The organism is Polyangium fumosum, from assembly GCF_005144585.1.
Lineage (GTDB): Bacteria > Myxococcota_A > Polyangia > Polyangiales > Polyangiaceae > Polyangium > Polyangium fumosum.
Genome location: NZ_SSMQ01000027.1, coordinates 1 through 115,343, shown reverse-complemented (window position 1 = coordinate 115,343; position 115,343 = coordinate 1). Strand labels below are relative to the sequence as shown.

The following is a 115,343-nucleotide window of genomic DNA, read 5'->3' as shown; positions in this document are numbered from 1 at the left end:
GCAGATAGAAGAGAGGATTGGGATCCACGACAGACCGCTTGAGGCTCTCATCATGGCGCTCGTGGCCGCGGCAAAGGCGACGACCTTCGATCTTGCCGGGGCCCGAAAGACGTTTGCGGAGGCAATCCGACTCGCAGAGCGCGCGAAGGACGAGCCCACGATCCTCTTCGGCGGTGAGGTCGAGGAGGCGCTGGAAAAGGCAAGAGCCGTCATCGCCCCGTTCGACGGCAAGAAGGAGGCGCCCTCCCCTCCCCCCGCCCCGCCGACGACGGGTCCTACGACGACCAAGAGCAGCCACAGGTGGCTCGCGGCCGCAGCTCTGGCCCTGGTCTTCTTTGCGACCTGGGCCCTGTGGAGGTCCTACGCCTCCGTCGACGAGGCCCAATTCTGCTTCACCGACGGAGCTCTGATCCACTGCACGCGTAGCCTCGGCTCCTGCGAAGCGTTCCGCAAACAGGTCGGCCCCTCCGCCGGGCCGTGTCAGCACGTGACCCCGACCTTCCCCTGAGCTTTTTTGCTCTTTCCCCGGCCGCCCCGACCGGTATCCTCCCTCGCCATGGCCGACCACGACACCCCCCCCGACGAGGCGACCGACCTCGAAGCCTGGCAACTCGACATGCAACTCCGCGCTGCCGTTGCCGAAGGCCGGCCCGAGCTCGCCGCTCCGCTCGCGGAACGACTCTTCGAGATTCGCGACCAGCACCTCGGCGCGTTTCACCCCGACACCCTCACCGCCGCCACCACGGCGCTCACGCATTATAGCAAGCTCGCCCAATGGGCCCCCGCCCTGGGCCTGCTCGAACGCCTCCTCGACGCCCGCATGCTTCGCAGCGCCGAGGACCCTGCCGCGCTCGATATGCCCCTCCAGGCGCTCTCCGACCTCGCCCGGCTGCTCCGCCATGCCGGCGAGCTCGACAAGGCCCACCGCGCCGCGACGAAGGCCCTCGCGATCAGGCGCAAGATCCTCGGGGAAGAGCACCTCGAGGTGGCCTCGTCCTTCGCGCTCCTCGCCGACATCGAGCTCGAGCGCGGCGACCTCGACGGCGCCGCGGACGCCGCGCTCACGGCGTTCAAGATCCGAGGCGAGCACCTCACCACGCACGCCGCGGACGTCTATGCGGACACGCTCCGGATCGGCGACGTCTTCGTCGCAATGAAGGACTACGAGGAGGCGCGCAAGAGCTATCGGCTCGCCGTCGACATCACGGACCGCGCGCTCGACGGTGACCCCCGGAAGATGGGGGAGGCGCTCCTGCGTTACGGGCGCGCCGCGCTCGCCGAGGAGAAGCCGGAGCACGCCGAACGGCCGCTCGAGGGTGCGCTCGAGATGCTCGAAAAAGCGTCCGGGCCGAAGGACCTGTCCCTCATCGTCGTGCTGGACGAGCTCGGCAAGGCGTACCTCGCGCTGGACGATTGCGACGCCGCCGAAGCGACGTTCGAGCGCATGCGTGACGTCTATGCAGCGCACTACCCCCCCGAGAGCACCCATTGCGTGGTCGCGACGGTCCATCTCGCGGAGGTCGCGACGAAACGCGGAGCGCATGCGCGCGCGGCGGCGCTCTACGAAGAGGCGCTTGCCATCGCGGAGAAGGAGTTCGGCAAGGAGAGCCTGCGCCTCCAGGTGGTGCTCGACCGAGCGGCGGAGGCCCGGCTCGCGGAGGGCAACCTCCCACGCGCGAAGGAGCTCTCGACGTGGCTCTTGCGGCTGCTCGAGCCTCACCTCGCCGGCCCCGACGATCCGGTGCTCCTGCCGACGGTGCGCAGGCTGGTCGATATCGCGCTTCGGGAGAAGGCGGCCGGCGCAGAGGGCATCGACGTCGCGGAGGTCGAGCGGCTGCTCGGGTGGACCCTTCGGCTGATGGAGGCGGCGACGGCCAAGCTCAACGCGGAGACGGAGGAGCTCAAGGCGAAGCGCGCGCGGATGCAGGAGGAGGCGGCGGGGGAGGGGTCGGGCGAATGAAGGCCCAGGGGCCAAAACGGCCGCCGTGAAGGCTTCGTGAAAACCCCCAGCCCCGTCCGCAGCCCCCGGGAAGGCGGGGGCTGTTTCCCCACGCACAGACCCGAGCCTCGTGGACGGGGCTCGCCCGTTGCCAGAGGCGTCCGCGGGCGCTGCGGAGGGCGCTGACGACGGTTCAGCCGGTCGTTTGGCTCGCGGAAGGCTCCGGCTTCTCGTCGGCCTGGGCCGCGGTCTGCCCCGGTCTCCGCGCGGAAGGCTTCACCTGGGCGGCGAGGTCTCGGTCCCCTGCGACGAGGAGCAGGTGGCTCAGGAGCCCGGCGACGCCGCCGAACATGCCGTCGTAGCCTTCCATCGATTGTCGCTTGGCGATCTGCGTGGTCTGCGCCTCGCGCACCTCGCGCGCCACGGCCTCGATGCGCGTCTCCAGTGCCTCGCGCAGCCCTGCAAGGGTCGCCTTCACGTCGGCGGCATTGAGGGTCGCGCCTTTGACGCGCGACGGCGGCAGGGAGATCTCGGCGAGGTTTTTCTCAACGGTCCGCGAGAATCGCGCCAGGACAACCGGGTCCCGGGGGGTTTCGCTCGGCATGGTCCGCGCCGCCACGGCCGCCCCATAAAGACCCGTCAATACCTCGCGCTGCGTGACGAGCTCGGCATAAAGCTCCTCGAATGCCTGGTCGCGCGCCTTGCGAGCAGGTTCGTCATCGCCGAGCTCGGCCTCGTGCGCTTCGTCGGCCATGACCATTTGCTCTTTCGTCGCGCGGAGGGCGCGGGAGAAGAGGCGCACGAGGACAGCGACGTCGGGCATGGTCTCGCCGGCGGCCTGGGCGAGATAGGGGGAAAGGAGCGTGGTGAGCGCGGTATGGACGCGGTCCGCGTGGACTTCGGCGGCCATGGCGACCGCGTCGGCGCTCTTTTGGCGATCCGTGACTTGCTTCGAAGGCATACCCTCCCGTTTGTCCTCTCTCCCCCGCGGCGGGGAAGGTAACGGAAGGGGTGGCGGGTGGGAAGGGGGACCAGGTAAAAAGTCTTGTCATGAAGCGCTTCGTGCGTGTGGTCGTTTTTTGCCCATCACGTGAGCGGTGCCGCGGAGCCACGCGAGGGAGAGAGCGTTGCTCTCTCCTGGTCGACGCTCGAAGAGCTGAGCGGGCTCGCTTCGCTTCCTGGGCTCCTCGACGAGGTCGCCCTGCACGCGCAAACCAAGGGGCTATCGACTCATCGGGGATGAAACGGGGCCACCACCCTACCCCCGCACGTCAATCCGCTCCGGCTCCAGCACCACCCCGAGGTACGCCAGCGCCTCGCTCGGATCCGTGAACACCCCCGTCGGCCGCTCGTCCGCGCGCACCTGCCGCGTCACCTGCAGGATCCCCACCGCCGTCTGCACCAGCGTCGCGATCTTCTGGAACTCCCGCAAGAAGTGCTTTCGCAGTCGCCCGAACTCCGCCTCGAAGTCAGGGTCGTTCCGCGGCGGCGCCGGGCGCGCGTCGATGAGCAACATCGTCCGCGGACGCGAGACGTATCCGATCGCCGTCTCCATTTCGACGAACGTGTCCCGCAAGGTCTCGATGCTGGGGTACGAGACGCTCGTGCGGGTCACGATCAGGAGCTTTCGGGTCACGTCGTGCCGCACGACCATGTACGGGTTGCGGTAGACCTCCTTGGGCCCGCCGCGGCTCGACGGGATCATGGTCACGGAGCCGACTCCCGCGTGCACGTGACCATGTGGAGCGAAGAGCCCTCGAGCGGCTGGACCTCGACCGCACGGCCAAAACGCGAGCGCGAGACGAGCGCGCGGATCGCCGGGGCGTCGCGCGGGACGACGGCCCATTCGAGCAGGTGCTCCATCATCGGCAAATCCGTGAGGTCCGGGCCAAGCGCCGTCCATACGGCCCTCCCCGAAGGCGCGAGGTGGCCCCAGATCCAGTCGAGCAGCGCCACCGCGTCGTCGTCCGAGAGGTAATCGAAGAAGCAGAGCGCGTAGACCATGTGCTGCGGTCCAAGGAAGATCTCCGAGCCCGAGCCGGAGAGGCTCAAGGGCTCCGCGCAAAGGAACGTCATCGACGAGGCGTGCCCCGCCTCCGAGGCCAGGTGGTTGCCCCGGCGAAGCGCGTCCGGATCCGGGTCGATGCACGTCGCCGCGAGGACGCCCTCGCCCGCCTCGTCCATCGCATCGAGCAGCTCGTCGCCGCCGCCGCTCCCGATGCTCGTCACGAGGAACGAGCCAGGGCCCGCGTGCTCGGTGGCGCGACGGACGATCTCGGCGACCATCGCCTTGCGGCTGTCGCGGCGTGCCCGGCAGACAGCGCGATCGAGGAACCACCGGTCGACGAGCGGGCCGATGAGGCCGTCGCCCTCGGCATCCGCGTCGGCGATCGCGCGGCGCGTCTCGTCGTCCTCGGCGACACCGCCGGGTTTGTCGTAGAGGCGCGCGATCGTCGCGCTCGACATGAGCAGCGCGAAGCAGATGCGGAAGACGAAGCTGCCGACGCCCTCGCGCAAGCGGCTGATGTCCCGGAACGTGAGGAGGTCGTCGACGCTGATCGCGAGCAGCGCCTTCTCCGTGGTGTGCTCTTCGAGCAAGGCGACCACACGATCACACGAAGACGCGACCACGCGCGCCGCCGCATCCGACGCCATCCGGCGCGCCGCGAGCGACTCCTCGACGCGCTGGACTTCACGCAAGACGCCCGTGAGGCCGTCGACCAGGCTCGAAGGGACGTGCCGCGCCGAGAGCTGGCCGTAACGCGCCTTGTGCGAGCGCTGGCCGCGGAGCTTCGTGAGGCTGCCGCTCAAGGCGCGCACGCGGCGGGACAAACTCACCGCGAGCGAGCGATAGAAGCGGGCCGCGAGGTCGGGGTGCGCGGAGAGGAGGGCCTCGAGGTCGGCGTTGTCGATGCGGTTCAGGACGGCGTCGCCCTCGGCGACGACAGTGGCGCTCGCGCTGCGCCGTTCGAGGAAGGAGATCTCGCCGAGGATCTGCCCCGGGCCGAAGTAGCCGACCGTGACGCCGCCGGCGCGGACCGAGATGAAGCCCTCTTGCACGAGGAAGATCGCCTCGGGGCTCTGGCCCTCCCGGACGATGGTCTCGCCGCGCACGACGTGACGCCTCTGGCTCGAACGGAGCAGGAGCTCGATGTCCTGATCCCCCAGGAAACTCAGCTTGTCACGGAGCATGCGTCGGACCTCCCTGATCCCCCACGGTCGCCTTGCGGAAATCGAACGCCGCCGGGATGCCGGCGAGGCCGTTCTCGATGACCCTCTCCCAAGCTTCGAGCCCAAACCGATAGAGCGCGTCGCGGCTCTCGGGCACCCGGCGCTGGAAGGAGTTCATCATCATGTTCATCCCCCGGAGCACCGGCGCGACGTGGCGCCACGAGGTGCGCGGATACGCGAGCGTGTTCGCCAGGTCCTCGCCGACGAGGTGCCGCGACAGACCGTAGAGCAGATCCACGAGCCGCTGCGCCACCGCCTTCTGCGCCGGGCTCTTCGCGAGCTCGAGCGGCGCCTCCATGAGCGCCTTCACGAGCGCGCGCGAGTCGTCGTCCGGCGGATCCATCACCGCATGGATCAGCCGGATGAGGCGCAGGCCCTCGGCCTCCGTGGCCGCGCAGATCGTCGAATCGACGCCGCTGAGCAGGCCGCCGTAACGCCAGAGCTGGACGATGTCGTCGCGCTCGGCCTGGGGGACCTCGTAGCCGAGCTTGGACAGGCCCTCGATGAGGACGGACGAGAAGAGCACGTTCGTCCCGGCCATGTACGCCTGGTTCACGGGGATGCCCCAGCGCTCGTAGGGCCAGGATTTGCGCTGAAGCAGGAGCCTGCGCACCTGGGCGTGCATGAGCCGGACGCGGATCGTGATCTTGAAGCCCTCGGCGCCACGACGGAGGCCCCCCGGGCGGCACGTCTCCACGAGGAAACGCGCCGTCTCGGTGAGCCTGCGGGAGGCGCGCTGGACGAGGCGACCCGAGGCCGTGAGGGGCTTGGAACCATCCGGCGAGGCATAGGAGAGCGGGAGCGAGTAACAGGCGAGGACGACCGCGCCGAGCGGGCCGGTGCGTAACACGGCGCGGCCGCCGCGGTCGAGTTTGTCCCAGTCGAGCCAGAGCGGGATCTCGTCGATCTGCCGGAAGAACTGCACGAACGCGCGCGGCGGGCGGCGGACGCTGGTGATGCCCTCGTCGAGCGCCTGCTGGAGCATGCGGTTCGCCTGCGCAGGGCGAAGCTCGTTCAACACGGCGACGAGCTCGTCCGCAGGCGGGTCGCCGCGCATGAGGAAAGGCCCGAACGAGTCGACGGCCTCGCCGAAGCGCTCACGCGCCGCCGTTCGATCGACGTACCACGTCGGCACACGCGGCACGGCCGCGCCTTCAGGGATGTCGGGATGCAGCCTGGGGCTGTCGGTGCTCATGGCCGCCTCTCCTCTCCGACTCCTATCATGCCGGACGGACGCCACGGAATGCCCAAAGGCAGGTCATTGCCTCTTGCCACCCCACCCCGCGCGCCGCCCACGGCGTATCAGCGGATCGAGCGGGGAGGCCGCACCGGGTCGTCGTGCGAGGACCCCGGCGAGGATCCGCTCGGCGACGCGGCGACCCCGGCGGAGGTCTGCGAGGCCGGCGGGGTCGCCGTGGACGCGGGCGCACCCATCGAGGCGGGGCTCGACGCCGAGGACGGCGACGTGTGCGGCGGCTTCATGCTCTGCCGTAAGGCGCGATGGTACGCGAGCGTGAACTCCTGCCGATCGGTGTAGACCGTGAGCATTCCACCGAGCGCGAGGTTCGCGATCGAGACGCCCATGCTGACGATCTTCGAGCGGACGAGGATGTGGCTGCCCACAATCTTGCCGCGGATCCAGAAGATCCAATCCGTCAGCTTGAGGCGCGCATCGGAGTCGTAGCCGCTGAGCTCCCACCAATCGTTGAAGATGATGGGTTTCGCGCCCTGGCTGATCAGCTTGTCGATAGGGTGCGTGATTTTACTCACCACCTCTTTTTCGAGGTAACCGCTGACCTGCTCGTAGACGACGTCGTCGGTGACCTTGATACGCAGCTCCCCCCTACTCCAGCGGACGTGGTCTTCCGCACTGGAATGAGTTCGCGGGGGGCCTGCCGGGGGCATGCGCCACTGATACCGGAATCCAAGGCGGAAGGCCAGCTTCGGCCAGCATTTCCGCGTAGAACCCTCGGTTTTGCGGGGAGGAAGGTCGACTACCGCGGGCTCGAGATGGGCGCGCTGTCCGGCATCGCTTCGATGATCCGGCGGCGGCTGGCGCGGAGGAGGCGGCCGACACCGGGCTCGATGTTGGGGATTGCCGTGCCGATGAGGCGCGCGCGCTCGGCGAGACGCACGAGGCCCTCCGGACCGATGCGCAGGCGCGCCTTCGGCTCGATCACGCAGAGCATGCCCCGCGTGCGGCCCGCCGCGTCGAGCACCGGCGCTGCCGCGAAACCCCGCACGAGCCCCTCCATCACCGATACGTCGCCCTGGAAGAACGGATGCGCGAACGCGTCCGACACGACGAGCGTCTCCCCTGCCCCGAGCACGTGCCGGCCGATTCCCCCGAGCACCGGCCACCTGCGCGCATCCATCCCCACGGCCGAGATCAGAGCGCGGCCCTCCCCCTGGGCCACCATCGCGAGCGCCACCGACGCGTGCAGCTCCTCCGCGGCCGACCGGACGAACCAGTCGAGGCGTGGATCTCGCGGCCCTTCCTGCATCGAGCGGACGGAATGGACCGGCGTCGAGCGCGCGGCCTCCGAGAGCGGCGCCGGCAGCTCTGCGCCCTTCAGCAAGGCCTCGGCGAGGCTCCGGAGCGTGTCCGGCGAGGCGTTCCGAGGCAGGATGGCGCTGATGCCGAGGTGCTCGCGCAGCGCGCCGGCGAAGGCGCGGAGCTCGGGGAAGGGCGAGGTGACGATGACCTTCGCGCTGCGACCGCTGATGCGCGCGCGCAGCCAGTCGAGCACCTCGAACCCGTCGACGACCGGGAGCGAGAGCGACGTGATGAGGAGCGCCGGGGTGCCGAAGCGGCGGAGCAGCCAGATGGCGCGCTCGCCGTCCTGCGCCACGAGCGGGACGAGGCCGAGGGCGTCGACGACGGCGACCTGGGCGGCAGAGAGGATTGGATCGGTTTCGGCGACGAGGGCGAATGCGGACATGAGGTACCTCCTCCGGGGGGCGGGGGGTTCAGGGGATTCGCCACCAACTTAAACAATTCTTATGCCACGGCATGGGTGCGGTCGGGAAGGGCCCGATTGAGCAGATGACGCGCGAAGGTGGCGCGTGTCGCGCAAAGATCGCGCGCCGGAGGTCCGTCCCGCGCGAGCCGCGCTGATGCCTGGACATCGCACTGATGTCCGCGCCCCTCGCACGTCGCGCGATCACGGCAAATCCTGCGCGAAAAGGGGGCGCACGTTCTCCGGTCCCTCGTTGCGCGGGTTGTTGACGCGCGTGGAGACGGGCGTCACGACGAGGTCGGCGCCCACGCGCGCGGCGACCATCGCCTGGAGAACATCGGCGCGTTGCTCCTCGGGATCGAGCCAGGGGCCGTAGGCGTCCGCGGCGAGGATGACGGGCATGCGATCGTGCACGTCGGCCACGGCGGCGCGGGCCTCGGCCGTCAGGATGGTGAAGGTGTCGAGCGCGCTGCCCTCGGCGTTCTTCCAGCGCGCCCAGAGGCCGGCGAAGGCGAAGGGCTTCTCGTCCGGCATGTGGATGCGGCAAGGCTGCTTCTTGGCGGTGCCGAGCTTTTTCCACTCGTAGAAGCCGTCCGTGACGACGAGGCAACGCTTCGACTTGAAGCTCGATCGGTACGCGGGCTTCTCGGCGGCGGTCTCGACGCGGGCGTTGATCATGCGATCGCCGATCGAGATGTCCTTCGCCCACGAAGGGACGAGGCCCCAGCGGGCGAGCTCGATCGTGCGCGGCGCGCCGGGCGCGAGGACACGCACGACGGGCATGTCCTGGGTGGGCGCGACATTGAAGCGCGGCGAGAGGAGCGGGACGTCGAGGACCCCGAAAAGGGGGCCGAGGAGGTTCGGCGCTACGTTCGTCAGGGTGTATCGGCCACACATGGGAACATCCGAAAAACCGAGAGGCGGCGCGTCGGGTGTACGCGGCGAACCCCCGCCCGCGAGGACAGGCGCGCCGCGGGGCGTTCGTACCACAGGAAGGGGCGCGCGTGGGAAGGAGGATGCGAGGCCCCCGCGCGGCGAGCGCGCGTGTTGACAAGGGAGCGAGCGGCGGCGACGATGCCGCGGCCGATGGCGATCCACGCGCTCTCCCGTGACGATTTGCTCGTCCTCGTCGACGGCTTCCTCGACGCGTTCAACCGGAACGACCTCGACGCCGTGATGCATCATTTCACGGAGGACGCGCTCTACGTGACGTACAACGGCAAAGAGCACCGCGGCAAGGGGAAGATCCGCGCGGCATTCGAGCCGCAGTTCCGCGGAGAATTCGGCAAGATCTCATTCCTCGCGGAGGACCGGCTGCTCGACGAGGAGGCCGGCAAAGCAATGGTGCGCTGGACCTGCCGGCACGAGCTCGAAGGCGGGCAGGCGGCGCTGCCCGGGCTCGCCGAGGTGAGGAACCTGGTGTTTCGCGGGGTGGTTGGGCGGGTCTTCGCCTGGCAGGGGCTCGACGTGCTGCATTTCGAGGGGGGCAAGGTGCGGGAGAAGCGAACGTATTCACAGGCGCACGTGCCGCTCGGGCGCGGGGCGAGGTAGCAAAAACCCCTAGGACACGGGCGCCGCTTTCGCTACCGTCGGCGCGCTTTCCCGATGCTGGGACGACTCGATCGAACGTCTCTCCTCGCCGCGGCCCTCGCGCTCGGGGCCTGCACGCGCCCGGCGCCCGAGCCGGTGCATGCGAAGAGCAGCCCAACGCCGGCGCCGTCCCTCGGGCTCGACAAGCCGCTCGTGGGCGGGGCGCGGCTGTTTCATACGGCGATCGACGACGCGTTCTGGGTCTCGCACGAGGCGGATCGGGATCGGTTGGTCTCGGCGGGCGTGCGGTTCGAGCTCGCGCCGGAGAGCGGCGAGGTGCTGGCGGCGGCGTGGGACGTCGATCTGGCGCTCAAGAGTGATCCGCTCGTCGGGTCGCTCGTGGTGGCGCCGCACCTCGGCGGCGGGTTCGTGCACTGGAGCCGGACGCGGGTGTTCCGGTCGGACACGTTCACGGGGCCGATGCGGCCGGTCGCGCTCGGCGGGGCGCTCGGGGTCGGGGCCGTGCGCGGGGCGCGGAGCGGGCTCGACGTGGTGCTCGTGTTCGGAGAGGCGGGCACGGCCGCGCTGCGGAAGGGGAGCGACGCGCTGGAAGCGCCGAGCGAGGCGGGGCTCGCGGACTTCGCGGCGCTGGATGCGAAGCGCGCGGCGCGCGTGGACTTCCTCGGCCGGCTCGCCTCGACGGGGGACGGGGGCGCGACGTGGACCGACGCGGCCTCCGTCGCGGGCCTCGGGAGCAAGACGTTCCTGGTGCAGCCGGGCGCGCTCGCCGTGGACACGTGGCAAGGGCGGCTGCCGCTCGGCGCGGACGGGCGGTTCGGGCCGATGGACGGGGCGCAACACGGATCGAGCCACGGGCGCGGGTTCGAGCCGATCCTGCCCGGGTCGAGGGCGGACGATCGGAACGCGTGGTGGATCTGGCGGGATTCGCCGCCGATCCAGGCCGCGGTGCTCGGCGGGGCGAGGGTCGCGGCGGGGCGGGCGCTGGCGATGAGCCCGTCGGCCATGGCGGAGGTGGATCTCGCTCGGGCCTCGATCCTCCGCGCCGTGACGGACTTTCCGCAGCCGGGGCTCCTGTGCTCGGCGGTGGCGGGGCCCGAGGCGCCGTTCGTCGTGTGCGGCTGGGAGATGTACCAGGACACGACGTCGTACGTGATGCGCCTGCAAGACGGGGCGCTCCCGCCCGTGGTCGAGCGGGCCTTCAGCGAAGACGGCTACTTCGTGACCGACGACGCGGGCGCGATCGCGTTCGTGGGGCCGTGCAAGTACACGCCGCGGCTGCTCGATCCGAACGATCCGTCGCGCATGGACTTCGGCAGCGAGGTCCGGCCGGCGACGCGGATCTGCGTGCGGCGCGGGCCGGACGAATGGGTCGAGCACGCGATCGAGCTGCCGCCCGGGCAAGAGGTGTACGGCTGGGCGCCGCGGCGGGACGGGACGGCGGTGGCGCTCGTCGTCGATCCCCACACGGAGGGTTTGCCCGAGGCGAAACACGACACGTCGCGCGTGGTCGTGCAGGGCGGGGTGCGGATCGTGCGGGTGCCGGCCGAGGTCTCCGGCATGTTGTTCTCGCGCCCATCGTGGAGCCCGTACGGCATGTACGCGGGCAGCTTGCGCGGGCCGATCGGGCCGCTCGTGGAGCGGCGGTTCCAGGCGCGCGAGGACGGCTCGATCGAGGGCTGGGTGGCGGCGCCGAACGCGGGCGAGGTGAGCGGCATCTTCGCCGGGGTCGTCGTGGATCCGCAGGGGCGGGTGACGACGTTCCCGCTGCCGTCGCGGGTCCTCGGCATGAGCGTGACGGGCGACTTCGGCGTGGCGCTCACGCGGGACGGCGATCTGTACGAGACGATCGATCATGGCCGGAGCTTCCAAGCGGCGGGGCGGTCGCCGCTGCCGCCCGCGTCCTTCGGCGGGTTTTGCTCGGCGCTCGGGTGCGTGCTCGGCCCGGTGACGCGCCTCGGCTGGGGATCGACCGGCGCGGCGCCCGTGGTGCACCCGGCCGAGCCCTCCGAGGAGCCGGCGTCGAAGCCGCCCATGCGCCTCGTCTGCACGCCGAACGGCAAGCCGGAGATCATGCCGGACGCGGCGCTCGTGCCGGACAAGGGACGGCTGTCATGGCAAACGGGGCTCGGCGACATCGTCACGCTCGTGCGCGAGGTGGAGAACCTGCCCGGGGAGGAGGCGGGGCACGCGGGGTTGCCGCCCGAGCTCGTGCAGATGCTGCCGCCGGAGGTGCTCGCGCAGCTCCCGAAGGACGCGCTCCAGGCCATGCTGAAGAACATGCCGCAGGCCGACGCGGCCCCGCCGGCGCCGGGGAAGACCCCGCCGCGGAAGCCGAGGGCGGCGACGCTGCGCACGCATTCGCTCCTGATGCGGGCGCCGTTCGAGCCGGGTGCGTCGCCGCTGCGGATCGACGCGACAGGCGCGGACCTGGAAAACGTGCGGCGCATGGTGGTGACGCCGCTGCTGACGCCGAAAGGGGAGGTCGGGCTCCTGTTCGTGACGGACAAGCACGAGCTCGTGGTGACGCCCGAGCGGGTGGCGACGCTGCCGCTCTTCGAGCCCCGGCGCTACTCGGTGGCCGACACCGCGCCGGGCGGCGGGCTCCTGCTCGGGCCGGAGCGCGCGCTCGTGCTGGGCGAGATCCGTCGGCGCATGACGCTCGAGGAGCACGCGCAGGCGCCGCTGCGCCCGCCGGTCTTCGTGGGCCAGGAGCGCGACGCGGGCGGGCGCAGGCCGCTGACGCTGGCCCGGCGGGACGACGGGGCGATCGGGATCTTGCTGTGGGACGGGAGCCCGCCGCGCGTGGTCGCCGTCGCGGAGCTCGATCCGGCGACGTCGAGCCCGCGGCCGCGGACGCCGCTCGCGCCGTGGACGACCGCGACGCCGGCCGATGATCCACGCTGCAAGAAGGCCACAGGCTTTCGTGCGCTCGTCCCCATGGAGCCCTCGGCGTGGCTCGGGTTCGACAGCCGCGCGCTGCCGGGCGTGACCTTGCGCGGCTCGGGCGCGGCGCTCGTGCGCTGGACGGAGGAGCGGGTCTGCGTGGAGGCGATCGACGTCGGGGCCGAGCGCCGGCCCGACGACGTCACGCGCAGCGAGGGGAGCCTGATCGTGCGCTGGGAAGCTTCGGGCTCGAAGCGCCGCGGCGCCGTGCTCCAGGCGGGCGGGCTGCGGCAAGAACTCACCTGCAAGCTCGAACCGACGCCGCAGGAGCAAGCCCGATGAAGCGCGCCGCCCTCACGTCGGCCTGCGCGCTCCTCGTGGCCGCGGCGAGCTGCACGGGAGCGCGCCCCGCGCCGAACACGCCTCCGTCCGCGGAAGCCGCGCGCGGGGCGAAGGAGGACGGCAAGGCGTCGCCGCGGGCGCCTGCCCTCGGTCCACCGCGCTGGGTCGTGACGGGCGCGGCCGCGTGGATCGAGCGGACCGAGGCCGGGATCGATCGATCCCTCACGGGCGGCCGCCGCGTCGAGGCGCGCGGCGCCGACGTGATCGCGCGGGCCAAGGACACGGTCGATTTCGAGGGGGCGGCGGCGGCCCCGCCGTGGAGCGCCGCGCCGGCCGCGCCCGCGCGGTACGTGCTCTGGAGAGAGCGCGAGGTGTTCGGCGCGGCCACGTGGCTCGGCGAGGCCCGGCCCCTCGGGAAGCTGCCGGCGACCGTGCAAAACACGTTCGACTGGATCGACGGCGTCGGGCTCGTGACGGCGGCCGGCGTGTTCGTGGTGTCGCCCGCGGGAGGCCCGCCACGGAAGCTCGACCTGCCCGGCTTTGCCACGGGGCTCGCGGCCGACGCGCGCCGCGCGCTCGTGCTGACCGTGTTCGGCCACGCGCGCCTCACGACGGACGGCGGCGCGACCTACCGCGACGTGTCGGCGGAGCTCCCGGAGGCGACGGAGCTCGAGGTCCGCGGCGACGATCTGCACGTCCTGCTCCGGGGCGAGGAGAGCCGGCTCGTCGACGCGCGCGGCGCCCTCGTATCGGACCGCGCGCCGCAGGGCCCGAGGCGCCACGAGCCGCCGCCCGAGCTCGATGATTTCTGGCCCGAGGACGCCGCCCAGTCGCCCCTCGAAGCGGCGGCCGCGTATGGCATGCGCTGGTTCGAAGGGGACGCCCTCACCGTCACCGAGGACGCCGTCGCGCGCGTCGACCTGCGCACGGGCCGGGCGACCGCGCTCCTCGCGCTCGAGACGCCCGAGGACACGTGCGCGCCGCTCCGCGTGAAGGACGGCGCGCTGCTCGTCTGCGAGTCGCGCAACCGCGCCGCCGTGCTCGATCTGGCCAGCGGCGGGCGCATCGAGCGCACGTTCGACCTGCCGGACGCGCCGGCCTGGGATCGCTTCGTCGTCGCGGACGGCGAGGCGCTCGGCTTCGTCGGCCCGTGCGAGGGGCCCGCGCCGGGCTCGCCTGCCGACGTCGTCGCCTCGGCCTCGCCGACGAACGCCTCGAACCAACGGAGCCCGGTCTTCTGCGTGCGCAAGGGCCCGGGCGCGTGGGTCGAACACCGGCTCGCGCCCGCCGACGCGAGCGACGTCGTCGCCTGGATCCCGCGCGCCGAGGGCGCCGCCGTGGCCCTCGTGGCCCTCCCCGTCACGTTCGTCCACAACACGCCCCGCGTCACCGTGCGCGGCGCCCTCCGCGTCGTGCGCGTGGGCCGCAACGAGCCGCCGCTCGACATCACCACGTACAGCTCCGAGACGAACACGCTGCTCACGCGGGCGCTCCACGTCACGCCTGACGGCACCCTCGAGGGCTGGCTCCCCTCGGCGCACGGCCCATCGAACCTCGCGGCCGTGACCATCGACGCCGAGGGTCGCCCGCGGCAACACGCCCTGCCGGCGCAGACCGTCAGCCTCACGACCTCGGGCCGCTTCGGCCTCGCCCGCACCGAGACCGAGCGCCTCTTCGAGACCACGGACTACGGCCGTAGCTTCCGCCTCGTCGAGCCCCCGCCGAGCGGCGGATCGGCCGAGCCCATGTCGTGCAGCGAGATCGGCTGCCAGGTCGGCACGTTCGTGCGGATCGGCTGGAACGACGGCTCCACGCCGGCGCCCGAGGACACGGCCCCGCCCAAGCCGAACCCCGAGTACCAGCGCCCGATCCCCGAGCCGCCGCTCGTGCGCCTCGCCTGCCGGTACGCCGGCCCGGGCGAGGGCAAGCGCATCCCCGACTCGTTTGGCCTCGGCCACACGCAGACGCCGATCGCCCGCCTGACGCCGGGCCGCATCGGCTTCACGGGCGGGATGTTCATCCCCTGGAGCGGCCCGCAGCCCGGAGGCGCGACGGGCGACGCCGAGGTCGCCTACGTGCCCTTGCTCGACCTCGCAGCGCCCATCGTTCGCGCCACGATCCCGCTCTCGCGCCTCGGCCCCACCCCGTTCCATCCATACGAGATCCGGCTCGGCTACGTGCTCGACGGCACGAAGGTGCGCGCGGTGGCCACCGCGGGCATGGGCCGCTGTGCCGCCTCTCTCGTCGACGACGCCGGCCTGACCTTGCCGATCGGCGGGTGCATCGAGGATCCCGCGGTGGGCGTCGTGCACGGGAGCCGCGCCCTGCTCGTGAGCGGGACCGGCGACCGTCAGGCCGTCTCCACCGTGGAGCTGCCCCGCTCCGCGCCGACCCCGGGCCGCGCCGTCCTCCCCGGCGCGCGGCGCGAGCTCGGCTTGCTCCATCCGCCCGATGCCGCGAGCCGCTTCGACCTCGCCGCCGGCCTGCGCGGAAAGGACCCGGTCGTCGTCGCCGTCGACGCGGGCGGCGACGCCGTGCTCGCGCCGCTCGACCCGGATCGGGGCACGCTCGGCCCGGAGAAACGCCTCGTGTCCCTCGAAGGCCTCACCGCCGCCTCGGATCCTCGTTGCGCGCCGCAGCCCGACGACGCCCGCGTGGTCCTGCCCTTCGACACGGAGATCGGCCTCGCCCAGGGCATGCTCCACGGCATCGTCGCGAGTGGATCGGCGGGGTTCGCCGTCCTGCGCTGGTCGCCGGCCCGTGTTTGCCTCGAAGCCGTGGAGATCGCGGTCCGCGACGAGCGCCACGAGGTCGAGCTCGGCGCCTACGACCCGCCGGGCACCGTCCGCAAGCTCATCGCCCGCTTCGACGGCAAGGGCCCCGGCAAGGGCACGCTCGTGGTCCTCGGCTTCGGCACCGAGGTCCGCCAGCCGCTCACCTGCGAAGGCATCGTCCGATGAAAAAACGAGCCTTCCCCGCGGCCGCGTCCGTCGCCCTCGCCGCCTTCGCCGCCTGCTCCACGCCGCCCGCGCGCCCGAGCGCCTCCGCCCCGCCGCCCGCGCCGCTCCGCGCAACACCCGCCGCCACGCCCGAGCCCCTCCTCGGCCCGGCCCGGTACGTCCTCGCCGAGGGCGTCGGCGTCTCCTTCGACGAGGCTGGCCGCGCCTCCGCCTTGCCCCGCCCCGAGCCCGCCATCGCCTCCGGCAACCGCTTCCTCCTCGACGGCGGCCTCGTCCTCGCCGAGGCGCGTGGCCCCGAGACGCTGTACGGCTTCCGCTCCCTGCCCGCGCGCCTCGGCGGCGGCTACGTCTTCTGGTCGGACACGCGCACCTACCACGCCGACACCTTCCTCGGCGAGCTCCGCCCCCTCGCGCAGATCGCGGCCGAAGGCGGCGCGCGCCCCTGGCTCGACACCCTCGTCCTGCGCACCGACCTCGGCCTGCTCGAGCTCGACCCCCGCGCTCCGACCCCCACCGTCCGCCGCACCGACCTCGCGCGCTTCGCCGAGGCCTTTTCCCTCGACGGCAAGCACGGCGTCCGCCTCGACGCCTTTGGCCGCGCCGAGATCACCACCGACGGCGGCAAGACCTTCCGCGACCTCACCGCCGAGCGGGGCGTCCGCGTCTTCAACGTGGGGGAGGGCGCGTCGGGCAGGCTCCTCCTCTACCCAAACCGGGGGGGCTACCCCCCTACGCTCGCCCTCGACCCCGCCGCCGGCCTCGTCCCCTTCGTTGTTGCCCCGCAGAACGACCTCGGCGTCGGCATGACGCCCTACGCCGTCGACGACCCGCTCCCCACGAGCCGCCAGCTCGCCCCCTCCGAACTCGCGGGCGCCGTCTTCGCCGGGGCGCGCCTCCCGGGGGGCCGCGCCCTCGTCACGCGTGAACAGTCCGTCCGTGTCCTCGCCCTCGCCACGGGCCAGGTCCTCGACGATGCCTACTCCCTCGGCGTCGCCGAGCCCTACGCGCACTGCCAGCCCCTCACCCGCGGCGCCGATGTCCTGCTCGCGTGCACCCATCCGCATGGCGCCCATGTCCTCGCCCTCCGGGACGACCCCTCCGCGCCGCGCCTCGAAGCCACCTTCCCCGAGCCGTCCACCTTCATCGCCGGCCTCGGCGCGCGCTTCGCGTTCACGGGTCGATGCGGCGCGCTCGTCCCCACCGTCGCCGATTTCCGGGGCGCTCCGCCCGTCAGCGAGCCGCCCGTGCGGCTCTTCGGGCCCAGCGAGTCCACGACCGCGCCCCCCGAAGACCCGCCCGAGCCGCTCGACCCCACCCCCACCGACGACGCCTACGTCTGCGTCCGCGCCGCCGACGGCGCCTGGACCGAGCGACGCCTCACGGGCGAAGACGCGACCCACCTGTACCGGTTCCTCCCCGGCGACGACGGCACAGCCACCGCCCTCGTCCTCCGCGGCAAGGACACGAAACCCGCCTCGACCCCCGCGCCCGAGGGCATCCGCATCCTCCGCGTCGACCCCGACGACCCCGCCCTCGACGGCGCCCGCTTCCCGGCGGTCCTCACGCCCATGGAAGAGCCTCCCTACCGCTCGATCGACCGCGATTTCTGGCTCGACGAGAAAGACGGCTCCGTCCACGGCTGGATCGTCCTCCCGCCCGAAGGCGAGTCCGCCGAGGATGCCTTCGATCACGAGCCCCTCCCCCAGGGCCGCTCCGAGCGCATGCTCCCCGTCGCCTCGCGCCTCGGCGGCCGCTTCGCCGGCGTCCACATCCAGCCCGACGGCCGCGTGGAGGTCCATCCCCTCCCGCCCGGCGTCGTCGAGCTCCTCCGCGGCGGCCCCTTCGCCCTCGCCCGCGCCGACGCCGACGGCCTCGCCACCTACCACGAGACCACCGACGGCGGCCGCACCTTCCGCCCTGTCGCCCCGCCTCCCGTCGGCGAGCTCAGCGCCCCCTACGACGCCAACGTCGTCCAGGGCTGCTCCGAGCTCGGCTGCGCCCTCGGCGACGGCGTCGTCCGCCTCGGCTGGGGAGGCCCCGCGCCCGCGGCCCCGCCGCCCCCGCCGCCCGACCTCGCCCCCGCCCCCGCGCCGCCCGTCAAGCGCCTCGGCTCGCTCCCCCTCCGTTGCAGGCTCGCCGGCCCCCCCTCCCCGGTCGACGATTCCAAGAATGGCTATTACCTCCTCAATCCCTATTCGCTGAAGCACGACATTGGTTATGCCATCGGCCGGGTACGTGGAGGCATCTTGACGGCGGACGTGGGGCTCCCTTTCGATCCGAGCCCTCCGCGCACGCTCACCATCAAGGCCCCTGCCTTTGGCCTCCCTCCGCAGCGCAGCGACCTCGTCCCTGTCCTGCTCGGGGAAGGCGCCTCGCCCGTGGGCCTCTTCCTCAGCGCCAATCACCTTCGCTTCGACCTCGGCCTCCCGGGCGGCCTGGCAAGCCGCGCCGCCCTCCCCTTCGAGCACAACGGCGACCTCATCGTCGCCGCCGACCTCGGCCGCGGCGATCTCCTCACCCTTGAGCCCGACGGCGAGCTCGCCCTGCTCCGCGGCAGCCTGCGCCGCCCCTTCGCCCAGGTCGCCCGCATCCCCGACGTCCAGCGCCACCGCCTCGGCCTTGCGCGCCGCCGCGGCGATCCCGCCGCCGCTCGCCTTGCCGTGAGCGCCGTCTCCGGCACCTCCGGCGACATCCTCCTCGCCGACCTCGACCTCGCCCGCGCCGCCCTCGGCCCCGTGCGCGCCGCTGGCAGCCTCACGAACCTCGACCCTTCCCCGGCGTGCCGCCCCGACCCCGACGCCTACCGCCTCCTCGCCGAGGTCCTCGTCGACGTCCAGTTCGACCCGCCGCATCCCGCGTATGACGCCCCGAGCCTCGGGGCCACGGCCCTCGTCGCCGTCTCGGCCGGCCGCACCTGCCTGGAGGGGCTCGAGGTCCGGTCGTCCCCGAACAACACGACCCTCGTGGTCCGATTTCCGTCCCCCGGCGCATCCCTCGTGCGGGAGGCGGGCCGCAGCGACGCGGCCATTTGTTCGAGCCCGTGACCTACGCGGCCTTCGCCGCGGTCCGCGCCTTCGCGAACAGCTCGATCATCACCCGGTTGAAGGCGGGGATATCGTCCGGCTTGCGGCTCGTCACGAGCTGGTCGTCGTTCACCACCTCCTGATCGACCCACGACGCGCCCGCATTCACGAGATCCGTCCGCACGGACGGCCACGACGTGACCTGACGACCGCGCACCACGTCTGCCTCCACCAGCATCCAGGGCCCGTGGCAAATGGCCGCGATGGGCATGCCGGTATCGAAAAACGCGCGCACGAACTGAACGGCCGCCGGGTTCATCCGCAGCCTGTCCGGGTTGATCACCCCGCCCGGCAGCAGCAATGCATCGAAGTTCTCCGGCCGGGCATCCGCGAGCGACACGTCCACGCCAAACGAATCCCCCCACTGCTTGAACTTCCACCCGCGCACCTGCCCGCTCCCCGGCGATACGATCGCCGTTTGCGCGCCCGCCGCATCGAGCGCTCGCCGCGGCTCGGTCAGCTCGACCTGCTCGAAGCCATTCTCCACGAGAATCGCCACCCGCATCCCCGTCAGCTCGTTTGCCATGACAGCCTCCGTTCCACGCCCCCGCAAGCAAGGCGTCTGCCACGGGGGAGCTGCAGGCCGAGCCCCTCGGCCCGTCAGAGCTGGAAATCGCCCGCGGCCTCGGGCTGATAGGGGACGGCGAGCACGCAGAGCCGCCGGGGGCCGGACGTCGGCATCGGCCACGTGATGCTCTGCCCCACGGAGAGCCCGAGCAGCGCCGTTCCAATGGGCGAGAGCACGGACACGCGCCCCTCCTCGACGCGCGCGTCCCGCGGATACGTGATCACCACCTCGCGGCGTTTTTGCGTCCCCTCGTCCAGATAAAGCACCCGGCTGTTCATCGTCACCACGTCGGACGGCACGGCGGGCGGCGCGACGAGCTTCGCGCGCGCGAGCTCCCTGTCGAGCGCCTCTGCCGCCGCGCGCGAGGTGCCTTCGAGGTGCAGCTCGACCACCCGGCGAAGGCGTTCGGCATCCTGGGTCGTGATCACGAGGCTCGGAGCGATAGGAAACATGGGGCTTGGACCTCCCGGGGCACGAGATGCGGGTCATTCGTCCGGCGCGTCATCGCCCCCATCGGCGAACACCCCGACGAGCGACCGCAATCCGACGACACAAGATACGAACAGCCCGAGCTTCACGAAAAGCACGAGCTCGGAGCGCGTGAGAATGTACGAAAACCTCATCGTCCCCTCCGGATCGAAAGCGCGGACGAGCGGCATCACGACGCAAATGGAGAACGCCGAGGCACGGGCGAATGCGCATCGCGGACGACGCACGACCCAGGGCCGACGAAATCATCGGCGGATGCGCGCGGCTCGGCTACGGCGCCGCGGCTTCGGACGGAGGGCCCCGCGCCAGATCAGGCGCCCGCGCCTCGGCCCCCGAGCGCATCGGATCGAGCCGATCGGCCGCCTTCACGTGTTTCGCGCGGCTCATGCCACGCCCGAACATCAGCAGGCCTGGATCTGGAGGCTCGTTCACGTCGCAGCCGCTCACGGTTCGCGCAGCGGAGCTTGTCTCCGGGGTGTTCGTCATGGCGGCCGACGCTCGTCCATCACCTTCGGAGACGTAGGCGAGAAAGGCAAGCGTAAAGATTTCGCCGACGTTGTCGACGACCGCGCGGGCCGTGCTCGCGCGGATTCGTGGAGGATGACTGCGGACAGGCTGCCGCGACATCAGCCCATCGGCGGGGCCTTTGCGTTCTCGACGTGCCGATACGTCGCCGTCGCCACATAATGAAGGACCCTGCCGCAATCGCCCAGGCTGCACCGCCCCGCGCACGACTGCTGGCCCTCGAACATCGTCCGGCGCGACGCGAGGGCCGCGAGGATCTCGCTCGTCACGTCGTACCCTCCGTCTCGACACCGTGGCTCGGAGCACGACACCTCGAAGAGGGCGGGCGCCTGCGCGAGGACGACGCGCCGGATGTAGCGGGTCCCGCCCACGCTGCCGCCCCTCGGCGTCTCGTCGATCTCGATCTGGAGATCCGTCAAATCCGGAGCTCGTTCGAGGAGCTTGCCCGCGGCGTCTTCCCGCGCCATCCGCTGGTTCCGACGCTCCGTGCGCTCGAGGTTCTTGCGATAATTCATCGTCCTCCTTGATCGCGGTCACGATCGATCACACGCCACGCTTCTCGACGAGCTCGATCGTGGTTTCCTCGCGTCAGGCCAAGATACGTAAGATACCACAGCCGAAAGCATTTTGCTCACACGATTGTTCCGGACGTAGAGGACTCGGAAGGTTATGGTTCTCCGACCACGTCGAAACCCCGCGCGCCGGCTGCCCTCCTCGAATCGTCGTTGGACGGCAATGCATGGAATGCCAAGGTGGGCGGAAGGCGCTGACGAGCGAGCGCGCAGACGCAAAGGCCCCGAAGAGCCTCGATTCCTTGAATCTCACGGTGGAGGGGCCGCGCGGCGCGACCCCGGCGCCCTTCAACGAGCGATCGGCCGAAGCTGCTTTTTGACCTTCTTGATGAAGGTCTCCGTGCACTTGCCGTGCGTGGCCTCGTGCTCGGCGATCTCGCGCGTCAGCTTGGCCTTCGTGTCATTCGAGACGTGCGCGCTCGCCTGCACCTCGTTCGCGAGGGCGATGCCCGCGAGCGTCGCAGGCCCCTGGGCCTTCGGGGGGGCGGCGGCCTTGTTCGTCGCCCGGTAATGCGAGGGCTTCGTCTTCGTCACGTCACGCAGCCCGCCATCCTCGGACCTTCGCCCGGTCCCGTGGCAGCCCGGGCATCGCGTCTCGTTTCCGAAGGAGTTCGTGATACGGCCGTCGCCGCCGCAAATTCCGCAACTGTCGACCGCCATTCGTACCTCCGCGGCCCTGGGTCGTGGGCCCGGCCCCATCCATCGGGCCCCTCTTTCGAGGGCTGAAACGCACATCGGCGGCGCGTTGCGCGCCAGCTCGTCAGAGCCGCCGCGCCTTCGCGCCGCCGATCACGTTCGATCGATCAGTAGCGGCGACCGCCGCCGCCGCCGCGACCGCCGCCGCCGAAGCCGCCGCCACCACCACCACCGCCGAAGCCGCCGCCGCCCCCGCGCGGGGGACGCTCCTGCGCCTCGTTCACCTTGATCGAGCGCCCGTCGAGCATCAGCCCGTTGAGCTGCGCGATCGCGTTGTTCGCCGCCTGCGCGTTGGCCATGGTCACGAACGCGAAGCCGCGCGGCTGGCCCGTCTCGCGATCGGTGGGCATCGCCACCTCGCGAACATCGCCGGCCGCGGCGAAGGCGCTCTCGAGGGTGGCCTGGGTGGTGCTGAAGGAGAGATTTCCGACGTAGAGACGATTGCCCATGTTGCTTTCGTGGCTTCTCATGAGCGTCCGTGAAGGACGCCCCACGCCAACCGTTTCGAAGAAGCCTCAGGAGGCGAAACGGTGGCGCACCGAAACGCACGAAGACCCATCATGGGAACGTCGTCCGCCGCGGCGCACGTTGCGTCATCCAGTCTTCCGAGCGAGCGTCATTCTTCGGAAGAGGAGCGACGTGCCAAGTGGCCAGGGACGTTTTCGTGTACAGCGCACTTGTACCGCGCTTCGTCACGTTTCGCAAGCGTGCGAGCAGGGAAACGCGTTTGGACCTGTTCAGGACGGCCGCGCCTCACCCCTCCCCTCCACACCGGAGCCCTGCATCGTCTCCGCGGACGAACCCCTTCGGCTCCCGTCCCCGCCTCCACGCCTGCTCGTACTTCCCCCTTGACACCCCTGCGAACAGACGAACTCGTCCCTGACCGCGCGTGCGTGGTACCGTCGTGCCATGCATGACGTCCCTTCCTCCCCCAAGGATCACCTGCGCGCAGCGCGCCGCGCCGTGGCCCTGCTCGTCACCGGCTTTGCCATCGTCGCCTGCGGCGGGAACGCCAACTACCCCGACCGCCCTGACGTCACGACCGCGCAGGCTGCGTGGTGCGACGCCCTCGCCAAGTCCGAGGGCCCGGGCGGCGCCTGGGATCGCATGACCGAGTGCCGCTCGGCCTCCCCCAAGGCCTCCGCGGCGTACATCCGTGTCATGACGAAGTGCTACTTCGAGCGCGTCGAGGAGGCCAAACAGGCCGGGGATCCCGCCGCCGCCGACCGCGCGCTCCTCCTCTCCGAGTGCAACGAAAAGGCCCTCGTCGACCTCCCCATCAGCAGCCCCGGCGTCGACGAGGTCATCGACGCCCGCTGCAACCGCGCGACGCGCTGCGAGAAGGTCGAGTTTGCCGAGTGCAAGGCCGCCATGAAGCGCCTCGAGCCCGCGCAGCAGGCCATGTTCACCACCCGCTACAACGCCGCCGCGCTCCACGACATCGCCAGTTGCCTCGGCGGCGGCTGCGGCGACAACGAGGAGCAGGCCCAGGCCGATTGTTACAAGGGCGCCGAGGACAAGCTCCTCTGGTTCCCCTGATCTCTCGAACCTGAAACCTGATAGGTTGCCCCGCCATGAAATCAGCGCTCACAAACCAGCCACCGCCGCGTCGAGCGGCCCTCCTCCGCGCGCTCTTCGCCGCCCTCGCGCTCGCATTCGTGCTCTTCGCGCCGACCGACGCGCGCGCCGCCGGCACCGTCACCCTCGCCACGCGGGAGCCCGAGGAGGTCAACGGCAAGTGGAAGCTGAACTTCACGATCAACTACGGAGCGAAGCCGGACATCTCGTACATCCCGATGATCTTCAGCTTCACGCCCGTCGTGCTCTACGAGCGCTCGCTCACGGACCAGTCGCCTGAGCGCCCTCTCCTCACGCGGCTCCCGCTGAAGGGCCAGCCGAGCATCAACGAGAGCATGGACGTCGGCTTCTCCGACGCGAGCGGCAAAGTCTTCAACATCACGAAGTTCGACTTCGTGATCCGTCGTGACAAGGGCTTCGAGGCCGGCGAATACGACCTCAAGATCACCCGCCAGACCGACGGCGCCCAGATGGGCCAGACCATCAAGCTGATCCTCAAGGGCGACAACCCCATCGTCGACCGCCGCGCCATGGTCTTCGCGGGCGAAAAGAAGAAGAAGCCCGAAGAGAAAAAGGACGACGCCTCGGCCGAGAAAAAAGACGGCGAGGGCGAGCCTGCCGCCGGCGGCGAGACGCCCGCGGAGCCCGCCGCGACGGGCGAGACGCCCACCGAGGCGCCCCCTGCCGAGCCCCCCAAGCAAGGCGGCTGCGGATGCCGCGTCGCCGGCGTCCCCGCCCCCTCCTCCGGCGCGTCCCTCGCCGCCCTGCTCCTCGGCGCCGCCTTCGTCCTGCGCCGCAGGACCGCCCGCGGCTGAACCCCCCGCCTTCGCCCGAGAGCCCCTTCTTCCGAGCAACGCGGAAACCCGGGCGCATCCCCCTTTCCCGTCGGAAACTTGCCACTTCGCCCTGTAGAGCCTCTCCGCTGGGTGGTATCCTTGGCGCCACTCGCCCGCCAGGTACGGTCGGCGACCCAACGCGGAGAAGGGCATGCGCAGACGCTTCGCATTTCTTGGTTTCGTGAGCACGCTCGGCGTGGCGATGTTCGCCTACGGTTGCGGCGCCACCGGCGGAAACAGCAGCTCGGGCGGCGACGGTGGCGACGCTGGTGATTGGAGCAGCGGCAACGCACAGGGCGGACAGGGCGGCGACGGCGGCTGCTTGTTCAACTGCGGCTCGGGCGGCAATGGGGGCACGCCGAACGTCCAGCAGCTCATCATCGCGCCCCTGAACCCCACGCTGAACGTCGTCGACCTCAACAAGCCGACGCAGGTCTTCACGGTGAAGACCCAGGACGGCCAAGACGTGACGAACCAGGTCACGTGGGTCTACGAGCGGCCGGACATCGGTGACATCACCAGCGCCACCTTCGTGCCGACCGGCAACGTCGGCGGCACCGGCGTCCTCACGGCGAAGCTCAACATGGCCGAGGCGAGCACCAACGTCACGGTCAACGTCAAGAAGAACATCAACACCGCGGGCCTCGATCCTGCGCAGATGGCGGCCTTCGACACCCCCATCGGCCCCGACCCGGGCATGCAGATCGTCTACCCGTACCACGACACCGTCTTCCCGCTCGGCGTCCTCGCGCCCGAGGTCCAGTGGAACGGCGTCGGCGGCACCGAGACCTACCGCCTCAAGATCACCGAGAAGCACATGGAGTACGTCACGTACTTCCAGACGGGCGCACCGGCGCGGCATCTGATGAACCAGGCGGACTGGGAGTCCATCGGCGCCTCCGGCACGGGCGCGCAGAGCGACCCGATCATGGTGCAGCTCTCGCGCCTCGCGCCCGGCGGCGGCGCGTATGCGCCCACGAGCCAGGTCTGGCACGTCGCGCAGGGCCGCGTCCGCGGCGCCGTGTACTACTGGGAGCTGCCCGGCGTCTGCGGCGGCAACTCGAACGGCCGCATCCTCAAGATCAAGCCCGACTCCGCCACGCCCGAGGAGTTCTTCAACCCCGGCGGCTGCTGGGGCTGCCACACGGTCAGCCGCGACGGCAAGACCATGATGGCCACGCTCGACGGCAGCCTGCCCTTCCCGCAGATCACGATCGACCTCACGCAGGCCCCCGCCCAGTACGGCGCGATCCCGCCCGGCTCCGGCATCGGCGGCACCTTCAGCGCCTTCAACCACTCGAGCGACAAGATCCTCGTCAGCAACGACGCGGCCTCGAACCCGAGCAACTCCATCCTGCGGATCGTCAACGCCGCGGGCGGCGGCGTCCTCAACGCGAACGTCATGGGCAACGGCTGCGGCGAGCCTGCGTGGTCGCCCGACGGCAACAAGGTCGCGGCCATCTGCGGCCTCGGCGGCGGCGGCTGGGTCTTCGACGCGTCGAGCGGGTACCTCGCCACCGGCGACGTCGCGGCCGACGGCATCACGGTCGGCAACGTCCATCCCATCGTCCAGCAGGCCGGCAGCCCGGGCCGCCCGGCGTACCCGAGCTTCACCTCCGACAGCCAGTACATCGCGTTCGGCCGCCCCACGCAGGGCTCGCGCTCGACGGGCAACGGCGACCTCTGGCTCGTCAAGAACGACGGCGGCGAGCTGAAGAAGCTCGCCATCGCCTCCAGCGACAACAAGAGCTTTAACCCCGTCTTCGCGCCCCAGCGCGCCGGCGGGTATTACTGGCTCGTCTTCGTCTCGCGCCGCGACTACGGCAACACGCTGGTCAGCACGAACCGCCAGCAGCTCTGGATGACGGCAATCGACGACCCGCCGACGGCCGGGGATCCCTCGCATCCGCCCTTCTACATGCGCGGCCAGGAGGGCTGCGGCCTCTCCGAAAACGCGTACATGGCGCAGGAGCCCTGCAAGGAGCAGGGCCAGGGCTGCGTCACGGGCGCCGATTGCTGCGGCGGCCAGTGCGTCAAGGACCCGGCGAGCGGCGCGTACATCTGCGGCGAGCCCCCGCCCCCAGGCTCCTGCTCCGAGACCGGCAACGCCTGCACCACGAAGGCCGACTGCTGCAACCCGGTCGACGAGTGCATCGACGGCTTCTGCGCGCAAAAACCGCCGAAGTGAGCCGGGGCGCGGAGCTGGGGCGTTGCCCCAGACCCGAGGAGGGGGCTCTCCGCCCCCTCCACCCCGGACCAGCCAGGGGCTGGACCCAAGCTCGATGAACTGCGCGATGCGCAGTTCATCGAACAGGCCCGGTCAAGACCGGCAACGACCCTGCCACCCAAAACAGCCGCGCTGCTGGTTCTGCCGGCAATCCGGCTTTTCGTCGACCCGTTTGAAAAACTGCGCACCGCGCAGTTTTTCAACCCTGGGTCCAGCGCCTCGCTGGTCCGGGGTCGAGGGGGCGGACAGCCCCCCGCGGGGACCGGGGCAGCGCCCCGGCGCGGCGTGTCACGGTGCTGCGCATCGCGCGCGCCTGTTGCACCGGCTGTGCCCGTTTCGTCCTGGCGCGACCATTGCTTCTTCATGGGGACAGAGGGAGGGATCCCCATGAAAACAATGGCGATGGGTATGGCAATGGCGGCGGCAGGGCTGGTTGCGACGTCGGTGAACGCCCAGCCGCGTCCTTTGCCTCTGGGACCTGATGGAAGTGGGAGCGCGACGGGCATCGCGATCGGCGCCAAGCCGGCGTCGGAGCTCCTGGAGGGCTGCGCGGGCTTCGTGGGGGAGGAGGCCAATTTCGAGGTGCAAGTGGATACGGAGCGGCCGTCCCTGCGACTGCGGATCGAATCACCGCCGCCCTCCGACGCGGTGCTGGTCGTTCAGCTCCCCGATGGGTCGTACCGTTGCAACGACGACGCCAGCCCGCAGGATTTCCAGTCGCAGCTCGACATCGAGAACCCGGCCCTCGGCACGTACCGCGTGTGGATCGGCACGTTCACCAACCCGAGCTTCACGCTTTCCGTATCCTCCCCGCCGCGCGAAACGCCACCCCCCGAATCCTGATTCTCCCTGCCATGCTCGGCCCCTGAAAGGAAATGGCCCCGGCGCTGTCTCGGCGCTGGGGCCGGGGCCACGCCCTGTCGACAGCACGTCGACGGGGTCGCCTTCAGCCCCGACGTCCGATCGAGCAGGCACGGGGAGCAAGGCCATCCCGTCCATGCCCTGTCGACAGCTCCTCGGGGGGACCTGGCCCTCCCCCTTGCTTCACGAAGGGCCTTCGGGGAGGTCCTCATCATGAGCGATGTAGAAGACGCACTCGCTCTCGCAGCCCTCACGGCCAGCGCGATCCGGTCGGCTCTTCGGCGGCAGGCTACGTGAAGACGCGCCATTCCTCCGTTCGTTTCCACCAGAATTAGGCGGGGACCACGGCGGGAGGTGTGCTCCACTGCTAAATAGTGACTTCACTACCGGGGGACATCGAGCCATCCGTCGACGTGCAGCAGGAACATGTCTCTCCCCCCCAGCGGCTCCTGCCCAGCGCCGATAGCTCCGACCGTGTAACCACCGAGCACCACGTTGCCACACGCGTCGACAACCATGGCGGAAACATTGTCCTCGGCGGGGGTACCACCTTGCCAAACTGCTTCGAGATTCCCATTCGGATCGAAGCGAAGCGCGAATAGATCTTCAGCTCCCTGGATCTGGTAACCTTCAAATGAGCCCAAGGTAACTCCAGACACATAGATACGACCTTGAGCGTCAAAGCCGACGGAGGTAGGCCAGTCGGACTCCGAGGTGCCAACCTGTGCGATCCAGGCAATGCCACCGTCGGTCTTATCGATCTTTGCCAGGATCACGTCCTGCTGCCCGAAGGTCTTCTGTCCGAGCTTCAGGAACGTCGCACCGACGGCATAGAGTTCCTTCGTCGGCGAGATACCGACGGCAGTCATTTGATCCACAGAGATCGTCGATAGCATCAACCGCCACTCGACCGTGGAATCCAGGTTCATTCGCTCCACGAACGTACCCTTGGGCGAACCACCTTTCACGGACCCCACAAAGAAGGCCCCGATCCCGTCCGAAGCAACATCGAGCAAATAATCGGAGTAGATGGAGTCGCTATAGAATACGCTCGAACTCTCCACGTTGCCCTCTTCGGCCACATGGAAGCTGCCCATCAGCGAGTTTTCCCAGTCCAGCACCGCGTTCTGCTTGACAAAAATATCATCATACCCGGCCACCACCATGGTGTGGTCGTCGACAAACGCCGCGCGACGCGGGTGCTGGGGCCTCTCCGTACCGGTCTGATAAGCAGAAATAACATCACCATGAATCGAATCATGAACGACGACGGCGATGTCTTGCTGTCCGTTATTGACGAATCCCGGCATATCGGACGTCGTTCTGCCCAACGTAACGACCGCACCGCTCGACGGATGAAGCACGACACTCTCGCCCGTGTCCGTTCCCGCAGTGTCGACATGGCGCACCCATGCAGCGTTGCCCGACGCATCCAGCCTGGCGGTCACCATCCTCGCGTTGCCCGCTGGCATGATGTTGGTGACCCCAACGAGTCCCGCCTCGTATCCGGTGTAGTAGATGCTTGCGTCCGGACCCAGCGCCATCCCACTGAGTTCGTCGTCCAGGGCCGTGCCCATTTGCATCACGCCGCCCCATTTTATGCAAGGCGCGACCTCGTCTCCGCCGCTTCCTGAGGCCCCTCCAATCCCACCAGCTCCGCCTTGGTCGCCTCCGCCTTGGCCGCCTCCGCCTTCTGCGCCCCCGCCCGTGGTGGCAGCCGTCGAAGAACCGTCCGGATTGTTCTGCGTGGGCGCAGAGGCACAGCCTGTCCCTCCCAGATACACCCACACGAACAGCGCAAGGAGGGCGCTACGCATCGTTCCATCGCGCGATCTGGCGAAAATCATGGTTCGTTTCGCTCGGTCAAGGAGTGATTGCATTCGCGAGTTCACGCTGCTTTCGAGCGGGGATCGCGGTCGACAGGTATTCCACGAGCTGAGCAACCTTCGTCCCCCGCGCCTTGTCGACCAGGCCCGCCGCACGCTCGGGGGCGAACTCGTACAGAAGCGAGTAAAGCTCCATCTTGTTGCCGGATATCGATATTCGCATATCCATGCCCATACCATCCGGATAATTGTCAGCCAGAATCATCGCCTCGATCGTGGACAGAACCTCCTCTCGGCTGGGATTTTCCGCCCAAGCAACGGCGTCCCGAAGGAAATCGATTTCCATCAGACGCTTGGTATTGCCCTGCACCGTCTCGTGGATCTCCGGGGGGTGCAGCAGGTCCTTGCGCACCTTGTCGAGCATCCATTCGTCCGCGAGGAGTTCATGGTATTGCTCGCGTTCGATGGGATCGAGCAAGACGTGCTGCCGGAAGTAGTATATCTCGGCCAGCGCGGGGTCCTCTCGAACGACCTTCTCGACGAACTTGGGCGCCTCTTCGTCCTCCTCCGCGCGTTCCTCGACGATCTCGATGGCTTGCTTCACATGCGGCAACCGGGGTGGCGAGGCGGACTTCCTGGGACCGACGTCAACCCGAGCGTCCTTCTCCCTTGGCTTCTGCACTTCCTGCTCGACCGCCTCCACCGAGACCAGCGCCGGCGTCTGCCAAGGCCGAAGCGCAGCCATGAGACCGAGGGTCCCTACGCCCACAAGGACGACCAAGCGTCCGACCCATCGATTCGGTTCTTTTTTCTGCACGGTCGTTGCTCCTTACAAACCAAATGGAACCGATGCGCCGACCCGACCCGCGACCCCAGAGCGGAGTGAACGCGGGTCGGGCACGATGCGCGCACATCACTGCGGAATGACTTCCGCGGGCAACGACCGGAACATGATCACGCGGTTGATGTAGTCGACGTCCTCGTTCTGGAACGCGGACGAACCCACCAGATAGTTTTCGGCGACCAGCACATGCGTGATGCGCTCGCTCGTGGCGGGCTTGAGGTTGTACACCTTGCCGAAGTGCGTGGTGCGCGTGACCTTCGCGATGGGGTCGAGCTTCCCCTGCGCCGTCACGAGCTCGTCTCCCACCTTCAACGTCTTTGCCTGGACGATCCTGCCGTCGCTCTGAATGATGGGATGCTCGTCCGTGACGCGAAGCAGACCCCCCGAGGCCATCTCGATCTCGAAGATCACGTGCTCGGTGTCATAGAGCTCCGTCGTGTATGTCGCCACCTTGTTCGGCACGAGCTTGAAGTCGTCCAGCGTGGATCCTGCCGCGACCGTCATCACCTCCGGCATCAGCGAATCGATCGCTTCGCGAATCGCAACGTCTCCCTTCGGCATCCGAACCTTCTGCTCGGGCGTGTAGCAACTGGACGTACAATATCCGTTGACATAGAAGTCCGTGCGCACAGACCCCCCATTCCTCGTCGTGTAGAGGTTGCAGTCCGTCGTGCTGAGGTGCTCGTGCGGGAAGAGGGGTGAACCGAACTCCGGCGACGCATTCGTGCCGAAGGTGGGGTACATGGGCCTCGCGATAGCCTTGGTAGCGGGGCGTGTCCACTTCTGGAACCCGTACACGTCGAGGCTCGTGGAGGGCAGGCCATTCTGCCATTGCTTGCTCACATAGGTGTCGTTGATCTGATATTCGACACCTACCGAGGTATACGTTCTCAGGCTCCAGAAATTCGTGCTGCTGAAATCCTCGTAAAACTCGATGAGACTCTGGCCGTTGACCGAGAGGTAGCCCAGATCCTCTCGCTTGGCCGGATTGGCAGGCATGGGGCTACCAACGTTCTTGGTCAGGCCGCAATAACGAGCCCATTCAAGGCGTGCGCGAGCCTGAGCCGGATCCAGCAGGTCGTTGTTGCAACGCACGTTGATGTCCTGCGCCCCGGCGACCTGCGCCTGGAACAACCACCCAACCACCAACGCTGCTGTCGTGATCTTTTTCATGATGCAACCCCACGTCATACAAGGAGACATTCCACGCCACGTGCAGGGGCCGATGAGCCCGCTTCACTCTGTGCATCAAACCATAAGCATTGCGCGTGCCAGCCTCTCGATCGACCGGTTTGCCGCACGAATCGTTCCCCACTCCTTTCGCGCCTGTATAGATCTGCGCATTCTCTGGATACTTTTGCGCAACCTGCGCAAACCGTCGCTCCACAGGTCCACCATCAACCTCTTGACGCCCTCGCCGCCCCCCCATCGGGACGACGTCCTCCGCCTCCCTCCACTCGGTTTGAAGGAACTCCGGGTGGGGCGATCGGGTCGGTTGGGCAACTGTGCCCAGTACCCGTCGACGGAGTCCCCATCACCCCCGCGCCCTGTCGACAGCACGTCGAGGTAGTCGCCTTCACCCCCGCGCCCTGTCGACAGCACGTCAAGGTGGTCCCCTTCACTCCCGTGCCCCATCGACAGCACGTCGACGGGGTCACCTTCACCCCCGCGCCCCGTCGACAGCACATCGAGGTGGTCCCCTTCCTCCCCCATGCCCTGTCGACAGCGCATCGACGGAGTCGCCTTGCCCCCGACGTCCGATCGAGCAGGCACGGGGAGCAAGGCCTTCCCGTCCATGCCCTGTCGACAGCTCCTCGGGGGGATGCCCTTGCCTTCCCACGCCGTATGTCCACGAGGGCCCAGCCTCGGGACCCCACGAAACCGAGGGGACCTGGCCCTCCCCTTGCTTCACGAAGGGCTTCGGGGAGGTCCTCATCATGAGCGATGTAGAAGAGAGCCCCTTCGCGGGCCGCATCCACGGAATCGATCACCTCACGTTGCCCGTCGGGGATCTCGCCGTCGCCGAGCGTTTTTACGTCGGCCTCCTCGGCGCGAAGGTCCTCATGCGCGTCACGCCCGAGCTCCTCGCCTCGCTCGGCCGCAGCGACGACGTCGCGCGCAGCACGCACATCACGGTCGAGCTCGGCACGGCGCGCATCGACCTCTTCCCGCAAGGCCACGGATGGCCCTCCCCCACGCAGGACCACCCCCACCTCGCGTTCGCCGTCGCGCCCGAGGACATCGTCCCGATGAAGAACGCCCTCGAAGCGAACGGCGTGGCCACCGAGGGGCCACGAAGGCTCGGCCCGCCCGGACATGCGTCCCTTTATTTCTACGACCCCTTCGGCAATCACCTCGAGCTCACCTGCAGGGGCTTCACGGGCGAGCTCCCGATCGGCGCCCCCGACCTGCACGAGCTCGCGCGGCGCGCCGGCCGCGCCTGAGACGCGCGCCTCCCCGATCGACCGGCCGCACGCCGCGGGGAGCACGATCCGTCCGCTCTGCCATACTCCGCCCGTGCACCCCACCATCCTCCTCTTCGACATCGACGGCACGCTCATCGACACGGGCGGCGCGGGCCGTCGCTCCATGGACCGCGCCTTCGCGTGTGTCACCGGCCGGGCTGATGCGTGCGCGCACTTCTCCTTCGACGGCATGACCGACCGCGCCATCGTCCGCCGCGGCCTCGACGCCGTCGGCGCGAGCGTCGACGACACGGCGATCGATCGTGTCCTCGCCGCCTACCTCGAAGCCCTCGTCGCCGAGGTCGCCGCCTCCACCGGGTACATCACCCACCCCGGCATCAACCGCGTCCTCGATCACGCCGCCGATCGTCCCCACATCGCGCTCGGCCTCGGCACCGGCAATGTGCGGGACGGCGCCCGGATCAAGCTCGATCGCGCGAGCCTCTTCGATCGGTTCTCCTTCGGCGGCTTCGGCTGCGACCACGAGGACCGCGCGGCCTTGCTCGACGCGGGCGCCCGGCGCGGCGCCGAGCGGCTCGGCAAGGACCGGGACGATTGCCGCGTCGTCATCATCGGCGACACGCCCAAGGACATCGCGGCGGCCCGCGCCATCGGCGCCGAGTCGCTCGCGGTCGCGACGGGCAGGTTCGTCCCGGAAGCACTGCGCGAGGCCGGCGCCACGTTCGTCTGCGACAATCTTCTTTCGCCCGGCGCCTTCGCAATGCTCTTCCCGGACGCCTAGGTTCCGGACTATACCGGGCAGAACCTAGGAGCCCGGTGCATGAAACAACGCCCCTACGCCTCGATCGCCCTCGCCGCCCCGCTCACGCTCGCCGCCGCCGTCTTCGCGTGTAGCTCGGCGCCACCGCCGCCCACGCCGACCACGGCGGCGGCGGCGGCCACGCCCACGCCCGGGCAAACCCAGGCCCAGGCGGCCGCGGGCGAAACACCGCCGACGGCCGAGGAGGCGCAGGGGTTCACGGTCCGGGTCAACGACGACCTCAAGAAGCTCTGGACCGCCTCGGCGCGCGCGGCCTGGGTCAACAAGACGTACATCACGGACGATACGACGGCGATCTCGGCGGCGGCCGAGGAAGCCAACATGGAATACCTCGGCACGGCGATCACGGGCGCGACGCGCTTCGACGGCCTGACGCTCTCCGAGCCCGTGGCGCGCCAGCTCAAGCTGATCAAGCTCTCGACGACCCTGCCGGCCCCTGCGGACGCGAAGAAACGCGCCGAGCTCGCGCAGATCGCCGTCTCCATGGAGGCCGATTACGGCAAGGGCAAGTATTGCCCTGCGCGCCTCGGCGGCAAATGCCTGAACCTCGACGAGCTCTCCAACATCATGGGGAAGAGCCGCAAGTACGACGAGCTGCTCGACGCGTGGACGGGCTGGCATTCGATCGCGCCTCCGCTCCGCGAGCGGTACACGCGGTACGTCGAGCTCGGCAACGAGGGCGCGCGCTCGATTGGCTTCTCGGACGTGGGCGCGCTCTGGCGCTCCGGGTACGACATGACGCCCGAGGCGTTCGAGGCCGACACCGAGCGCCTCTGGAACCAGGTCAAACCCCTCTACGACGAGCTGCATTGCCTCGTCCGCTCGAAGCTCCGCAAGGTCTATGGCAAGGACAAGATCGGCGACAAGGCCCCGATCCCGGCGCACCTGCTCGGCAACATGTGGGCGCAGGACTGGTCGAACCTCTATGACCTCGTCACGCCCTACCCGAAGGAGGCGTCGCTCGACGTGACGAAGGCGCTCGTCGACAAGAAGGTCGACGCCGTCGAAATGGTCAAGATGGGCGAGCGGTTCTTCACCTCGCTCGGCCTCGATAACTTGCCGAAGACGTTCTGGGAGCGCTCCATGTTCGTGCGCCCGCGCGACCGCGACGTCGTCTGCCACGCGAGCGCCTGGGACGTCACCTACGGCGGCGACATTCGCATCAAGATGTGCATCGAGCCCAAGGAGGAGGATTTCATCACCATCCACCACGAGCTCGGGCACAACTACTACTATGCCTACTACTACACGTTGCCGGTCCTCTTCCAATCGGGCGCCAACGACGGCTTCCACGAGGGCATCGGCGACACGATCGCGCTCAGCGTGACGCCGGGGTATCTGAAGACGATCGGCCTGCTCAAGGACGCCCCGCAGAACCCGAAGGCCGAGACGAACTTCCTCATGAAGCAGGCGCTCGCGAAGATCGCGTTCCTGCCCTTCGGCAAGCTCATCGATCAATGGCGCTGGGACGTCTTCGCGGGCAAGACGCCGCCCGGCAAGTACAACGAGGCCTGGTGGAACCTGCGCCAGAAAACCCAGGGCGTCTCGGCGCCGGTCCCGCGCAGCGAAAAGGATTTCGACCCCGGCGCGAAGTTCCACGTCCCCGGCGGCACGCCGTACACGCGGTATTTCCTGGCGCACATCTATCAGTTCCAGTTCCACCGCGCGCTCTGCAAGGCGGCTGGCCACACGGGCCCGCTCCACACCTGCTCGATTTACGGCAACAAGGCGGCGGGCGACAAACTGAAGGCGATGCTGGCCATGGGCGCGAGCAAGCCCTGGCCGGAGGCGATGAAAGCCATCTCGGGCGAGACCCAGGGCGACGCGAGCGCGATCCTCGAATACTTCGAGCCCCTGCGGAAGTTCATCCGCGAGGAGAGCAAGGGCGAGACCTGCGGCTGGTGAAGGGGAAGGTTGGGGGACGGGCGCGGACCCGTCCCCCGGGGAGGGCTCAGAAAAGGAGCCCGCAGAGCTGATTGCCTGGGCAGCAGATGTCGAGCCCGCCCCCGACCTGGTCCGTGTGCGCGCAGACGCGCGACCCCTTGCTCGGGTAGTAATAGGCCCAGAAGAAGCACATCTCGTCGTTCGCCGACTCCCCGAAGCCCACCTGCTGGCTGCTCTGGTTGTCCCAGGAGCACGTGAACCGGAAGCCCCCGCCCTCGGGGACCTGGAACGGCGGATCGTGCACCACGGTCGGCGGCTCGCTCCAGAGCCATCCATCGACGTCGTACACCGTCGTATCCGCCCCGTTCTTCGACGGCGCCCACGACACGGTCACGTCCTTGCCCCACTGGTGCGTATGCCCGGTGATGCCGAAGAACTTCGAGCCCACGAGGTCCGCGGGCAGCGGCAGGAACGTCGGCCCGAGCGTCGCCTTCGTATGCGGCGCGATGTTGATGTCGGGGTTGCCGATGAAGAGGAAATCGGCCTCGTCCTTGAAGTCGGCTTCCTTCATCGTGTAGAACGTCGATGTCGCCGACACGTCGATCTCGGAGAGCGACGCATTGAGGTAATGCATTTCGAGCCGCACCATCTGGTTCGGCTGCATCGTGAACGCCACCCCGTCCGGCAGGGTCAGCGTGTCCTCGTGTTTTTGCGTGATCATCACCGGCGCGCCCTTCGACGGGTCCAGCGTGTCGGCGAAGGGCTGGCAATCGAACGGCTCGAGCTGCTCCACCGTATCGTTCGTCCGGTACACGATGAGGTGATGCGAGCCCGTCGGCAGCACGTTGCGAATCTCGTGGATGCGCTCGAGCGCGTCGTTGCCGAGCCGCTTCACCACGCATTGCGTGTGCTCGGTCCCCGGCGCCACCTTCACGGGGTCGAACGTCACGGTATACGACGTCGTCCCGCCCCCGCTGCCGCCGCTGCCGCCGCTTCCGCCGTTCCCACCGGTGCCGCCGCCCCCACTTCCTCCACTCCCGCCCGCCCCGCCGGGCCCGGCAGCACCCGCTCCGAGATCGACGTTCCCGGAGCTGGAGCAACCGACGATTGCCAAGGAAATTGCGACGAGGGGAAGAAGCATTCTCATGAGAATCTCGCTTTCGTCACGGCAAGGAGCGCGCGCAAAAGCGAGGATAGCCCGGGGCCGACGGCGGCGTCCATGCTTTTTCGCGCGGACGCACCGACTTCCGCAATGGTCACAATTTTAGATGAAAAGCCACTCTCCCGCGGAGGGTGAGGGCGTCGCTCCGTAAGGCTCAGCCCTGCGCCGCCCGGCGACGACGCCGGAAGGGCACGAGCAGGGCCGCGAAGAGCGCGCCGAAAAGGCCCGCCGAGGTCTTCGTGTCGCTCGCGCCCGCGACGGCGCAGTCGCAGCCGCCTTCGACAGCCGTGCCGTCGCCGCCGGCGCCCGCCGCGCCGCCGACGCCGCCGCCCTCGCCATTCGACTCGAACTTGCATGTCGCCGAACAGCCGTCGCCGTCCGTCGTGTTGCCGTCGTCGCAGTCCTCGCCCTCGGTCTCGACGTCATTGCCGCAGCCTGTCGCCGTGCAGTTCGTGTCGCAGCCGTCGCCGTCCACGTCGTTGCCGTCGTCGCATTCCTCGCCCTCGGTCCTCGTGCCGTTGCCACACGCCGTCGACTTGCAGGCCTTGTCGCAGCCGTCGCCGTCCACGTCGTTGCCGTCGTCGCATTCCTCGCCGAGCGTCACGATGCCGTTGCCACACGCCGTGACCGAGCAGTCCGAATCACAGCCGTCACCGTCGCTCTTGTTGCCGTCGTCGCAGGCCTCGCCCTCGTTGAGGATCGCATTGCCGCAGGCGGGCAGCTTGCAGTTCGAATCACAGCCGTCGCCGTCCGTCGTGTTGCCGTCGTCGCAGTCCTCGCCGAGCGTCACGATGCCGTTGCCGCAGAAGCTCGGCGTGCAATTCGAATCACACCCGTCGCCGTCGACCGTATTGCCGTCCTCGCAGATCTCGTCGGCCGTGAGCACGCCGTTGCCGCAGCCCGTCGCCGTGCAGTTCACGTCGCAGCCGTCCCCGCTCACGTCGTTGCCGTCGTCGCACGTCTCGCCGACGCCGACGAACCCGTTGCCGCAGGCCGGGTTGAAGCAATTGCCGTCACAGCCGTCCCCGCCCACGGTGTTGCCATCGTCGCAGAGCTCGCCGCCCGTCACGATGCCGTTGCCGCAGCCCGTCACCGTGCAGTTCGCGTCGCAGCCGTCGTCGCTCACGGTATTGCCGTCGTCGCACGCCTCGGCGCCGGCCTTCACGCCGTTGCCGCAGGCCGTCACCGTGCAGTTCGAATCGCAGCCGTCGTCGCTCACGGGATTGCCGTCGTCGCACGCCTCGCCCGCCGACACCACGCCATTGCCGCAGCCCGTCGGCTTGCAGTTCGAATCGCAGCCGTCGCCGCTCACGGTGTTGCCGTCGTCGCACGTCTCGCCGTTCGTCAGGACGCCGTTGCCGCAGGCCGTCACCGTGCAATTCGCGTCGCAGCCGTCGCCGCTCACGGCATTGCCGTCATCGCACGTCTCGCCGGCCGAGATCTCGGCGATGCTGTCGCCGCAAGTGCCGACGTCGAGCGTCATGACGATGTGCATGTTCCCATTGCCGAGCGACCCGAGCTCCGTGATGTCCTCCATGCCGACGCAGGCCGGCGCGCGGACGTACCCCGGCGCCGATTGGCCGGCCGAGTTCGAGCCGAAATAAAAGAACGCGCCGGTCGCTTGGCCATCCGGCACGAAGACCTCGACGACGATCTGATCCTGCGTATCGAACGAGAGGTTCGGGTTCAGGGGGACGGTCACCAGCGTCCCCTGCTGCGACGGGACCGTCACGGCGGTGGGCGAGCCGATCGGGACGAGATTCGCCACCGCGAGCGTCGAGGTGAGCGTGTAGAACTTGACGAGGATCTCCAGCGGGCCGTTGTACAGCGCGTCGACGCCGAACTGCACGCTGCGGATCCCGCTCGCGGGAATGCCCATGCCGTACAGATCGAACGCTCGATAATAGGAGGCCTGGGACGTGCCGGAGCTGTTGCCACACGCGGTCGAGATCCCAAGACCGGTCGAGTGGGGATCGGTGTTTTGCGTGATGGGCACGGCGTGGGCGCTGCTCGTCGCTCCGAGCAGCGCGCCGAACCACATCACCCCGAAGAACCCGCGCTTGATCATCGCATCCTCCACGCGCCCTCGATGGCTCGTCAAATAGAGGGGAGGAAACGATCATGAATCCGCCTCCGCGGCAAGAGCGGAGTCGCTCGCCTGGGCGAAATTTTTACCACGGGACGAACCCGACCGAGGCCTCAGCCCAGCGCCGCGCGCGCGGCGTGCTCGAGCTCCGTGCGTCTTGCCTGTACGCTGTCGAAGAGCGCGAGCTGTCCGCGGCCGCGCACCAGGTTATGCTCGCCCCGGGCCGGGAATCGCCGCGCGTCGAAGCCGAAATACGCCTCGCGCAGCGCGTCTGCGAGAAACCGCGCCGAGAGCTCCAGGCATATCGTCGCGAGCCCGTCCACGACCGCCCCCGCCTCCTCCGCCGACACGAGCCCCGCCCCCCGCGCGACCTCGCCATACCCCGCGAGCGCCGCGCCGAACGTGCCCGCGTCGATCGCCACGTGCGCCACGTCCTCGCCCGCCGGATTGCACCACGAGCGGAGCGCGTCGCCCATCTCGAAGGGCCAGATCATCCGGCCGAGGGTGTCCAGATCCACGAGGCACACCGCTTGTTCACCCTGGAACAAGAGGTTCGATATTTTGAGATCTCCATGCACGTGCCGAAGCGGGAGCTGGTCGAGATCCGGCAGCCGCGCGGCCTCGGCGAGCAGCCGCCGCGCGAGCGGCTCGACCTCGCCGAACAGCCGATGCCCCGCATGCGCGTCGAGCGCCGTCTCCAGCGTGGCGAGGTGTTTCTTCGTATCGTGCACCCCAGCCCGCACGTGCCGGTAGTCGTGCACGAGATCGGCGACGGCCGCGTGAAACCGCGCCACCATGCGGCCGGCCTCGCGCGCGAAGCTCGGGCCCGGCACGCGGTCATGGCTCTGCCCCTCCACGTACGAGAGCGCGCGCCAGGCCCGCCCCTCCTCGTCGTCGACCCATAAAGCGCCGTCGTCGGTGCGCAGAGGCCGCGGCGTCCAAAGGCCCTTGGCCGCGAGGTGCGCCGTCACGGCGTCGATGTCCTCGTTCACCACCCCCGCGAACACCGGGTGCAGCCGCTGCACGATGACCTTCCCCGCGCGCCCCTCGACGAGGAACGTGCGGTTGATGAGGCCCCCGCCGTGGGGCGCGTGGGGCCTTTGATCGAGGTCACGAAAGCGGGCGAGGATCCAGGAGGGAATCGTCTCCATCATCGGCGCGCGAGGATGCACCGAGAGACGTGTTTCGACAAGAACCGCGCTAGAGCGCGAGCGCTTGATCGAGATCCGCGATGAGATCCGCGGCCGCCTCGATCCCCACCGAGAGCCGGAGCAGATCCCTCGGCACCGGAGAATCCGGCCCTTCCACGCTCGCGCGATGCTCGATGAGGCTCTCGACTCCGCCGAGCGACGTCGCGCGTTTCCAGAGCGACACGCGTGATGCGACCCGCACCGCCGCCTCCTCGCCGCCCCGGATCCGCACCGACAGCATCCCGCCGAACCCCCCATCCATCTGCCGCGCCGCCACCACGTGCGTAGGGAACGAGGGCAGACCCGGGTACATCACGGAGAGCACCCGCGGATGCTGCTCCAGGTGCTCGGCGATCGCGAGCGCGCTCTTCGACGCCGCCCGCACCCGCAGGAACAAGGTCCGCATGCCTCGCACGAGCAGCCAGGCCTCGAAGGGCCCCGCGATGCTGCCGACCTGCGACCGCGTGGCGCGCACGCGCTCCCAGAAATCACCCGTCCGCGCCGCCGTCAAGGTGCCGGCGAGCACGTCGGAGTGACCATTCAGGTATTTCGTCGCCGAATGCATCACGAAATCCGCGCCGCACGCGAGCGGCCGCGTCAGGACCGGCGTCGCCGACGTCGAGTCCACGCAAACGAGCGCCCCCGCCGCATGCGCGATCCGCGACACCTCGGCGATGTCCGTCACGCACCAGAGCGGATTCGCGGGCGTCTCCACCCACACGAGCCGCGTCTTGTCCGGCTCGATCGCGGCCGCGACCTTCTCCGGGTTCGTCATGTCCACGACCGACGCCCGGAACCCGAACCGCTCTCCCGGGCCACAAATCCAGCTCCGCAAAGACCAGTACATCACCTCCGGTACGACGACGTGGTCGCCGGGCGAAAGGCTCAAAAAGACCGCGGTCGCCGCCGCCATTCCCGAGGCAAAGAGCATGCTCGATGCCCCGCCTTCGAGGGACGTCACGAGGGCCTCGGCCTGATCGAACGTGGGATTGTCCGATCGACCGTACACCCTGCCTGACCGGTATTGATTGTCCGGATCGCGCAGGAAGGTCGTCGATGGGTGAATCGGCGATACGATCGCCCGCGTCTCCGCGTCCACCCATCCGAGCGCCTGCGCCGCAATGCTCTCCGGGGCGAACGTTCGTCCTGTGGAATCGTGCCGCATGGGCCTCCTCGACGCCCCCACTCTACCCTGAATCTCCGAGGACGCCCGGCCTCTTTTCGTTTACGCTCCTCCCACGATGCCGCCCGGCCGTATTCCCGTCCCGTTGCTCGTAAGCCTCGCGCTCCTCGGTTTCGCCGGGAACTCCTTGCTTTGCCGCGCGGCCCTCGCCGACGGCGCCGCGCGCATCGATCCCGCCACGTTCACCACGGTGCGCCTCGCGTCGGGCGCGGCGACGCTCGTGCTCCTCCTCCTCGCCCGGGGTGCTCGCCCTCACGAGGGCACCTTTCGCTCGGCTTTCGCGCTCTTTGCTTATGCGGCGGGTTTTTCCCTCGCATATGTCCGTATGGGCGCCGGCATCGGCGCGCTGGTCCTCTTCGGGTGTGTCCAGACGACCATGCTCGGCGCGGGCCTTTTCCGGGGCGAACGCCCTTCCGCGAGCGGCTGGATCGGCCTCGCGCTCGCACTCGGCGGCCTGCTCGTCCTCGCCGCGCCGGGGGCCACCGCGCCCGATCCCGTGGGCGCCCTCCTCATGGCCACGGCGGGCGTCGCGTGGGGCATCTATTCTCTCCGGGGCCGCTCCGCCCAAAACCATTCAACGCTTGGGGGCTCCGCTCGGACAAGCCGAGCTGCGCCCCCAAACCCCCTCGTCGCGACCGCCGACAATTTCGTCCGCGCCGTCCCGCTCACCCTCGCGCTTTCCCTGGCGAGCGCGGTTTTCCTCGAAATCCCACGCGCCACGCCGCGGGGCCTCCTCCTCGCGATCGCGTCGGGCGCCCTCACCTCCGGGGTCGGTTATAGCCTCTGGTATGCGGCGCTCCCGCGCCTTACGGCCATTCGCGCGGCCGTCGTACAGCTCCTCGTCCCCGTCCTCGCGACGGCGGGCAGCGTGCTCCTCCTCGGCGAACGCCTCACGCCGCGCATCGTCCTCGCGGGCGCCATGCTCGCGGCGGGCGTGCTCCTCGCGTTGCGGAAGCCGAGGGCCGTCAAAGAAGCGTAACGTTCGCTCGGAAAAGCCTTTTCGACGACTGGTATGCCCCTTGCGAACCATGTCGTCGAAAGGATCCGGAAGCGATGTCCACGAAACCCCGAGACGCCTCCAAATACACGACCGACGCAAACGCGGCGGTGTGGAACACCCTCCCCTTCGACGACACGGCGGACTTCGAGGACGCGAGCCGCGGCTACATCGGGACGTGGGATCCTCCGCTCCAGATCACGAACGAGAAAGGCAAGACCGTCTGGACGCTCGCGCCTTATATGGATCAAACGCGCGACGCCCCGTGCCCGCCCACGGTGAACCCGAGCCTGTGGCGCCAGGCCAGGCTCAACACGATGAATGGCCTCTTCAAGGTCACCGAGGGGTTTTACCAGGTCCGCGCGTTCGACATGTCGAACATGACCATCATCGAGGGCGCCGAGGGCCTCATCCTCATCGATCCGCTGATCTCCTGCGAATGCGCCGCCGACGCGCTCCGCCTCTATCGCGAGCTCCGCAAGCGCCCCGACGTCAAGGTCAAGGCCGTCATTTACACGCACAGCCACGTGGACCATTTCGGCGGCGTGTGCGGCGTCGTCGATCCCGAGGACGTCCGCGCCAAACGGGTCGAAATCGTCGCCCCCGCGGACTTCCTCGAGCACGCCGTCAGCGAGAACGTATATGCGGGTGTCGCGATGATCCGCCGGGCGCAATACATGTACGGCCCTTACCTCGTGGCCGGTCCCCGGGGCCAGATCGATTCGGGCCTCGCCAAGGGCCAGTCCATCGGCCGGATCTCGATCATCGCGCCGACGAGGACCATCTCGCGGACAGGCGACACGATCGAGCTCGATGGGGTCCGCATCGAGTTCCACATGACGCCGGGCGCCGAAGCGCCGGCCGAGTTCGACTTCTATTTCCCGGATCACCGTGTGTTCTGCGCAGCGGAGAACGCCACACACACGATGCACAACATCCAGACGCTCCGCGGCGCGCGCGTCCGGGACGCGCTCGCATGGTCGAAATACCTCAACGAAGCGCTCGACCTCTTCGGGGACAAGACCGACGTGCTCTTCGCGCAACACCACTGGCCACGCTGGGGCCAGGAGAGGATCACCTCGTTCCTCTCCAAGCAGCGCGACATGTATCGTTACCTGAACGACCAGACGCTGCGAATGCTCAACAAGGGCTACACGGGCATCGAGATCGCCGAGGTCTTCGAGATGCCGCAAAGCATCGCCCGGGAATGGTTCAACCGCGGCTATTACGGCACGGTCAACCACAACGTGAAGGGCATTTACGACCGGTACATGGGCTGGTTCGACGGCAACCCGGCGCGCCTCCATCCGCTCCCGCCCGAGCGAAGCAGCTCGAAATACGTGGAGCTCATGGGCGGCGCCTCCAAGGTCCTCAAGGCGGCCGGCGCCGCGTTTGACAAAGGCGAATACCGCTGGGCGGCCGAGCTCCTCGACAAGGTGGTCTTCCACGATCCGACGAACACGAAAGCCAAAGACCTCCTGGCGAACACCCTCGAACAGCTCGGCTACCAGGCCGAGGCCGGGCCGTGGAGGAACTTCTACCTGATGGGCGCACAGGAGCTACGCGACGGCGTGACGATCCCGTCGGACGCGCCGTCCACCGACGCGAGCATGTTCTCCGCGATGACGCTCGACATGATCTTCGATTCGCTCGGCGCGCGCCTGCTGGGCCCCCAGGCGCGTGAGCGCATCCTCATGAACTGGAGTTTCACGGATACCGGCCAGCATTACGCGCTGGAGGTATCGAACGGGGCCCTGAGCTACGTGGCCCACGTGCGCGCCGGCGCGGACGTGACGGTGACGACGACGCGCAGCACGTTCGACGCGGTCCTGCTCGGACAGCTCTCGTTCCGCGACGCCGTCACGACGCAAAAGGCCCGGCTCGAAGGGAGCGTCGGCAAGTTCCTCGAATTCTTGCTGCTGCTCGACGACGGCGACCCCGCATTCCCCATCGTCACGCCGAGGCCGGACATCGAAGCCGCATGGAAGGGCAAGGACCGAAAACCTCCGAAGGACCCCGCCTCGCCCGAGGCCGACCTCGTCGAGCACGAGGAAATGAGCCGACTCCACCGTTTCCTCGCGGAGCTACCCAAGGGCTGTTGACCCCAATTCCCGTCAGAACGCCGGCTCCTTCTTCTGCGTCGCCATTTGCCGGATGCAATACGACAGCCCTTGCCGCAGGGTCCCGAGCGTCTTCAAGGACGAGAGATCCATTCCGATCGACACGATCGTCTGCGCCACGTTCGGCCGGATGCCCGTGACGACCCCGCACGCGCCGAGGAGCCCGATCGCGCGCACCATGCCGATGAGGTAGTTCGCCGTCGCCGTATCCACGACATCGACGCCGGTCAAATCGAGCAGCACGAAACGTGCGTTCGTGCGCGAGACCGCCGCGAGCAGATCGTTCATCACCCGCGCGGCGCGGCTCGAATCGATGATCCCCACGAGCGGCAGCGCGATCACGCCCTCCCATACCTCGAGCACCGGCGTCTCCAGGTTCCGGATCACGTCCTGCTGCCGCTCGATCACCTCGAGCTTCTGCGAAAGCTCGCGCTGCGCCTTTTGCGCCTCGGAGACGTCGATCGACATCCCGATCACGCCGGTCACCACGCCGTTCTCGTCCTTGACCGGCGTATACCAGCTCTCCCAAAAATGACCCGGCGTGGGCTCCGTGATCTTGCGGTGCGCCTCGCCCTGGAGCGCGCGGTTCAGCCACACGTTGACCTCGGGGGTATAGAGATCGTGAACGTTTTTCCCCGTCAGATCGCCCTCGCTCCGCGCGGCTCTCCCGTCGTGGAACCTCATGTACCCCTGAGGGTCGATGGCCCAGACGACGACGTCCAGGTTATCGAGCAGCGAGCGCAAAATGGCGGCCTCTGCAGCAGGTCCGCGGTCGACTCCACCACCGTCCATGCCACCCTCCGCCGGCCGAAAAGGCCGATCGAATTGTAATGGTCTCAGGGGGTACCATGGACATATACCCAGCGCCACGCCCCTGATGTGGCGAACCTGGCAAAGCAGTAAATGGACGTGGGCGTGTAGGAGCGAATGGATGGAGGCCCTACGCAAGGGCCTCCATGCCGTCGGGAGACGCCCTAAGGTCGCTACGCGGGCATCAATACTGCGGGTGCTTCTGAATGAGGCCCACGATCTCGAGCAGCTCGGGATCGCTTCCGCTCACGTTCGCCGCGCTCGCCAGCGCATACGCGTCGGCGAGGTTTTGCGCCGTCGGCGATTTCAGCGCCTCGGCGAACGCGACGATGGCCTTGGCCTTGGGCAGCCCCGCTTTTTGCGCCGCGAGCAGATCCCCCACCGTCGTCGTCACCTCGGTCTCCTGGTCGAGGTACGTGAGCGGCGTCTTCCAGCGCGCCCGCACGGTGATGGTATCGGTCGCGACGATCTGCGCCGGATCGCAGGCCTTCAGCACCTGATTGAAAATCATCGCGTCGCTCGGCGCGAGGTGCTGCGGCTCGACCTCCTCGGGATTCTCCGAATACTCCTCGCCGTAGAACTTGTGCATCTGGAAGTACCACGGCATCGTCAGCTCGACCTGCACGCCGCGCGCCGCGATCTCCATCGTCTCGTCGAACCGATCGACGAACATACGCGACGCCTCGCCGATGCTGTCGAGATAGACGTACGCGCCGCGCCCCTTGTCGGTCACGACGTCCATCAGCCGATCGTCATACGATCCGCCGGGCCCCGTGCCCACGCCGACCAGGTAAATGCCCTCCTTGTCGGCGTCCTTCGATTTCTGGCCGATGAAATCGGCGTCCGTCTGCCCCACGTTCGCCCCGCCGTCGCTGATCAGCACCACGCGGTTCAGCCGCCCCGGACCATAATTCAGCTCGGCGAGCTCATACCCTTTCACGAGCCCGCTGTGCAGGTCCGTCCCGCCGCTCGCCGTGAGCTCGTTCGCCAGGTACACGACCTCCGGGTCGTTTGGCCCCGTCACCACGTGGCCGGCCATCACCACGTTGTTGCTCGTGTTCCAGGTGACGGCATTGACGATGTCGCCCTCCTGGAGGCTCGCGGCGATGGCCTTCACCGCCGCCCGCTCGCGCTCGATGCCGGGGCCGCCCATCGAGCCCGAGGTATCGAGCACGAACGTCACCGTCATCGGGCGCCGCGGCTTGACGGCATCGTACGAGCGCACGGCGATCTGGAAATCGAACTCGTTCACCACCGCGGTATTCGCGAGCTCCGGGAAGAGCGCGAGCTTGCCCGCGGGCGGCGCGGCGTACTGGATTCGATAATAATTGAGGAACTCGTACGTGCGGATCTCCTGGGCCATGGGCTCGATGCCTTGGCCGAGCAGCTCGCGCACGTGGACGGGAGAGCCCATCGAATTGGAATCGTCGGCCGAGAGATAAAGGACGACGGGCTTCGACGAATCGAGCCCTTCACAGGTGAACTCCGGGGCGGCGGCGTCCGTGCCCGCATCCGGGCCTTGCGCGGGCGGCGCGGCCGGATCCGGCGCAGGCTCCCCCGGGAACTCGCCCGCGCCGCCCCCCCCACTGGAACCGCCGCCCCCATTGAATCCCCCCCCGGAGCCGCCCACGCCCACCGATCCCGCAGGCCCGTCTCCGGTCGACGACTCGTCGAACCCGCCCGTGCTGACCGAGTTGTCATCCACGGCAAGACAAGCGGCGATGCTCCCACCGAGCGAAGCCACCAACAAAGGAAGGAAGACGAGCGCGCGCATCGACCGTTGGTTCATGAAGACCTCCCGAAGCGAGGTGGCGAAGCCGAGCAAGCCGCATGCCCCGGCCGTGGGCACACGATTTCAGCATCGAAGCTCGTTTCTTTTCTCGCCGTCCCCGTGGCCCACGCTGGCACAAGGCCGGCGCCCCCGACCTACGGCGTCACGGCGCGCGTCGGTTCAGGCGCCAAGCTCGCGCCCGCGCTCCATGGTGCGGGCATTCTCGGGCACCCGCTCCAGAAAACTTTCCCGCATGGCGCCGTCCGTCATTCGATTCGCCCGCGCGAGCAGCCGGGTGCGCGCCTGGAACATCGCGGTCTTCCCGCTCGCCGCGCTCCCCGACGCGACCAGCGCCTCGGCATACACGAGCCGGAGGAGCGCCTCGCCCTCCTCCATGCCCCCGAGCGACGCAAAAAGCCCCATCGCCGCCCCTGCAATGCCGAGGCCCGACGGCCAGTTGCCCTGCGCGAGGAGCGCGCGCGCCCACGCCGCGAGCGCGAAGGCCCGGAGCGGCCCGATCGCCGCGAGCGCCTCGGCCGCGCTCTCGGCCTCGATCTCCGCCGCCTCCAGGTCGCCCCGCGCGAGCAAAAGCGCGGACAGGTAAATCCGCGCCCGCCCCTCCTGCCGCCGGTTCGATTGTTTCGCGAAATCGGCGATCGCCTCGCGCACGTGTTTCTCGGCCTCTTCGAGCGCCCCGCGCGCCGCCAGCGCGGGCCCTAGGTTCTGCTTCGCGAGCGCCGCCACGTTGGAAAGCCCGAGCCGCCGCGCCTCGCCCAGGAGCTCCACGAGATCCCGCTCCGCCTCGGCGAAAAGCCCGAGCTGAATCCGCGCGTGCGCCGCGTTCACCCGCCCCACGCACGCGTCCCGCCGGTTGCCCGTCGCGAGGAACGCCGGAATGCTCCGCTCGGTCGCGAGCAGCGACGCCGCCGGATCCCCCGCGCAGAGCGCCCGCGACGCATGCAATGCATAAAGCCGCGCCGCCACCCCCTGATCCCGCTCCGCGATCGGCCACGCCACCATGCCGAGCTGCCCGATGAGCTCCTCGGCCCCCGCGTGTTCCCCCGCGTGAAGCAACGACGCCGCCACGTGCGCCACCGCGCTCACCGCCGGCGCCGACGAACCCATCGCCTCCGCGCCCGGCGACCGCACCGCCTTCGCGAGATCCTCCAGCGCGTCCTTTTGCCCGAGCCGGACCAGCATCGACGCTGCCGTCGCCGCCGCCCCGTACCACGCCCCGCTGCCCCGCGGCAGCGCTTGCATCGCGCGCGCCGCGCGCGCCGACGCCTCGGCCGCCTCCCCGAGCCAGCGAAACGCCTCCGCCTGGATCCACGCGAGCTCCCCGCGCGCCTCGGCCGACGCGCCCCGCGCCCCCTTCTCGGCCCGCTCGATCGCCGCCCGGAAATCGTTCCCTTCGAGCGCCTGCTCCGCCGCCCGCCGGTACCACGTCGCCGCCCGCGCCGGCACGCCCCCGCGCTCGTAATGTTCTGCCAGGACAACTGCGTCCCGCTCCCCCGCCTCCTCCAGCCAGGCCCCCGCGAGCGCGTGCCCGAGCGCCCGATCCGCCTCCGTCAGCGCCGCATAGGCCGCCTCGCGCACGAGCGCATGCCGGAACGCAACCTCCTCCTGCGCGGGAAAACGGCTCTGCGCCCGCTTCACCACGAGCTCACGCGCGCAGAGATCCGCGAGCATCGGCGCGAGCGCGTCCTCGCGTAACCCCTCGCCGAGCAGCGCCGCGGCCCCGCCGCGCCAGAACACCTGCCCGAACACGCTCCCGGCCCGGAGCAGCCGCCGCGCCTCGGGGGCAAGCGCGATGAGCCGCGCCTCGACCATCGCCAGCACCGTCTCCGGCAGCTCCGCGGCCCGCCCGCTCTCCGCCGCGCGGATCAGCTCCTCCAGGTAAAACGCATTGCCCCCGGCCCGCTCCACGAGCCGCGCCACCATTGCATCCGGAATCCGGTCCCCGAGCACCTCCCGCACGAGCCGCTCGGCCGCTTTCTTCGAAAGCTCCTTCAGCCGGATCTCCTGCAAGGGCCGCCCTTCCCAGAGCCGCGGAAAGATCTCCGGCAAATCCGGCCGCGACAGCGCCAGCACGAAAATCGGCCGCTCGGGCAACGCGCGCAGCATCTCGTCGACGAGCTTGACCGTGGGCCGGTCGCCCCAATGCAGATCCTCGAGGATCAACATCGCCGGCCGCTCGTCCGTCTCGACGCGCAGCAAATCCTCCCACGCGGCCCGGATCTGATCCCCCATGAGCAGAGGATCCCGCCGCGCCGCGCGCAGCTCGATGCTCTCCTCGTCCACCGGCGCCACGCCCGCGAGCGGGCCGAGGAACATCATCGCGCGTTCGAGCGCCTTGCCCGCGAGGTGCCGCCCGAGCCGCGCGCGCAGCCGCTGCCGCTGCACGTCGAGCGGCATCCCCCCGGACAACCCCGCTTGCCCGCGCAGCATCTGTCCGACCAGCGCAAAGGGCGAATTCTGGCTCATCGGATCGCCCTGCCCCACCCATACGCCAATCGAATCACGTTGCTCGCGGACTTTTCGCAAAAGCTCGTGCCGGAGCCGGCTCTTGCCCATGCCCGGCGCCGCGAGGATCACCGCCGCGCGCGAGAGCGGCTCGTCGAAGCATTCGTCGACGAGCGCCATCAGGATCGCCATCTCGCTCTCGCGCCCGACGCAATGCGTGGGCCGCCCGAGCAACGTGCGCGCCGCCTCCGCCACGTCACGCTCGCCGCGCAGGTAGAGCCCCCCCTCGTCGCCGTCGACGTCGAACCGCACGTCGAGCAGCCCCGCCATCACGTCGTCGAGCCGGATCGGCGGCGCCTTCCCCGCGGCCGCCTTTTTCCCGAGCAGCCGCACGCCGCGCTCGATCACCGCGCCCATCGGCAGCCCCTCGGACGACACCTCCGCGCCCGCCACGAGCGCCATCGGCGCCTCCGGCAATGCCGCCCGCAAATCCAGCGCCGACCGCGCGGCCCGCGCCGCTTGATCCGTCGCCGCGCCCGTCGACAAAAGGCTCACCACGAGCGTTCCATCCGAAAGCGCGTCGAGCCGCCCGCCATACCGCTCGACAATCGCCTCCAGCGACCGCGCCCGCCCGCCCGCCTCGATGGCCGTCTCGGCCCCTGCGAGCTCGAGCGTCGGCGCGAAAACCTCGCTCTCCCCTGCCCGCGGCGCCCGCTCGCCCGCCGGCAATTTCGTGAGCACGAGCGAGACCACGCGCCGCTCCTTGCCCGTCAGCCCGCTCGGCCGCAGGCTCGCCTCGATCGCGTCCGTGTCCTCGATGATCCCGAGCGCCGCGATCTCCGCCGCCGCTGCGATCCCGTCCTTCGGCCGATCCTTCGGCGCCTTCGCCAGCATCCGCGCGACGAGCGCGTCGAGCGCCTCTGGCACCCCCGTCCGCAACGACGAGACCCGCGGCGCCTCCTCCAGCACCACCTTGAGCAACGCCGCGTGCATCTCCTCCGCCGCGAACGGCGGCCGCCCCGTCAGGCAATGAAAGAGCACGCAGCCGAGCGCGAACACGTCCGCCCGCGCGTCGATCCGCTTTGATCCCCGCGCCTGCTCCGGCGCCATGTACGCGGGGGTCCCGAGCACATACCCCGTGTGCGTCAGCGCCTCGCCCCCCTCGACCCGCGCGATCCCGAAATCGAGCAGACGCACATCCGTGGCGCTCTGCCCCACGAGAAAAATGTTCGCCGGCTTCAGATCCCGATGCACGATCCCCGCCGCGTGCGCGACGCCGAGCGCCTCGGCCACGCGCCGCGCCACGCCCACGCTCTCGGCGGCGTCGAGCCCTGTGCGCCGCAGCCGCTCGCCGAGCGTCTCGCCTTCCAGCCACTCGAGCGCGAGCCACGGCTCTCCCTCGGCGCCGAGCCCGTGCGCCATGTGCCGCACGATCCCTGGATGATCGAGCCCTTCGAGCAGCTCCGCCTCCCGCACGAAGCGTGTCTCGGTGTCCTGGTGGGCGTGGGCCCACAGCACCTTCAGCGCGACGATCCCGCCCGTCTTGCGGTCCTTCGCGCGAAACACCTTCCCCATGCCACCCGAGCCCGCCACTTTTTCGAGCTCGAACCGATCCGCGACGACGTCCCCGGGTTTCATGCTGGGAGCCCGACGGGTAGCGCGAAGCGCGGGAAAAGGCCAGATTTTCGAGCGGCCTGGGCGGCCATGAGCCGACTCAAGCCGGATCCACGAGCGAGACGATGACTCGTAGCACGGCATTCGGTATGGCGAGCGAGAGATACGCGACGAAGAGCTTCAGGGCGAGGCCGTGTTTCTTCGTGGTGAGCCACTTTGCCCCGATGCGGAGCAGGCACGTGAGAACCACCCCGCAGCCTGCGGCCTGGGCCAGGCCGTAAACGGGATCCATCCATCTCACCCCCGATTCAGGAATGGATGTAAAAAATTCGCTCGTCGTCCCCGACGATTGTGCCAGCCACACCAGCAGGGCGCCAAGGACGCAGAACGGAGCCGTGACGACCGTGAGGGGTGGGAGCGTCCCCAGGACGAGGTACACGCGCGCGTGATCGAGCTTGAGGGGTCCGCTCGCCCTGCGCCCTGCCCGATGGAGGACGAGGACCGCCGTGAGGAATACGGCGAGCATGGCGCAGGCGGGGCCCATCTCGCGGAGCACGATGACGCATGTGATCCACGGGGTGTTCTTCTGCGCATTGAAGAAGCCCAGCGCGTAGGCGGACCGGAGATACACCACACTGCCGAGAACCAGCCCGATCCCGGCGCCGACCGGAAACGACAACCTCACGATCCTGTCGTAGGGCGAGATCACGCCGGGGACGGGCGCGGCGGGCGGCGGCGCGGCGGGCGACGCGTACACCTGACCGAGGTCGAGTTGGTCGTCCATGTCTCTCGCCACGCACCCTACGCGACAGGTTTGTCGGGGTCAACGACCTCCGCGTTCGCCATCGCGTTCGCCTCGATCTCGGCGAGCTCCGCGCGCGTCGGCGAACGCAGTTGCTGGAGCGATGCGTCGCTGAGACTGGACCCCCGGCACGGCCATGAAGCGGGCACCTCTACAGCTCGATTGCGTTATCCACCTCGATCTCCACGCCAGGAAAACGGCTCGACAGATCGTCAGCAAGACTTTGTCGCGTGATGTCCTTGCAAAGGACTTCGAATACGGGTTCGGTGAGCTCGACGCCGTTTCGCTCCAGCGTCCAACATGCCCAGCGTACAAGGACTTGGTCGCCCGAGTTCGTGGTCTCCCACCTGGGTTCATCTGCGACGCTGATGCGCACCTTGCCATCGAATGGCGTGCGCGCGCTGAGCGCCTCGCGAATCCTTCGAACCAACGGCGATGCATCAACGGTTACGTCTTTCATGCTCTCTCATCGCTTGTTTGGGGGCGTCCACTCTGCGCCAAGCTCTTTGGGGCCCTTCGAACGATTACACGTACGGCATGCTGCATCGAGGTTCGAGTCCGTTGTTTGTCCACCTTTGACGAATGGCTTTCTGTGATCGATTTCGGCAGAATTAGGCTTCCCTGCCTGTCGTTCGAGAGGTGTGTCACAGTGGGTGCATCGTTCAACCCCATCCGGCCCCTTGGATCGCGCAAGAGCAGCCTCCCGTTGCTCCCTGGTTGGTGTTCTTACGCGAGGTGAAGCGCTCGCCGCTGGCGCCGGCTGCGTCCCCCCGGCCGCTGTTGACACCGGCTTCGTCGTCGTCGTGACCGTCGTCCCACGGGGCGGCGCCGCTGCCTTCGGCGGGCTCGCGGCCGGCGGACCCGGCAGCTTCGGCCGCCGCAAGAACCCGCCCGGTCCGCCCGCCGCGCTCGGCAGGAACACCGGCATGCTTCGTAACCTCTGCTGAGCCGCCCGCAGCGCCCTCGCCCCCGCAGTCTCCAGGGCCCCCGCTCCCATGGTGGCGAGCGTCAATGCCGTGTCCGCCAGGGCGTTCAGAATCGCGGCCTTCAGCTCGGCGTCCGCCCAGCCTCTGCCATACCCCTTGAGGAAGGCCTCCCACGCGATCCTGGCGAGCCGCTCGTCGTCGTACGTCGGCAGGTCGGGGATTGCATTCAGTTGTCTGGCCAGATCGGCCTGAATCTGCTCGGCGCGTTCGGGGGGGGCCTGCTGGAATAACTTCTTGAATTCTCCCTCCTTCCCCAACCCCACAAACAGGCGGTCAAAGGTCTTCGGCAGTTCATCCGCCTTGCCCAGCGTCGCCCCCCATTCGCGCCCGATCCGCTCCCCCGTGCGCCTCGCCTCCTCCTCGGCGTCCCTCCGCGCCAGGTTGACTTTCTGTTCCTCGTATGTATTCCCGGGCGGAGGCGGCGGACACGGCGCGCTCATCCCCGGCGCAGGGGCGGGCGTGGGCGTTTGCCCGAGGAGACGCGGATCGGGTGGCCTATTGCGAGACCTCTCGCAGGGCCTTATCGCCGACGTCCGCGTCTCGGTTCGGACGGTCGTACGCTTGGCCGGCGCGGCATCCGGCTCTTTTGCCGCAATCTTCTCCGGAGGCGGCGGCGGTGGCGGTGGCTTATCGCAGGGCAGATCCTGGTACGCGAGCCCGAGGAGCCTCCGGCTCTCGGGCGGCGCGTGGGGGTCATGGATGAAGACCGCCTTGACCGAAGGGTTTTCCAGAAGCTTTTCGAGCGGCTCGAATGCCGGTCGATGCACCCCGTCCCCGACCTCGTACCAGGTGCGCGCATGCGCGCCGACGCGGGGATGACGCCGGCAGACGCGAAATACGCTCTTGCCGTGTACCTCCTGCGCCCACGCCTCCGTCGGCACGCGCGTCGCCGCGCCGCACCCGAGGAGCCATACCGAAACGCCAAGCGCGACGAGCCCCAGCAGCCCAAGCCGAAAGAACCGCAGGGCCCCGACGATCCACAGACGCAGATGCAACGACGAAACGAACGCGCGGCGCGAAGTCATGGCGACGTCACCCTAGAAGATGGCGTGCAAGCCCACAAGGCTGCCGGCGTACGCTCCACGACCAACGACCCCGTCGACCTCCCCTCCCCGTGAAAACGGCGCTCGGCGCGCTCCGAAAGGTGTCTGCAACGCGTGCAAACGGCACGATCTACGTCGGAGACCCGTCTGCAACGCGTGCAGACGGCTCCATGTAGGGTCAAAGACCCGTTTGCAACGCGTGCAAGCGGCTCCATGTATGGTCAAAGACCCGTTTGCAACGCGTGCAAGCGGCTCCATGTATGGTCAAAGACCCGTTTGCAACGCGTGCAAACGGCTCCATGCACAGTCGAAGACCCGTTTGCAACGCGTGCACGCGGTGTCCGACGCGCTGCGATCCGCGTTTGCAACACGCGCGCGCGAGATCCGGTGCGCTACGACGCCCTCGAACGCCTCAAAGCTCGATCCCCGCGAGGATCGTCGCAATCCCCTGCACGACGAGGAACACCCCGCACACCACCGCGAACGCCACGGCCCCGCCCGTCCGCCGGAAGAGCTGCACTTGCCCCCCCACCGTCACGAGGCCCCGCATCTCCTCGGATCCACCGAGCTCCCAGCGCGCCCGGGCGTCCCTGTAAAACCCCTCCACGCGCTCTTGCTTGCGCGTCACCGCCGTGATCATCACGTCGGCCCCCTCCGGCACCACCGCCTCCTCCACCTCCACGTGCGTCGCGCCGGGCGGCACGAGATCCCGCGCCCACGGCGGCCACGAGGACGCGACCTCCTCCACACGCACGGCGCGCGAAACCCATTCGTCCCCGACCACCTCCGCGTCGCCGAGATCAACCACACACGTGCCGCTCTCGTCGCGGAGCGCCGCCCGCGACGCGCGCAGCACCGAGCGCTCCCCGAGCCGCTCCCGGCGCTTCCCTTCCCCGGAAAACCCTCGAATGCGGGTCCGCACGGCGACGCAGCCCTTCTGCGAGAGGCCGTCGATCGGCTCCTCCGCCGCCGAAATCCGCCCCGCGAGCTCGACCACGCCGGGCTCGATCTCCGCGATCCGCTTCGTCGGCCGCCGCCACACCTCGAGCACCAGCGCCGCCCCCTCGCGGGCGCGAAACACGAGCGCGCCCCCCGCGACCACCAATCCCGCGCCGAGCAACGTGACGATCATCGGAAGCTCCTCCGCGTGCGGCTCGCGAGCGAGAGCACCCCGAAGCCGGCCGCCGAAAGCACGACGAGCGAAAAAAGCCCGCCGACGAAAAGAAGCGCGCTCCCCCCGGTCCCGATACGCTCCTTGGCACGATCGAGCGGATGGATCGTCACGAAGTCCAGGCCGTCCCGGCAGGGCACCACATCATTCGTTTGCTTGCAACCGAGCACCGTCACCGGCATCCCCTCCGCGAGGACACGCTCCCGGTACACGGCCGCATCGCCCAGCGCGACGAGCTCCTTGCCACACGCCTCCCGGATCACGGACGGAATCGCGGTCCCCGTCGCCTCTTTCATCCCCCGGCCCGGCCCGTCGGCCGACGCGGAAAACCCGCCAAGCGCAATCCCCACCCGCGGATCGGCGCCGAAGAGCCATTTCGCGCTCTCCTCCTCGTCGATCCGCGCCCGCTCGTTCGTCCGGGCTAGCGAGAGCCGGAACGCGAACCCGTCGTTCCTCCGCACGGCCACGTCGTCGAAATGGCCCACCGCGCACAAAGCCTCGAAGGGGCCACCCTGCCAGGACGTGCGCCCGACGGCCCCGACCCACCCGGCGGCGGGCGCGCCGAGCGGCGACGTCGACGACGACTTGAGCAAGGCGAGCTCGCCGCGGAGCGCCACCGGCCCGTCGTCCGTCCTCCGCTCCTCGTGCGCCGCGAGCCGCGCGCCGAGCGTCGCGAACCGCAGAGACGCCCACAGAAAAAACAAGGCGCCGGCGAGGAGCGGCAGGAACGCGAGGCCAAAGAGCACCCGCGTTCGTCGCTTGGGCTCGAAGGAGAGCATCGGCCGCATGATAGCGTGGGCGCGGCACGGCCCCAACCAAAGACGTTACGGGAGCGCCGCCCACGCGGACGAATCCACCCGCGTGATGTAGATCGCCCCGCCTTTGCCATCGGGCTTGTAGACGGCGGCCTCGCCCCACGCGAGCGCGTCGAGCACGCCGCACTGGTGCCCAGAGTGGCCCACGAGGGCCCCATTCGTGCCCGGCGCGGGCGCCTCCGCCGCGAGCGCCATCGTCGCCGCGCAGCGACCCGCCTCGTCGTAGGCGAAGCCCGTGATGCCCTGGTTCTCCTCAACCATGGGGCCGAGGTTCATGAGCTCGGCGGTCCTCATGCACCGACAAAACTCGCTCGCGAGCACGCGCCCGAAGGGAAAGCCGCGGTCCTTGATGGCGATGCCCATCTGCTCGGCCTGGGAGACGCCCTGCGCATTGAGCTGTCGCGCCGTCGCGGTCACGCAGTTCGAATCGCAGCTCTTCCACCAGCCCGGCGACGACGTCTCGGCCGCCGTCCCGAGCTCGAACGCATCCTCGCAAACGTCCGCCGCCGCGTGCCGAAAGACCATGTTGTATCCACCGCCGACGAGCGCCTGCCCGAGCGTCACTTCGAGCTCCGCCGTCGCCGGCCCGCCGCCGCAGCTCCCCGGCGCGTCGCAGCCATACACGGCGTAATGGTACGTGCGAGGCGCCTCCTTCGTCGTAGCCACCAGATTGCGGAGCGGCTCGCTCGCCTTGGCCCCCGCGCCCTCGTACACCACGGTCGCCATCGGATCGTCCGGGCCGGAGGGCATCGTGTTTTCGACGCGGACGATCCTCGACGCGGGCTTGCTCGATGTCATCCACGAGAGCTCGACGTACCCCCCGGCGACGAGCGCGTTCAAATCACTCGGGTCGATCGCAGGCCCGCCGCCCGCGCCGCCCATACCGCCCGAGCCCGTCGACGCAGCGCTCCCGCTCGTGCGACCCGACGTCGTGTCGCCCGCTTTGCCCTCGTCCGTGCAGCCGGAAGCGGCGCCCCAAGAACCGACGATCAGCGACGTCACGACGAGAACCTTTTTCATCGATTTCTTTTTCTTTCTAGAGCCCCGCCCGCGGCCCGTCAACATCGTCATCGTCCCGGACACGCGCTCCTGCCCTGGCGGACCTTCCACGATTTCCGCAACCTCACGCGCACCGCGTCATCCAATGGATCGGCGCTCGCGAGCGATGCCCGGCGGCCCACGAGGACCCCGGACGCGTGCTCGCCGCGAGCGCCGTCCTTTTCGCCTCCAAGGCCCAACGCGGGAACGAACGATCATGCCGACGAACCTCGGCGGGGCCGCGCGCCTCGCTCTTTTGCCCCTCGCCCTGCTCGCGCTCGCCGCGAGCTGCGCCTCGGCGCCCGACGCCGAATGCACGGACGGACCCATTTGCGAGACGAGGGCCACCGGCGAACGTTACGTGGTGCCACGCTGCGTCCCCGCCTGGAACGACGGACCCGTGCCCGCCGACTGCGGCGTCTTCGTCTCCACGCTCGGCGACGACGAAGGCCCCGGCACCCAGGACAAACCTTTCCGCACCCTCGCCCACGCCGCCTCGGTCGCCGGCACCGAACAGCCGATCTATGCCTGCGCCGAGGACTTCTCCGAGCGCCTGGTCCTGCCCGCCGGCGCGAGCCTCTTCGGCGGCCTCGATTGCCGCGAAGGGTTCCGCTGGAGAGACAAATCCCAGAAGACCCGCCTCTATGGCGCGCCCGACGAGATCCCGCTCGTGCTCGCCCCCGGCCCGCGCGTGAGCCGCATCGAGGATGTCACCGTCTTCGCCGCCGCCGCGACCCGCCCCGGCGGCTCGTCCATCGCCCTGCTCGTCGATCACACGCACGTCGAGCTCCGGCGCTGCGACCTGCGCGCCGGCGCAGGCGCGGACGGCGAGGACGGCACGAACCTGCCCTACGATCCTGAACTCGAAGGATCCAACGGCCACGACGGCCAGGCGGCCTGCGTCGCCGCGCCCGACCTCGGGACCCCGGGCGGCGCGCGCGTCGAGCGCATGTGCGAAGGCGGCAGCGTCACCGTGGGCGGCCAGGGCGGCGACGGCGGCGCGATCGAGCCGGTCTCGTTGCAATCGACCCCCGGAAAGGCGGGCGAGATCGGCGCGCCCGCCGTGGCGAGCTTCGGCCAAGGCGGCGCGGGCGACGCGGGCGCGGGCTGGAGCTGCGCGGCCGGAAAAGGCGCGCCCGGCAATCAGGGATCCCGGGGCATTCCCGGCACGGGCGCCGCGGGCTTCGGCCGCCTCGACGCGGCAGGGTATTTCGGCATCACCGGCGGCACCGGCGGCCATGGTTTGCCCGGCCAAGGCGGCGGCGGCGCCGGGGGCGCGCGGGGCGCGGCCTCGATTTGCACCAATGCGATGCCCGGGGCCGGCGCGAGCGGCGGCAGCGGCGGCACGGGCGGCTGCGGCGGCAGCGGTGGCAAAGGCGGGGGGCCCGGCGGCGCGAGCATCGGCATCGCCAGCGTCGAATCGTCGATCGTGATCTGGGACGGACGCGTCGCGGCCGATCGGGGCGGACGCGGCGGCCAGGGCGCCGATGGCCAGCCCGGCGGCAAAGGGGGCCTCGGCGGCAAGGGCGGCGCTGGCAAAGGCCTCTCCGCGCCCGACGCTTGCGAGGGCGGCGAGGGCGGGAGCGGCGGCAAAGGGGGCCCCGGCGGCGGCGGCCTCGGCGGACCTTCCGTCGTGATCGCCCACATCGGCGCCGAGCCCGAGCTCCGCGGCATGGTCTCGCTCGCCACGGGCAAACCCGGCGACGGCGGCAAGGGCGGCGACGGCGACGTCGCGGGCAACCGCGGCGCCCCCGGCATTGGCGCGCCCATCCGCCGCTTCTGACGCGCCGCGCTTGACGGCCGCGCGCGCTCGCGGCACCGTCCCGGAAATCGTGAAAGGGTCATCCATCGCCGTCGTCACCGGCGGCAGCGCGGGGATCGGGCGCGCCGTCCTCGAACGGTTCGTCCGTGCGGGCGCGCGCGGCGTGAACCTCGCGCGGCGCCCGAGTGGCCTCCCGGGCGTCGTGGATCTTTCCGTGGATCTCGCCGATCCCGCCTGGGAAAACGACCTCCCGCCGCGCCTCTTGCCCCTGCTCGACGGCGCCGAGCCGATTTGCCTCGTCCACAATGCCGCGGTCCTCCGGGAGGACACGGCGACGAACCTGACGGCCGCCGCGCTCCGCTCCGTCCTCGAATTGAACGTCGTCGCCCCGGCCGCGCTCAATCGGCTCCTCGACGCCCGCCTCGTGCCGGGCTCCTCGATCGTCTACATCGGCTCGACCCTCTCCGAAATCGGCGTCCCGGGCAAGGCCTCGTATGTCACCTCCAAGCACGCGATCCTCGGCCTCATGCGGGCGACGTGCCAGGACCTCGCGGGCCGCGGCGTCACCACGGTCGCGGTTTGTCCTGGATTCACCGACACCGAAATGCTCCGCGCGCACCTCGGCCACGATGCGGCGCGCCTCGACGTCGTCCGGGAGCGCTCCACGTTCGGGCGCCTCATCGACCCCGAGGAAATCGCCGACGTCGTCGCCTTCTGCGCGCGCACGCCGGTCCTGCATGGCGCCGTGATCCACGCAAACCTCGGGCAGAAGGCGAGCTAGGGCATGAGCGCGCTCGCCGTACGCCTCGCCGGGATCACCGAGGGCCTCCCCCGGGCCTTCTGGACGCTCTGGGCCGGCATGCTCGTCAACCGGGCGGGGAGCTTCGTCGTCCCGCTCCTTTTCGTGTACCTCACGCAGCAGCGTGGCCTCGACCTGCCCACCGCGGGCCTCATCGCCTCGCTCTTCGGCGCCGGCTCTCTCGCGGGTACGATGCTCGGCGGCGCGCTCTCCGATCGCCTCGGCCGCCGCGCCACGATGCTCCTCGCGCTCGTCATGAGCTCCGTCTTCATGCTCGGGCTCGGCTTCGCGCGTGAAATCTGGCAGCTCGCCGCGGCCACGGTCCTCCTCGGCTTCTTCGCGGACATGTTCCGCCCCGCGAGCCAGGCCCTCATCGCCGACGTCGTGCCACCCGAGCACCGCGTGAAGGCGTTTTCCCTGCAATACTGGGCCGTCAATCTCGGATACGCGTTCGCCGCGATCCTCGGCGGCTTCATGGCGAAGCGGAGCTTCCTCGCGCTCTTCGTCGGCGATGCGCTCACGACGCTGATCCTCGCCGCCATGATCTTTCGCTCCGTGCCCGAGAGCCGCCCGACCGACGCGCGGAACGACAAGCGCGGCAGCGTGCTCACGCCTTTCCTCGACGGAAAATACATCCCCTTCCTCGCGTGCAACCTCGCGCTCACGCTCGTCTTTTTCCAGCACCTCTCGGCCATGCCGGAGGACATGCGCCAAAAAGGGCTCACGACCGAGCATTATGGCATCACGGTCGCCACGAATTGCTTGCTCATCGTGCTCGCCCAGCCCCTCGTCACGCGCTGGGTGAAGGGCGTCCCGCGCGGCGTCCTCCTCGCGACGGCCTCCACGCTGACGGGCCTCGGCTTCGGGGCCATGGCGCTCGCCTCCACGCTCCCGGCGTACATGGCCACCGTCGCCGTGTGGACCTTCGGCGAGATCCTCTTCGCGCCCGTCAACGCGAGCATCGTCGCCGACCTCTCCCCGCCGCACCTCCGCGGCCGATACCAGGGCGCGTTTTCCCTCTGCTTCAGCTTCGGCGCAATGGGCGCCCCCACGATCAGCACGCGCCTCCTGCCGAAGACGGGCCTCTCGGTCTTCTGGCTCCTCTGCCTCGTGCTTTGTGTCGTCGTCGCGGCCTTCCAGCTCGCCTGGGGCAAGAGCCTGCCCTCCCCCGACGCCAAGGACAAACCCTGACGCGCGCGGACCTCGGCGAACAGGCGCCCGGAAAAATGTGACACGGGTGCGCTGCCTCGCTGTAGCATGGGGCTCCCCCCGAACGCGAGGTCCCCCGTGCTCCGACGACTCCTCTTCCCCATCGCTGGAATCGGCCTCTCCCTGTTCACGATCGCCTGCGGCGGAGGCGCGCAGACGACGGGTCCGCAGACGGCCGCGGGCGTGGACGCGCCGACGACGAAGGCAAAGAAGGCCTCGTCGGATCCGAACCACGGCCGCGACAAGGAGCACCCGGTCCCCCGCTGCGGGCCGGTCGATAGCTACGCGTTCGTCTCGGAGTACACGTGCGAGGACGGCTCGCAGCCGCTCGGCGCCGATCCACGAAAAGGGCAGCGGGCGCGCTCGGGCAACGTCGGCGCGAACCACACGGGGCACATCATCGATCGGTACGTCGTCGCGTGCCCGGAGGGCGAGGTCGAGATCTTCGTCGACATGTACGGCTGTGAAGCCGCCGAACAGCGGCTCGACCAGTCGCGGGAGGCGGAAAACCCCTTTGGCCCGCCGGGCGAGCCGCTTCCGCGCGCGCGCCTTTTGGCGATCGCCACCATCTTCAAGAAGATGGCCCAGGCGCCGCTCTCGGAGGCGAGCCGCGAGCACCTCGGCAACGCGGTCGAGTGGGCCTCCGCGAGCCCTGACGTCGAGGTGACGCTTTGCCCGTGGTTCCGCGATTACATCGACGGCCCGAACCCGAAGAGCCGCTCCGGCGCGGCGACGATCCTCCTCGCCTTCACGATCGTCGGCGTCGCGGCGCACCAGATCGAGAACCCGCGCTCCGATCCGATGACCGCCCAGGTCGTGGGCTTGCGGACGGCCATCGGCGTGTATCGGGAGCTCCGGGACAACGGCAGCTTCCGCCCCGTGCCCGTCCTCGAAAAGCTCGACAAGGTCGAGTCCGAGGGCAAACTCGCGGACTGGTTCACCAAGAACGCGGATTGTGGTCCCTGATCAATCGATCCGCTCGAGCAGCGCCGCCGCTCCGAGCCCGCCCGCCGCGCAGATCCCCAAGAGCGCCGTCTGCTTGTCCAAACGAATGAGCTCGTTCGCCATCGTCGTCACCATGCGTGCGCCCGTCGCGCCGAACGGGTGACCGAGCGCGATCGACCCGCCGTGCACGTTGAGCCGCGCCGGATCCACCTCACCCACGGCCGCCGCTTTCCCGAGCCGCTCCCGCGCGAACGCCGCGCTGCCGAGCATCTTCAAGACGCAGAGCACCTGCGCCGCGAACGCCTCGTGCAGGTCCACGAGGTCGATCTCCGCGAGCGAACGCCCGGCCCGGTCGAGCACCTTCGGAATGGCGAGCGCCGGCCCCATGAGCAATTGATCCGCCGGATCGACGCCCACGTACGCCCACGAAGAAAACGCCGCCCGCGGCCGATACCCGAGCGCCCGCGCCTTCTCCTCGCTCATCAAGAGCACCGCCGCCGCGCCGTCCGTCAACGGGCTCGCGTTGCCCGCCGTCACCGTGCCGTCCTTCGCGAACACCGGCCGGAGCTTCGCGAGTTTTTCCTCGCTCGTATCCGCGCGCACGAGCCCATCGGCGTGCACCCATTTTCCTTCGCTCGTCTCGACGGGCGTCACCTCCTCGTCGAAGCGCCCCGACGCCATCGCCGCCGCCGCGCGGTGGTGCGAGCGCGCCGCGAACGCGTCCTGCGACGCGCGGGAGATCTCGTTTCGCCGCGCCATCTTCTCGGCCGCCTCGCCCATCACCTCGCCCGTCGTCCGCTCGGCGATCTTCGGCCGCGTCGGCAGGATGTCCGTGAACGGCGCGAGTTTCCCCATGGCCCCGAGGATCGCCTTGGGATCCGCCTTCCCCAGCGCCACCGGCGCGAGCGCGTGCACCACCTTTTGCGGCAGCTTGATCTCCGCGTTGCTCGTCGAATCGCTCCCGCCCGCGATCACGATGTCCGCCTCGCCGCGCTCGATCGCCGCGGCCGCGAGCGTCACCGCTTGCAGCCCCGACGCGCACGCCCGCGTCACGGTCATCGCCTCGCACGCCGGATCGAGCTCGAGGTCCAGGGCGATCTCGCGCCCCACGTTCGGCGCCGTCCCCGGCAGGATGACCCCGCCCCACACAATGGACTCGACGTCACGCCGCCCGAGGTTTGCCTTCGCCAAGAGCCCCCGCGCCGCGGCCACGCCGAGCGCGATCGTATCGAGCTTCGTGAAATCCGTGAATGCCTTGACGAACGGCGTGCGCAGCCCGTCCACGACCACCGCCCGCCGCCCCGTTTTTCCGGTCAACCCCATGTTCCCTCACGCGCCGATGAGCGCGCCTCCGCAGACCCGCACCGTCCGCCCCGTGATCCCCGCGGCCCCCGGGCTCGCGAGGAACGTGATGACCTCGGCCACGTCCTCGGGCAAACCACCTTGCCCGAGCGCGGCGAGGCGCCGCCCTGCTTCACGCACGGCCACCGGGATCGCCGCCGTCAGCCGCGTCTCGATGAACCCCGGCGCGACCGCATTCACCGTGATCCCCCGCTCGGCCAAGACCGGCGCGAGCCCCGCGACGAGCCCGAGGATCCCCGCCTTCGAGGCCGCATAGGCCGATTGCCCGACGTTGCCCGCGATCCCCGCGATCGACGACAGGCACACGACACGCCCGCCTTCCCGAAGCAATGGTTCGAGCGCCTCGTGGGTCCGGACGACCGCGCCGAGGTTCACGGCGAGCACCTCGTCCCATTGCTTCTCGCTCATGCGCCCGATCGTCTTGTCCCGCGTGATCCCCGCGTTGTGCACGACGACATCGAGCCCGCCGAGCGCCCGCACCACGTCCGCGATCCTCGCCGGCGCATCGTCCGCCCCGAGATCCACGAGCAGCGCCGTGCCATGAATCGAGCGCGCGAGCTGGCTCGTCGGCCCGTCGTCGCCGGGTCTGTCGAGACAGACGACGTGCGCCCCTTCCTCGGCGAGCCGCCGCGCCGTCGCCGCGCCGATGCCGCGCGCCGCGCCCGTCACGACCGCGACCTTCTTTTCGAGCGGCCGCACGAACGGAGGTTTGTCGCCCAGGGCCTTCGTCCGCGCATCGACGACGAACGGCTGCGCCGTGACGAACGCCGACCGCGACGAAAGCAAGAATCGGAGCACCGGCCCGAGGCGCGCCTCGGCGCCCTTCTCCACGCGCACGAGGTTCGCCGTCGCGCCCCCGCGGCCGATCTCCTTCGCCACGCTCCGGACGAACCCTTCGAGCGCGGCTTGCGCGGCCGACGCCGCGGCCCCCTTCTCGCTCGGCCTCCCGATCACGAGCACGCGGCCCGATTTCGCGAGGCGAGGGACCAGCGGGTGAAACGTCTCGTAGAGCGCGCGAAGCCCTGCGACGTCCCGGAGCCCCGTCGCGTCGAAGACCACGCCCGCGACACGCTCGTTGTCCCCGAGCGCCGCGAGCGCACGCGCGGGCCTGCCGTAGGCTTCTCCCGGCGCGGCAAACGCGGCCGCGATCGCATCCGAGCCCGTCCCATACGCATTCGCGCCCGCCGACGCGAGCGTCTCGGCGATCTCGGGCAAAAGCTCCGCGCCCGGAGGCGCGCCCACGACCATGCACAAGTCCGCGAGGGGCCTCTCCCGCCACGGTCCCCGCGCGCGCCGCAGAGGCACGGGCAGCGGAATGGGCAACCCGAGCGCATGCACGACCTTCCGCGCCTGGGCGTTCTTTCCGATCTGAAGTAACACGTCGCTCATGGCCTGATCTCCGCTTCGAAACGACCTTCGAGGTAACTGCCGCCGCCATTCGCGTCCCCCACCCAGATCCCGGAGGACGAATCCACGTACACGCCGGCCCGCGCGGGCAGGACGAGCGGGCGCGTGAATCGCACGTCGATCGTCGAAAGCCGGCTCGGATCCCCCGCGAGCCGCGCCCGGTTCAAGGCCTCCATCGCCCGCGCCAGCGTCGAGAACCCGTGCAGGATGCACGACCGGAAGCCCGCCGCGCGCGCGTACGGCGCGATCCAGTGGATCGGATTGAAATCCCCGGTGAGCTTGGCGAAATCGAGGCCCGCGCTCTCCGGGATGCGGGAAAACGCGATCTCCCGCGCCTCGGCCGGCACCGTCGGCCGCGCCTTCTTCTCCTTGCCTTCGCGTTTCTCGAGCGGAATGAACGTGCGCATCTCGGCCACGAGCGCCATGCCGGCGCTCTCCGTGCCCGTCTCGATGACCTGCGTGACGAGCGCCCGGTGGCCATCGTCGTCCACGCGATCGATCCGGGCGCGCACGCGGAGCGGCTCGTTCGCGGGCAACATCGCGCGTTGCTCGATCCGACAGCCCGCGTTCACCACGCGGCTCAGCGGATATGGCAGCACCGCGAGCGCCCGCGCCGCGAGGGGAAATCCCCATTGCGGGAACATGTGCGCCGGCAGCCGCCCGCGATACCACGCCGGATCGCCGCCCACGTGACGCACGTAATCCCGCACGAGGTCCGCGGGTCGCGGCGGGAGCTCCGCTTCGAGCCACCCACCCCGCTCCGGATCGATCCCGCTCGCCGGCCGGCGCATCACCGACGCGAGCACCGCCTGCCCCATTCCTCGCAGCACCGGGAGCTGCGAGAGCACGTGTTTCGTCGATACACCCATGGGTCTCACTCCGCGGCGACGGCCTGCTTTTCGGCTTCGGGCGCGAGCATCGCGAGGATACGCCCGCCCGTCGTGGTGATTTCCTCGTGGAGCGCGCGCGCCCGGAGCTCGGCCCGATCGAGGTACCGCTCGGCGAGCTCCCGCCGCCCCGGATGTCGTTTCGCCTGCGCGACGAGGATCTCCGCAATGGCCTCGTCCGCGAGCAGCCGGATCAGCCGCTCGGCGTGCAACATCGCGAGCGAGAAATCACGCTTCGGATCCCAGCCCTTCGTGAGCGCGTCACGCCAGCCCGCGAACGGCACGACCGAGAGCGTCCGCAGCTTGCCCGCCGCCGTGCGCGCGAGCAGGTGCTGCTGGGCCGAGAGCGAATACCCCTGCACCCGCGCGAGGCGCCGATCGAGCTCGTCTTTCCCGGTCAATGCAGAGAGCCGCGCGTCCGCGATCCGCGCGAGGAAATCACGCGGCCGCTTGATGGCGCCGATCAGCGTGTCCTTCATGGCCATGAGCGCCTGGATCTGGCTCGTCCCCTCGTAAATGGGCATCACGAGCGCGTCGCGCAGGAGCTTCTCCGCGCCGTACTCCTTCGTGTAGCCGACGCCCCCGTGGATCTGAATCGCGCGCCGGGCGATCTCCACGGCCTTCTCCGCGGCCAGGTATTTGAGCAGCGGCGTGAGCCTGCGCGAGCGCGCGCGCCATTTCGGCAGATCACGCGAGACACGCGCACGCTCGGCCGGGGCGAGCCCCGCCGAGAAGCGCTCGAAGAGCACGAGCTTCTGCGCCATCTCCTCGCTGTATGCGGCTTCCACCGCGAGCGCCCGGAGCCCCTGGATGTCCGTGCGCATCTCGTCGAGGGAATCGGCGATCATCTCGTGCCGCGCGATGGGCTTGCCCATCGAACGCCGCTCCTCGGCATACGCCTTCGCCAAACGATACGCGCCCTCCGCGAGGCCGATGCTCTCGAACCCCACGCCGAGGCGCGCGTTGTTCATCAGCACGAGCATGTACTTGAAGCCCTCGCCGCGCTTGCCGATGAGCTCACCAGGCACGTTGTCGAACGACAGCGCCGCCGTCACCGAGCCGTGATGGCCGAGTTTTTCCTCGACCCGGTCGATCGTCACGTACCGCTTGCGCGTCCCGTCCGGCAAATCGTCATACGCTTTGACGAGGAACATCGAGAGCCCGCCGAGCCCGGTGAACGGATCGTCCAGGTCCTTCGCCGCCTCGGTCCGCGCGATGACGAAATGGTACTTTCCGTGGCCCGACGTGATGAAAATCTTCTGGCCCGAAAGATACCAGCGCCCATCGGGCCCGAGCTCCGCACGCGTGCGCAGCGCCGCCATGTCGCTGCCTGCGTTCGGCTCCGTGATGTCCATGCAGCCCCAGGCGTCGCCGCGGGCGATCTCCTCGATCGCCTCGGCGAAACGCGTGGAATCGATCCGCCCGCGGGACGGGTCGAGCACCGTCGATCCCTCGTGGATCGAATACACGAGCATGGCCATCGCCATCCCGCCGTGGAACGAGTGATGCGTCATCACCGAGACATCGGCGCGCGCGATCATCTCTCCGGAGAGGTAATACAGAAGCAACGGCGCATTCAGTCCGCCGAGCTCGCGCGGCAGGCAAAGCCTGTGCAGCTCCGCCGCCTTGATCGCGTCGAAGATCTGGTTCATCGCCGGACCCGCGATCGCCTCGCCGCCTTCGAGGTGCGTGTCCTCGCGGTCGATCGCGGCGGCGCGCGTGGCGATCTGCTCGGCCGCGAGCGCGCCCGTGGATTCGGCCACTTCGCGATAGAAGGCCACGGCCTCCTGGGGCGTCTTGAAGCCGTCCTCGGTTCGATAACCGAGCTCGGTCACCTCGACGAGCGGAGCCCAGTCGACGCCTTCCTCGAAATGGAACCGCAGGTCGTCGTTGTCGGTGAAGAAATTGGCCATGGATTCACCTTTTCGGAGGGGCCCCGCCGCGCGGCCGGGCGGGGGTGAACAAGCTCGCGCGCGCGATCCGGGCGAGCTCCTTGTCGCTGCGGGCGCGCGCCTCGTCGTCGAGCGCCCCTTGCATCACGGACGCGGTCGCGACCGCGGAGATGACGAAAAGCATCACGTGCACCACGTACGTCTCCGGATCGACGTCGGCGTGGTGTTTTCCCGCGGCCTGCCCCGAGCGAATGTACCCCGCGACCGCTTCGAGCCACGGACGCACCGGCCCTCGCAAGAGCTTCCGCATCTCGGCGGGCCGATCGAGCGCCTCGCGCAGCACGACCCGCGCGCGATCTGGATCCGCGGCGAAAAACGCCGAAAGCTCGCCGAACACCGCCTCGAATCGATCCTCGCTCGCCGCCGCCGCGAGCAAGAGCCGCGGCAGCGTATCGTTCCAGTGGGCGAGGATCGCGTCGAGGACCGCCCGGCGCAGGTGCTCCTTCGACGGGAAATGATGCAGCACCGCCTGTTTCGTCAGCGAGACCTCGTCGGCCACGGCCTGCACGCTGGTCGCGTCGAAGCCCTGCGCCGCGAAGAGGCGCGTCGCCGCGGCGACAATGGCGCGCGGCACGTCGGGGTCGGAAGAACGGGCGAGAACCATCCGGTCAGGAGTTCCCTACCAGTTGGTAAGCCGTTGGTCAAGCGGCGTCTGCCGTCCCGCGTCATGGAGCCGCCGCGCCGGGTCGGACGTACGTCTGCCAGCCCATCGACCGCCGTCCCGCGAAGCCGCGAAATGGATGGCACGACGCGTAACATTCGTGCTACCAGCTCTGGACGGGATTTCGCTTGCGCCCGCGCCTCTTTCTCCCTCCGACCCTCTTCCTCCTGGCATCGCTCGTCGTTTTGCCCGCGCGCGCACACGACGAGGTCACGCCGCCGGTGCCGAAGCGCCAGCCTGCGCCCGCGTGGCCCGATGGGCGCGCCGAGGCGCACGACGTCATCGTCCCGCTTTTGATCACGGTCGGCCCCGACGGCCGCGCCGTGGCGATCGAGATCGAGGCGAGCGTCTCGCCGGCCTTCGACGCCGAGGCGATCCGCGCCGCGGCGCAGTGGACATTCGAGCCCGCGCGCCAGAGCGGCACGGCCGTGAAGGCGCGGATCCGGATGATCGCACGATTCGAGGGCAAGGCGGAGGTTCCCCCGGACAAACCGGCGAACCAACCGGCGCCCGGCCTCCTGGATCCACCCCCGCATCCGCATCCGCACCCTCCGCCGCCGCCTGCTCCGCCTCCGATTGCCGTGACCGTCCGTGGCGAGGGGCCGCCGCGCAGCGCCTCCGAAATCGTCCAGAAGCGCGACGTCCTCACGGCGGCCCCGCACCGCACGGCGAGTGATCTTCTGCGCGTCGTGCCCGGCGTCTTCACCACGCAGCACGGCGGGCAGGGCAAGGCGCATCAGATCTTTTTGCGCGGCTTCGACGCGGCGCACGGGCAGGACATCGAGCTCCGCGTCGCAGGCGCGCCCGTGAACGAGGTCTCGAACGTCCACGGCCAGGGATATGCCGACCTGCATTTCGTGATGCCCGAGGTCGTGAAGAGCGTCCGCGCCAAGGCCGGGCCCTACGACCCGAGGCAAGGCGATTTCGCGATCGCAGGGACCATCGAAATGGATCTCGGTCTGGCCGAGACAGGTTTTTCCGCGTCCCTCGGCCTCGGCACCTACGGCGAGCGACGCCTCTTCCTCGCCTATCGGCCCGCGGGCACGACCGAAGCGACGTTCGGGGCCTTCGAGGCGCAAAGCACCGACGGATTCGGCCCCTCCCGCGCCGCGCGCCGCGCCTCGGCGATCGCCCAGCACGTCATTCCCCTCGGCGCGACCCTCTCGGCCCGCGTCATGGCCTCGGCCTATGCAGCGCGCTTCTCCTCGGCGGGCGTCCTCCGCCTGGACGACGTCGAGCGTGGCCTCGTCGATCGATTCGCGACCTACGACGCGCGCCAGGGCGGCGATTCGACGCGTCTCCAGGTCGTGCTTTCCCTCGACCACGACGACGAAGACGGCAAAGCGCGCTTCTCCTTCACGCCCTACATCACCCTGCGTGGCCTCCGGCTCCGCGCGAACTACACGGGATTCCTCCTCGACCCGATCGACGGCGATTCGCAGCAGCAGATCCACGAGGCGACGACGTTCGGCGTGTCCACCCATTACCACCGCAAGACGCCGCTCTTCTCCCCGGAAGACGCCCTCGAAATCGGCGTCCAGGCCCGCGGCGACCTGATCGAGCAATCCCAGCGCCGGCTCTCGGTCATCACGGATCGCGTGATGGACACCCTCGTCGACGCCCGCGTCCGCGCGGCCGACGTCGCCGGCTACGTCGACGCCTCGCTCCGGCCGCTCCGCCGCGTGGTGATCCGCGGCGGCGTGCGCGTCGACGGGCTCTTTTATGGCGTCACGGACCTCGCCGCGGGCGAAGGCGCGGGCACCGCACGCGCGGCCATGGGCGCGCGCGTGGGAGGAAAAGCGACGGTCGACGTCACCTTGCTCCCGGGCCTGCACGCGGTCGCGAGTTATGGCGACGGTTTTCGTTCTCCGCAGGCCCGGACCCTCGGCGACGGCGAACGCACGCCCTTCACGACCGTGCGCTCCTTCGAGGCCGGCCTTCGTTATGCCGACGGCGAGCGCACGCGGGCGAACCTCGCTGTCTTTCACACCCGCCTCTCCGACGACCTCGTCTTCGACGAAAAGGCGACCGCCTACGAACGCGTCTCCGCCACGCAGCGCACGGGCTTTGCGCTCGATTTCGTCCTCCGCCCACGCGCGTGGATCGTCGAGAGCGGCAGCGTCACGTACACCCGCGCATCCTTCACAGCGGGCCCCGATATCGGCACGCTCGTCCCCTACACGCCCCAGCTCGTCGCGCGCACCGACGTCGCGCTCACGCCTCGCCTCGCACGCCTCTTCGGTCGTGATCTCGTGGGCAAGATCGGCGTGGGCCTCGCGTACCTCGGCGTCCGGCCCCTGCGCTTCGCCGAGTTTGGCCGGGACATCTTCCTCGCCGACGCCACGCTCGGCGCCAGGCTCCGCGAGGTCGAGATCGAAATCGACGTTTACAACCTGCTCGACGCGAAATGGTACGACGGCCAGTTCACCTACGCATCGAGCTTCACCCGCGGCGCGGCGCTCTCGCTCGTGCCGCTCAACCACGTGACGGTGGGCGCGCCGCTCACCTTGATGGGCACCTTGTCCCTCCACATCTAGCAGCGAGCAACAGATGAAGCGCTCGATGGTTCGTATGGGTCTCTCCTCCGCCGCCGGTGTTTTCCTGGTCGGCCTCTCCCTCGCCGCGGGCGCGCTCGCCTCCGCCTGCGGACCCGCCGAGACCACGAGCGGCAAGCGCGTCGCTTTGCAGACGCGTATCGTCGCCGACGACGGGATCGACGCGCCGTTCGTCAATGCCTACGGTTGGTCGATCCGCCTCTCGCTCGCCGCCGTCTCCGTCGGCCCTCTCTATTACTTCAATGGCGCGCCGATCTTCTCGGCCTCCGCCGCGCCTCTGCCCCCACGCGACCGCTTCGCGCGATTCCTCGGCCTCGGCCTGGCCCACGCGCACCCCGGCCATTACCAGGCCGGCGACGCGATGGGGCAGGTGCTCGTCTCGTCCTCGGTCGACCTCGCGCAAGGCCCCGCGGACCTCCCGCCCGGCGACGGCGTGACGGGCCTCTATCGCTCCGGGCGCTTCTCCTACGAGCCCGCGCCCGTGGGCGATGCGAAGGACACGCTCGCGGGGCACGTCGTCGTGCTCGAAGGCGAGGCGCAAAAGGACACGCTGACGCGAATCTTCCGTGTCGAGGCCGACGCTGCCGACGTCCTCGACGCCTATGGCGAGCCGCGCCTCGAAGGGTGCGCCTTCGAAGGCGCGCCCGACGTGCAAAACGACGGGACCATCACGATCCACGTCGCGCCGAGCGTATGGCTCGATCAGGCCGAATTCGACGCGGTTCCGGAGAGCACGGACGGTTCGCCCGTGGTCCTGCCGCGGGACGGCGTGGCCTTCCGTGCGATCACGCGCGGCTTCAAAAAAGGGGCCGCTGTGACCTTCGACTATTCGACACCTTGAGGAGAAAACACATGAAGACTCTGTTTGGCATCACGCACCTTTGCCTCGCCGCCGCGCTCCTCGCCGGCTGCGGCGCCGACGAGACCGCGGGCACGGGGGACGTGGTGTTCACGACCTGGGGCGAGGGGTACATCGAGGAGGAGATCCCCGCGTCCGCATTCGAAGACGGCTGGGCGATCAAATTCTCGAAGTTTCTCGTCGTCCTCGGCGGCGTGCGCATCGCCGACGATTCCAACGCTCCTGGCCTCGAGGTCACCACCACGAAGCTCGTCGATCACGTAGCCCCGGGGGTCAAGCCGCTCGCCACGTTCGCGAATCTCGAGCCCAAGCCCTGGACGAAGGTGAGCTTCGAGATTCGCCCCGCGGCGGGCGATACCGAGCTCGGCGACGGCGCGACCGCGGCCGACCTCGACGCGATGAAGCAAGGCAAATACGCCATCTGGGCCGAGGGCGAGGCCACGCAGGGCGCCGTGAAAAAGACGTTCCGCTGGGGCTTCGGCGTGCCCACGATGTACGCCGAATGCAAGGGCGAGAAGGACGGCCGCGAGACGCACGGGGTCCTCGTCACGAACGGCGGCACCGACAACGTCGAGATCACGATCCACGGCGATCACCTGTTCTACGACGACCTGCAATCGCCGAACGCGAAGCTGCGCTTCAACGCCCTCGCCTCGGCCGACACGGACAACGACGGCGAAATCACGCTCGCCGAGCTCACCGCAAAAAAACTCGTGGACATCGATCCCGCCGACGGCGCCTATGGCACGGGCGCGGTCGACGTGAACGACCTCGGCGCGTTCGTCACGGACCTGTCCCGCACCGTGGGGCATTTCCGCGGCGAAGGCGAGTGTATCGCGACCGATCCGAAATGACCCTTTCCCCCTGACGGAAAAGGGCACCCCCGCGACCACGGAGTGACGATTTTCGTCACCGGAACCTTGACGCATCCCGGCATACGCCGGCCCTCCGCTCCGCATTTTGGCATCGAAGCCCAGGATCCAGAGCGATGCGTGCATGGCACGTCACGTGCTTGTCGCGCGCTCCCCAGGGGAGCGAAGAACATGAAGCGGCGGAGGGAAGGGCGAGGCTTCACCCTGGTCGAGCTGATGATCGTGGTCGCCATCGTCGGCGTCCTGGCATCCCTCGCCATCTTCGGCGTGCGGCGTTATCTCGCCGCGGCGAAGGTCGGCGAGGCCAAGCAGACCATCGGCGCCATTGCACGTGCCATTGCGATGCTCACCGAACGCTCGGTGAAGAGCGAGGTCCTCCCCCTCGGCGGCCTCTCGGAGTCGAGCCTCACGACCTGGTGCCCCGAATGCGGCGGCACCATGCTCTGCGTCACGCCGCAGAGCGTCCCCGCGGCCCGGAAATACCAGCCCGAGAACTTGAACGGCAAGGACTTCGACCAGTGTTGCTGGCGCTGCGTCCGCTTCGGCCTCGATGACCCCACGTATTACCAGTATCGGTATTCCGTGGGTCAGGCCTATCTCGGACCGCCCCTCGGCGGGCCCGACCCCGGCACCACGGGCGTCGAGATCGCCGCCGTGGGCGACCTCGACGGCGACGCGTCCACGAGCATCTTGACCCTGACCGGCACGCGCGAAGCCCCCACGGGTCAGTTCCGCTTCTCCACGCAGGTCTTCGTGTCGAACGAGCACGAGTGAGAATCACGCCGCCCGCGGCGTCTCCACCTCCACCGGCCAGGCCGCCGCAGGCGCCGCGCGCAGCGCAATCGCGAGCACCTCGTCGAGCGTCTCGACGAAGTGGAAATGCAGCGACCGCAGCACCTCCTCCGGGAGATCTTCGAGCTCGGCCTCGTTGTCCCGCGGCAGGATGATCTCGGGAATGCCCGCCCGGTGCGCGCCGAGCACCTTTTCCTTCACGCCGCCGATCGGCAAGACCCGCCCGCGCAGCGTGATTTCCCCGGTCATCGCGACGTCCCGCCGGACCCGTTTGCCCGAGAGCGCCGACACGATCGCCGTCGCCATCGTCACGCCCGCGCTCGGCCCGTCCTTTGGAATCGCGCCGGCGGGCACGTGGACGTGGATGTCCCGCCCCTCCAGCCGCTCGCGCGGCACGCCGAGCGCCGCGCCGTGCTCGCGCGCATACGTGAGCGCCGCGCGCCCGCTCTCTTTCATGACGTCGCCGAGCTGCCCCGTCAGCACGAGCTCGCCCTTGCCGGGCACGATGCTCGCCTCGACGTGCATGATGTCGCCCCCCTCCTGCGTGTAATACATGCCCGTGGCGACGCCGAGCTCGTCTCGATCGAGCGCGGTCGTGGGCCGCATCCGCGGGCGCCGGAGGAGCGCGCGGACGTCCGCCACCGTGTCGACCCGCACCCGCTGCGCCGCGCCCGTCGCAATCCGATGGGCCGCTTTCCGCGCCAGGGAGCCGATGGCCCGTTCGAGCTGCCGCACGCCCGCCTCGTGCGTGTAGCTCGTGATGATGTCGAGCAGCGCCACGTCCGACACCACGAGCTGCTCCTCTTCGAGCGCGCACTCGCGCTGCTGCCGCGGCAAGAGGTATCGACGAGCGATCTCGAGCTTTTCGATCTCCGTGTATCCGGGGAACGTGATCGTCTCCATGCGATCGAGCAGCGGCGCGGGGATGCCCTCGCGCAGGTTCGCGGTGCACACGAAGAGCACCTCCGAGAGATCGAAGGGCAAACCCAGGTAATGGTCGACGAACGTCACGTTTTGCGCCGGATCGAGCACCTCGAGAAGCGCCGCCGCCGGATCACCCTGGTACGAGACGCCGAGTTTGTCGATCTCGTCCAGTGTGAAGACGGGGTTTTTCGAGCCCACGCGCCGCATGCCCTGGAGGATGCGGCCCGGCATCGCGCCGACGTACGTGCGCCGGTGCCCGCGAATGTCGGCCTCGTCGCGCGCGCCGCCGAGCGAGACGCGGATGTATTTGCGCCCCATCGCCCGCGCAATGCTCTCCGCGATGCTCGTCTTTCCCGTGCCGGGCGGCCCGAGGAAGAGCAGGATCGGCCCGCGCGCGGCCCGCTGCGCCCGCTCGGGCGCCGAGATCTGTCCCTTCAGGCGCAATTTGATCACGCTGAGCAGCTCGAGCACCCGGTCCTTCACGTCGCCGAGGCCGTAATGGTCCTCGTCGAGGATCCGTCGCGCCATTTCGAGATCGACGTGGTCGTCCGTCCGCCGACTCCACGGCAAATCGCCGACCCATTCGAGCCAGCTCGTCACGACCTGCGCCTCGGGCGAGGTCTCGCGGCTCATCCGCCGCAGCCGCCCGAGCTCGCGGCGCACCTCCTCGCGCACCTCGATCGGCAGGTCCGCCGCGTCGATCTTCTTCTCCAGCCGATCCGCGATGCCCGCCTCGTCCTCCTCGCCGAGCTCTTTCTGGATCGCCTTGAGCTGCTCGCGCAGGTAAAGCTCGCGCTGCCGCTCGCCGAGCTCCTCCTGCACCGTCGTCCGGATTTTCTCCTGCGTCTCGGCGATCCCGATCTGCCGGTGCAAATGCACGGTGAGCGCGCGCAGCCGCTCGACGGTCCGGAGCGTCTCCAAAAGCCCTTGTTTCTCGGCCACCGGGAGGTCGAGGTAAAACGCGACGTGATTCGCGAGCGCGCTCGGGTCCTCCACGCCGCCGAGGAACTGCTCGAGCGCCTCTTTCGGCGCCCCGCGGCGCTTGCCGTACTCGATCGCCCGCTCGCGCACCTCACGGGCGAGCGCGAGCACGACCGCCTCCTCGCCCGGGCGCCGAGGCAGATCCGCGAGCTCCACACAAGCGGCGCGCAGGATCCCGTCCTCGGTGACATAACGCAGCGCCGTGGCACGGCGCTCGCACTGCAAGACGAGCGAGAGCCCCGTCCCCAGCCGCTGGACCTGGGCGATCCGCCCGATCACGCCGACCGCGAACAGACTGCTCTCCGTCGGCTCCTCGGAGGTGTCACGCTGGGCGACGGCGAAGACGCGCTTGTCCTCCCCGTCGGCGCGCAGCGCTATCTCGACCGCTCGCAGGGTCTTCAGCCTTCCTGCGGTGATCGGCGTCGCGAGACCGGGAAACAGCACGGTGTCGCGCAGCGGGAGGACGGGCAAGGTGAACCGTTCGGCCATCATTTCCCCCGGGATTCGGTGGTCCAATCGATGTCTGCGAGGGCCGTGCCATCGGGGACGTCACCGATCGTCCACCGAGAAGCGCGCCGACACGCCTCCGCCGCGCGCCCGTACGCCGCGCGGAGCACGGACCGGGCGCGCGGTCGCGGGCGGACGGTGATAGGGTTCGTCGCGCCATGTCCATCGAGATTCGCCTCCTCAGCCCCGAGCATGCGGACGAGTTTGCCCACCCCATCCGGACTGCTTTTGGTCTCGCGCCCTCCCCGGAGCGCACGGAACGATCCCGAAAACTGACGGAGCTCGTCACGCGGATCGGGGCCTATGACGGGAGCACGATCGTCGGCAGCGCCGGGGCGTTCGCCTTCGACTTCACCACGCCGGGCGGCGGTACGGTCCCGACCTCGGGCCTGACGATGGTTTCGGTGATCCCGACGCACCGGAGGCAAGGCATCCTGCGCAAGCTCATCGAGCGGCAGTTCGCGGACGCGCGGGAGCGCGGGCAGCCCCTCGCGGCGTTATGGGCGACCGAGGCGTCGATCTACGGCCGTTTCGGGTATGGACTCGCGGCCTTCGCGGGCGACGTGTCGATCGAGCGTGATCGCTCCGCATTCGTGGGCTCGCCCGTTCCTTTCGAGGCGCGCTTCGTGACCGAGGAAGAGGCGCACGAGCGGATCCCGCCGATCTACGAGCGCGCGCGCCGCGCCGCGCCGTGCATGCCCTCGCGCTCGCCCATGTGGTGGAGCACGCGGAGGCTGCTCGACGCGGAGTCGATGCGGGCCGGATCGGGGCCGCTGCAGCGCGTGGTGTTTCAGATCGACGGCCGCGACGAGGGATATGCGCTTTATCGCGTCCGCCTCGAACACGTGGAGCCGCAGATCCCGACCACGGTCGTGACGGTGCAGGAGGCGATGGGCGCGACGCCCGCGGGCACGCGCGCCGTGTGGCGGTACCTCTGCGACATCGACCTCGCGACGCGGATCAACGCCACGTGTTTGCCCCCGGATCACCCGCTCTTCCTCTTGCTCGCCGAGCCGCGGCGGATGCATTACCGCACGTACGACTCGGTGTGGGTCCGCCTCGTGGACGTACCCGCGGCGCTCGCGGCGCGCAGGTATGGCGCGGAGGGCACGATCGTGATCGAGGTCGACGATCCCTTCTGCCCGTGGAACACGGGTCGATATCGGCTCGACGCGGGCACCTCGCGCGCGGCGCGGACCGAGGAGCCTTGTGATTTGCGGGTCTCGGCCGCAGCGCTCGGCTCGGCGTACCTCGGGGGATTTTCGTTCTCCCGCCTCGCGGAGGTCGGCGGCGTCGAGGCCAGGACCGAAGGCGCGCTCGAACGCGCCGATCGGATGTTCGTCGCCCCGCGCCACCCGTATTGCCCCGAGATTTTCTGATTATTGCTGCATTTCCGGCGGCGGCCCCGGCGGCCTCGGGCCCCGGGGGCCCGGGGGCCGGAGCCCCTTGGGCAAACGTGGCCTCGGCCCTTCCTCCGGCTTTCCGTTCAGCGGCCCCCGGCGCGGGCCTTTCCTCACGCCCTCTTCGTTCGGGTCCTCGGCGCGGGACATCGGCGCCTCGTCCTCGGCCTCGCCCTCGCCGCCGCCGGCCCGATCCTCGGCTTCGGCGTTCTTGTCGTCGGCATCGGCGTCGAAGGCGAGCCGCTGCGAGAGCGGCATCTCGGGCAGCTCGAGCAGCGCGCCGTCCGCGAGGAACGGCAGGATGTTGATGTACGCGTTCATCGCGTGACAAACCGAGTCTGTCCGGACGTACCGTTCCCGCACGCTCCAGAACACGCCGCCCGCGGCGGCCTTCGGGTTCTTCACCACGAAATCGTTCTCGGGGCCGTAGGTGTATTGCATGATCTGCCGGACGGCGGCGACCACGGCGTCCTTGTAGCCGTCGCAGTTCTCCTTGCCCTTGTCCCGGCAGAACATGAACACCTCGCTCATGACCTCGGCGAGCCAGCCCGTGCCGCTGCTCGAAAGCGAGCCCTTCCAGCGCCCGTGCCGGTAGGCGTCCTCGGGCCGCTTCCACTGCCGCCCGAGCAGATCACGCGAGCAACGGAAGACCAGGTCCTCGATGCGTTTGTCGCCGGTGGACTTGGCGAAATCGAGCAGCGAGAGGACGAGCCACGAGCTCGAGATCGGGTTCGGCTTGCGGTACTCGTCGCCGACGTAGCAGCCGTTCTTTTCGACCTTCTGCGCGAGGAACATCGCCGTCGTCGCGGCGGCGTCGAGGTACTTCGTGTCCTTCGTCGCGCGGTGCAAGCGCGAGAGCGCCGAGAGGACCTGCCCGGTATAAAGCGTCGACTCCTTCGCCTGCACGGACCAGGGCCCGCCCTCGTGCTGGCTCAACGACGCGCGCACCGCGCCCGTGGGGAGCTGCATCGAAATGAGCCAATCCCCGGCTTTGCGCGCGGCATCCATGTACTTCGTTTCCTTCGTCAGCGCGTGCAGCTCGAGCAACGTGAAGACCGTCTTCGATGCCGTGCCGACGACCAGCTTTCGCTCGGGTTTGCCGCGCTTGAGGTCGAGCGTGTAGAAGAACCCGCCCGCGGTGTGGTCGCGCTCGTCGCGGCTCTGCATCGAAAGGAGGAATTCGGCCGCTTTCTTCGTCTGGTCGAGCAGGCCCTTGTCCTTCTTCATCGCGTGGAGCTTGAGCAGCGTGAAGCCCGTCGAGGCCGTGTAAATGGTGTGGAGCTCGGGCTCGAAGGTGTCGGCCGGGGCGTAATAGTACTTGTGCGCCCCCTTGTGCTCGGCGTCGAGCACGCGCAGGAGATACGCCTGCCCCTCGTCGATGCGCTTCGTGAGCAGCGCTTTGTCGAACGATCGGAGCGGGACGAGGCCGTGATCGAGCTCGAGCCCCTTGTCCCCGTGTTCGAGGATCGACATGCCGTGGTCCGGCAGCTCGATGGCGAGCCGCGTCGTGCCGAGCGCGTCTTTCGTCCCGCCGCCCGCCGCCACGGCGCGCCGCGTGGCTTCCTTGAGCGCCACGCAGAGCGACGCATCCGAGGATTCCCCGCGCGCCACCTGCACGCCTTCGCGATACCCCCACACGACCGCGCGAAATTGTTTCGAGGACGTCACGGGGATGTCACACGCGACGCTCTCCCCTTCCTTTTCAATCGCCGCGATCTTTCTCGCGAAGCCGAGCACGCGATCCCGAAAGACCTGGTTGTCGAGGGGCGCGCCGGGGTTATCGGGGCCGATGATCTTCGGGTCCGGCACCTTCGGCAGGTTCTCGGCGATCTTCGCGTCGAAGCGATCGTCATGCAGGTCCGGCCCACGGGCGCGCGCCTTCTTCTTGTCGGACGCCGGCGCCGCGCTCGCCGCGCCGCTCGGGGCCGGCGACGCCTCGCTCCCCTTCGCGCCGTCGCGCTGGCAGCCCGCTAGGCCGAACCATGACAGGGCCGCCGCGGAGGCAAGCGCCGAAAACCAGGCGATCGAAATGGGGCTTTTTTGCCGCATGGAATGGTCCTGAAGGGAACTCCGACCCTTACCAAGGATCACGGACCTGCGCAAGGCAGCACGAATTCGTCGCAGGCGCTCCCACGTCCCCCGGGGACGGAGCCGCCGCCGGACGCATCGGTGTATCGTGCTCGTACGAACCGGCGGTATTTTGCCATTGACGCAGCGCACGGCATCCCTGTGCGACATGTATGCACATCAGCGCTTGCAAGCATGACACGTGGGCGCCTTGACACCCCCCGGATGCATCGGTTAGGTAGGAAGACTTTTATTCCTTCATCTTGTGTGAAGGACGAAGGGAGCGAATCGATGCGCAGCTTTTTGAATCGTGGTCCCACGGCACGAACGACGGGTCTCTTGACCGCGCTCTTGTTCGTGGCTGGGCAGGGATGCGCCACGAATACGGGTGACGGGGAAGAGAATCCGGCCGAGAGCAAGGAGGCCGCAAAGGGACCGACCTCGTTCCTCTCGGCCGATCGGCCGAACTACCAGTTCACCTGGGGCGAAGAGGAAGAGGAGGAGGAGGAGGAAGAAGAGGAGGAGGAAGAAGAGGAGCAGGAGCTCGAGGAGGGCGACATCTTCCGTGTCATGAACAATGGCACCCTCCTGAACCTCAACTGGTATCGCGGTCTGCAGGTGATCGACGTCAGTGACGTCACCGAGCCCAAGATCGTCGGCCAGCTTCAGGTGGGCGGCTCGCCGGTCGAGATGTACGTCGACGGGACGCGCGCGATCCTCTTGATGAACGACTGGTACGGCTACAAGGGTAGGCCGAACAGCCTCGAGGTCGACAGCAAGTCGGGCAGCACGGTCATGCTCGTCGACATCTCGACGCCGTCGAAGCCCGTGGTGCTCTCGCAGTACGCCGTGCCGGGCTACATCCAGACGAGCCGTTACGCGAACGGCGCGACGCAGGACGCGCTCTTCGTCGCCTCGAGCTACTACAACTGGTTCATCAACGACCAGGGCTACTGGGAGTGGATCCTCGGCAGCACCGTGAAGAGCTTCGACGTCGGCCAGACGGCCATGACGGAGAAGAGCGAGCTGCCCCTCGGCGGCTACGTCTCGGCCATCCACGCGGAGAATGAAGTGCTCCTCGTGGCGCGCGAGAAGGACTGGTGGTCGTCGCACCAGAGCGACGTCGCGGTCATCGACATCTCCGACAACAGCGGCACGATGGTCAAGCGTGACGAGGTCACGGTGAACGGCTACGTCCGGTCGCAATTCCACATGGACTACCGGAACGACCAGCTCCGGATCTTCTCGGGCCCGCAATGGGGTTGGGGCCAGCATAGCTACCTCCAGACGTTCGACGCGACGAACCTCGACAACGTCACGCCGATCGACACCGTGCCCTTCGGCGCGGACATGAACCTCTTCGCCGCGGTCTTCCTCGACGATCGGGCGTTCGCCGTGACGTACCGGAATTACGATCCGTTCCACGCCTTCTCGATCGACGCGAACGGTCACGCCGAGGAGAAGAGCGAGTTCATCGTCTCCGGCTGGAACGACTTCTTCCGGCCCGCGTTCAACAACACGCGCCTCGTCGGCATCGGCGTCGACGATCAGAACGGCCGCAAGCTCGCCGTCAGCCTCTACAACATCACGGACCTCGAGAACCCGAACCCGCTGCTCGCGCGCGAAGAGGTGGCGGGCGAGGACCACGGCTGGAACTGGTCCGAGGCGAACTGGGATCACCGCGCGTTCAGCGTGCTCCACAACGCGGTGAACGTGACGGCGCCGACGGGCGAGACCGAGACGGGCCTCGTGCTCCTGCCCTTCGCCGGCTACAAGTACGTGAACGGCTCCTATTCGTACGAGTCCGCCGTCCAGATCTTCACGTTCTCGGAGTCGACGATCACGCGTCGCGGCATCATGAACCATCCCGACGCGGTCCGTCGCACGTTCAAGCTCGACGCGACGAACGGGGCGAACCTCTCCGAGACGCAGCTCCGCATCTGGGATCAATCGAACCTCGACGCGCCCCAGAAGGTCGGTGAGCTCGGCGTGGCGCCGGATTACACGAAGGTCTGGGTCTACGACAATTATCGCGCGCGCCTGCGCGGCCCGGACAACTCAGATTACTGGTACTGGTACTCTCCGGACGCGAAGGCGAAGGTCGACATCATCCGGAACAACGAGCCCGTCGACACCGGCACGCCCGTGGCGACGATCGAGGTCCCGGCGAACGCGAGTTACTACCAGGTGGACGATCTGCTCGTCGCCGTCCATGGCAAGTGGACCACCTGGCCTACCTTCGAGACGACCATCGAGGTCTGGGACCTCTCGAACCCGAAGAAGCCGGCCAAGGCGGGTCAGCTCGTCACGACGGAGCTGCCGTCCGGCTACTACTATTACGGCGACTATTACGGCAACGTCAACGTCGTCGGGAAGAAGTCGCTCGGGTTCGTCGAGACAAGCACCGTCCAGAGCGACCCGGTCTCGATGGAATATTGCTATGCGTACACGTACTACTGGTCGACGTCCTGCAGGGGCCAGGAGGGCTGCACGTACTTCACAGGCTCGCGCGACTGCCGGACGATCAACGGCCAGACCGAGTACTGCAGCGGTGGCTTCGCGCAGTGCACCGATCACGCGAACGCGGAGACGACCTGCGTCCCGGCCGATTGGTCACAGGTAGAGGCAGCACAGCAGGGCTACTCGTATTGCTACGGGACCGAGTACGAGGCGGCGCTCTTCCGCACGAAGGCGCAGCTCAAGCTCGTGAATCTCTCGAACCCCAACCACCCGACACTCCTCGCGCCGATCGACCTGACGCCCGGGCAGAACGAGGAGTTCGTCACGGCGAGCGGGCACGACGACGACATCTACGTCACCGTCAAGAAACCAGCATCCGCGCCCGGCGACACGCGCACCTACGCACAGTACTTCTTGAAGGAGATCGACCTGAAGAAGCCCGCGCAGCCGAAGGTCGGGGCCGCGATCAACGTGCCCGGCACGCTCCTCTCGAAGGACGGCTCGACGATCTTCACGCGCGATCCCGTCTGGGGCCAGCAGGACATCATCGAGACGGCCGTCTCGAAGCTGAAACTCCAGGGCAACAAGGCCGAGCTCGAGAACAAGCACCATTTCGCGGACCGGACCGTGAACGCGCTGTTCATCGACAAGGGCGGCAGGCCGGTCGTGTCGCACAACCTCGTGTGGGAGCCCTACAGCTACTACACGAGCCACAATGACCGGTTCAGCATCCTCAAGCCGAAGAGCGGCAACAACAATACGTTCGAGGTCCTGTCGAACGTGAAGCGTCCGTCGGGCGCGAGCTTGATCAGCGTGGCCGAGCGCCGCGCCTTCTTCTCGCTGAACAGCGGCGTTCTCATGGCAGACCTGGACAATCCGGCGATGCCGACGTCCACGGCATTCTTCCCGGGTCAGAACTGGTACTACAGCGTCGCGCCGGTCATCGACGACGACGAGGTGCTGATCGCGGCGGGTCGTTACGGCGTGCACGAGGCCGATCTCGACACGCACAACCTGCTGACGACCGGCGATTAATCTGTCCCGCCCAATACAGCGCTCGCGAGCCCGAAAGGGTTCGCGAGCGTCCCCCCGCCGGGCCCCCCCGGACGCACCCCGACGTTGACACCCCCTGCCTCGTGGCCTCATGATGCGCCGCGACGCACTCATCCATCCACGCGTCGGAAATTGTATGAGCAAACGCAAAGAGCTGTCGTACAAATGGGTCATCATCGGCGGCGGCGTCATCATCTCGCTCTACTTCGTGATGCGCCTCCTGCTGCTCGGCGGGGTCGAGACCTCGATCGTCGCGAGCTTTGGCCCTGAGAAGGGCGGCCTCGTCCTCGCCGGCATCGTGGCGTTCGTCTCGTACTTCGTCGGCGGCATCCTCATCGGCATCTTCAGCCCCGGGGAGACGGTCAAAGAGCCCGCCCTCGCGACGTTCATGGCGATCCTGCCGAACGCCATGCACACGGTCCTCTGGCACCTGCAGTACAGCTATCCCCTCGGCGGCGCCCTGGTCGGCCTTCTGACCACGTTCGTCATCGGCATCCTCATGGCCGTCGCAGGCGCATGGATCGGCGAAAAGGTCCAGGGCCGGACCGTCGAAAAGCTGCGCGAGGATGGCGAGCTCCCGCCGCCGAAACCCTCGAACGACAGCAACTGAGTCGCGCCTCTCGCCCCTCCCTCCATTTTCCCTTCCCCCCTCACGACGCTCGCGATCCACGAACCAATCTCGTGGTATCCTGGGGCCATCGTGACCGTCATCGCTGAGGGACAGCTCATCGCCGGCAAAATCCGCCTCGAGCGCCCGCTCGCACGGGGCGGCATGGGCGCGGTGTGGATCGCCCACCACCTCAAGCTCGACCGGGCCGTCGCCGTGAAGTTCATGGAGCCGGCCCTCGCCGCCTCCGAGACGGCGCGCGCGCGCTTCGAACGGGAAGCGCGCGCCGCCGCGCAAATCCAGAGCGCGCACGTCGTCGAGGTGCACGACTACGGTGTCGAGGGAGAAACGCCCTACATCGTGATGGAGCTGCTCCGCGGCGAAGACCTCGCCGCGCGCCTGGACAAACGCGGCAAGCTCGACCTCGCCGAGGCCATCCGCATCACGCAGCCGATCTGCAAGGCCCTCCGCCGCGCGCACGAGCTCGGCCTCGTCCACCGCGACCTCAAGCCCGGCAACGTGTTCCTCGCCCGTCAAGACGATGACGAGACCATCAAGCTGCTCGACTTCGGCATCGCGAAGGCCGTGTCGCCGGGCACGCCGCAGTCGGGCGACGTCACGCGATCGGGCAACCTCGTCGGCTCGCCGCTCTACATGAGCCCCGAGCAGATCCGCAAATCCAAGGAGGTCGACCACCGCAGCGATCTCTGGTCGCTCGGCGTGATCCTCTACCAGATGCTCACGGGCAGGACGCCGTTCATCGAGGACGAGGTCGGCGCGGTGCTCGTGGCGATCTGCACCGATCCGATCGCAAAGCCCTCGACGCTCGCGCCCGCGCTCGGCCCCGAGGTCGATCGCTTCTTCGACCGCGCCCTCGCCCGGGATCCGGCGCAACGCTTCCAGAGCTCGCGTGAGCTCTTCGAAGCCCTCGAAGCGCTCACCACGAAGCCCGCCTCCGAGGGGAAGGGCGCCGTGGTCACGAAGCCCGACACGAGCGCCGCGCTCGACGCGACCGCCGAGCTTTCGAGCCCGTCGCCGCGCGGCGCCGCGAAGACCACCGCCGTCGCGCTCGCCGAGACGATGGCCGCGCCCGAGGGTTCGGGCACGCTCACGCTCTCGCCCTCGGGCCGGACGCAGGACGACGAGAGCCCCACGAAAAAAGACAAGCAACGGAGGTTCGCTGCCGCGGGGATCGGCGCGCTCGCGCTCTGCGCGCTCGGGTGGGTGTTCCTCGGCCCGACCGTGACGGCCGAGGAGGCGCGCGTGGACGGCCCGGGCAGCCCGACGTTGCCCCTGCCGCCGCCCGTGACCGAGCCCGAGGCGCCCGCGCCGCCGCCCACGCCCACGCCCGAGGCCGTCCCGAAAGTGACGCCCGAGGCGCTCGCCGAGGTGGACGCGCAGAAACGAACGCCCACCGAAGCGCCGGTCCGGAACGACAAACCTGTCGTCCCTGCCAAACCCGCGACCCCGAAGACGGGCGCGGACGGCAAACCCGAGCAAGCGCCGGCCCCGACGACGATCGAGGACGACGAGCTGCTCGGCCTGTCGAAGCCGGCCACGCCGCCCTCCCCGCGATGAATCGAGGCCGCCGGGTCTCCCTCGCCGGAGCCGTGCTCTCGGCGGCGCTCGTCTTCCCCTCCTCGTCCCGCGCGGACGAACCGCCGGCGGCCGAGCCGACGACCACGCCGCCCCCGGAGCCCACCGAGGAAGAGGTGCGCGAGGAAAAACGCGCTGTCGCCCTCGAAAAAGGCCGCCGCGCGATGCAGCTCTTCCGCGCGGGCCAGTACGTCGAGGCGTATCCGCTCTTCCGCGACGCCGACGAGCAATTCCACACGCCGCAGCTCGTGCTTTACATGGCGCGTTGCCAAGACAAACGCGGCAAGCTGCTCGAAGCGCGCGCGCTGTACGAGCGGACGCTGACCGAGCCGCTGCCGGGAGCGCCGTCGGAGTCGCTGCTGCGCGCGCGGCAGGCGGCGGCCGCGGAGATCGGCCCTGTGCGCCTGCGCATCCCGACGCTCGCCGTCGACGTGCGCGGCCCGCCGCCCGCGGAGGTAACGTTGTTCGTGGACGGCGAGCTCTGGCCGATGGACGAGCCGCGCGAACTCGATCCGGGCAAACACGAGGTCGAGGCGCTCGCGCGGAGCGGCGCGCGCACGACGCGCGAGGTGGAGCTGCCCGAGGGGCGGAGCGTGTCGATCGTCCTGCGCCTCGGCCTCTTCGCGAAGGGCGTGGAGCGGACGATCGAGCCCGCGCCGCTCGAGCCTGCGAGGCCGACGTGGAGCCTCGTGGCCGCGAGCGGGCTCTTTTCGATCGGGGCGCTCGCGCTGGTGACCGGCGTGGTGATGGGCGGGCTCACGCTCGATCGGCGTGGGATGCTCGAAACGGAGTGCGTGCAGCAGCGGTGCACGCCCGCGGGTTTTGGGGCGTACGAGCAGACGAAGACGTTTGCGTCGGCGTCGAACCTGGGCTTCGGCGCGGCGGCGATCGCCGCGGCGGCGGGCGTCTCGGTGCTGCTCTTCGCGCCGAGCACAAAGCCCGCGGCCGCGCGCGGGGCGCGCGTGGAGCTCGACGTCCGCGGCGGCTTCATGGCCGTGCGAGGCGTGTTTTGAGGTGGATCAAGCTCGCCTCGTTCGGCGCGGCCGTGGGGCTCTTCGGCTGCGAGACGTTCATCTCGCTCGGGGAAGATTACACGCAGCAATGCACCACGCTGACGACGGTGTACTTGGACGCGGACAAGGACGGCGAGGGGAACAAGAACGAGCCGCGCACCTGGTGCGGGGAGCCCCCGGCCGGCTACGTGACGAACACGCTCGATTGCAACGACGACAGCGCGGACGTGAACACGCGCGCAACGTCGGATGACCAGTGCGACGGAATCGATCAAGACTGCGACGGGAAGACCGACGAGGATTTTCCCGTCCTCGACTGCACGATCCCGATCTCGGACACGGAGTCCTGCCAGGGGCGCACGAAATGCGAAGGGGCGGACGTGCTCTGCTTCGCGCGTTATTTCCTGGACCGCGACGGCGACGGGATTGGCAAGGAGGAGCGCCTCGTCGATACGGCCGGGAGCTGCGCGGAGCCCCCGGTCGTGGCGGGAGGCGTATGGGTCGCGGAAGGAAACGATTGCGACGACGACGCGCCCACGATCCACCCGAACGCCGTGGAGCTCTGCGACGAGGTGGATCAGAACTGCAACGGGACCGTGGGCCGGGTCTACCTGCGACAAACCTTTTCGGCGGGCGTGCTGAACGAGGGAGCGACGGGGGAGCGGTGGGTCTCCGGGACGAACAGCGGGTTCGTGCAGGCGGCGCCGGGCGACGGGGTATGCAAGGGCCCGGACGACGACGTCACGGACACGGACGACGGGAAGGTCGTGGGGGTCGGGCTCGGGGCGTGTGTCCCGCCTGGGACCTCGGGCGAGCTCGAATCGCCGATCATGGATACGACGGGCGCGCTCGATTTGCGGCTCGTGTTCCACGAATGGGTCGACTTCACCCCGGAAGGGGCGCGCGGTGCCCCTCCGACCGTGATGCTCGCGGTGCAACAAGGATCCACGCGAACGACGCTGTCTACCCTGGTGCGACCCGGGCCCACGAGCGCGCAACCGACCCCGGGCTGGGCCGAGGTGGAGTTCCGGCTCAACACGGTCACGGGCTCGAACACGTCGCTCGTGTGGTCCTACGAAAGCGGCGACGCGGAGGGCTGGGGTGGATACGCGATCGACGACGTCCTGCTCGTGGATGAAGTCTGCGAAGGCGCGCCCTGATCATTTGCACGTCGTGCCTTGGGGCGGGACCTTCAGATCGACGAGGTAATCGGTGGTCGCCTGGTCGATGCAGGTATTTCCCCGAAGAAACGAGACGTGCCCCGGTCCTTCGCGCGTGAGCAGGACCCCGGAGGAGAGCTGCGCGGCGAGCGAGACCGCCCAAGGATACGGCGTCGCCGGATCCCCGGTGGAGCCCACGACGAGGATCGGCGGCGCGCCGTCCGCGGAGATCGGCGCATTCGAGCGCCAGGCCGAAAACGCCCAGCGCGCGGAGGGCAGCGCCGTGGCGGGCAAATAGATGCCGATGCGCGGCGCCTTCACCTGGAGCTCGGTCGTCAGGGCTTGATAGACCTGGGGATCGGCGGGGAATGCGAGGTCGACCGAGGTGACCCCGTAATAGACCTCGAACGACGTGCCATACGTGCCGTCCGCGCTCCGGGCGACGTACGCGTCGGAAAATTCGAGCAGGCCCGAGCCGTCCCCCGCGGCCGCGAGCGCGAGCGCCTGGGCGAGGAATTTCCATTGCGATTTGTTGTAGAGCGGCTGCGACACGCCGTAGAGGAGTTCGCCGGGCCCGAGCGTGCGCGTGCCGCCCGGCGGCGCAGGCAGCGGAGAGGCCTCGACCGCGGCCTTCACGGCGTCGTACGCGGCCCAGGGATCGCCGCCCGAATGAAACGCGCATGAGGTCTTCGCCGCGCAATCGGCGAGGAACGCTTCGAGCTCGCCCTCGAAGCCGAGGGCCTGCCCCTTGATGAACGCATCCCCGGAGACTGTCGGATCGATCGCGCCGTCGAGCACGAGCGCGCGCACGCGCTCGGGAAAGGCCTCGGCGTAGACCGCCCCGAGAAACGTTCCATACGAAAAACCGATGTAGGTGAGCTTCTCGTCGCCGAGGGCCTCGCGGAGGAGATCCATGTCGCGGGCGATGTGGTTCGTCCCGACGAAGGACAACAGATCGCCGCTCCGCGCCTTGCAAGCGGCCGCGAACGCATCCGCGCCGGCGAGCAACGCGGCGCGCTCCGCGTCGTCGTCGGGGGTCGGATCGAGCCCGATGAGGGGGCCGAGGTCGTCGACGCAATCGATCGTGGGCGTGCTCCCGGCCTGGCCACGTGGATCAAAGCCGACGAGGTCGAACCGATCCTTGAGGGCCTGCGGCAAGATGATCTGCGCCGCGCGCGCCCAGCCGACGCCGGATCCGCCGGGGCCGCCGGGATTGACGAGCAAGGAGCCGATACGCGAGGACGGAACCGCCGCCGGGCGGCGCACGAGGGGAAGGGAAAAGGTCCTTCCGTCCGGCGCGTCGTGATTGACGGGCACAGAGAACGTGGCGCATTCGAAGCCGCCCCCGCAGTCCTCCCAGGAAATGGGAGGAACGTCGGGCGCGGGACCGGGATCGGGATCAGCGCCACAGCCGAGAACGAGGGGGGACACGAGAAACGAGAAGGCCCCGAAGAGGCGCCGCGTGGTCGTCACCATGACGAGGTTCATGGTACCGCGATTCGAACGCGGGGAGGTTCTAGCTCGCAGGCCGCAACCGAGCGCGCCCGCCGAGCGTGTCGAGGTCGTGCAAGCAAAGCCGGGACGGCGGGACCGCCTCGCGGGCGAGATCGGCGACACGCGCGTGGTGCGTGAAAAAGAGGACCTGCGTCTTCTGTGAGAGATCGCCGAGGATGGAGAGCGCGGCGCGGGAGCGCGCGTCGTCGAAATTGACGAGGATGTCGTCGAGGACGAACGGAATGGGTTCGTTGTGCTCGAAATGGCGCTCCAGGCTCGCCATGCGGAGCGCAAAAAAGAGCTGATCACGCGTGCCGTCGCTGAGGCCCTCGACGCCGACACGTTCGCCCGAGGTGCGGACGCATTTCAAGACGGGGCGGCTCTCGTCGCCCTCGTCGTCGCCGCGAATTTCCAGGAACGAGCCCAGGGTGAGCCGCCGGAAGAGCTCCGAAGCCCGCCGCACGATGGGCCCCTGGTGCCGCTCGCGGTAATGCTTGATCTCGTCTTCGAGCAGACGAAACGCGAGCCGCGCCCGCGCATACTCCTCAACGAGCACGCCCATCGACGCGAGGTGGCCCTCCGCCTCGGCCGCGGCCTGCGCGGCGCCGTCCCCGCCGTCGACACGCCCGCGGCGCTCTTCGAGCTTGCCGATCTCCTGCTCGACCTTGGCCTTGGCGTCGTTCTTCGCCTGGATCTGCTCGTCCAGCGAGGAGAGCTCCGTCGCGACGTCGTCCCCCGAGAGCCCCTGGCACTCCGCGACGAGGGCCTCGATGCCGAGCCCCTCGCCGAGGTCGAGGAGCTGGCGCTCGATCGGGGCGAGGCGCGCCTTGAGCGCGCGGACCTCCTTCGAGCGATCCTCGGCCTCCCCGAGCTCCGCGAGGTTTTCCGCACGCGCGGCCGACTGGAGGGCGGTGAGCTCGTTCTCCGCGGCCTTGCGGCGGAGGATCACGTCTTCGAGCTCGCGCCGCTTCTCGTCGAGCTTCTGCGCGTCCTTTTGCCGCGCAATCTCGTCCTTCTCGGCCGCGAGGAAGCGCTCGACGACGAGGTTCGCCGCGTGCTCGATCGGCGCGTCCACGAGGTCGGTCGCGGCGGCGCGGGTGATCTCGACGACGCGATCCGCGAAGAGCCGCGCGTCCCGCTCGATGCCCTCGATGCGGCGCCGCCGGTCCCGCGCGTCGGCGCAGCGTTTTTCGAGGTCGCTCCGGAGCGCGAGCACCTCCTCCGCCTCGACCGTGCCCGTCGCCTCCGGCAGGTCCACCCCCGCCATCGCCTCGGCCCACTGCGCCGACCACGCGGCATGCTCCGCGCGCCGCCGCTCCAAGAGGGCCTTGCACTGCGCGACCTGATCCTTCGCGCGCCCGAGATCACGCTCGTGCGCCTCGCGATCCTTCTGCGCCTTCGCTTCCCGCTCGCAGACGGCGCGCGCCCGCTCCATGAGCGCAGGCAAGCCCCTCACGGCGAGCCCGAGCGGCCGGAGGAGCGCGCCGAGCGTCTCCTCGTGATCCGCCGCGAGCGCGCGATCCGCGGCGAGCAACGCCTCGGCCTCCGCCCACCGCCGCCGATCCTCGACGAGCCGCTCGTACTGCCCGAGAAACCCCTTCATCTCCGCGGGAGAGAGCGGCGCGAGGGAGCTCGCCTTCCACTGCTCTTGCCACTGCCGCCCGAGCTCGTCCCGCGCGGCTTCGAGGGATTGGCGCTCCGCGTCGAGCTCGGCGATCTCCCGGAGGAGCCCTTGCTGCTCCAAGGATCGCTGCGAGACCTTCGCCACCCGGTCCGCCTCGCGGAACAGGCTCGCCGCGAGATCGTCCGCGTGCCGCACGCTCGCCTCGTAGGCGAACACCGCCTCGACGCCGGGGCGCGGAGGTGCGCTGCGGAAGGCCGCGATGTCGTCGGCGGCTCCATGCGCGTGCGCGTGCTCCGCCGGGAGCAGCGCGCGGCGAAGCTCGATCCAGGCCGCGTCCCGACCGCTCCGCGCCGAGGCCCAGTCCGCCTCCGTGGGCACCGCGCCGCCGCGGCGGATCTGCTCGAGCTCCCGTTCGAGCGCCGAGAGCTTGCGCTTGCGATCCGCGAGCGTCTGCCCGAGCGATCGCAGCTCCTCGTCCTTCACGCCGAGCCCGCGTTCGAAGCGCTCGATCGTCTCGCGCGCCGGCATGGGCAGGTTGCCGATCTTGTCGAACGGCACGTCGAAGAGCGAGAGCGCGGCGCGCCCGGCCTGCACGCGCTGCCCGAGGCTCTCGGCCGCCCGCGCGCGCTCCTGGATGCGCTTGTCGAGGTCCCCTTCGCGCCGCGCGACGTCGAGCCCATGCGCGAGCGCCTCCACGTCCGCGGGCGGAGGCAAGGCCGCGCCGCGCCGCTTCTCGTCGTCGAGCCGCTCCTCGGCGGCGCCGAGCGCGCTCTCCGCGCTCTTCGCGGCCGCGTCGAGCTCGACCTTCTGCTTGACGAGCGAGCGCACGCGCGTGCTCGCGACGGCGGAGAGCCGCCACGCCTCGGCCTCCTCGACGGAGATGTCCCGACGGCCGAGCCGAGCGCAGAGCCCGCGGGCTTCGTCCTCGACCTGCCGCAGCTCGCCGCGCAGCCGGGTCGCGTCGATGCTCGCCTTCTTGTGGCTCCCGAGCTCGCCCTGCACCTGCCGCACGAGCGCGCCCTTTTGCAGGAGCGCCGTGGGGACCGCGAGCACGGCGAGCTTCCCTTCGAGCTCGCGCACGTCCTCGCGGAGTTTTTCCTCCCGGGGGCCGGCTTCGTGGATGATGGCCTGCGTGCGGCGGCGATCCTCGGCCGCCGTCTCGGGCAGGACCACGACGTCGCGCCGGACGTCGAGCGCCGCGAGCACCTCGGCGCGCTCGGCGAGGGGGCGGAGCGCCTGCTTGACGCGCTGGAGGCGGCGCATGCGGCGACCGAGATCGACGAGCTCGGCCGCGATCCGCGACGTCTCGGCGCGGCGATCGCCGAGCTGCTTGTTGATGTCCTCGAAGTCGCGCGCCGACTGCGAGAGCTCCTGCGCGCGCTTCTTCGCCTCCTTGAACTTGTCGATCGCGTCGTTGAGCTTCCTCTTCTTGCCGCGCGGCAGGTAGATCTCGTCCGCGCGCCCCCCGAGCTTGCGCAGGAGCGAGGCGACCGTCTGACCGAGCCCCGCGCCGAAGAGGCTCTCGCCGAGATCCCCCTGCCCCTCGACGAGCTCGCGCCCGCCCTTCACGAGGCCGTCGTGCGAGAGCCCGAACATCGTCTCGAACTGCGCCCGCTCGATGCTGCCGAGGAGCTTCCGCAAGAGCGCCTCATCGAGGGGTTGTCCCGCGGGATCGAGCAGCGTCTCCTTGCGGCCCTTGCGCCGGACGATCGCGAGCTCGGAGCCGTCCTCGTAGCCGATGCGGCCGCTGATGCGCAGCTCGGACATCTTGTGCCGGTGGTCGTCGCTCGTGCGCTCGGGGATGCCGAAGAGCAGGCCGCCGACGGCGCGCAGCGTCGTGCTCTTGCCCGCCTCGTTCGAGCCGACGACGAGGTGGAACGCGCGTGCAGGGGACGAAAAGTCGAGCGCGAGATCCGAGAACGGACCCCAGCGCAGAAGCTCGAGCGAGAGGATCTTCAAGCCTCGTCTCCCTCTCCGGAGAGCTGCGGCAGGAGGTAGTCCGGCAGCTCGTCGACGATGCGCCGGAGGACCGAGAGATCGGTGATCTTCGCGGCCGCGTCGCCCTGGAAGAACTCCTGCGGGAGCTTGCCGACGATGTCCGTGAGCTCCTTGCCGAGCTTGTCGAGCGCGTCGTCGTCGTCGCGGAGGAAGCGCAGCGTCTTCAGGAGCCCGCCGATGGGGTTGTCGTTCTGGGCGAGCGCGTCGAGGTCGGCCGGCGTGCGCGTGCGCAGCTCGACCTTCTCGATCCACGCCTCGCCGAGGTCGTTCGCGAGGCCGCGGATCTCCCCGCGCCAGTGGCCGACGTCCCGCACGAGCGCGGCGTGCGCGCGGCTCGCGCCGGTGAGGACGATGCGGGCGCAGACGACGCGGCCGTCGGCGGCCTCGACCTCGTTCGAAAGCGCGGCGCGGCACAACTCGAGGACGTCGTCGGGTGAGCGCGCGGCCGAGGCGTCGACCTGGCAGACGGCCCAGCGCGCGACGTCGAGGACGCGGTGCTCGACCGATTTCACGCGCCCGTCCTCGACCGTGACCAGGCTCGCGCCCTTGGGCCCCGTCTCACGCGCGTGGCGGCCCTGCAAATTGCCGGGGAACACAATCCAGGGCTTCTCGTGCAAGACCTCGCGCGCGTGCACGTGCCCGAGGGCCCAGTAGTCGTAGCCCTTCTGGACGAGGGTCTCGACGCGGCACGGCGCATACGGCGCGTGCCCCTCGCGCCCCTCGGCGGCGGTGTGGAGCAGCCCGATGTTGAAGGAGTCCGAGCGCGGCGCGGGGTAGGTCAGCGCGAGATCCTCGGTCGTCTCGGCGCGCGCGTAGCCGCGGCCGTGCACGGCGACGCCGATGTCGTCGAGGGGCACGGTCTCCGCGCGGGACGTCGACAGCTCGTGCACGCCCTCGGGCAAACGGAGGATCTTGCTCTTCGCGTCGTGGTTGCCGCGGACGATGTACACGCGGATGCCGGCCTCGCGAAGGCGCGCCATCTGCCGGACGAAGAAGAGGCCCGTGTTGTAGTCGGTCCAGTCGCCGTCGTAGAGGTCGCCGGCGATGAGGAGGAAATCGACGGCCTCGGCGATGCACGCCTCGACGAGCGCTTCGAGCGCCCGCCGCGTCGCGCCGCGGAGTCTGTCCGCGGGCGCCCCCTCGTATCGATCCAGCCCGCGCAGAGGACTGTCGAGGTGGATGTCCGCCGCGTGAAAGAACTTCATCAGGGGCCGCGGAGTCTACCCGCGGCGCCCCGCCTGGTCGATCGATTTACTCGACGGCTTGCGCCTGCTCGATCGCGTCTTCACGCCGATCGCGCAGGTTCACCGCGAGCACCTTCTTCCGCACCCGCACCGCCTCCGGCGTGACCTCGACGAGTTCGTCGGCGTCGATCCACTCCATCGCGGTCTCGATCGTGAGCAGCCTCGGGCTCGCGAGCAAGACGTTCTCGTCCTTGCCGTGGTTGCGGATGTTGGAGAGCTTCTTCTCCTTGATGACGTTGCAGTCCGTATCGTTCGGGCGGTTGTGCTCGCCGCAGATCATGCCCTCGTACACCTCGACGCCGGGCACGATGAAAAACGTGCCGCGCGGCTGCAGGTGGTGGAGCGCGTAGGGCGTCGCGACGCCCATGCGATCCGCCACGATGGCGCCCGTGGGCCTGCGCATCATGGGCCCGCCCCACGGCGTCCAGCCGTCGAACATGGTGTTGAGCAAGCCCGTGCCGCGCGTCGACGTGAGGAACTCGCCGCGGAAGCCGATGAGCCCGCGCGACGGGACCTGGAACTCCAGGCGCGCCCGGCCAAACCCGGGGTTCGTCATCTTCACCATGCGCCCGCGCCGCGTCGAGAGACGCTCGGTCACGATGCCGACGTACGTCTCCGGGACGTCGATCACGACGAGCTCGACGGGCTCCATGGCCTGACCATCGATCTCGCGCGTCACGACCTCGGGGTTCGAGAGCTGCATCTCGTAGCCCTCGCGCCGCATCGTCTCGACGAGGATCGCGAGCTGGAGCTCGCCGCGGCCGAGCACGAGGAACGTGTCGGGCGAGTCGGTCGGCTCGACGCGGATCGCCAGGTTCTTCCGCGCCTCGCGCTCCAGCCGATCCTTGAGCTGGCGGCTCGTCAAGAACTTCGACTGCTTGCTCTTGCCCGCGAACGGCGAGGTGTTGACGCCGATCTTCATCTTGATCGTCGGCTCCTCGACGACGATCCGCTCGAGGGCCTCGGGGCGCTGGGGGTCGGCGATCGTGTCGCCGATGTTCACGTCGAGACCCGCGATGGCCACGACCTCGCCCACCTGCGCGCTGTCCGCGTTGACGCGCTTCAGGCCCTCGAACGTGAAGAGCGCCTTCACCGAGCCCTTCGTGACCTTGCCGTTCTCGCCGAGGACCACGACGTCGCCGGCCTGCCGGATGCTGCCGCGCACGATGCGCCCGACCGCGAGCCTGCCGACGTAGTCGTCGTGCGTCGTGTTGCAGACGATGACCTGGAGCGGCTCCTCGGGGTCACCCTCGGGCGCGGGGACACGCGCGAGCACCGTCTCGAAGAGCGGCACGAGGTTCGTCAGCTCGTCCTCGAGCTCGCGCTTGCACTGGCCGAGCTTGCCGATCGCGTAGACCATGGGGAAATCGGTCTGCGCGTCGCTCGCGCCGAGATCACAGAAGAGATCGAAGACCTCGGAGAGGACCTCGTGCGGCCGCGCGTCCTGGCGGTCGATCTTGTTGATGACGACGATGAGCGGGAAGCCGCGCTCCAGGCACTTCGAGAGCACGAAGCGCGTCTGCGGCAGCGGCCCCTCGGCCGCGTCGACGAGCAGGAGCGCGCCGTCGGCCATCATGAGGGTGCGCTCGACCTCGCCGCCGAAGTCGGAGTGTCCCGGGGTGTCGACGATGTTGATCTTGACGCCCTTCCAGCGGACGCTCGTGTTCTTCGCAAGGATGGTGATTCCTCGCTCGCGCTCGAGGTCGTTCGAGTCCATCACGCGCTCGGCAACCACCTCGTTGTCGCGGAAAGCGCCCGCCTGGCGGAGCATGTGATCGACGAGCGTTGTCTTACCGTGGTCGACGTGGGCCACGATGGCGATGTTGCGGAGATCCTTGCGGGCCATTTTTCGGGGCCGCTCCTAGCACGCGCTTCGTGACGAGGCGAGCAAACCCGGCGGGACGCGTCCCCGCGACGACCTGGCAGAACGCGGGCTTTTCCGGCATCGTGCACGCCGAAAAAAATGTTGGATCTGAACGTCTTTCGGCACCTCGCCGAGGAGCTCATCCCCTTCAACAAGTGGCTCGGGGTCAAGGCCTTGCACCTCGCGCGTGGCCACGTGACGCTCTCGATTCCGTGGCGCGAGGAGCTCATCGGAGACCCCATCCGGCAAGCGCTGCACGGGGGCTTGATCAGCACGCTCGCCGACACGGCGGGCGGGCTCTGCGTCTGGACCGAGATCGAAAATCCGTCGCTCAGCCGCGTCTCCACCGTGGATCTGCGCGTCGATTACCTCCGGCCTGGGCGCCGCGAGATGCTGATCGGCGACGCCACCACGGTGCGGGTCGGCGCGAAGCTCGGCTGGGCCGATGTCCGCCTCTACCACCCGAGCGCCGCGTCCGAGCTCGTGGCCACGGCCCGCGGCGTCTACGCGCTGAAGACCCCGAAGCAGCCCCACCGAGACGCCTGACGAGCAGGCATCCTCTTGGCCATCGGCGGGCGGGCGAGGGTATCCTCGTCCCATGCGACCTTTGACCATGGCGCTCGTCGCCTGCCTCTCGGGCGCCGCATGCGCGACCGTAGCCGGGCAAGCCTGGGTGCAAGGTGAAGGCGAGCCCGCGCGCGACGCCGAGCATCGGGGTTGGTCGGAGACGCGTAACGCGCGGGCCGGGTTTCTCGGCCAGGAGAGCGCGCCCGTTCGAACGACGCTCGCGCCGCCCGACACCACGCCCGCGCCCGCGCCTGCGCCCGCGTCGAGCGCCGAGGAGGTCGTGACCATCACGGCGCAAGGCTCAGCCACGGGGCCGGCCGCAGCGTTCCGCAACGGCGAGCGCTTCCGCAACACGTACTACGACTTCCCGAAGGAAGACGCGGGCCCGAAGAACGCGACGATCTACGACGCGAGCTGCAAGCCGCTCACGAACGTCACGCAAGACTTCCACGACCGCGTCTGCGTGCAGGGCAGCGGCCGCCTCTCGACCGGCGAGACCGTGAGCTTCGCCAAACGCGACTGCGATTGCGCCTCGGTCTGCCCTCGCACAAGCCAGAAGATCTGCTTCGAACGGCTCGACCCCGCGCGCTTCCCCACGGGCCGCGGCGCCCTCGGCAAGGCCATCACGCCGCTGCGCTCGGTGGCCGTGGACTCGTCGGTGATCCCGCTCGGGACCGTGCTCTTCATCCCCGAGTTCAAGGGCGTGAGCCTGCCCGAAGGCGGGCGACACGACGGATGCTTCGTCGCCGAGGATCGCGGCATGAAGGTCGTGGGGCGTCAGATCGACGTCTTCACCGGTGATCCCGCCGCGACGATCCGCTTGAACGCGCTCGTGCCCTCGAACCGCGGCGTACGTGTCTACGCAGACGATGCGCGCTGCCGCTCGCTCGTCGCCCGCGGGCCCTGACGAAGCCCTTTGCGGCCGCGCCGTCGGTTTCCAGACGCCCGCGAAATCCACATGGTCACCGGAGTGCCCCGTTGCGCCCTCGTGCGCACCCTGGCACGCTTCGGCCGAGTCGCCGCTCATGGCTGCTTCGCCCCCTGCCCCCACGACCGGAATGCCCTTCGTCGTCCCTCCGGGGCTCGTACCGACGGCGGAAGCCCACCTGGTGCAGACGCCGCTCCTGCACCTCTACGTGTACCTGCTCGACAAGGTCCTCTCGGGGACGCTCGTGCTGACCACGAAGACGGGCGCGCGCGCCGCGGTGTCGTTCGAAGACGGGACGCCGACGCGCGTGATGGACGTCGCGGGCACCCGCTACGCCGAACGGATGCCGCTCGAGCGGGCGATGATCAAGCTGTGCGAGCTCGAGCCCGAGACACGGTACGCGTTTTACGCGGGGCAAGACCTGCTCGCGGAGCGGGGCGCCGAGGTGCCGCGCGTCGAGCCGCTCGCGGTGATCATGGCCGGCGCCCGCGCGTTCGTCGGGGCGCCGCAGGCCGAGGCGACGCTCGGCAGGATCGAAGACGTCCCGATGGGGATCGCGACCGGGGCTGCGCCGGAGCGGTTCCGCCTGACCCCCGAGGAGCGCGCGCTCGTCGAGCGGCTGCGCAAGCAACGCACGACGCTCGCCGACCTCGCCAGGACGAGCGGCGTGCCCCCGCGCATCGTGCGCGGCGTCGTGTACGGCATGACGATCACGCGGCACCTCGATTTCGGCGGCTCCACGCGCCCGCCCGTCGGGCTCGAGCGAGTCGCCGCCGCGCGCGCCGCGATGGTCTCCGACCCCCAAGGGTGGCGACCGACGACAGGCACGACGGGCCTGCTCATGGACCAGACCGGGCTGCGGCCGCGGGACGTGGTCGCGCGCGCGGGGGACACCTCGACCGCGCCGCTCCAGGCCGTCCGGCGTGAGGGCACCGGGCCCCTCCAGGCCGTGCAACGTGCGTCCGACATGACCGGGCCCATGCCCCAGGTCCCGCCGCAGGCCGCGCCCCCGAACAACGAGAAGCGCCGCGCCGAGGTCGAAGCCAAGCTCGCCGCCGCGCCGAACGAGGACCACTTCCAGATGCTCGGCGTCCCGCGCGAGACGACGTCGATCGACGTCCGGAACGCCTACTTCAAGCTCGCGCTCCTCTACCACCCGGACAAGCTCCCCAAGGACCTGCACGACCTCAAGCCTCGGGTGGCGCGCCTCTTCGCGGCCATCAACGCGGCCTACGAGGCGCTGAAGGACGACACGGGGCGCGCCCAGTACCTCGCCTCGCTCGACGCCGGCACGGTCGACGAGCAGGCCAAGGTCGAGCGCGTGGTGAATGCGGCGCTCGAATTCGAGAAGGCCGAGGTCTTCCTGCGCAAGAACGACCTCGCCGCCTGCGAGGCCTGCGTCCGGCGCGCCGTCTCCGCCGATCCGGAGCAGCCTGCCTATACGGCGCTCCTCGCGTGGGTGGTGGCGAGCCGCAGGCCGCTCCCGCCGGTGCCCGAGGAGGGCAAGACGAACAACGTCTACGACGACTGCATCACGCAGCTCGACGGCGTGCTCAAGGTCGAGCCCGATTACGAGAAGGCCCTGCTTTACCGCGCCAGGCTGCTCAAGCTCGCCGGGCGTATCCACCAGGCCTACCGGGACTTCAAGCGCGTCACGGTGGTCAGCCCGAAGAACATCGAGGCCACGCGCGAGGTGCGTCTCTACGAAATGAGGCACCCGCCGGAGGACGACGGGCCCGGCTCGAACCCCGCAGGCCGCGGGCTGCTCGGCAAGCTCTTCCCCAAGAAGCGTTGAGCGTCCGGGGCCCCTGGGCGTTCAGCCGCCCGGGCAGGTGACGAGAACGCCGCCGCTCGACTCGATCTCGCAGGAGAACTGCACGCACGGGTCGCTCAAGCACTCACACTTCGGCGTGTCGCCGCACGCGACGGGGATCGGCTCGCAGTGGTAGGCGTCGGGCTCGCCTCCGACGTCCGACGTGGTCCGCTGGCAATACTCCGCGGCCTTGTTGCAGAAGCCATGGCCGCAAGAGAAGTGCTCGGCCGACGGCGGCTCGCAATTGCCGAGGTCCGAGACGTCGAGGCCCGCCTGGGCGGCGTCGCAGGGATTGCCATACACCGTGCCGTTGCACGCGCAGGTCGGGAAATACACGTCCGGACACGCGGGCGGGCGTGGTTTGCAAATGCCTGTGAGGTCGGTATCGCCACACCGATCATTGGGGTAGTCGCACCACTCGTCGAGGCCACACACGGTCCCGGCGAACCCTCCACACGGCGTGCCGCTGCTGGCCCCGCCGCCGCCGCCCATCCCACCGCCGCTGGACGCCGATCCGCCGCTGCCCCCCTGCCCACAGGATCCAGCGCCGCAGCCGCCGCCCCCGCCCATACCACCCGAGCCGCCCGCGCCCCCGCCGCCCGAGCCACTGTTCGAATCGACGAACGATATGGCGCAACCACCGAGCAGGAAAACGGACAACGAAGCAACGCCCAACCAACCATGCAAAGCCAATCGCATCACGGCCTCCAGACACGCCCTTCAGCAAGCGTAATGCCACAGCGTATCACGTTCGTTCGAGGCCCACCGCGAATGCAAAGACAGGCCGCGGTGTCGCGACGTTGGCCCAGGCTGCGCCAAAACGATCAGCGCGCTGCGGCGACGGAGGTCCCGAGCGCCCGCAGCGCGCGGCACACCGTCTCGTCCCGGCAAGGACCGACACGCCCGCCATGCAGCGCCCACGGGACCTCGCGCACGAGCCCAGGATCCCGCACGTCAGGGCCACGCCAAGGCTCGAGCGCCTGCGCGACCCGCGCCTCCCGCTCCGTCGTCGCCGGGAGCGACAACGTGATCTGCGGCGATATGCCGACCTTCTGGACCGGCGCGCCATCCGGCAAAGAAAAGAGCAATGTCGTCACACGAAGGACACCCGCGCGCGCCTCGTCGTCGAGGTATTCCTGCGCGCATCCTTTGCCATACGTGCGGTCTCCAATGACCACGCCGCGTCGATAACTGCCGATCGCCCCCGCGATCATCTCCGCCGCGCTCGCCGTGTCGCCGTCCACGAGCACCGCGAGCGGACCCGAATACGATTCCTCCGCGGGTACGTCAGGCGCGCGCTCGACCTCGACGCCGCCATCCCGCCGGCGCATCGGAAAGAGCGCCGCGCCGGGGAGGAAATGGCCGAGCGCCGCCATCGCGCCGTCCGTCGAGCCCCCGCCGTTCGCGCGCAGGTCGAGGAGCACGCCGCGCATGTCGTGCTCCGCGCGGACCCGCGCGAGCGCCGCCCCGACCCGATCGCCGAGGTCGTCGGGGACATCCGCGATCGTGACGATGGCGACGCGCCCCTCCGCATACCGAACGGCGTCGAACGGCAGCGTCGGGGGTTCGGCCGGAGGCGCCGGGCCTTCGCGCGCGGGCACGGGCAGAGGCGTGACGACGAGCTCCAGGGGCTCTCCGACGTGCGGGCGGAGGATCGTCACGGACGCCGGCGGGCCATGCGGCGCCCCTTCGATGAGCGCGGTTTGCTCGGCCTGCTCGCCGCTCATGCCCGTGAGCGGCACGCCCCGCACGGAGAGCACGACGTCCCCGTCGAGGAGCGGCGCGAGCGCGCCCCGATCGATCCGGATGCCGAGCGCCGTCCGCGTCATCTCCGACCAGAGGCGCAGCGGTGGGTTCGTCTCCAGGTCGAGGTCGTAGATCGAGATCTCCTCGTCGAGCGGCGCCCACGCGCCATGCGCGTCGAGCTGGGGCACGTACGCGCGCACCGCGGCCGCGAGGACGACCCGGCCCCACGCCTCGGCCGTGAGATCCGGGAAGAGCCGCTGGCCCGCCACCGTGACGAAAGGATCAAGCGCGGCGCCGTACGCGGCCCGCGCAGCGCCGACCTCGCGCCCGAGCTCCCGCGCGAGCTCGCGGCCATTCCGCGTGCTCGGCCCGTCCTCGAAGGGCGACGTGGTCACCGTGCGCCAGACCTCGGCGGGCGAACGATGCGGCGCGCTGCCCTCGGGGCGGCCCTCGCGCAGGCCCTCGTCGAAGGACGCGCGCAGCGTCTTCATCCAGGTCGCGAGCGACGCGCCGATGACGTCCGCCGCGGCACACGGGCGCCACGGCGCGGATTCGAGCTCCAGCAGGAGCCGCTCGCCTTCGCGACGGACGAGCGGCGCGACGGGCGCGTCGGGCGCGAGGGACCAGAGCCCGTGGGGGTCGAGCCAATCGACGACCCCATCGGCAAACTTTGCGGCTTCGAGGTCGGCGACCGGCGCCGCGAGGTTCGTGCGGACCTGCGCGACGATGCTGCGCGCCGCCTCGCAGGAGAGCGCCGCGGGCGCGCCCGTTGGAAGGACGAGGCCGCCCTCCGAAGGCGCGCCGCACTCCGCGCCGAGGTCCTCTTCGTCCGCGACGTCGAGCGTGCGGAGCGACCAGAGCGCGATGCCGCGCGCCGCGGTTTTTGGAGGCTCGGCCGGCCGCTGCGCTGCGATCGCGAGGATGGCGGTGGCGGCCGCGAAGTACCACGCTCTGGTTGCGAGACGCCTGCCCACGTGTGCCTGGAGAGGATGTACCACGCCCGAGGCGCGGGAGTAAAAACGGCGTGTGAACATCTCGAAGAACGAGGCGAGCCCGTGACGCCCAGGGCCCCGGGGCGCCTCCCGCGATTCACGCAACCGTTTCGCGCCCCCAGGGCAGTCCGTGACGTTTGCGCGAAACGAGATCGCCTGATTTCACGAAAGAGCCTGATTCCCGCACGGCATCGGCCCTGCATTGGCGAGCCGCGCGCCTTCCCCATCCCGCCGTCGAGGAGGCGGCGGGAACGCCCCGGGGGCGCGAGGAGTCCTCATGGCCGTGAGCCGAAGTCCTGCCGCCTTCGCCCACGCTCCGCGCCAGCGCGAGCTCGACAAGCGCGAGCCTTTGACGCCCGAGTCGGAGCGTGACCTCGCCGAGCGCTTCCGGAACGGGGACCGCGACGCGGGTCGCCGCATCGTGGAGGCCTGCCTGCCCTTCGTGATGACCATCGCCCTCGAGTACCGGCGCTGGGGCATCCCCATCGAGGACCTCGTCCAGGAAGGCAACATCGGCCTCTTGAAGGCGGCCGAGCGCTTCGACCCGTCCCGCGGCTGTCGGCTCGTGACCTACGCCGCGTACTGGATCCGCGCCGAGATCCGCGAGCACGTGGCGCGCGGCTACCGGATCGTGCGGCTCGGCTCGTCGAAGAGCGAGCGGCGCGTCCTGCGCCTCTACCGCCGCACGCACGAGCGGGATCCGGACGTCCTCGCGGAGCAGAGCGGGCTGCCGCGGGAGCGCGTGATGGCGCTCTTGCCGCTGCTCATGTCGCGTGACGTGAGCCTGGACAAGAAGAACCCCGAAGGCGACGCGCCGCTCGATCGGCTCGCCTCGCCGCTCCCCTCGCCCGAGGATCAAGCCAGCGAAGGCGAGCAGCAGCGGCAGGTCGCCACGGCGCTGCGGCAGATCGTCACGGAGCTGTCGCCGCGCGAGCAGAAAATCGCGAAGGCCCGCTGGCTCAGCGAGGACCCCGCGACGCTCGAAGAGCTCGGCGCCGACTTCGGCGTGAGCAAGGAGCGCGTGCGGCAGATCGAGGAGCGCGCGAAAAAGCGCGTCCGCGCGCGGCTCACGGAGCTCCTGCACTAGCCTCGAAGCGTCGCGCCGCCGAACACGTGTTGTCGAACGTCGACGGCGCTTGTTCGGCCGCGGAGCAGGTGCCTCCGACAGGCGCCCCCCCGAGGGACGATGCCCGCCCTCCTGACGTCAGGTCTCGACGCTGGCCGTTCGCCTCCGCGACAACACCCATCCACGGCTGACAGTCCATGTTCGGCAGCCCAACGAGGACCTGCCGCCGTCGCCGGCCCGTGTTCGTCGGCTCGACCTTCCCCCCGGAACATGCATGGCCACGTGTCCGGCGGCGAGACACCTGCCCTGACGCGCCGACGCCCCTCGTCCCGCTGCGTGCCCGATGCCCTCGGGCGTGGACGTGGCTTGTCGCAGCGCGGGACAGACGAGGGCGAGGGCCGATGTCGCCTGTCGAGGTCGTGCAGGACGAGGAGCGCCTCCGGACGCCGCGTGGACCGGCGCCCGTGGTCCCTCAGATCTCGATGACCATGCCTTCTTTGGCGGCGATCGTGTTCGGGAAGAGCTCACGCGCGCGGCGTTCCTTCTCGCGAACCATCGCGTCGGTCTGGCTCGGGTCGTGGTGGTGCAGGATGAGCTGCTTGACGCCCGCGGCCGTCGCGAGCTCGCAGCCTGCGACGAACGTCGCGTGACCCCAACCCGTCTTGGGTCCGCCGCCGACCTCGCCCGCGTACTCCTCCGGCGTGTACATCGCGTCGAAGATCAGGACGTCCGCGCCCTGCGCGAGCTTGCGGAGCTTCGGATCCACGATCGCGTAGTGCTCCGAGTCCGTGACGTAGACGAGCGACTTGCCCTCGTGGTCGATGCGGTACGCGTAGACGCCGTTCGGGTGGTTGCCGCGCGCGTTCGAGACGCGCACGTCTTGCTTGCGCCCGATGGTCACGACCTCGCCCTCGTAGAGGTCGCGGAAGGTCATGTTCGCGCCCATCTCCGAGAGGTGGACGGGGAAGCTCGGGTAGTCCATCTGGCCCGCGAGCGTCTCCTCGAGCGTGCGCGAGACGTTGAGGCCGCCGAAGAGGTGGATCGTGTTCTTGCGGACGAAGGCAGGCGTGAAGAACGGGAAGCCCTGGATGTGATCCCAGTGGACGTGGCTGAAGAACATCCACGCCTCGATCGGCATCTCCCGGAGGAGGCTCTGCCCGAGAAGACGCAGACCCGTGCCCCCGTCCAGGATGATCAGCGTCTCGCCGGCCCGCACTTCGTAGCAGCTCGTGTTGCCGCCGAACTCGACCGTGTCGGGTCCGGGGGTGGGGATGCTTCCGCGGACACCCCACATCTTGAGTCGCATCCTGATCGCCCTTCCGGCCCCCGCCCTTGGTCCGATTCCCCGTGATAAATGCCTTCCGGGCGCAACGTCAAGCGAGAGGTGGCCCTTACGTGACTTTCTGGCGAGCGGCGTCGGTTCGGCTATCGTCGGCCCGATGCCGGAGCGCGCAGATGCCATCGTGGTCCTCGGATGCCGCGTGCTGCCGTCGGGTCGGCTCACGACCGCGGCTTCACGTCGCGCTGCAAAGGCCGCAGAAGCGTATCTCGCGGGTGTCGCGCCCCACATCGTGACGAGCGGCGGGCGTCGCTGGGGCGCGCAGATCGAAGCGGAAGCCTTGCGCCGCGCGCTGGTCCGTGCGGGGGTGCCGGAGCAGGCGGTGACGACGGAGCTCTGGTCGCTCACGACGCACGAAAACGCTGTGTTCTCGGCCGAGATCCTGCGTCGGCGCGGCGCGCGGCGCGTGCTCGTCGTGACGTGCGTCTGGCACGTGGAGCGCGCGATCCGGGACTTCCGCGGCGTGGGCGTCGACGCGTGGCCGCTGCCGTCCGAGGGCGTGCGCGTCGGGGCCCTCCGGCGCGTGTACCGGCGCGGGCACGAGCTCGCCTGCACGTGGCTCGATCAACGCGCGCTCCGGCGCGCGCACGCGCTCGTTCGCGCCGTGCCGAGGCCCGATCCCCGTGGCTCCGGCGCGCCGAGCGCCGAGGAGAACACGCGATGAAGGTGCAGGGGGCGAGGCGAAGCCGCGCAGGCGTCGTGATCGGCGTCGTCGCCGCGCTCGGCGCGTGCAATCGCGGAGCGCCCACGACGTCGAGCGACGCAGGATCCGACGCGGGGAGCGACGCGGCGGTCGTCGTGGACGAGGCGAAGCAGCGGCAAGAAGCGCTGCTCGTCGCGGAGCATCGGCGCGCGGCCGCCGAGATCACGAGCTCGGATCAGCAGAGCCGTGACGTGCTCGTGCGGCGCGCCGCGGCCCGCGCGCTCGCGCGGATCGGCGGCGAAGGCGCGCAGCCGGGGCTCTTGCGCGCGCTCGCGGACGAGGATCCGGAGGTCGTCACGTGGGCGGCGTACGGGCTCGGTTCGTCGTGCACGTCGGGCGACAAGGCGACGGTCGCGGCGCTCGTGGCGCGCTCGCTCTCGATCGGCGACGCGATGGGCGCCGCGCCCGCGAAGGGATCCCCGCCCGTCGAGGGGCGCGCGAGCCCGACGTTGGATCCACGCGTGACGATCGCGCGGGCCATCGGCCGCTGCGGGGCGGAGCAGAGCGAGCCGACGCTGGTCGCGTGGCTCTCGGGCACGGAGATCCAAGCCTCGGCCGCGGCGTTCGCGCTGGGGGATCTCGCCATGGGGAAGGAGCGGCTGCGCGAGGAGACGCTCGCGGCGCTGCTCAACCTCGCGGCCGGCAGCGCGTCGTCGCCGCCCGCGCCCGAGGGTTTGTTCCCCATCGGCCGGCTCGAAAACGTGCCGAACACGGTGATGACGCGCCTGCGGGAGGTCGCCGGCGCGCGCCTCGCGGAGCCCGGTCCGTACAGGATCTTCGCCGTCCGCGCGCTCGGCCGCGCAGGCCCGGAGGCCGCGGCGGATCTCGGACGCGTGCTCGCCGGGGCGACGCTCTTCACGGCAGCCGAACGCGCGGAGGCCGCGCGCGCGCTCCGTCGGCTCGGCGCGGCGGGACAAACGATGCTCGCGTCCACGTTGCCCGCGCTCGTGCCGCCGGGCGGCGCCGTCGCGTTGACCGCGCTCGGCGAGGAGATCGGCGTCCTTCTGGCCACGCTCGACGCGCTCGAACCGACGAACAAGGCGAAGAAGTGGCTGAAGGATCTGGCCACGATGGAGCCGCCGCCCTCGGCGCCGGTGACGGTGCTGCGGCGCCTGTCCTGGATCCGGTGCAGCGCGGCGACGGCGCTCGCGGGCGCCGACGTGCGGGATCCGCTTCTCACGCGGTGTGACGTGACGGCCGCGCTCGCGGCGGGCGAAGGCGCGGACGCGGGGGCGAAGGCGCCGGGGCAGCCGGGATCGATCGGCGCGCGGGCGATGGTGAAGGTGCTGGATCGCGCGCCGATCGAGGGTTCGCGGCGCGCCGTGTTCCTCACGCACGCGAAGGGCGGGGATCTGCGCGCGCGTGAGGCCGCGATCGAGCTCCTCCCGAAGCACGAAGAGCTCGCCGAGGAGGCCGAGCCGCTGCTCGAAGCCGCGCTCGCCGCCCCGGAGCCGGGCCTCGTGTCGACGGCGGCCGGGGTGATCGCGCAGAAGCCGAACCTCGCGGCCGAGCCCGAGAAGCGCAAGAAGAAGCCCAAGAAGAAGAAGGACGAGGAGGAGCAGGCCGCGGAGGAGCCGTCCCTGCGCGCGCCTTCGCCCGCGATCGTGAAGGCCCTCGTGGCGGCGCTCGGGCGCGCCGACGTGGAGAACGATCCGGAGCACGTCAGCTCGATGATCGAGGCCGCAGGCGCGCTCGGCTTGAAGGAGACGTTGCCGCGGCTCGAAGAGCTCTGCCGTTCGTCGTGGCCGGAGCTGCGCAAGCGCGCGGCGAAGGCGATCGGGCTCGTCTCGGGCAAGCCGGAGACGCCGTCGTGCCAGGCGCCGCCGGGCGGAGGGCCAAAGCCGCCCGAGCTCGACGCGCGCGCCACGGGCAAGGTGACGCTCACGCTGGAGACCGACGTCGGCGAAGCGTCCCTCGTGCTCGACGCCGATGTCGCGCCCGTGGCCGTCACGCGTGTCGTCGACCTCGCGCGCGCCGGGTACTACGACGGGATGGTCGTGCACCGCGTGGTGCCGGGCTTCGTCACGCAGCTCGGCGCGCCCTTCGGCGACGGCTACGGCGGGCCGGCGGGCAAGGCGCCGCTGCGCTGCGAGACCTCACCGATCGCGTTTGATCCGCTCACGGTCGGCGTCGCGCTCGCGGGCCGCGACACCGGGTCGAGCCAGATCTTCGTGACCCACGCGAGGCAGCCGCACCTCGACGGCCAGTACGCGTGGATCGGCCGCGCGACGGGGCCGTGGAGCTCGTTCGTCGACGGAGACCTCGTGCACAAGGTCTCCGTCAAACCCTGACGAACGGTGCCAGAGCGCCGAAGAGGCGCTCTGCTCGATCGCGCAGCGAGCGAGCCTCGGGGGGTGAATCGGCCGGGCTTTGCCTGGCCGAGAGGGGGACGCGAGGCGTCCCCCTCGGGACTAAGACTGCGGGTGGTGCTTCTTCTTTTTGCCGTTCTTGCGGCGTAGCTCGTCGCCGCCTTCGCCGTGGCCCACCTGGAAGATGTGGAACCGGCCGCCCCGCGCGAGCACGTCGGCCGGCTTCGGCCGCTCGCGCGCAAGCTCCATGAACCGCTGCTGCGAGCGCACCGTGGCCGCGCCCGTGGGCGTCGCGACGCGCGTGTAACTGCCGTCGGCGTTGAGGGCCCACGTCTTCGCCGTGTCGGCCGCGAGCGTCGCGAGCATGTCCTCGGCGCGGGTGCGCGCGGCCGGATCGAGCAGCGGCACGAGCACCTCCACGCGGCGGTGGAAGTTCCGCGGCATCCAGTCCGCGCTGGAGAAATAAAACTCCTCGGCGCCGCCGTTCGCGAAACGGAAGACGCGCTTGTGCTCGAGGAACCGGTCGATGAGCGCGCGCACCTGGATCCGCTCCGAGAGCCCCGGGATCCCGGGCCGGAGGCAGCAGATGCCGCGGACGAAGAGCCGGATGTCGACGCCGTGCTGGCTCGCCGTGTAGAGCGCGTCGATCACGTCCACGTCCACGAGCGCGTTCATCTGCGCCACGATCTCGGCCTTCCGGCCCGCGCGCGCGTGCTCCGTCTCGCGCGCGATGAGCCCGAGGATCGCCTCGTGCAGCCCGAGCGGCGCCACCACGAGCCGGTTCCACCTCGGCGGCGCGCTGTAGCCCGTGAGCAGGTTGAAGAGCGAGGTCACGTCCTCGCCGATCTCGCGGTTCGCCGTGAAGAGGCCGAAGTCCGTGTAGAGGCGCGCCGTGTGCGGGTTGTAGTTGCCCGTCGAGAGGTGCACGTACCGCCGGAGTTTGTCCTTCTCCCGACGCACCACGAGCAGCGCCTTCACGTGCGTCTTCAGCCCGAGCAGGCCGTAGATCACCTGCGCGCCGCTCTGCTCCAAGGTCCGCGCCCACTGGATGTTCGAGGCCTCGTCGAAGCGCGCCTTGAGCTCGACGATCGCCGTCACCTGCTTGCCGTTCTCCGCGGCCCGCGCGAGCGCCTTCACGATCGGCGAGTCGCCGCCGGTGCGGTAGAGCGTCTGCTTGATCGCGAGCACGTTCGGGTCATCGGCCGCGCGCGAGATGAACTCGACCACCGGATCAAACGAGTCGTACGGGTGGTGGAGCGGCACGTCCCGCTCGCGGATCACCGCGAAGGGATCCTCCACGTCGCGCAGCGCGACCGGCACCTGCGGCGTGAAGCTCTCGTCGCGCAGATGCCGATCGTCCTCGCCCACCACGGAGACGAGATCGACGATGCTGAGCGGTCCCGAGACGCGGTAGACGTCGAGGTTCGGATCGATGCCGAGCGCGCGGCAGAGGCGCTGCACGCTCGCGCCCACGCCGCCCCCGACGCCGATCTCCACGCGCACCGCGTTGCCACGATCACGGCGACGAAGCTCGGCCTGGATCGTCTCCAGGAGATCCTCGCCCTCCTCCTCGTCGATCTCGAGATCCCAGTTGCGCGTGACGCGAAACGGGTACGTGCCGCGGAGGCGCGAGACCGGGAAGAACTCTTTGACGTGGCGCGCGATCACGTCCTCCAGGAGGACGAACGCCCGGCCGCAGCCGTCGACGCGCACGCGCATGAGGCGGCTCAGCATCGGCGGCACCTGGATCACGCCGAACCCGGGCTCCTCGCCCTCGTGCTCGCGGCTGAACATGATGCCGAGGTTGATGCTCTTGTTGCGCAGGTGCGGGAACGGGTGGCCGGGATCGATCGCGAGCGGCGTGAGGATCGGGAAGATGTCCGTGCGGAAGCGCTCGTCGAGCACCGCGAGCTCGGCCGCGTCGAGCTCCTCGGGCCGCACGATCCGCACGCCGACCCGGTGCAGCGCCGGCAGCATCTCCGTGTTCCAGAGCCGGTAGGCGCTGTCGAAGAGCGCGTGCGCCCGCGCGCTGATCGCGAGGAGCTGCTCCTGCGGCTTCATGCCGTCGGGCGGGACCTCGGTGATCGTGCGGTGCGTCTGGGCCTGCAGGCCCGCGACGCGCACCATGAAGAACTCGTCGAGGTTCGAGAAGAAGATGCCGAGGAACTTCAGCCGTTCGAAGAGCGGCACCTCCATCGAGGCAGCCTCGGAGAGGACACGGGCGTTGAACTCGAGCCACGAGAGCTCGCGGTTCAAATACTGCGTCGGATCCGAGTCGCCCGCGGCCGGGAGCAGGGACGAATGGCGAGCAGCGGCATCGGGCGTGGAAGGTGTCTCGAACGTCACGATGATTTCAGTCTAGCCTACCCGATCGCTGGGGGTCAGTTGATCGAGCCGAAGAGAAGCGAGGGCCGTGGAGGTCGCCTGCCTCCTTGTGACCTGCGCTTTCTGCTAGCGTGGCGCGCCATGGAGATCTGGCGCGCTCCCCTGGAGTTCCGGCGTGCGTGTGACGAGGCGCGACAGCGCGGCGCGCGCGTCGGCCTCGTCCCCACGATGGGCGCCCTGCACCGCGGCCACCAGGCGCTCATCGAAGAGGCCCGCAAGCGCGCCGATTTCGTCGTCGTCTCGATCTTCGTGAACCCCACGCAGTTCGGCCCGAACGAGGACTTCTCCCGCTACCCGCGGGACCTCGAAGGCGACGCGAAGAAGTGCGCGGAGGCCGGGGCGCACGGCATCTTCGCGCCCGCGCCCGCCGACATGTACCCGCCCGGCGACGAGACACGCGTGCACGTCGGCGCCACGGCCGCGGGCCTCTGCGGCGTGCACCGGCCCGGCCACTTCGAAGGCGTGGCCACGGTCGTCACGAAATTGTTCGCGCTCGTAGGACCTTCGATCGCGCTCTTCGGCCGCAAGGACTACCAGCAGCTCAAGGTGATCGAGCGTTTTACGCGCGACCTCTTCCTGCCCGTCGAGGTCCTCGGCGTGCGGACCGTGCGCGAGCCGGACGGGCTCGCGATGTCGTCGCGCAACGCGTACCTCTCGGCCGAGGCCCGCGCGCAGGCGCTCGCCATCCCGCGGGGATTGTCGGCCGCGGCGCGCGCGTTCGCCGCGGGGGAGCGCCGCGCCGGCATGCTCACCGCGCTCGCGCGCGGGCACATCACGCCCGTCGCGAGCGCGATCGACTACGTGGACGTGGCCGACGCGGAGACGCTCGCCGTGCTCGGCCCCGAGGAGCACACGCCGGATCGCGTGTTGCTCGCGGTCGCGGCCCGCATCGGCGGCGCGCGGCTCATCGACAACCTGGTGCTCGGCGAGGATCCGAGCCCACTCGGGCCCGACGGATCGAAGGAAGGAGACGAGGAACGCCATGGGTGAAGCCGAGGACGGAAACGACGGCCTGTTCGTCGTCTTCGAGGGCATCGACGGCGCGGGGACGACGACACAGGCCGTGCGCTACGGCTCGTTCTTGCGCGGCCGGCGAAGGCTCGCGCACGTGACACGCGAGCCGAGCGGCGGGCCGATGGGCTCGCTCCTCCGGCTCGTGCTCACCCAGCGCGTGAACCTGCCGTCGAGGCACCGCGACTCCACGATGGCGCTGCTCTTCGCGGCCGACCGGCTCGATCACATCGAGACCGAGGTCGCGCCGCACCTGCGCGACGGGTACGTGGTCATCTCGGATCGTTACGAGCTTTCGAGCATCATCTACCAGTCGATCGGGATCGAGGACGAGGGCGCGCGCGCCGACATGATCGCCTGGATCCGCCACTGCAACCGCCACGCCCTCAAGCCGGACATCACGGTCGTCGTGGACGTCGATCCGGAGGTCGCCGCGCAACGCAGGCGGGCCCGCGGCGGCGCGAGCGAGCTCTTCGAGGAGCCGGAGCTCCAGGCCCGCCTCGCCCGTGCGTACCTCGAGGCCGACAAGATCATCGGCGGCGATCGGCTCGTGCACGTGGATGGCAACGGCGACGTCGACGCCGTCACCGCCGCGATCATCCGCGCCCTCGAGCCCTACGTGCGCGAGGGGCCCTGATCACGTCACGAGGTTGATAGCGAGCTGCGCATGACGCTCACCGGACACGCGCATCACTTCCTCTCCCGGCTCGACCGGCTCTCGGTGCCGCACCTCGACATCGCCCTCTCGCTGTATCGCGACGTTGGTCTCCTCCGGCACATCCTCGACACCGCGCGTGTCCCGGAGGGCATGGAACGTGTGGCCGTGTCGCTCGCGGATCCCGAGAACGGGCCCTTCCTCGTCGTCACGCGCGACGGCAAGTTCGTCACGTGCCTTGGCGAGGGGATGAGCGCCAAGAACCTCCACGTGGTCACCCGCGAGCGGCTCGACGCGATCACGAGCCGGGTCGCGATGTGGCGCGAGCGCAGCGAGCGAGCCCTCTCCGTGCAGGGCAACGCGGGCGAGTTCATGCGCGCCCTCTACGAGCGAGGACCTTGGTTCACCCGCGAGCAGTTCCAGGCCATCGCCGCGCTGCAACCGTTCCTGGCGATCCACCTCTTGCGCTGGCTCATCGAGGAGTTCCAGGAGGTCCATAACATGCGCGAGCGCCTCCTCCGCGAGATGCCGAAGAGCGGGAAGTTGCATCGGAGGTTCGACGAGCTCTTGCACCTGTTCTGGTGTCGGGTCTGGACGATCGGGCACCTGTCGGTGCTCGCCGCGATGGACGGCAAGACGCCCTATGAGCACCTGACGGAGATCGCGCGGGCCCCCGTCGCGACGATCAACTACTCGTGGTTCAGCGTCTCGCAGATGCTCGTCGGCAACGCGCTCCGCGGCATCTGGGGCGCGGCGCGCATCGGCAAGGATCTGCTCTCGGTCTACAAGAGGGAATGCGACGCGGCCGTGACCCTCCACGAGCTCATCGACGCCGCGTTCACGCTCACCGTGATGGGTTGCCGTCACGCGCGCTTGCGGGCGGAGATCAAAAAGGCGCTCTCGCCGAACGGCCTCTCGCCGACGACACCGGACTTCGTCGTGTCCGTCCGCGAGCTCATGCTGCAAGTCCTCGACGCCGAGGACACCCACGGCCCGACGGGCGCCCTCCATCAGCACGGCAGGGCCGGCGCGGAGCTCGCGGTCGCCTTCTCGAAGCGCCTCCCCCCGACGTCGGCCTACCATTTCAAGGACATCGAGGAGGTGCCGCCGGAGATCGCGTATCGCACCCTGCTGCTCGACGCGACGGACTTCGTGAACCACCGCGAGGTGATCCCGACGATGACCCTTGCGCTCCAGTGGCTCTCGCATGCGACGCCCGACGATCTCTACCTGCCCGCCGATTACATCGCCGCCATCCGCACCCCTTACGACCCGCGCCAGGTGCTCGCTCTCCTCCGCGACGACCGCAGCACCAAGAAGGCCATTCTCGCGGAGGCGGCCAAGACCAGGCAGGCCGGCCCCACCCGCAGCGCGCCGTGCCCGTGCGGGAGCGGGAAGAAGTACAAGCGCTGCTGCGGCGAGCGCGAGCGATAACGCGCCTCCTCCCCGGCGCCTCTCCCTCCGCTTCCTCCGCTTTGCGCCTCGATCCTTGACCCTCTCCATGTCGGTCCGGCAACCTCCAGCCTGTGCAGGTCCTCCGACGCGGCCTCGGCGCGCTCCTCGTCCTCGGGCTCGTTGTCCCCTCGTCGCCCGTGCTCGCGCGAGAATGCGAGCGCAAGACGCCCATCCGTTACATCGGCATTTGCGCGCATCCGCACGGCCCGGCGCACGATGAATGGACCTACGATTTCTCGGGCAATCCTGTGCTCGGCCCCGCGGCACGGCAGCTCGTCACCTGCCACGACGTCCTGCCGCTCTTCGTCTTCGACCCACGCGCGGACCTGAAGAATCGTGCATGGATTCCCATCCAGTTCCACGACAAGGCATGGACCTGCGAGCCGCCGCCTCCGCCCAAGCAGAAGCCTGCGCCTCCGCCCGCGCCCGCGAAGAAGCAGGACCCACCGCCGAAGGAGAAGGCGGACGGCGACGAGGGCGGCGGCGGCAAGGGCGGGGGCGGAGGCGGAGGCGGCGGGGACGATTCCGACAGCATCGAGAAGCGCGTCGAGAAGCATCGTATCCGCCGCGAGAGCCCGCCGGACAGGGAATCGACGCCCCAGGACCCGCGCTCGAAGGACATGGTTTTGCCGAAGGAAGGGGTCCTGAGCAAGGAGGGCGTATTGCCCCCGCGTGATGAGGTGCATCCGCCGAAGTGCGTCGACGAATCCTGTACGCTGGTGGATCGGGGTGGCGCGCTGCCGGAGCACGCCTTTCGGTCGGGGGCGCCGGTGATGAGCGTGGGCTCTTGTCGGCAGACGGAGGGAGGGTGCAAGGGCGACGGGACGGGCAAAGGCAAGGCCCTGACGCCGCTCGAACGGATGGTCCGCGAGCTCGCGATAGCGTCGGCGATGCTGAACGGCGAGTTCAATCACGACCTCGCGCGCAAGGACGGCAAGCGGTTCGGTATCATCGGGGGCGACGACGAGGACGGCGTCGACAACGCCATCGTGCAGGCGGCGGCGGCGATCACGCAGGTCGCCTCGGCGGTGCTCGTCGGGCAGGCCGAGAAGTTCGCCAAGAAGCTGGAGGAGGCCTGCGCGAAGAAGGCGCCGCTGATCCTGCAAGGGGCCGAGGAGATTTCGGCGGAGACGGCGGAGCTCCTCGCCAAGAAGTACGGCGTGGACATCGCGGCCGCGCTGGAGCAGAACGGGGCGATCGGCGCGTACGACGTGATGAAGAAGTTCACCGATGGGCTCGGTGGAGCGTACCAGGCGCATCACCTCCTGGAGAAGGCGATGGGAGGAGAGCTGAGGCTGACGGCAAAGCAGCTTGATAAGATACCGTCGGTGATCTTGACAGAGGCGCAGCACAAGGAGATCACGAAGCTGCTGAACGCGAAGCGGCCTGCGCGTAAGACCCGCGAAGCCCTATGGCAGATGTATGAAGAGGTCTACGAGCCCTTCCCCCATTGGTTGAAAGCCATCAAGCCATACTTCGGAAGGTAAATATCCCACCGAGGTAAACATGTGGACAGAAGCGCGGATCATTCTGATCAACAACCGCATTCCCGGAGGACCCGAGGCAATCCTTGGTCCCGCAGGGTGTGGTCCGGATGTGGCAGTCCTCGATCAAGAGGGGAATTTTACCACCGTTACTCTCGACGAGAGGGACGAACGCCTGGCGCTCCTCCAGACCCTCCTCAAGGAGCGGGGGCTCCGCTGTTCCGTGCGCCGTCGCGACCGTTTCACCGACGAGGAGCTCCAATCCGCGCGCCTGCTCGTCGTGGAATACGACACCAACGCCACGGTCTTTGCGGGGCCCATGATGGGCACGACGTACGATATGTCCGACGCCTGCCCTCGGTGCGGCGCCGGCGCCCGGCAGACGTCCGCAATCTTCATCGACGGCGAATTCCTCCCCAGATTGGAAGGCCGGCGCGCGGCCACGACGTCGCACGACGACGTGCTCGTGGACGAGAAGCTCGCCGCAGCGCTCGCGCAGAGCGGCGCGACGGGGCTCTCGTTCCGGGACGTCTTCGCGGCGTTCGAGGAGCGGGGCTTCCGGATCCCATGGCGTCAGCTCTGCGCCGCGCACACGATGCCGCCGATGTCGCCCCGATCCACCGGGATCGAGGTCTCCGAGCCTTGCCCGTGCGGGCGGAGTTGCTTCGGTGGCAAGGAGGAGATTCCTTTCCGCCTCGCCTACCGCGCCGCGGACCTCGCCGACATCCACGACGTGAACGTCACCTGGGAATGGTACGGCATCGCGGGATTCACCGGCGACCTCTCCGCGTCCGTCCTCCCGTACCCCCTCTTCCTCGTCACCCCCAAGGTCCGCCGCATCTTCCAGGCCGCAGGCGTCACCGGCTTCGACTGGATCCCCATCCGCGTCGTGGATGGCTGACCGTGGCCTGCCTGCCCCAGCCACGCTTTACGCTCCGCGGATTCCTTGGTACACCACCCGGAATCAGGAGAAACCGTTTTCATGGACATGCCCACCCAAGACACCCCTCCGGAGGGGTATCTCCCGAAGAGCGCCTACGCGACGGGGCGCGTCGCCGCGGACAAGAAGACCGCCGGGCTCGAAGCGCCGCTGCTCGTGGTGCACGGCGACCTGAAAACGGCGCTGCGCGAGCGTGACGACCTGGAGGAGGAGCGGCAGCGCAAGAGCGCGATCCTCGACGCGCGCGACGGCGATTGCGACGCCGACGTCGAGGGCTTCGAACTCCAGCTCCTCGGCGCCGTCCGGAAGAACCGCGAGCACCCCAAATACCGCCGCTACTTCAAGACCGGCCTGCGCGACGTCACGACCGCCGAGCCCCGCAAGGAGGAGCCCGAGCAGGTGGCGCAGATGCTCGACGCAATGGCGGAAGACAAGGACGACCCCGAGATCGGCGAGATCGTCACGTCCTGGGAGCCGAAGCTCACCGCCTCGCGCGCGAACGTCGTGGCCGCCGACGCAGACCTCTCCGAGACCGAGAAGGCGCTCGCCTTCCTGAACGAGAAACGTATCCCCGCGCTCATGGCGGCGTGGCGCGAGGCGTACAAGAAGCTCGAAGGCGTGCTCACGACGGTCTACGCGTCCACCCCGAAGATGGTGGATCGGTTCTTCAAGCCCTTCCGCAAGCGGCGGAAAGACACGAAGCAGAACGAGACCCCCTGAACCTGCTCGGCGCGCCCGAGCGCGGCTCCACGCACGCCGTCCTCCTCCACACGAACGCCCGAGCCCCTCGCCCCCACACCGTCCCTCGGGAAGGAAGGCGCAGAGACGCCGCTCGCGTCGGCGTCCCTGGGGACGGCGAGGCAGAGGGCGCCTTCGCCGCGCCCCTCCCTCGGGAACGAGGGCGCGGAGCCTGCGGAGGCGCGCCCGTCGCCGTGGACGGAGGGGCCCAAGGCCCCTTCGTCACGCCCGTCCCTGGGGAAGGGCTACACGGAGGGACCTCGGGCGTCGCCTTCCATGGGGAAGGGGGCCAGGCAAGCGCGTTCACGCCGTCCGGCGCTCGTCAAGGCGTGTGACAGACGGCCTCGATGTTGTTCCCGTCCGGATCCAGCACGAAGGCCCCGTAATAATTCGGGTGGTACATGGGGCGGAGCCCGGGCGGGCCGTTGTCCTTGCCTCCGGCGCGGATCGCGGCCTCGTAAAACGCGTCGACCGTCTTGCGATCCGCGGCGAGGAACGCGACGTGCTGGCGGAAGACCCCTTCGCCCGCGCCGAGCCAGAAATCGGGTTTGCCCTTCTCTCCGAGCCCGACCACGCCGGGGAACTCCATCATCACCGCATAACCAAGGGGCGCGAGAGCGGCCGCGTAAAACGCCTTGCCCTTCTCCAGATCACGAACGCCGATCGAGATATGATCAATCATTGGTAAATCCTACCTTGTTCTGCGCGACCATCCGCGCATGGTTCTGGCAAGACTCCCGTTCAAACCGTGCGTGCGGATTTCCCGCACACGGCTTACCGGTGGTCTCTCGGGCAGCGGCATCATG

87 protein-coding genes (1 of these 87 running past the window's edge) are annotated in these 115,343 nt (G+C 69.4%); 41 read left to right on the top strand and 46 right to left on the bottom strand.

Annotation, left to right across the window (positions count from 1 at the left end; genetic code table 11):
• Nucleotides 1-508, top strand: partial view of a hypothetical protein gene (locus E8A74_RS24960; protein WP_136931566.1) — the final stretch only. 983 nt of this gene lie to the left of the window's left edge; only the last 508 of its 1,491 coding nucleotides appear in the window; its start codon lies off the left edge, out of view; the stop codon is at nucleotides 506-508.
• A 48-nt stretch (nucleotides 509-556) separates the two neighbouring features.
• Nucleotides 557-1,960 carry a tetratricopeptide repeat protein gene (locus tag E8A74_RS24955; RefSeq protein WP_136931565.1) on the top strand — a complete coding sequence of 468 codons (1,404 nt, stop codon included), beginning with the start codon at nucleotides 557-559 and terminating at the stop codon, nucleotides 1,958-1,960.
• Between the two features lie 172 nt (nucleotides 1,961-2,132).
• Here the strand turns inward: E8A74_RS24955 and E8A74_RS24950 are convergent, their stop codons facing one another.
• The 7 genes from E8A74_RS24950 to E8A74_RS24920 all read right to left on the bottom strand — a co-directional run bounded on the left by E8A74_RS24950 (nucleotide 2,133) and on the right by E8A74_RS24920 (nucleotide 9,027).
• The gene (locus E8A74_RS24950) at nucleotides 2,133-2,900 is read right to left on the bottom strand and encodes a hypothetical protein (protein ID WP_136931564.1); all 768 of its coding nucleotides are present in this window, start codon (nucleotides 2,898-2,900) and stop codon (nucleotides 2,133-2,135) included.
• 297 nt (nucleotides 2,901-3,197) lie between these two features.
• Complete coding sequence (locus E8A74_RS24945) at nucleotides 3,198-3,644, bottom strand: hypothetical protein (RefSeq protein ID WP_136931563.1); 447 nt, start codon at nucleotides 3,642-3,644, stop codon at nucleotides 3,198-3,200.
• A 2-nt stretch (nucleotides 3,645-3,646) separates the two neighbouring features.
• Nucleotides 3,647-5,131, bottom strand: a complete 1,485-nt coding sequence (locus tag E8A74_RS24940; protein WP_136931562.1) for a cyclic nucleotide-binding domain-containing protein — start codon at nucleotides 5,129-5,131, stop codon at nucleotides 3,647-3,649.
• The gene (locus tag E8A74_RS24935; RefSeq protein ID WP_136931561.1) at nucleotides 5,121-6,365 is read right to left on the bottom strand and encodes an oxygenase MpaB family protein; all 1,245 of its coding nucleotides are present in this window, start codon (nucleotides 6,363-6,365) and stop codon (nucleotides 5,121-5,123) included. Before E8A74_RS24935 ends, E8A74_RS24940 begins: the two co-directional genes overlap by 11 nt.
• 107 nt (nucleotides 6,366-6,472) lie before the next feature.
• On the bottom strand, nucleotides 6,473-7,075 hold the full coding sequence (locus E8A74_RS52645; protein ID WP_170229349.1) for a hypothetical protein: 603 nt from the start codon (nucleotides 7,073-7,075) through the stop codon (nucleotides 6,473-6,475).
• 89 nt (nucleotides 7,076-7,164) lie between these two features.
• Nucleotides 7,165-8,112, bottom strand: coding sequence for a response regulator (locus E8A74_RS24925; RefSeq protein ID WP_136931560.1), 948 nt, complete (start codon nucleotides 8,110-8,112; stop codon nucleotides 7,165-7,167).
• Nucleotides 8,113-8,334: 222 nt separating this feature from the next.
• Nucleotides 8,335-9,027 (bottom strand): SOS response-associated peptidase, encoded by a 693-nt coding sequence (locus tag E8A74_RS24920; protein ID WP_170229348.1) that lies wholly within the window; start codon nucleotides 9,025-9,027, stop codon nucleotides 8,335-8,337.
• Between the two features lie 189 nt (nucleotides 9,028-9,216).
• Here E8A74_RS24920 and E8A74_RS24915 point away from each other — a divergent pair, with 189 nt between their 5' ends.
• The 4 genes from E8A74_RS24915 to E8A74_RS24900 are packed head-to-tail and all read left to right on the top strand — an operon-like array spanning nucleotide 9,217 to nucleotide 18,910.
• Complete coding sequence (locus E8A74_RS24915) at nucleotides 9,217-9,681, top strand: YybH family protein (protein ID WP_170229347.1); 465 nt, start codon at nucleotides 9,217-9,219, stop codon at nucleotides 9,679-9,681.
• 54 nt (nucleotides 9,682-9,735) lie between these two features.
• On the top strand, nucleotides 9,736-12,906 hold the full coding sequence (locus E8A74_RS24910) for a hypothetical protein (RefSeq protein ID WP_136931557.1): 3,171 nt from the start codon (nucleotides 9,736-9,738) through the stop codon (nucleotides 12,904-12,906).
• Nucleotides 12,903-15,866: a hypothetical protein gene (locus E8A74_RS24905; RefSeq protein ID WP_136931556.1), complete on the top strand. Its 2,964-nt coding sequence runs from the start codon at nucleotides 12,903-12,905 to the stop codon at nucleotides 15,864-15,866. The genes E8A74_RS24910 and E8A74_RS24905 overlap by 4 nt, the downstream gene beginning before the upstream one ends.
• Nucleotides 15,863-18,910, top strand: coding sequence for a hypothetical protein (locus E8A74_RS24900; RefSeq protein ID WP_136931555.1), 3,048 nt, complete (start codon nucleotides 15,863-15,865; stop codon nucleotides 18,908-18,910). Before E8A74_RS24905 ends, E8A74_RS24900 begins: the two co-directional genes overlap by 4 nt.
• A 1-nt stretch (nucleotide 18,911) precedes the next feature.
• Here E8A74_RS24900 and E8A74_RS24895 read toward each other — a convergent pair whose 3' ends face one another.
• From E8A74_RS24895 to E8A74_RS24870, 7 genes are all read right to left on the bottom strand, one after another.
• The gene (locus E8A74_RS24895) at nucleotides 18,912-19,475 is read right to left on the bottom strand and encodes a type 1 glutamine amidotransferase domain-containing protein (RefSeq protein ID WP_136931554.1); all 564 of its coding nucleotides are present in this window, start codon (nucleotides 19,473-19,475) and stop codon (nucleotides 18,912-18,914) included.
• Nucleotides 19,476-19,549: 74 nt separating this feature from the next.
• Nucleotides 19,550-19,969, bottom strand: coding sequence for a nucleoside diphosphate kinase regulator (gene rnk, locus E8A74_RS24890; RefSeq protein WP_136931553.1), 420 nt, complete (start codon nucleotides 19,967-19,969; stop codon nucleotides 19,550-19,552).
• A 33-nt stretch (nucleotides 19,970-20,002) separates the two neighbouring features.
• On the bottom strand, nucleotides 20,003-20,140 hold the full coding sequence (locus E8A74_RS52640; RefSeq protein WP_170229346.1) for a hypothetical protein: 138 nt from the start codon (nucleotides 20,138-20,140) through the stop codon (nucleotides 20,003-20,005).
• 136 nt (nucleotides 20,141-20,276) lie between these two features.
• Complete coding sequence (locus E8A74_RS24885; RefSeq protein ID WP_136931552.1) at nucleotides 20,277-20,492, bottom strand: hypothetical protein; 216 nt, start codon at nucleotides 20,490-20,492, stop codon at nucleotides 20,277-20,279.
• 140 nt (nucleotides 20,493-20,632) lie between these two features.
• The gene (locus E8A74_RS24880) at nucleotides 20,633-21,046 is read right to left on the bottom strand and encodes a hypothetical protein (RefSeq protein ID WP_232379732.1); all 414 of its coding nucleotides are present in this window, start codon (nucleotides 21,044-21,046) and stop codon (nucleotides 20,633-20,635) included.
• A 345-nt stretch (nucleotides 21,047-21,391) separates the two neighbouring features.
• Nucleotides 21,392-21,637: a hypothetical protein gene (locus E8A74_RS24875; protein WP_232379731.1), complete on the bottom strand. Its 246-nt coding sequence runs from the start codon at nucleotides 21,635-21,637 to the stop codon at nucleotides 21,392-21,394.
• A gap of 269 nt (nucleotides 21,638-21,906) precedes the next feature.
• Nucleotides 21,907-22,269 (bottom strand): RNA recognition motif domain-containing protein, encoded by a 363-nt coding sequence (locus E8A74_RS24870; RefSeq protein ID WP_420814219.1) that lies wholly within the window; start codon nucleotides 22,267-22,269, stop codon nucleotides 21,907-21,909.
• A 439-nt stretch (nucleotides 22,270-22,708) separates the two neighbouring features.
• On the opposite strand from E8A74_RS24870, the gene E8A74_RS24865 reads away from it, so the two are divergent.
• The 4 genes from E8A74_RS24865 (at nucleotide 22,709) to E8A74_RS24850 (ending at nucleotide 27,283) form a co-directional block, all read left to right on the top strand.
• Nucleotides 22,709-23,338 (top strand): hypothetical protein, encoded by a 630-nt coding sequence (locus E8A74_RS24865; protein ID WP_136931550.1) that lies wholly within the window; start codon nucleotides 22,709-22,711, stop codon nucleotides 23,336-23,338.
• A 35-nt stretch (nucleotides 23,339-23,373) separates the two neighbouring features.
• The gene (locus E8A74_RS24860) at nucleotides 23,374-24,192 is read left to right on the top strand and encodes an MYXO-CTERM sorting domain-containing protein (RefSeq protein ID WP_136931549.1); all 819 of its coding nucleotides are present in this window, start codon (nucleotides 23,374-23,376) and stop codon (nucleotides 24,190-24,192) included.
• Nucleotides 24,193-24,364: 172 nt separating this feature from the next.
• Nucleotides 24,365-26,401, top strand: a complete 2,037-nt coding sequence (locus E8A74_RS24855; protein ID WP_136931548.1) for a TolB family protein — start codon at nucleotides 24,365-24,367, stop codon at nucleotides 26,399-26,401.
• Between the two features lie 426 nt (nucleotides 26,402-26,827).
• Entirely contained in the window at nucleotides 26,828-27,283 is a 456-nt protein-coding gene (locus E8A74_RS24850) for a hypothetical protein (RefSeq protein ID WP_136931547.1), read from the top strand.
• Nucleotides 27,284-27,684: 401 nt separating this feature from the next.
• Here the strand turns inward: E8A74_RS24850 and E8A74_RS24845 are convergent, their stop codons facing one another.
• The 3 genes from E8A74_RS24845 to E8A74_RS24835 form a co-directional block, all read right to left on the bottom strand.
• Nucleotides 27,685-28,884 (bottom strand): SBBP repeat-containing protein, encoded by a 1,200-nt coding sequence (locus tag E8A74_RS24845; RefSeq protein ID WP_232379734.1) that lies wholly within the window; start codon nucleotides 28,882-28,884, stop codon nucleotides 27,685-27,687.
• Between the two features lie 280 nt (nucleotides 28,885-29,164).
• Nucleotides 29,165-29,944 carry a hypothetical protein gene (locus E8A74_RS24840; RefSeq protein WP_136931545.1) on the bottom strand — a complete coding sequence of 260 codons (780 nt, stop codon included), beginning with the start codon at nucleotides 29,942-29,944 and terminating at the stop codon, nucleotides 29,165-29,167.
• Between the two features lie 96 nt (nucleotides 29,945-30,040).
• Nucleotides 30,041-31,144 carry a Hint domain-containing protein gene (locus E8A74_RS24835; protein ID WP_170229345.1) on the bottom strand — a complete coding sequence of 368 codons (1,104 nt, stop codon included), beginning with the start codon at nucleotides 31,142-31,144 and terminating at the stop codon, nucleotides 30,041-30,043.
• Nucleotides 31,145-31,908: 764 nt separating this feature from the next.
• Here E8A74_RS24835 and E8A74_RS24830 point away from each other — a divergent pair.
• The 3 genes from E8A74_RS24830 (at nucleotide 31,909) to E8A74_RS24820 (ending at nucleotide 35,122) form a co-directional block, all read left to right on the top strand.
• Nucleotides 31,909-32,415, top strand: coding sequence for a VOC family protein (locus tag E8A74_RS24830; protein WP_136931543.1), 507 nt, complete (start codon nucleotides 31,909-31,911; stop codon nucleotides 32,413-32,415).
• A 73-nt stretch (nucleotides 32,416-32,488) separates the two neighbouring features.
• A complete protein-coding gene (locus E8A74_RS24825) occupies nucleotides 32,489-33,178 on the top strand; it encodes an HAD family hydrolase (RefSeq protein ID WP_170229340.1) in 690 nt (229 codons plus the stop codon).
• Between the two features lie 39 nt (nucleotides 33,179-33,217).
• Nucleotides 33,218-35,122, top strand: coding sequence for a M2 family metallopeptidase (locus E8A74_RS24820; protein ID WP_136931541.1), 1,905 nt, complete (start codon nucleotides 33,218-33,220; stop codon nucleotides 35,120-35,122).
• Between the two features lie 46 nt (nucleotides 35,123-35,168).
• Here the strand turns inward: E8A74_RS24820 and E8A74_RS24815 are convergent, their stop codons facing one another.
• The 4 genes from E8A74_RS24815 to E8A74_RS24800 form a co-directional block, all read right to left on the bottom strand.
• Nucleotides 35,169-36,248, bottom strand: coding sequence for a monooxygenase (locus tag E8A74_RS24815; RefSeq protein ID WP_136931540.1), 1,080 nt, complete (start codon nucleotides 36,246-36,248; stop codon nucleotides 35,169-35,171).
• 169 nt (nucleotides 36,249-36,417) lie between these two features.
• A complete protein-coding gene (locus tag E8A74_RS24810; RefSeq protein WP_136931539.1) occupies nucleotides 36,418-38,331 on the bottom strand; it encodes a DUF4215 domain-containing protein in 1,914 nt (637 codons plus the stop codon).
• Nucleotides 38,332-38,462: 131 nt separating this feature from the next.
• Nucleotides 38,463-39,503 carry a phosphotransferase enzyme family protein gene (locus tag E8A74_RS24805; RefSeq protein WP_232379730.1) on the bottom strand — a complete coding sequence of 347 codons (1,041 nt, stop codon included), beginning with the start codon at nucleotides 39,501-39,503 and terminating at the stop codon, nucleotides 38,463-38,465.
• A 46-nt stretch (nucleotides 39,504-39,549) separates the two neighbouring features.
• Nucleotides 39,550-40,704, bottom strand: a complete 1,155-nt coding sequence (locus tag E8A74_RS24800) for a trans-sulfuration enzyme family protein (RefSeq protein WP_136931538.1) — start codon at nucleotides 40,702-40,704, stop codon at nucleotides 39,550-39,552.
• Nucleotides 40,705-40,780: 76 nt separating this feature from the next.
• Here E8A74_RS24800 and E8A74_RS24795 point away from each other — a divergent pair, with 76 nt between their 5' ends.
• Both E8A74_RS24795 and E8A74_RS24790 read left to right on the top strand, forming a co-directional pair.
• The gene (locus tag E8A74_RS24795; protein ID WP_170229344.1) at nucleotides 40,781-41,701 is read left to right on the top strand and encodes a DMT family transporter; all 921 of its coding nucleotides are present in this window, start codon (nucleotides 40,781-40,783) and stop codon (nucleotides 41,699-41,701) included.
• 74 nt (nucleotides 41,702-41,775) lie between these two features.
• On the top strand, nucleotides 41,776-43,821 hold the full coding sequence (locus tag E8A74_RS24790) for an alkyl/aryl-sulfatase (protein ID WP_136931537.1): 2,046 nt from the start codon (nucleotides 41,776-41,778) through the stop codon (nucleotides 43,819-43,821).
• Nucleotides 43,822-43,833: 12 nt separating this feature from the next.
• On the opposite strand, the gene E8A74_RS24785 is transcribed toward E8A74_RS24790, so the two are convergent.
• From E8A74_RS24785 to E8A74_RS24745, 9 genes are all read right to left on the bottom strand, one after another.
• Nucleotides 43,834-44,631: an STAS domain-containing protein gene (locus E8A74_RS24785; RefSeq protein WP_136931536.1), complete on the bottom strand. Its 798-nt coding sequence runs from the start codon at nucleotides 44,629-44,631 to the stop codon at nucleotides 43,834-43,836.
• 202 nt (nucleotides 44,632-44,833) lie between these two features.
• Nucleotides 44,834-46,438, bottom strand: a complete 1,605-nt coding sequence (locus E8A74_RS24780; RefSeq protein WP_232379729.1) for a vWA domain-containing protein — start codon at nucleotides 46,436-46,438, stop codon at nucleotides 44,834-44,836.
• Between the two features lie 162 nt (nucleotides 46,439-46,600).
• Nucleotides 46,601-50,521 carry a serine/threonine-protein kinase gene (locus tag E8A74_RS24775; protein ID WP_136931535.1) on the bottom strand — a complete coding sequence of 1,307 codons (3,921 nt, stop codon included), beginning with the start codon at nucleotides 50,519-50,521 and terminating at the stop codon, nucleotides 46,601-46,603.
• Between the two features lie 76 nt (nucleotides 50,522-50,597).
• A complete protein-coding gene (locus tag E8A74_RS24770; RefSeq protein ID WP_136931534.1) occupies nucleotides 50,598-51,281 on the bottom strand; it encodes an ABC transporter permease in 684 nt (227 codons plus the stop codon).
• A 169-nt stretch (nucleotides 51,282-51,450) separates the two neighbouring features.
• Complete coding sequence (locus E8A74_RS24765) at nucleotides 51,451-51,759, bottom strand: hypothetical protein (protein WP_136931533.1); 309 nt, start codon at nucleotides 51,757-51,759, stop codon at nucleotides 51,451-51,453.
• Nucleotides 51,760-51,765: 6 nt separating this feature from the next.
• Nucleotides 51,766-53,310 carry an HNH endonuclease gene (locus E8A74_RS54070; protein ID WP_211365441.1) on the bottom strand — a complete coding sequence of 515 codons (1,545 nt, stop codon included), beginning with the start codon at nucleotides 53,308-53,310 and terminating at the stop codon, nucleotides 51,766-51,768.
• 430 nt (nucleotides 53,311-53,740) lie between these two features.
• Entirely contained in the window at nucleotides 53,741-54,460 is a 720-nt protein-coding gene (locus E8A74_RS52635) for a hypothetical protein (protein WP_170229343.1), read from the bottom strand.
• Nucleotides 54,457-55,278, bottom strand: coding sequence for a hypothetical protein (locus E8A74_RS24750; protein WP_136931532.1), 822 nt, complete (start codon nucleotides 55,276-55,278; stop codon nucleotides 54,457-54,459). The genes E8A74_RS52635 and E8A74_RS24750 overlap by 4 nt, the downstream gene beginning before the upstream one ends.
• A 45-nt stretch (nucleotides 55,279-55,323) precedes the next feature.
• The gene (locus tag E8A74_RS24745) at nucleotides 55,324-56,334 is read right to left on the bottom strand and encodes a histidine phosphatase family protein (RefSeq protein ID WP_170229342.1); all 1,011 of its coding nucleotides are present in this window, start codon (nucleotides 56,332-56,334) and stop codon (nucleotides 55,324-55,326) included.
• A gap of 235 nt (nucleotides 56,335-56,569) precedes the next feature.
• Between E8A74_RS24745 and E8A74_RS24740 the strand changes: the two genes are divergently transcribed.
• The 4 genes from E8A74_RS24740 (at nucleotide 56,570) to E8A74_RS24725 (ending at nucleotide 61,088) form a co-directional block, all read left to right on the top strand.
• The gene (locus tag E8A74_RS24740; RefSeq protein ID WP_136931530.1) at nucleotides 56,570-58,135 is read left to right on the top strand and encodes a PGRS family protein; all 1,566 of its coding nucleotides are present in this window, start codon (nucleotides 56,570-56,572) and stop codon (nucleotides 58,133-58,135) included.
• 49 nt (nucleotides 58,136-58,184) lie between these two features.
• Nucleotides 58,185-58,895, top strand: coding sequence for an SDR family NAD(P)-dependent oxidoreductase (locus E8A74_RS24735; protein WP_136931529.1), 711 nt, complete (start codon nucleotides 58,185-58,187; stop codon nucleotides 58,893-58,895).
• 3 nt (nucleotides 58,896-58,898) lie between these two features.
• Complete coding sequence (locus tag E8A74_RS24730) at nucleotides 58,899-60,104, top strand: MDR family MFS transporter (RefSeq protein WP_136931528.1); 1,206 nt, start codon at nucleotides 58,899-58,901, stop codon at nucleotides 60,102-60,104.
• A gap of 96 nt (nucleotides 60,105-60,200) precedes the next feature.
• Nucleotides 60,201-61,088, top strand: a complete 888-nt coding sequence (locus E8A74_RS24725; protein ID WP_136931527.1) for a hypothetical protein — start codon at nucleotides 60,201-60,203, stop codon at nucleotides 61,086-61,088.
• Here the strand turns inward: E8A74_RS24725 and E8A74_RS24720 are convergent, their stop codons facing one another.
• The 5 genes from E8A74_RS24720 to E8A74_RS24700 are packed head-to-tail and all read right to left on the bottom strand — an operon-like array spanning nucleotide 61,089 to nucleotide 67,279.
• Complete coding sequence (locus tag E8A74_RS24720; protein WP_276567971.1) at nucleotides 61,089-62,384, bottom strand: acetyl-CoA C-acyltransferase; 1,296 nt, start codon at nucleotides 62,382-62,384, stop codon at nucleotides 61,089-61,091. It lies immediately after the preceding gene.
• Between the two features lie 12 nt (nucleotides 62,385-62,396).
• Nucleotides 62,397-63,818, bottom strand: a complete 1,422-nt coding sequence (locus E8A74_RS24715) for a 3-oxoacyl-ACP reductase (RefSeq protein ID WP_136931525.1) — start codon at nucleotides 63,816-63,818, stop codon at nucleotides 62,397-62,399.
• On the bottom strand, nucleotides 63,815-64,705 hold the full coding sequence (locus tag E8A74_RS24710; RefSeq protein ID WP_136931524.1) for a MaoC/PaaZ C-terminal domain-containing protein: 891 nt from the start codon (nucleotides 64,703-64,705) through the stop codon (nucleotides 63,815-63,817). The genes E8A74_RS24715 and E8A74_RS24710 overlap by 4 nt, the downstream gene beginning before the upstream one ends.
• Before the next feature lie 5 nt (nucleotides 64,706-64,710).
• Nucleotides 64,711-66,636 carry an acyl-CoA dehydrogenase family protein gene (locus E8A74_RS24705; RefSeq protein ID WP_136931523.1) on the bottom strand — a complete coding sequence of 642 codons (1,926 nt, stop codon included), beginning with the start codon at nucleotides 66,634-66,636 and terminating at the stop codon, nucleotides 64,711-64,713.
• Nucleotides 66,637-66,640: 4 nt separating this feature from the next.
• Complete coding sequence (locus E8A74_RS24700) at nucleotides 66,641-67,279, bottom strand: TetR/AcrR family transcriptional regulator (RefSeq protein WP_136931522.1); 639 nt, start codon at nucleotides 67,277-67,279, stop codon at nucleotides 66,641-66,643.
• Between the two features lie 185 nt (nucleotides 67,280-67,464).
• Here E8A74_RS24700 and E8A74_RS24695 point away from each other — a divergent pair, with 185 nt between their 5' ends.
• The 4 genes from E8A74_RS24695 to E8A74_RS55600 all read left to right on the top strand — a co-directional run bounded on the left by E8A74_RS24695 (nucleotide 67,465) and on the right by E8A74_RS55600 (nucleotide 72,396).
• Entirely contained in the window at nucleotides 67,465-69,873 is a 2,409-nt protein-coding gene (locus tag E8A74_RS24695) for a TonB-dependent receptor domain-containing protein (protein WP_136931521.1), read from the top strand.
• A gap of 13 nt (nucleotides 69,874-69,886) precedes the next feature.
• Nucleotides 69,887-70,732 (top strand): hypothetical protein, encoded by an 846-nt coding sequence (locus E8A74_RS24690; protein ID WP_136931520.1) that lies wholly within the window; start codon nucleotides 69,887-69,889, stop codon nucleotides 70,730-70,732.
• A gap of 11 nt (nucleotides 70,733-70,743) precedes the next feature.
• Nucleotides 70,744-71,604: a hypothetical protein gene (locus E8A74_RS24685; protein ID WP_211365440.1), complete on the top strand. Its 861-nt coding sequence runs from the start codon at nucleotides 70,744-70,746 to the stop codon at nucleotides 71,602-71,604.
• A gap of 189 nt (nucleotides 71,605-71,793) precedes the next feature.
• Nucleotides 71,794-72,396 carry a pilin gene (locus E8A74_RS55600; protein WP_136931519.1) on the top strand — a complete coding sequence of 201 codons (603 nt, stop codon included), beginning with the start codon at nucleotides 71,794-71,796 and terminating at the stop codon, nucleotides 72,394-72,396.
• Between the two features lie 3 nt (nucleotides 72,397-72,399).
• Here the strand turns inward: E8A74_RS55600 and lon are convergent, their stop codons facing one another.
• On the bottom strand, nucleotides 72,400-74,811 hold the full coding sequence (gene lon / locus E8A74_RS24675; RefSeq protein ID WP_232379728.1) for an endopeptidase La: 2,412 nt from the start codon (nucleotides 74,809-74,811) through the stop codon (nucleotides 72,400-72,402).
• 173 nt (nucleotides 74,812-74,984) lie between these two features.
• Between lon and E8A74_RS24670 the strand changes: the two genes are divergently transcribed.
• The gene (locus tag E8A74_RS24670; protein ID WP_136931518.1) at nucleotides 74,985-76,205 is read left to right on the top strand and encodes a GNAT family N-acetyltransferase; all 1,221 of its coding nucleotides are present in this window, start codon (nucleotides 74,985-74,987) and stop codon (nucleotides 76,203-76,205) included.
• Here the strand turns inward: E8A74_RS24670 and E8A74_RS24665 are convergent, their stop codons facing one another.
• Nucleotides 76,206-78,275 (bottom strand): glycoside hydrolase family protein, encoded by a 2,070-nt coding sequence (locus E8A74_RS24665; RefSeq protein WP_136931517.1) that lies wholly within the window; start codon nucleotides 78,273-78,275, stop codon nucleotides 76,206-76,208. It abuts the gene before it with no gap.
• Between the two features lie 309 nt (nucleotides 78,276-78,584).
• On the opposite strand from E8A74_RS24665, the gene E8A74_RS24660 reads away from it, so the two are divergent.
• The 5 genes from E8A74_RS24660 (at nucleotide 78,585) to E8A74_RS24640 (ending at nucleotide 86,182) form a co-directional block, all read left to right on the top strand.
• A complete protein-coding gene (locus E8A74_RS24660) occupies nucleotides 78,585-81,788 on the top strand; it encodes a beta-propeller domain-containing protein (protein WP_211365439.1) in 3,204 nt (1,067 codons plus the stop codon).
• Nucleotides 81,789-81,942: 154 nt separating this feature from the next.
• Nucleotides 81,943-82,416, top strand: a complete 474-nt coding sequence (locus E8A74_RS24655) for a hypothetical protein (RefSeq protein ID WP_136931515.1) — start codon at nucleotides 81,943-81,945, stop codon at nucleotides 82,414-82,416.
• A 90-nt stretch (nucleotides 82,417-82,506) separates the two neighbouring features.
• Nucleotides 82,507-83,991 (top strand): serine/threonine-protein kinase, encoded by a 1,485-nt coding sequence (locus E8A74_RS24650; protein WP_136931514.1) that lies wholly within the window; start codon nucleotides 82,507-82,509, stop codon nucleotides 83,989-83,991.
• The gene (locus E8A74_RS24645; RefSeq protein WP_136931513.1) at nucleotides 83,988-85,022 is read left to right on the top strand and encodes an outer membrane protein assembly factor BamD; all 1,035 of its coding nucleotides are present in this window, start codon (nucleotides 83,988-83,990) and stop codon (nucleotides 85,020-85,022) included. The genes E8A74_RS24650 and E8A74_RS24645 overlap by 4 nt, the downstream gene beginning before the upstream one ends.
• Nucleotides 85,019-86,182 (top strand): putative metal-binding motif-containing protein, encoded by a 1,164-nt coding sequence (locus E8A74_RS24640; protein ID WP_136931512.1) that lies wholly within the window; start codon nucleotides 85,019-85,021, stop codon nucleotides 86,180-86,182. Before E8A74_RS24645 ends, E8A74_RS24640 begins: the two co-directional genes overlap by 4 nt.
• On the opposite strand, the gene E8A74_RS24635 is transcribed toward E8A74_RS24640, so the two are convergent.
• Genes E8A74_RS24635 through typA form a run of 4 tightly spaced genes read right to left on the bottom strand, consistent with a single transcriptional unit; the run spans nucleotide 86,183 to nucleotide 94,388 of the window.
• Nucleotides 86,183-87,670 carry an alpha/beta hydrolase gene (locus E8A74_RS24635; protein ID WP_136931511.1) on the bottom strand — a complete coding sequence of 496 codons (1,488 nt, stop codon included), beginning with the start codon at nucleotides 87,668-87,670 and terminating at the stop codon, nucleotides 86,183-86,185.
• A 28-nt stretch (nucleotides 87,671-87,698) separates the two neighbouring features.
• Nucleotides 87,699-91,259, bottom strand: coding sequence for an ATP-binding protein (locus E8A74_RS24630; protein WP_136931510.1), 3,561 nt, complete (start codon nucleotides 91,257-91,259; stop codon nucleotides 87,699-87,701).
• Nucleotides 91,256-92,503 (bottom strand): metallophosphoesterase family protein, encoded by a 1,248-nt coding sequence (locus E8A74_RS24625; protein ID WP_136931509.1) that lies wholly within the window; start codon nucleotides 92,501-92,503, stop codon nucleotides 91,256-91,258. Before E8A74_RS24625 ends, E8A74_RS24630 begins: the two co-directional genes overlap by 4 nt.
• 46 nt (nucleotides 92,504-92,549) lie before the next feature.
• Nucleotides 92,550-94,388: a translational GTPase TypA gene (gene typA, locus E8A74_RS24620; protein WP_136931508.1), complete on the bottom strand. Its 1,839-nt coding sequence runs from the start codon at nucleotides 94,386-94,388 to the stop codon at nucleotides 92,550-92,552.
• Between the two features lie 117 nt (nucleotides 94,389-94,505).
• Here typA and E8A74_RS24615 point away from each other — a divergent pair, with 117 nt between their 5' ends.
• The 3 genes from E8A74_RS24615 (at nucleotide 94,506) to E8A74_RS24605 (ending at nucleotide 97,696) form a co-directional block, all read left to right on the top strand.
• A complete protein-coding gene (locus E8A74_RS24615; RefSeq protein WP_136931507.1) occupies nucleotides 94,506-94,952 on the top strand; it encodes a hotdog fold thioesterase in 447 nt (148 codons plus the stop codon).
• Between the two features lie 52 nt (nucleotides 94,953-95,004).
• On the top strand, nucleotides 95,005-95,880 hold the full coding sequence (locus E8A74_RS24610; protein WP_136931506.1) for a 3D domain-containing protein: 876 nt from the start codon (nucleotides 95,005-95,007) through the stop codon (nucleotides 95,878-95,880).
• Nucleotides 95,881-95,998: 118 nt separating this feature from the next.
• Entirely contained in the window at nucleotides 95,999-97,696 is a 1,698-nt protein-coding gene (locus E8A74_RS24605; RefSeq protein WP_170229341.1) for a J domain-containing protein, read from the top strand.
• A 21-nt stretch (nucleotides 97,697-97,717) separates the two neighbouring features.
• Here the strand turns inward: E8A74_RS24605 and E8A74_RS24600 are convergent, their stop codons facing one another.
• Nucleotides 97,718-98,413 carry a hypothetical protein gene (locus E8A74_RS24600; RefSeq protein ID WP_136931504.1) on the bottom strand — a complete coding sequence of 232 codons (696 nt, stop codon included), beginning with the start codon at nucleotides 98,411-98,413 and terminating at the stop codon, nucleotides 97,718-97,720.
• Between the two features lie 125 nt (nucleotides 98,414-98,538).
• Complete coding sequence (locus E8A74_RS24595; RefSeq protein WP_232379727.1) at nucleotides 98,539-100,434, bottom strand: S41 family peptidase; 1,896 nt, start codon at nucleotides 100,432-100,434, stop codon at nucleotides 98,539-98,541.
• A gap of 295 nt (nucleotides 100,435-100,729) precedes the next feature.
• Here E8A74_RS24595 and E8A74_RS24590 point away from each other — a divergent pair, with 295 nt between their 5' ends.
• The gene (locus E8A74_RS24590; protein WP_136931502.1) at nucleotides 100,730-101,539 is read left to right on the top strand and encodes a sigma-70 family RNA polymerase sigma factor; all 810 of its coding nucleotides are present in this window, start codon (nucleotides 100,730-100,732) and stop codon (nucleotides 101,537-101,539) included.
• Nucleotides 101,540-101,990: 451 nt separating this feature from the next.
• Here the strand turns inward: E8A74_RS24590 and E8A74_RS24585 are convergent, their stop codons facing one another.
• On the bottom strand, nucleotides 101,991-102,824 hold the full coding sequence (locus E8A74_RS24585; protein ID WP_136931501.1) for an MBL fold metallo-hydrolase: 834 nt from the start codon (nucleotides 102,822-102,824) through the stop codon (nucleotides 101,991-101,993).
• 133 nt (nucleotides 102,825-102,957) lie between these two features.
• Here E8A74_RS24585 and E8A74_RS24580 point away from each other — a divergent pair, with 133 nt between their 5' ends.
• On the top strand, nucleotides 102,958-103,521 hold the full coding sequence (locus E8A74_RS24580; RefSeq protein ID WP_232379725.1) for a YdcF family protein: 564 nt from the start codon (nucleotides 102,958-102,960) through the stop codon (nucleotides 103,519-103,521).
• On the top strand, nucleotides 103,518-105,851 hold the full coding sequence (locus E8A74_RS24575; protein WP_136931500.1) for a peptidylprolyl isomerase: 2,334 nt from the start codon (nucleotides 103,518-103,520) through the stop codon (nucleotides 105,849-105,851). Before E8A74_RS24580 ends, E8A74_RS24575 begins: the two co-directional genes overlap by 4 nt.
• A gap of 120 nt (nucleotides 105,852-105,971) precedes the next feature.
• Here the strand turns inward: E8A74_RS24575 and ppk1 are convergent, their stop codons facing one another.
• Complete coding sequence (gene ppk1 / locus E8A74_RS24570; RefSeq protein ID WP_232379724.1) at nucleotides 105,972-108,215, bottom strand: polyphosphate kinase 1; 2,244 nt, start codon at nucleotides 108,213-108,215, stop codon at nucleotides 105,972-105,974.
• Nucleotides 108,216-108,335: 120 nt separating this feature from the next.
• Here ppk1 and panC point away from each other — a divergent pair, with 120 nt between their 5' ends.
• The 6 genes from panC (at nucleotide 108,336) to E8A74_RS24540 (ending at nucleotide 114,519) form a co-directional block, all read left to right on the top strand.
• A complete protein-coding gene (gene panC, locus E8A74_RS24565; protein WP_136931498.1) occupies nucleotides 108,336-109,244 on the top strand; it encodes a pantoate--beta-alanine ligase in 909 nt (302 codons plus the stop codon).
• Nucleotides 109,237-109,902, top strand: coding sequence for a dTMP kinase (gene tmk / locus E8A74_RS24560; RefSeq protein WP_136931497.1), 666 nt, complete (start codon nucleotides 109,237-109,239; stop codon nucleotides 109,900-109,902). The genes panC and tmk overlap by 8 nt, the downstream gene beginning before the upstream one ends.
• Nucleotides 109,903-109,932: 30 nt before the next feature.
• Complete coding sequence (locus E8A74_RS24555; RefSeq protein ID WP_136931496.1) at nucleotides 109,933-111,354, top strand: YecA family protein; 1,422 nt, start codon at nucleotides 109,933-109,935, stop codon at nucleotides 111,352-111,354.
• Between the two features lie 92 nt (nucleotides 111,355-111,446).
• Nucleotides 111,447-112,862: a hypothetical protein gene (locus E8A74_RS24550; protein WP_136931495.1), complete on the top strand. Its 1,416-nt coding sequence runs from the start codon at nucleotides 111,447-111,449 to the stop codon at nucleotides 112,860-112,862.
• Between the two features lie 220 nt (nucleotides 112,863-113,082).
• Nucleotides 113,083-113,760 (top strand): hypothetical protein, encoded by a 678-nt coding sequence (locus E8A74_RS24545; protein WP_136931494.1) that lies wholly within the window; start codon nucleotides 113,083-113,085, stop codon nucleotides 113,758-113,760.
• Nucleotides 113,761-113,847: 87 nt separating this feature from the next.
• A complete protein-coding gene (locus tag E8A74_RS24540; protein WP_136931493.1) occupies nucleotides 113,848-114,519 on the top strand; it encodes a hypothetical protein in 672 nt (223 codons plus the stop codon).
• 340 nt (nucleotides 114,520-114,859) lie between these two features.
• Here the strand turns inward: E8A74_RS24540 and E8A74_RS24535 are convergent, their stop codons facing one another.
• Nucleotides 114,860-115,219, bottom strand: coding sequence for a VOC family protein (locus E8A74_RS24535; RefSeq protein ID WP_136931492.1), 360 nt, complete (start codon nucleotides 115,217-115,219; stop codon nucleotides 114,860-114,862).
• Between the last annotated feature and the right edge of the window lie 124 nt (nucleotides 115,220-115,343).

Bases quoted from the DNA above. Each gene is read 5' to 3' on its own strand.
- E8A74_RS24955 (WP_136931565.1), top strand. From the start codon at position 557: ATGGCCGACCACGACACCCCCCCCGACGAGGCGACCGACCTCGAAGCC.
- E8A74_RS24950 (WP_136931564.1), bottom strand. From the start codon at position 2,900: ATGCCTTCGAAGCAAGTCACGGATCGCCAAAAGAGCGCCGACGCGGTC.
- E8A74_RS24945 (WP_136931563.1), bottom strand. From the start codon at position 3,644: ATGATCCCGTCGAGCCGCGGCGGGCCCAAGGAGGTCTACCGCAACCCG.
- E8A74_RS24940 (WP_136931562.1), bottom strand. From the start codon at position 5,131: ATGCTCCGTGACAAGCTGAGTTTCCTGGGGGATCAGGACATCGAGCTC.
- E8A74_RS24935 (WP_136931561.1), bottom strand. From the start codon at position 6,365: ATGAGCACCGACAGCCCCAGGCTGCATCCCGACATCCCTGAAGGCGCG.
- E8A74_RS52645 (WP_170229349.1), bottom strand. From the start codon at position 7,075: ATGCCCCCGGCAGGCCCCCCGCGAACTCATTCCAGTGCGGAAGACCAC.
- E8A74_RS24925 (WP_136931560.1), bottom strand. From the start codon at position 8,112: ATGTCCGCATTCGCCCTCGTCGCCGAAACCGATCCAATCCTCTCTGCC.
- E8A74_RS24920 (WP_170229348.1), bottom strand. From the start codon at position 9,027: ATGTGTGGCCGATACACCCTGACGAACGTAGCGCCGAACCTCCTCGGC.
- E8A74_RS24915 (WP_170229347.1), top strand. From the start codon at position 9,217: ATGGCGATCCACGCGCTCTCCCGTGACGATTTGCTCGTCCTCGTCGAC.
- E8A74_RS24910 (WP_136931557.1), top strand. From the start codon at position 9,736: ATGCTGGGACGACTCGATCGAACGTCTCTCCTCGCCGCGGCCCTCGCG.
- E8A74_RS24905 (WP_136931556.1), top strand. From the start codon at position 12,903: ATGAAGCGCGCCGCCCTCACGTCGGCCTGCGCGCTCCTCGTGGCCGCG.
- E8A74_RS24900 (WP_136931555.1), top strand. From the start codon at position 15,863: ATGAAAAAACGAGCCTTCCCCGCGGCCGCGTCCGTCGCCCTCGCCGCC.
- E8A74_RS24895 (WP_136931554.1), bottom strand. From the start codon at position 19,475: ATGGCAAACGAGCTGACGGGGATGCGGGTGGCGATTCTCGTGGAGAAT.
- rnk (WP_136931553.1), bottom strand. From the start codon at position 19,969: ATGTTTCCTATCGCTCCGAGCCTCGTGATCACGACCCAGGATGCCGAA.
- E8A74_RS52640 (WP_170229346.1), bottom strand. From the start codon at position 20,140: ATGAGGTTTTCGTACATTCTCACGCGCTCCGAGCTCGTGCTTTTCGTG.
- E8A74_RS24885 (WP_136931552.1), bottom strand. From the start codon at position 20,492: ATGACGAACACCCCGGAGACAAGCTCCGCTGCGCGAACCGTGAGCGGC.
- E8A74_RS24880 (WP_232379732.1), bottom strand. From the start codon at position 21,046: ATGAATTATCGCAAGAACCTCGAGCGCACGGAGCGTCGGAACCAGCGG.
- E8A74_RS24870 (WP_420814219.1), bottom strand. From the start codon at position 22,269: ATGAGAAGCCACGAAAGCAACATGGGCAATCGTCTCTACGTCGGAAAT.
- E8A74_RS24865 (WP_136931550.1), top strand. From the start codon at position 22,709: ATGCATGACGTCCCTTCCTCCCCCAAGGATCACCTGCGCGCAGCGCGC.
- E8A74_RS24860 (WP_136931549.1), top strand. From the start codon at position 23,374: ATGAAATCAGCGCTCACAAACCAGCCACCGCCGCGTCGAGCGGCCCTC.
- E8A74_RS24855 (WP_136931548.1), top strand. From the start codon at position 24,365: ATGCGCAGACGCTTCGCATTTCTTGGTTTCGTGAGCACGCTCGGCGTG.
- E8A74_RS24850 (WP_136931547.1), top strand. From the start codon at position 26,828: ATGAAAACAATGGCGATGGGTATGGCAATGGCGGCGGCAGGGCTGGTT.
- E8A74_RS24845 (WP_232379734.1), bottom strand. From the start codon at position 28,884: ATGCAAATGGGCACGGCCCTGGACGACGAACTCAGTGGGATGGCGCTG.
- E8A74_RS24835 (WP_170229345.1), bottom strand. From the start codon at position 31,144: ATGAAAAAGATCACGACAGCAGCGTTGGTGGTTGGGTGGTTGTTCCAG.
- E8A74_RS24830 (WP_136931543.1), top strand. From the start codon at position 31,909: ATGAGCGATGTAGAAGAGAGCCCCTTCGCGGGCCGCATCCACGGAATC.
- E8A74_RS24820 (WP_136931541.1), top strand. From the start codon at position 33,218: ATGAAACAACGCCCCTACGCCTCGATCGCCCTCGCCGCCCCGCTCACG.
- E8A74_RS24815 (WP_136931540.1), bottom strand. From the start codon at position 36,248: ATGAGAATGCTTCTTCCCCTCGTCGCAATTTCCTTGGCAATCGTCGGT.
- E8A74_RS24810 (WP_136931539.1), bottom strand. From the start codon at position 38,331: ATGATCAAGCGCGGGTTCTTCGGGGTGATGTGGTTCGGCGCGCTGCTC.
- E8A74_RS24805 (WP_232379730.1), bottom strand. From the start codon at position 39,503: ATGATGGAGACGATTCCCTCCTGGATCCTCGCCCGCTTTCGTGACCTC.
- E8A74_RS24800 (WP_136931538.1), bottom strand. From the start codon at position 40,704: ATGCGGCACGATTCCACAGGACGAACGTTCGCCCCGGAGAGCATTGCG.
- E8A74_RS24795 (WP_170229344.1), top strand. From the start codon at position 40,781: ATGCCGCCCGGCCGTATTCCCGTCCCGTTGCTCGTAAGCCTCGCGCTC.
- E8A74_RS24790 (WP_136931537.1), top strand. From the start codon at position 41,776: ATGTCCACGAAACCCCGAGACGCCTCCAAATACACGACCGACGCAAAC.
- E8A74_RS24785 (WP_136931536.1), bottom strand. From the start codon at position 44,631: ATGGACGGTGGTGGAGTCGACCGCGGACCTGCTGCAGAGGCCGCCATT.
- E8A74_RS24780 (WP_232379729.1), bottom strand. From the start codon at position 46,438: ATGAACCAACGGTCGATGCGCGCGCTCGTCTTCCTTCCTTTGTTGGTG.
- E8A74_RS24775 (WP_136931535.1), bottom strand. From the start codon at position 50,521: ATGAAACCCGGGGACGTCGTCGCGGATCGGTTCGAGCTCGAAAAAGTG.
- E8A74_RS24770 (WP_136931534.1), bottom strand. From the start codon at position 51,281: ATGGACGACCAACTCGACCTCGGTCAGGTGTACGCGTCGCCCGCCGCG.
- E8A74_RS24765 (WP_136931533.1), bottom strand. From the start codon at position 51,759: ATGAAAGACGTAACCGTTGATGCATCGCCGTTGGTTCGAAGGATTCGC.
- E8A74_RS54070 (WP_211365441.1), bottom strand. From the start codon at position 53,310: ATGACTTCGCGCCGCGCGTTCGTTTCGTCGTTGCATCTGCGTCTGTGG.
- E8A74_RS52635 (WP_170229343.1), bottom strand. From the start codon at position 54,460: ATGATCGTCACGTTGCTCGGCGCGGGATTGGTGGTCGCGGGGGGCGCG.
- E8A74_RS24750 (WP_136931532.1), bottom strand. From the start codon at position 55,278: ATGCTCTCCTTCGAGCCCAAGCGACGAACGCGGGTGCTCTTTGGCCTC.
- E8A74_RS24745 (WP_170229342.1), bottom strand. From the start codon at position 56,334: ATGAAAAAGGTTCTCGTCGTGACGTCGCTGATCGTCGGTTCTTGGGGC.
- E8A74_RS24740 (WP_136931530.1), top strand. From the start codon at position 56,570: ATGCCGACGAACCTCGGCGGGGCCGCGCGCCTCGCTCTTTTGCCCCTC.
- E8A74_RS24730 (WP_136931528.1), top strand. From the start codon at position 58,899: ATGAGCGCGCTCGCCGTACGCCTCGCCGGGATCACCGAGGGCCTCCCC.
- E8A74_RS24715 (WP_136931525.1), bottom strand. From the start codon at position 63,818: ATGAGCGACGTGTTACTTCAGATCGGAAAGAACGCCCAGGCGCGGAAG.
- E8A74_RS24710 (WP_136931524.1), bottom strand. From the start codon at position 64,705: ATGGGTGTATCGACGAAACACGTGCTCTCGCAGCTCCCGGTGCTGCGA.
- E8A74_RS24705 (WP_136931523.1), bottom strand. From the start codon at position 66,636: ATGGCCAATTTCTTCACCGACAACGACGACCTGCGGTTCCATTTCGAG.
- E8A74_RS24700 (WP_136931522.1), bottom strand. From the start codon at position 67,279: ATGGTTCTCGCCCGTTCTTCCGACCCCGACGTGCCGCGCGCCATTGTC.
- E8A74_RS24690 (WP_136931520.1), top strand. From the start codon at position 69,887: ATGAAGCGCTCGATGGTTCGTATGGGTCTCTCCTCCGCCGCCGGTGTT.
- E8A74_RS24685 (WP_211365440.1), top strand. From the start codon at position 70,744: ATGAAGACTCTGTTTGGCATCACGCACCTTTGCCTCGCCGCCGCGCTC.
- E8A74_RS55600 (WP_136931519.1), top strand. From the start codon at position 71,794: ATGAAGCGGCGGAGGGAAGGGCGAGGCTTCACCCTGGTCGAGCTGATG.
- lon (WP_232379728.1), bottom strand. From the start codon at position 74,811: ATGATGGCCGAACGGTTCACCTTGCCCGTCCTCCCGCTGCGCGACACC.
- E8A74_RS24670 (WP_136931518.1), top strand. From the start codon at position 74,985: ATGTCCATCGAGATTCGCCTCCTCAGCCCCGAGCATGCGGACGAGTTT.
- E8A74_RS24665 (WP_136931517.1), bottom strand. From the start codon at position 78,275: ATGCGGCAAAAAAGCCCCATTTCGATCGCCTGGTTTTCGGCGCTTGCC.
- E8A74_RS24660 (WP_211365439.1), top strand. From the start codon at position 78,585: ATGCGCAGCTTTTTGAATCGTGGTCCCACGGCACGAACGACGGGTCTC.
- E8A74_RS24655 (WP_136931515.1), top strand. From the start codon at position 81,943: ATGAGCAAACGCAAAGAGCTGTCGTACAAATGGGTCATCATCGGCGGC.
- E8A74_RS24645 (WP_136931513.1), top strand. From the start codon at position 83,988: ATGAATCGAGGCCGCCGGGTCTCCCTCGCCGGAGCCGTGCTCTCGGCG.
- E8A74_RS24635 (WP_136931511.1), bottom strand. From the start codon at position 87,670: ATGAACCTCGTCATGGTGACGACCACGCGGCGCCTCTTCGGGGCCTTC.
- E8A74_RS24625 (WP_136931509.1), bottom strand. From the start codon at position 92,503: ATGAAGTTCTTTCACGCGGCGGACATCCACCTCGACAGTCCTCTGCGC.
- typA (WP_136931508.1), bottom strand. From the start codon at position 94,388: ATGGCCCGCAAGGATCTCCGCAACATCGCCATCGTGGCCCACGTCGAC.
- E8A74_RS24615 (WP_136931507.1), top strand. From the start codon at position 94,506: ATGTTGGATCTGAACGTCTTTCGGCACCTCGCCGAGGAGCTCATCCCC.
- E8A74_RS24610 (WP_136931506.1), top strand. From the start codon at position 95,005: ATGCGACCTTTGACCATGGCGCTCGTCGCCTGCCTCTCGGGCGCCGCA.
- E8A74_RS24605 (WP_170229341.1), top strand. From the start codon at position 95,999: ATGGCTGCTTCGCCCCCTGCCCCCACGACCGGAATGCCCTTCGTCGTC.
- E8A74_RS24600 (WP_136931504.1), bottom strand. From the start codon at position 98,413: ATGCGATTGGCTTTGCATGGTTGGTTGGGCGTTGCTTCGTTGTCCGTT.
- E8A74_RS24590 (WP_136931502.1), top strand. From the start codon at position 100,730: ATGGCCGTGAGCCGAAGTCCTGCCGCCTTCGCCCACGCTCCGCGCCAG.
- E8A74_RS24585 (WP_136931501.1), bottom strand. From the start codon at position 102,824: ATGCGACTCAAGATGTGGGGTGTCCGCGGAAGCATCCCCACCCCCGGA.
- E8A74_RS24580 (WP_232379725.1), top strand. From the start codon at position 102,958: ATGCCGGAGCGCGCAGATGCCATCGTGGTCCTCGGATGCCGCGTGCTG.
- E8A74_RS24575 (WP_136931500.1), top strand. From the start codon at position 103,518: ATGAAGGTGCAGGGGGCGAGGCGAAGCCGCGCAGGCGTCGTGATCGGC.
- panC (WP_136931498.1), top strand. From the start codon at position 108,336: ATGGAGATCTGGCGCGCTCCCCTGGAGTTCCGGCGTGCGTGTGACGAG.
- tmk (WP_136931497.1), top strand. From the start codon at position 109,237: ATGGGTGAAGCCGAGGACGGAAACGACGGCCTGTTCGTCGTCTTCGAG.
- E8A74_RS24555 (WP_136931496.1), top strand. From the start codon at position 109,933: ATGACGCTCACCGGACACGCGCATCACTTCCTCTCCCGGCTCGACCGG.
- E8A74_RS24540 (WP_136931493.1), top strand. From the start codon at position 113,848: ATGCCCACCCAAGACACCCCTCCGGAGGGGTATCTCCCGAAGAGCGCC.
- E8A74_RS24535 (WP_136931492.1), bottom strand. From the start codon at position 115,219: ATGATTGATCATATCTCGATCGGCGTTCGTGATCTGGAGAAGGGCAAG.